This window comes from Cytobacillus sp. QJM3NY_8, from assembly GCF_056173585.1.
Map to the genome: position 1 here is coordinate 1,367,166 of NZ_CM149681.1, position 115,343 is coordinate 1,482,508.

The 115,343-nt window shown below is 40.8% G+C and carries 106 protein-coding genes, 1 pseudogene and 1 other annotated feature (2 of these 108 cut by a window edge); of the genes and pseudogenes, 76 read left to right on the forward strand and 31 right to left on the reverse strand.

All coding sequences use genetic code 11. From position 1 onward, the window contains the following. The 4 genes from AC0VZ9_RS07260 to lepB form a co-directional block, all read left to right on the forward strand. Positions 1 to 1,161: the 3' portion of a S9 family peptidase gene (locus AC0VZ9_RS07260; RefSeq protein ID WP_192908337.1), read on the forward strand. 825 nt of this gene lie to the left of the window's left edge; 1,161 of the gene's 1,986 nt are visible here — the last part of the coding sequence; the start codon falls outside the window, past its left edge; it ends in the stop codon at positions 1,159 to 1,161. Between the two features lie 559 nt (positions 1,162 to 1,720). Then, on the forward strand, positions 1,721 to 2,650 hold the full coding sequence (locus tag AC0VZ9_RS07265) for an LCP family protein (RefSeq protein ID WP_026041679.1): 930 nt from the start codon (positions 1,721 to 1,723) through the stop codon (positions 2,648 to 2,650). A 131-nt stretch (positions 2,651 to 2,781) separates the two neighbouring features. Further along, positions 2,782 to 3,405 carry a TVP38/TMEM64 family protein gene (locus AC0VZ9_RS07270; RefSeq protein ID WP_251174422.1) on the forward strand — a complete coding sequence of 208 codons (624 nt, stop codon included), beginning with the start codon at positions 2,782 to 2,784 and terminating at the stop codon, positions 3,403 to 3,405. Positions 3,406 to 3,432: 27 nt separating this feature from the next. After that, entirely contained in the window at positions 3,433 to 3,987 is a 555-nt protein-coding gene (gene lepB, locus AC0VZ9_RS07275) for a signal peptidase I (RefSeq protein ID WP_192908339.1), read from the forward strand. Between the two features lie 147 nt (positions 3,988 to 4,134). Here the strand turns inward: lepB and AC0VZ9_RS07280 are convergent, their stop codons facing one another. Continuing rightward, a complete protein-coding gene (locus AC0VZ9_RS07280) occupies positions 4,135 to 4,461 on the reverse strand; it encodes a hypothetical protein (RefSeq protein ID WP_009331304.1) in 327 nt (108 codons plus the stop codon). A gap of 251 nt (positions 4,462 to 4,712) precedes the next feature. Here AC0VZ9_RS07280 and fabG point away from each other — a divergent pair, with 251 nt between their 5' ends. The 3 genes and pseudogenes from fabG to AC0VZ9_RS07295 all read left to right on the forward strand — a co-directional run bounded on the left by fabG (position 4,713) and on the right by AC0VZ9_RS07295 (position 7,304). Further along, on the forward strand, positions 4,713 to 5,453 hold the full coding sequence (gene fabG / locus AC0VZ9_RS07285) for a 3-oxoacyl-ACP reductase FabG (RefSeq protein ID WP_019381449.1): 741 nt from the start codon (positions 4,713 to 4,715) through the stop codon (positions 5,451 to 5,453). Positions 5,454 to 5,507: 54 nt separating this feature from the next. After that, positions 5,508 to 6,685, forward strand: a pseudogene (locus tag AC0VZ9_RS07290) (thiolase family protein). Then, positions 6,666 to 7,304: a GNAT family N-acetyltransferase gene (locus tag AC0VZ9_RS07295; protein WP_251157095.1), complete on the forward strand. Its 639-nt coding sequence runs from the start codon at positions 6,666 to 6,668 to the stop codon at positions 7,302 to 7,304. Before AC0VZ9_RS07290 ends, AC0VZ9_RS07295 begins: the two are co-directional and overlap by 20 nt. 33 nt (positions 7,305 to 7,337) lie before the next feature. On the opposite strand, the gene AC0VZ9_RS07300 is transcribed toward AC0VZ9_RS07295, so the two are convergent. Then, complete coding sequence (locus AC0VZ9_RS07300) at positions 7,338 to 8,492, reverse strand: MFS transporter (protein WP_475397181.1); 1,155 nt, start codon at positions 8,490 to 8,492, stop codon at positions 7,338 to 7,340. A gap of 147 nt (positions 8,493 to 8,639) precedes the next feature. On the opposite strand from AC0VZ9_RS07300, the gene addB reads away from it, so the two are divergent. The 3 genes from addB to AC0VZ9_RS07315 all read left to right on the forward strand — a co-directional run bounded on the left by addB (position 8,640) and on the right by AC0VZ9_RS07315 (position 16,385). Then, positions 8,640 to 12,146 carry a helicase-exonuclease AddAB subunit AddB gene (gene addB, locus AC0VZ9_RS07305; RefSeq protein WP_475397182.1) on the forward strand — a complete coding sequence of 1,169 codons (3,507 nt, stop codon included), beginning with the start codon at positions 8,640 to 8,642 and terminating at the stop codon, positions 12,144 to 12,146. Continuing rightward, positions 12,124 to 15,882 carry a helicase-exonuclease AddAB subunit AddA gene (addA, locus tag AC0VZ9_RS07310; protein ID WP_019381453.1) on the forward strand — a complete coding sequence of 1,253 codons (3,759 nt, stop codon included), beginning with the start codon at positions 12,124 to 12,126 and terminating at the stop codon, positions 15,880 to 15,882. The genes addB and addA overlap by 23 nt, the downstream gene beginning before the upstream one ends. A gap of 191 nt (positions 15,883 to 16,073) precedes the next feature. Further along, positions 16,074 to 16,385, forward strand: a complete 312-nt coding sequence (locus AC0VZ9_RS07315; protein ID WP_009331289.1) for a hypothetical protein — start codon at positions 16,074 to 16,076, stop codon at positions 16,383 to 16,385. Positions 16,386 to 16,420: 35 nt separating this feature from the next. Here the strand turns inward: AC0VZ9_RS07315 and AC0VZ9_RS07320 are convergent, their stop codons facing one another. From AC0VZ9_RS07320 to AC0VZ9_RS07345, 6 genes are read right to left on the reverse strand one after another with little or no spacing between them, the layout of a single operon-like run. Then, complete coding sequence (locus AC0VZ9_RS07320; RefSeq protein WP_009331287.1) at positions 16,421 to 16,639, reverse strand: spore germination protein; 219 nt, start codon at positions 16,637 to 16,639, stop codon at positions 16,421 to 16,423. Positions 16,640 to 16,651: 12 nt separating this feature from the next. After that, a complete protein-coding gene (locus AC0VZ9_RS07325) occupies positions 16,652 to 17,050 on the reverse strand; it encodes a spore germination protein GerPE (RefSeq protein ID WP_009331286.1) in 399 nt (132 codons plus the stop codon). 6 nt (positions 17,051 to 17,056) lie between these two features. Beyond that, on the reverse strand, positions 17,057 to 17,233 hold the full coding sequence (locus AC0VZ9_RS07330) for a germination protein GerPD (protein WP_009331284.1): 177 nt from the start codon (positions 17,231 to 17,233) through the stop codon (positions 17,057 to 17,059). Next, on the reverse strand, positions 17,230 to 17,841 hold the full coding sequence (gerPC, locus tag AC0VZ9_RS07335) for a spore germination protein GerPC (RefSeq protein WP_009331282.1): 612 nt from the start codon (positions 17,839 to 17,841) through the stop codon (positions 17,230 to 17,232). Before gerPC ends, AC0VZ9_RS07330 begins: the two co-directional genes overlap by 4 nt. A 30-nt stretch (positions 17,842 to 17,871) precedes the next feature. Further along, the gene (locus tag AC0VZ9_RS07340) at positions 17,872 to 18,111 is read right to left on the reverse strand and encodes a spore germination protein GerPB (RefSeq protein ID WP_009331281.1); all 240 of its coding nucleotides are present in this window, start codon (positions 18,109 to 18,111) and stop codon (positions 17,872 to 17,874) included. A gap of 12 nt (positions 18,112 to 18,123) precedes the next feature. Continuing rightward, positions 18,124 to 18,345, reverse strand: coding sequence for a spore germination protein (locus AC0VZ9_RS07345; protein WP_009331280.1), 222 nt, complete (start codon positions 18,343 to 18,345; stop codon positions 18,124 to 18,126). A gap of 205 nt (positions 18,346 to 18,550) precedes the next feature. Here AC0VZ9_RS07345 and AC0VZ9_RS07350 point away from each other — a divergent pair, with 205 nt between their 5' ends. The 5 genes from AC0VZ9_RS07350 (at position 18,551) to AC0VZ9_RS07370 (ending at position 26,199) form a co-directional block, all read left to right on the forward strand. Further along, the gene (locus AC0VZ9_RS07350; RefSeq protein WP_009331279.1) at positions 18,551 to 20,143 is read left to right on the forward strand and encodes a long-chain-fatty-acid--CoA ligase; all 1,593 of its coding nucleotides are present in this window, start codon (positions 18,551 to 18,553) and stop codon (positions 20,141 to 20,143) included. Positions 20,144 to 20,341: 198 nt separating this feature from the next. After that, positions 20,342 to 21,529, forward strand: a complete 1,188-nt coding sequence (locus AC0VZ9_RS07355; protein ID WP_019381454.1) for a DUF418 domain-containing protein — start codon at positions 20,342 to 20,344, stop codon at positions 21,527 to 21,529. Positions 21,530 to 21,613: 84 nt separating this feature from the next. Continuing rightward, positions 21,614 to 22,522, forward strand: a complete 909-nt coding sequence (locus AC0VZ9_RS07360; protein WP_019381455.1) for a fumarylacetoacetate hydrolase family protein — start codon at positions 21,614 to 21,616, stop codon at positions 22,520 to 22,522. A 195-nt stretch (positions 22,523 to 22,717) separates the two neighbouring features. Then, positions 22,718 to 23,074 (forward strand): YisL family protein, encoded by a 357-nt coding sequence (locus AC0VZ9_RS07365; RefSeq protein ID WP_009331275.1) that lies wholly within the window; start codon positions 22,718 to 22,720, stop codon positions 23,072 to 23,074. A 203-nt stretch (positions 23,075 to 23,277) separates the two neighbouring features. Continuing rightward, entirely contained in the window at positions 23,278 to 26,199 is a 2,922-nt protein-coding gene (locus AC0VZ9_RS07370; protein WP_019381456.1) for a bifunctional diguanylate cyclase/phosphodiesterase, read from the forward strand. Positions 26,200 to 26,554: 355 nt separating this feature from the next. Here AC0VZ9_RS07370 and AC0VZ9_RS07375 read toward each other — a convergent pair whose 3' ends face one another. Next, the gene (locus tag AC0VZ9_RS07375; protein ID WP_009331273.1) at positions 26,555 to 27,118 is read right to left on the reverse strand and encodes a DUF2777 domain-containing protein; all 564 of its coding nucleotides are present in this window, start codon (positions 27,116 to 27,118) and stop codon (positions 26,555 to 26,557) included. 157 nt (positions 27,119 to 27,275) lie between these two features. On the opposite strand from AC0VZ9_RS07375, the gene asnB reads away from it, so the two are divergent. Next, complete coding sequence (gene asnB, locus AC0VZ9_RS07380; protein WP_475397183.1) at positions 27,276 to 29,123, forward strand: asparagine synthase (glutamine-hydrolyzing); 1,848 nt, start codon at positions 27,276 to 27,278, stop codon at positions 29,121 to 29,123. A 176-nt stretch (positions 29,124 to 29,299) separates the two neighbouring features. Here asnB and AC0VZ9_RS07385 read toward each other — a convergent pair whose 3' ends face one another. Further along, positions 29,300 to 30,649, reverse strand: coding sequence for an MATE family efflux transporter (locus AC0VZ9_RS07385; RefSeq protein WP_009331271.1), 1,350 nt, complete (start codon positions 30,647 to 30,649; stop codon positions 29,300 to 29,302). 125 nt (positions 30,650 to 30,774) lie between these two features. Further along, on the reverse strand, positions 30,775 to 32,544 hold the full coding sequence (locus tag AC0VZ9_RS07390) for an alpha-glycosidase (RefSeq protein WP_009331270.1): 1,770 nt from the start codon (positions 32,542 to 32,544) through the stop codon (positions 30,775 to 30,777). Between the two features lie 317 nt (positions 32,545 to 32,861). Between AC0VZ9_RS07390 and AC0VZ9_RS07395 the strand changes: the two genes are divergently transcribed. From AC0VZ9_RS07395 to AC0VZ9_RS07415, 5 genes are all read left to right on the forward strand, one after another. Continuing rightward, positions 32,862 to 34,154 (forward strand): extracellular solute-binding protein, encoded by a 1,293-nt coding sequence (locus AC0VZ9_RS07395; protein WP_009331269.1) that lies wholly within the window; start codon positions 32,862 to 32,864, stop codon positions 34,152 to 34,154. 300 nt (positions 34,155 to 34,454) lie between these two features. Next, the gene (locus AC0VZ9_RS07400; protein WP_009331268.1) at positions 34,455 to 35,738 is read left to right on the forward strand and encodes a carbohydrate ABC transporter permease; all 1,284 of its coding nucleotides are present in this window, start codon (positions 34,455 to 34,457) and stop codon (positions 35,736 to 35,738) included. A 2-nt stretch (positions 35,739 to 35,740) separates the two neighbouring features. Next, positions 35,741 to 36,583, forward strand: coding sequence for a sugar ABC transporter permease (locus AC0VZ9_RS07405; RefSeq protein WP_019381459.1), 843 nt, complete (start codon positions 35,741 to 35,743; stop codon positions 36,581 to 36,583). Between the two features lie 94 nt (positions 36,584 to 36,677). Further along, positions 36,678 to 38,216: an alpha-amylase family glycosyl hydrolase gene (locus AC0VZ9_RS07410; RefSeq protein WP_019381460.1), complete on the forward strand. Its 1,539-nt coding sequence runs from the start codon at positions 36,678 to 36,680 to the stop codon at positions 38,214 to 38,216. 120 nt (positions 38,217 to 38,336) lie between these two features. Next, entirely contained in the window at positions 38,337 to 39,383 is a 1,047-nt protein-coding gene (locus AC0VZ9_RS07415; RefSeq protein WP_009331265.1) for a LacI family DNA-binding transcriptional regulator, read from the forward strand. A gap of 183 nt (positions 39,384 to 39,566) precedes the next feature. On the opposite strand, the gene AC0VZ9_RS07420 is transcribed toward AC0VZ9_RS07415, so the two are convergent. After that, positions 39,567 to 40,436, reverse strand: a complete 870-nt coding sequence (locus AC0VZ9_RS07420; protein ID WP_251263739.1) for an SDR family oxidoreductase — start codon at positions 40,434 to 40,436, stop codon at positions 39,567 to 39,569. Positions 40,437 to 40,556: 120 nt separating this feature from the next. On the opposite strand from AC0VZ9_RS07420, the gene AC0VZ9_RS07425 reads away from it, so the two are divergent. Continuing rightward, a complete protein-coding gene (locus tag AC0VZ9_RS07425) occupies positions 40,557 to 41,060 on the forward strand; it encodes a GNAT family N-acetyltransferase (protein ID WP_019381462.1) in 504 nt (167 codons plus the stop codon). 118 nt (positions 41,061 to 41,178) lie between these two features. On the opposite strand, the gene AC0VZ9_RS07430 is transcribed toward AC0VZ9_RS07425, so the two are convergent. Further along, entirely contained in the window at positions 41,179 to 41,670 is a 492-nt protein-coding gene (locus AC0VZ9_RS07430; protein ID WP_009331262.1) for a YajQ family cyclic di-GMP-binding protein, read from the reverse strand. 158 nt (positions 41,671 to 41,828) lie between these two features. On the opposite strand from AC0VZ9_RS07430, the gene AC0VZ9_RS07435 reads away from it, so the two are divergent. After that, positions 41,829 to 42,692, forward strand: coding sequence for a CvfB family protein (locus AC0VZ9_RS07435; protein ID WP_009331261.1), 864 nt, complete (start codon positions 41,829 to 41,831; stop codon positions 42,690 to 42,692). Positions 42,693 to 42,737: 45 nt separating this feature from the next. On the opposite strand, the gene AC0VZ9_RS07440 is transcribed toward AC0VZ9_RS07435, so the two are convergent. Both AC0VZ9_RS07440 and AC0VZ9_RS07445 read right to left on the reverse strand, forming a co-directional pair. Continuing rightward, positions 42,738 to 42,869: a DUF3941 domain-containing protein gene (locus AC0VZ9_RS07440; RefSeq protein ID WP_009331260.1), complete on the reverse strand. Its 132-nt coding sequence runs from the start codon at positions 42,867 to 42,869 to the stop codon at positions 42,738 to 42,740. A 106-nt stretch (positions 42,870 to 42,975) separates the two neighbouring features. Next, positions 42,976 to 43,830: a DegV family protein gene (locus AC0VZ9_RS07445; protein ID WP_009331259.1), complete on the reverse strand. Its 855-nt coding sequence runs from the start codon at positions 43,828 to 43,830 to the stop codon at positions 42,976 to 42,978. Between the two features lie 357 nt (positions 43,831 to 44,187). On the opposite strand from AC0VZ9_RS07445, the gene AC0VZ9_RS07450 reads away from it, so the two are divergent. After that, positions 44,188 to 45,018, forward strand: coding sequence for a YitT family protein (locus AC0VZ9_RS07450; protein WP_009331258.1), 831 nt, complete (start codon positions 44,188 to 44,190; stop codon positions 45,016 to 45,018). 19 nt (positions 45,019 to 45,037) lie between these two features. Continuing rightward, on the forward strand, positions 45,038 to 45,793 hold the full coding sequence (locus AC0VZ9_RS07455; RefSeq protein ID WP_009331257.1) for a BsuPI-related putative proteinase inhibitor: 756 nt from the start codon (positions 45,038 to 45,040) through the stop codon (positions 45,791 to 45,793). Between the two features lie 38 nt (positions 45,794 to 45,831). On the opposite strand, the gene AC0VZ9_RS07460 is transcribed toward AC0VZ9_RS07455, so the two are convergent. The 3 genes from AC0VZ9_RS07460 to AC0VZ9_RS07470 all read right to left on the reverse strand — a co-directional run bounded on the left by AC0VZ9_RS07460 (position 45,832) and on the right by AC0VZ9_RS07470 (position 47,119). After that, positions 45,832 to 46,017: a DUF3813 domain-containing protein gene (locus AC0VZ9_RS07460; RefSeq protein ID WP_009331256.1), complete on the reverse strand. Its 186-nt coding sequence runs from the start codon at positions 46,015 to 46,017 to the stop codon at positions 45,832 to 45,834. 2 nt (positions 46,018 to 46,019) lie between these two features. Further along, positions 46,020 to 46,172 (reverse strand): hypothetical protein, encoded by a 153-nt coding sequence (locus tag AC0VZ9_RS07465; RefSeq protein WP_009331255.1) that lies wholly within the window; start codon positions 46,170 to 46,172, stop codon positions 46,020 to 46,022. A 128-nt stretch (positions 46,173 to 46,300) separates the two neighbouring features. Then, the gene (locus tag AC0VZ9_RS07470) at positions 46,301 to 47,119 is read right to left on the reverse strand and encodes a Cof-type HAD-IIB family hydrolase (RefSeq protein ID WP_009331254.1); all 819 of its coding nucleotides are present in this window, start codon (positions 47,117 to 47,119) and stop codon (positions 46,301 to 46,303) included. A 280-nt stretch (positions 47,120 to 47,399) separates the two neighbouring features. Here AC0VZ9_RS07470 and AC0VZ9_RS07475 point away from each other — a divergent pair, with 280 nt between their 5' ends. The 3 genes from AC0VZ9_RS07475 (at position 47,400) to AC0VZ9_RS07485 (ending at position 49,894) form a co-directional block, all read left to right on the forward strand. Beyond that, positions 47,400 to 48,167, forward strand: a complete 768-nt coding sequence (locus AC0VZ9_RS07475) for an alpha/beta fold hydrolase (protein WP_009331253.1) — start codon at positions 47,400 to 47,402, stop codon at positions 48,165 to 48,167. Positions 48,168 to 48,240: 73 nt separating this feature from the next. Beyond that, complete coding sequence (locus AC0VZ9_RS07480) at positions 48,241 to 48,549, forward strand: metal-sulfur cluster assembly factor (protein WP_251174415.1); 309 nt, start codon at positions 48,241 to 48,243, stop codon at positions 48,547 to 48,549. Between the two features lie 217 nt (positions 48,550 to 48,766). Beyond that, the gene (locus tag AC0VZ9_RS07485; protein ID WP_009331251.1) at positions 48,767 to 49,894 is read left to right on the forward strand and encodes a TIGR04053 family radical SAM/SPASM domain-containing protein; all 1,128 of its coding nucleotides are present in this window, start codon (positions 48,767 to 48,769) and stop codon (positions 49,892 to 49,894) included. A 29-nt stretch (positions 49,895 to 49,923) separates the two neighbouring features. Here the strand turns inward: AC0VZ9_RS07485 and AC0VZ9_RS07490 are convergent, their stop codons facing one another. Beyond that, positions 49,924 to 50,625 carry a Crp/Fnr family transcriptional regulator gene (locus AC0VZ9_RS07490; RefSeq protein ID WP_009331250.1) on the reverse strand — a complete coding sequence of 234 codons (702 nt, stop codon included), beginning with the start codon at positions 50,623 to 50,625 and terminating at the stop codon, positions 49,924 to 49,926. Positions 50,626 to 50,911: 286 nt separating this feature from the next. On the opposite strand from AC0VZ9_RS07490, the gene moaA reads away from it, so the two are divergent. Continuing rightward, positions 50,912 to 51,928, forward strand: a complete 1,017-nt coding sequence (gene moaA, locus AC0VZ9_RS07495) for a GTP 3',8-cyclase MoaA (RefSeq protein WP_251174414.1) — start codon at positions 50,912 to 50,914, stop codon at positions 51,926 to 51,928. Positions 51,929 to 52,040: 112 nt separating this feature from the next. On the opposite strand, the gene ric is transcribed toward moaA, so the two are convergent. Further along, the gene (ric, locus tag AC0VZ9_RS07500) at positions 52,041 to 52,733 is read right to left on the reverse strand and encodes an iron-sulfur cluster repair di-iron protein (protein WP_009331248.1); all 693 of its coding nucleotides are present in this window, start codon (positions 52,731 to 52,733) and stop codon (positions 52,041 to 52,043) included. A gap of 512 nt (positions 52,734 to 53,245) precedes the next feature. Here ric and AC0VZ9_RS07505 point away from each other — a divergent pair. The 10 genes from AC0VZ9_RS07505 (at position 53,246) to argF (ending at position 65,558) form a co-directional block, all read left to right on the forward strand. After that, positions 53,246 to 54,511 carry a molybdopterin molybdotransferase MoeA gene (locus AC0VZ9_RS07505; RefSeq protein WP_009331247.1) on the forward strand — a complete coding sequence of 422 codons (1,266 nt, stop codon included), beginning with the start codon at positions 53,246 to 53,248 and terminating at the stop codon, positions 54,509 to 54,511. Continuing rightward, entirely contained in the window at positions 54,499 to 55,041 is a 543-nt protein-coding gene (gene mobB / locus AC0VZ9_RS07510; RefSeq protein ID WP_009331246.1) for a molybdopterin-guanine dinucleotide biosynthesis protein B, read from the forward strand. Before AC0VZ9_RS07505 ends, mobB begins: the two co-directional genes overlap by 13 nt. A 158-nt stretch (positions 55,042 to 55,199) precedes the next feature. After that, positions 55,200 to 55,919, forward strand: coding sequence for a YwiC-like family protein (locus AC0VZ9_RS07515; protein WP_251174413.1), 720 nt, complete (start codon positions 55,200 to 55,202; stop codon positions 55,917 to 55,919). A 196-nt stretch (positions 55,920 to 56,115) separates the two neighbouring features. Next, entirely contained in the window at positions 56,116 to 57,147 is a 1,032-nt protein-coding gene (gene argC, locus AC0VZ9_RS07520; RefSeq protein WP_009331244.1) for an N-acetyl-gamma-glutamyl-phosphate reductase, read from the forward strand. 13 nt (positions 57,148 to 57,160) lie between these two features. Further along, positions 57,161 to 58,390, forward strand: coding sequence for a bifunctional ornithine acetyltransferase/N-acetylglutamate synthase (argJ, locus tag AC0VZ9_RS07525; RefSeq protein WP_071157539.1), 1,230 nt, complete (start codon positions 57,161 to 57,163; stop codon positions 58,388 to 58,390). A gap of 12 nt (positions 58,391 to 58,402) precedes the next feature. Further along, positions 58,403 to 59,176 carry an acetylglutamate kinase gene (gene argB, locus AC0VZ9_RS07530; RefSeq protein WP_009331242.1) on the forward strand — a complete coding sequence of 258 codons (774 nt, stop codon included), beginning with the start codon at positions 58,403 to 58,405 and terminating at the stop codon, positions 59,174 to 59,176. Then, complete coding sequence (locus AC0VZ9_RS07535) at positions 59,173 to 60,330, forward strand: acetylornithine transaminase (RefSeq protein WP_286676839.1); 1,158 nt, start codon at positions 59,173 to 59,175, stop codon at positions 60,328 to 60,330. Before argB ends, AC0VZ9_RS07535 begins: the two co-directional genes overlap by 4 nt. Before the next feature lie 77 nt (positions 60,331 to 60,407). After that, positions 60,408 to 61,487, forward strand: coding sequence for a carbamoyl phosphate synthase small subunit (locus AC0VZ9_RS07540; RefSeq protein ID WP_192908357.1), 1,080 nt, complete (start codon positions 60,408 to 60,410; stop codon positions 61,485 to 61,487). Next, a complete protein-coding gene (locus AC0VZ9_RS07545) occupies positions 61,480 to 64,605 on the forward strand; it encodes a carbamoyl phosphate synthase large subunit (RefSeq protein WP_251174410.1) in 3,126 nt (1,041 codons plus the stop codon). The genes AC0VZ9_RS07540 and AC0VZ9_RS07545 overlap by 8 nt, the downstream gene beginning before the upstream one ends. Next, positions 64,602 to 65,558, forward strand: coding sequence for an ornithine carbamoyltransferase (gene argF, locus AC0VZ9_RS07550; protein ID WP_252246114.1), 957 nt, complete (start codon positions 64,602 to 64,604; stop codon positions 65,556 to 65,558). The genes AC0VZ9_RS07545 and argF overlap by 4 nt, the downstream gene beginning before the upstream one ends. Before the next feature lie 36 nt (positions 65,559 to 65,594). Here the strand turns inward: argF and AC0VZ9_RS07555 are convergent, their stop codons facing one another. Then, positions 65,595 to 66,407, reverse strand: a complete 813-nt coding sequence (locus tag AC0VZ9_RS07555; protein ID WP_375336584.1) for an undecaprenyl-diphosphate phosphatase — start codon at positions 66,405 to 66,407, stop codon at positions 65,595 to 65,597. Between the two features lie 171 nt (positions 66,408 to 66,578). Here AC0VZ9_RS07555 and AC0VZ9_RS07560 point away from each other — a divergent pair, with 171 nt between their 5' ends. Then, positions 66,579 to 66,758: a YjzC family protein gene (locus tag AC0VZ9_RS07560; protein WP_009331234.1), complete on the forward strand. Its 180-nt coding sequence runs from the start codon at positions 66,579 to 66,581 to the stop codon at positions 66,756 to 66,758. Between the two features lie 165 nt (positions 66,759 to 66,923). Then, the gene (gene clpB / locus AC0VZ9_RS07565) at positions 66,924 to 69,521 is read left to right on the forward strand and encodes an ATP-dependent chaperone ClpB (protein WP_251174408.1); all 2,598 of its coding nucleotides are present in this window, start codon (positions 66,924 to 66,926) and stop codon (positions 69,519 to 69,521) included. 69 nt (positions 69,522 to 69,590) lie between these two features. Here clpB and AC0VZ9_RS07570 read toward each other — a convergent pair whose 3' ends face one another. Continuing rightward, complete coding sequence (locus AC0VZ9_RS07570; protein WP_009331232.1) at positions 69,591 to 69,782, reverse strand: DUF2929 family protein; 192 nt, start codon at positions 69,780 to 69,782, stop codon at positions 69,591 to 69,593. 214 nt (positions 69,783 to 69,996) lie between these two features. Here AC0VZ9_RS07570 and AC0VZ9_RS07575 point away from each other — a divergent pair, with 214 nt between their 5' ends. From AC0VZ9_RS07575 to AC0VZ9_RS07595, 5 genes are all read left to right on the forward strand, one after another. After that, complete coding sequence (locus tag AC0VZ9_RS07575; RefSeq protein ID WP_019381477.1) at positions 69,997 to 70,734, forward strand: serine aminopeptidase domain-containing protein; 738 nt, start codon at positions 69,997 to 69,999, stop codon at positions 70,732 to 70,734. A gap of 81 nt (positions 70,735 to 70,815) precedes the next feature. Then, positions 70,816 to 71,649, forward strand: coding sequence for a hypothetical protein (locus tag AC0VZ9_RS07580; RefSeq protein ID WP_475397184.1), 834 nt, complete (start codon positions 70,816 to 70,818; stop codon positions 71,647 to 71,649). Positions 71,650 to 71,767: 118 nt separating this feature from the next. Beyond that, positions 71,768 to 72,727 carry a BMP family ABC transporter substrate-binding protein gene (locus tag AC0VZ9_RS07585; RefSeq protein WP_251263751.1) on the forward strand — a complete coding sequence of 320 codons (960 nt, stop codon included), beginning with the start codon at positions 71,768 to 71,770 and terminating at the stop codon, positions 72,725 to 72,727. Between the two features lie 26 nt (positions 72,728 to 72,753). Beyond that, positions 72,754 to 72,948: a ComZ family protein gene (locus AC0VZ9_RS07590; RefSeq protein ID WP_009331228.1), complete on the forward strand. Its 195-nt coding sequence runs from the start codon at positions 72,754 to 72,756 to the stop codon at positions 72,946 to 72,948. Between the two features lie 688 nt (positions 72,949 to 73,636). After that, positions 73,637 to 74,599: a nuclease-related domain-containing protein gene (locus tag AC0VZ9_RS07595; protein ID WP_475397185.1), complete on the forward strand. Its 963-nt coding sequence runs from the start codon at positions 73,637 to 73,639 to the stop codon at positions 74,597 to 74,599. A gap of 14 nt (positions 74,600 to 74,613) precedes the next feature. Here AC0VZ9_RS07595 and AC0VZ9_RS07600 read toward each other — a convergent pair whose 3' ends face one another. Beyond that, positions 74,614 to 74,997: a hypothetical protein gene (locus AC0VZ9_RS07600; protein WP_475397186.1), complete on the reverse strand. Its 384-nt coding sequence runs from the start codon at positions 74,995 to 74,997 to the stop codon at positions 74,614 to 74,616. A gap of 215 nt (positions 74,998 to 75,212) precedes the next feature. Here AC0VZ9_RS07600 and AC0VZ9_RS07605 point away from each other — a divergent pair, with 215 nt between their 5' ends. From AC0VZ9_RS07605 to AC0VZ9_RS07655, 11 genes are all read left to right on the forward strand, one after another. Next, on the forward strand, positions 75,213 to 76,145 hold the full coding sequence (locus AC0VZ9_RS07605; RefSeq protein ID WP_009331225.1) for a beta-ketoacyl-ACP synthase III: 933 nt from the start codon (positions 75,213 to 75,215) through the stop codon (positions 76,143 to 76,145). Between the two features lie 48 nt (positions 76,146 to 76,193). Beyond that, positions 76,194 to 77,432: a beta-ketoacyl-ACP synthase II gene (gene fabF, locus AC0VZ9_RS07610; protein WP_251263754.1), complete on the forward strand. Its 1,239-nt coding sequence runs from the start codon at positions 76,194 to 76,196 to the stop codon at positions 77,430 to 77,432. 254 nt (positions 77,433 to 77,686) lie between these two features. Further along, positions 77,687 to 78,343 (forward strand): DUF2268 domain-containing putative Zn-dependent protease, encoded by a 657-nt coding sequence (locus AC0VZ9_RS07615; protein WP_139266825.1) that lies wholly within the window; start codon positions 77,687 to 77,689, stop codon positions 78,341 to 78,343. A 157-nt stretch (positions 78,344 to 78,500) separates the two neighbouring features. Beyond that, a complete protein-coding gene (locus tag AC0VZ9_RS07620; protein ID WP_009331222.1) occupies positions 78,501 to 79,526 on the forward strand; it encodes an ABC transporter ATP-binding protein in 1,026 nt (341 codons plus the stop codon). After that, a complete protein-coding gene (locus tag AC0VZ9_RS07625) occupies positions 79,523 to 80,542 on the forward strand; it encodes an ABC transporter ATP-binding protein (protein WP_475397187.1) in 1,020 nt (339 codons plus the stop codon). The genes AC0VZ9_RS07620 and AC0VZ9_RS07625 overlap by 4 nt, the downstream gene beginning before the upstream one ends. Before the next feature lie 35 nt (positions 80,543 to 80,577). Next, a complete protein-coding gene (opp4A, locus tag AC0VZ9_RS07630; RefSeq protein ID WP_009331220.1) occupies positions 80,578 to 82,308 on the forward strand; it encodes an oligopeptide ABC transporter substrate-binding protein in 1,731 nt (576 codons plus the stop codon). Between the two features lie 99 nt (positions 82,309 to 82,407). Further along, positions 82,408 to 83,373 carry an oligopeptide ABC transporter permease gene (opp4B, locus tag AC0VZ9_RS07635; RefSeq protein ID WP_019381485.1) on the forward strand — a complete coding sequence of 322 codons (966 nt, stop codon included), beginning with the start codon at positions 82,408 to 82,410 and terminating at the stop codon, positions 83,371 to 83,373. A gap of 12 nt (positions 83,374 to 83,385) precedes the next feature. Further along, positions 83,386 to 84,306, forward strand: coding sequence for an oligopeptide ABC transporter permease (gene opp4C, locus AC0VZ9_RS07640; protein ID WP_009331218.1), 921 nt, complete (start codon positions 83,386 to 83,388; stop codon positions 84,304 to 84,306). Positions 84,307 to 84,461: 155 nt separating this feature from the next. Further along, positions 84,462 to 84,677 (forward strand): YuzI family membrane protein, encoded by a 216-nt coding sequence (locus tag AC0VZ9_RS07645; protein WP_009331217.1) that lies wholly within the window; start codon positions 84,462 to 84,464, stop codon positions 84,675 to 84,677. Between the two features lie 135 nt (positions 84,678 to 84,812). Beyond that, the gene (locus AC0VZ9_RS07650; protein WP_009331216.1) at positions 84,813 to 85,559 is read left to right on the forward strand and encodes a YjbA family protein; all 747 of its coding nucleotides are present in this window, start codon (positions 84,813 to 84,815) and stop codon (positions 85,557 to 85,559) included. Between the two features lie 121 nt (positions 85,560 to 85,680). Beyond that, positions 85,681 to 87,039 carry an IS1182 family transposase gene (locus AC0VZ9_RS07655; RefSeq protein WP_475397188.1) on the forward strand — a complete coding sequence of 453 codons (1,359 nt, stop codon included), beginning with the start codon at positions 85,681 to 85,683 and terminating at the stop codon, positions 87,037 to 87,039. Between the two features lie 132 nt (positions 87,040 to 87,171). Here AC0VZ9_RS07655 and trpS read toward each other — a convergent pair whose 3' ends face one another. After that, complete coding sequence (gene trpS / locus AC0VZ9_RS07660) at positions 87,172 to 88,161, reverse strand: tryptophan--tRNA ligase (RefSeq protein ID WP_009331213.1); 990 nt, start codon at positions 88,159 to 88,161, stop codon at positions 87,172 to 87,174. 110 nt (positions 88,162 to 88,271) lie between these two features. Next, positions 88,272 to 88,491 (reverse strand) — a binding site (T-box leader). Positions 88,492 to 89,105: 614 nt separating this feature from the next. Between trpS and AC0VZ9_RS07665 the strand changes: the two genes are divergently transcribed. From AC0VZ9_RS07665 to AC0VZ9_RS07690, 6 genes are all read left to right on the forward strand, one after another. Next, a complete protein-coding gene (locus AC0VZ9_RS07665; protein ID WP_071156841.1) occupies positions 89,106 to 90,752 on the forward strand; it encodes a peptide ABC transporter substrate-binding protein in 1,647 nt (548 codons plus the stop codon). Positions 90,753 to 90,847: 95 nt separating this feature from the next. Further along, positions 90,848 to 91,783 (forward strand): ABC transporter permease, encoded by a 936-nt coding sequence (locus tag AC0VZ9_RS07670; protein ID WP_009331211.1) that lies wholly within the window; start codon positions 90,848 to 90,850, stop codon positions 91,781 to 91,783. Then, the gene (locus tag AC0VZ9_RS07675; protein WP_026041682.1) at positions 91,783 to 92,700 is read left to right on the forward strand and encodes an ABC transporter permease; all 918 of its coding nucleotides are present in this window, start codon (positions 91,783 to 91,785) and stop codon (positions 92,698 to 92,700) included. Before AC0VZ9_RS07670 ends, AC0VZ9_RS07675 begins: the two co-directional genes overlap by 1 nt. Before the next feature lie 12 nt (positions 92,701 to 92,712). After that, positions 92,713 to 93,780: an ABC transporter ATP-binding protein gene (locus AC0VZ9_RS07680; RefSeq protein ID WP_009331209.1), complete on the forward strand. Its 1,068-nt coding sequence runs from the start codon at positions 92,713 to 92,715 to the stop codon at positions 93,778 to 93,780. Positions 93,781 to 93,782: 2 nt separating this feature from the next. Beyond that, a complete protein-coding gene (locus AC0VZ9_RS07685) occupies positions 93,783 to 94,718 on the forward strand; it encodes an ABC transporter ATP-binding protein (RefSeq protein WP_071156843.1) in 936 nt (311 codons plus the stop codon). Positions 94,719 to 95,118: 400 nt separating this feature from the next. Beyond that, on the forward strand, positions 95,119 to 96,324 hold the full coding sequence (locus AC0VZ9_RS07690; protein ID WP_009331207.1) for a putative glycoside hydrolase: 1,206 nt from the start codon (positions 95,119 to 95,121) through the stop codon (positions 96,322 to 96,324). Between the two features lie 115 nt (positions 96,325 to 96,439). Here the strand turns inward: AC0VZ9_RS07690 and AC0VZ9_RS07695 are convergent, their stop codons facing one another. Continuing rightward, on the reverse strand, positions 96,440 to 96,628 hold the full coding sequence (locus AC0VZ9_RS07695; protein ID WP_009331206.1) for a hypothetical protein: 189 nt from the start codon (positions 96,626 to 96,628) through the stop codon (positions 96,440 to 96,442). Positions 96,629 to 96,876: 248 nt separating this feature from the next. Between AC0VZ9_RS07695 and AC0VZ9_RS07700 the strand changes: the two genes are divergently transcribed. The 5 genes from AC0VZ9_RS07700 (at position 96,877) to pepF (ending at position 102,717) form a co-directional block, all read left to right on the forward strand. After that, positions 96,877 to 97,452, forward strand: coding sequence for a GNAT family N-acetyltransferase (locus tag AC0VZ9_RS07700; protein WP_009331205.1), 576 nt, complete (start codon positions 96,877 to 96,879; stop codon positions 97,450 to 97,452). A 474-nt stretch (positions 97,453 to 97,926) separates the two neighbouring features. Continuing rightward, on the forward strand, positions 97,927 to 98,322 hold the full coding sequence (spxA, locus tag AC0VZ9_RS07705) for a transcriptional regulator SpxA (protein ID WP_009331204.1): 396 nt from the start codon (positions 97,927 to 97,929) through the stop codon (positions 98,320 to 98,322). A 415-nt stretch (positions 98,323 to 98,737) separates the two neighbouring features. Further along, entirely contained in the window at positions 98,738 to 99,400 is a 663-nt protein-coding gene (gene mecA / locus AC0VZ9_RS07710; RefSeq protein WP_009331203.1) for an adaptor protein MecA, read from the forward strand. Between the two features lie 187 nt (positions 99,401 to 99,587). Then, a complete protein-coding gene (locus AC0VZ9_RS07715) occupies positions 99,588 to 100,778 on the forward strand; it encodes a competence protein CoiA (protein ID WP_475397189.1) in 1,191 nt (396 codons plus the stop codon). 121 nt (positions 100,779 to 100,899) lie between these two features. Further along, complete coding sequence (gene pepF, locus AC0VZ9_RS07720) at positions 100,900 to 102,717, forward strand: oligoendopeptidase F (protein WP_475397190.1); 1,818 nt, start codon at positions 100,900 to 100,902, stop codon at positions 102,715 to 102,717. Between the two features lie 106 nt (positions 102,718 to 102,823). Here the strand turns inward: pepF and AC0VZ9_RS07725 are convergent, their stop codons facing one another. The 5 genes from AC0VZ9_RS07725 to AC0VZ9_RS07745 all read right to left on the reverse strand — a co-directional run bounded on the left by AC0VZ9_RS07725 (position 102,824) and on the right by AC0VZ9_RS07745 (position 106,300). After that, complete coding sequence (locus AC0VZ9_RS07725) at positions 102,824 to 102,997, reverse strand: hypothetical protein (RefSeq protein WP_019381491.1); 174 nt, start codon at positions 102,995 to 102,997, stop codon at positions 102,824 to 102,826. 300 nt (positions 102,998 to 103,297) lie between these two features. Beyond that, positions 103,298 to 104,173: a ClpXP adapter SpxH family protein gene (locus AC0VZ9_RS07730; RefSeq protein WP_019381492.1), complete on the reverse strand. Its 876-nt coding sequence runs from the start codon at positions 104,171 to 104,173 to the stop codon at positions 103,298 to 103,300. Then, positions 104,170 to 104,574: a globin domain-containing protein gene (locus tag AC0VZ9_RS07735; protein WP_009331199.1), complete on the reverse strand. Its 405-nt coding sequence runs from the start codon at positions 104,572 to 104,574 to the stop codon at positions 104,170 to 104,172. The genes AC0VZ9_RS07730 and AC0VZ9_RS07735 overlap by 4 nt, the downstream gene beginning before the upstream one ends. Before the next feature lie 461 nt (positions 104,575 to 105,035). Next, on the reverse strand, positions 105,036 to 105,677 hold the full coding sequence (locus AC0VZ9_RS07740) for a lytic transglycosylase domain-containing protein (protein ID WP_009331198.1): 642 nt from the start codon (positions 105,675 to 105,677) through the stop codon (positions 105,036 to 105,038). A gap of 32 nt (positions 105,678 to 105,709) precedes the next feature. Further along, positions 105,710 to 106,300 carry a CYTH domain-containing protein gene (locus AC0VZ9_RS07745; protein ID WP_009331197.1) on the reverse strand — a complete coding sequence of 197 codons (591 nt, stop codon included), beginning with the start codon at positions 106,298 to 106,300 and terminating at the stop codon, positions 105,710 to 105,712. A 223-nt stretch (positions 106,301 to 106,523) separates the two neighbouring features. Here AC0VZ9_RS07745 and AC0VZ9_RS07750 point away from each other — a divergent pair, with 223 nt between their 5' ends. The 4 genes from AC0VZ9_RS07750 to AC0VZ9_RS07765 all read left to right on the forward strand — a co-directional run bounded on the left by AC0VZ9_RS07750 (position 106,524) and on the right by AC0VZ9_RS07765 (position 109,430). Next, complete coding sequence (locus tag AC0VZ9_RS07750) at positions 106,524 to 106,889, forward strand: UPF0738 family protein (protein ID WP_009331196.1); 366 nt, start codon at positions 106,524 to 106,526, stop codon at positions 106,887 to 106,889. A 120-nt stretch (positions 106,890 to 107,009) separates the two neighbouring features. Continuing rightward, positions 107,010 to 107,648, forward strand: a complete 639-nt coding sequence (yjbM, locus tag AC0VZ9_RS07755) for a GTP diphosphokinase (protein ID WP_009331195.1) — start codon at positions 107,010 to 107,012, stop codon at positions 107,646 to 107,648. Positions 107,649 to 107,673: 25 nt separating this feature from the next. Beyond that, positions 107,674 to 108,468 carry an NAD kinase gene (locus AC0VZ9_RS07760; RefSeq protein WP_009331194.1) on the forward strand — a complete coding sequence of 265 codons (795 nt, stop codon included), beginning with the start codon at positions 107,674 to 107,676 and terminating at the stop codon, positions 108,466 to 108,468. Positions 108,469 to 108,545: 77 nt separating this feature from the next. Next, positions 108,546 to 109,430 carry an RluA family pseudouridine synthase gene (locus AC0VZ9_RS07765; protein ID WP_217029992.1) on the forward strand — a complete coding sequence of 295 codons (885 nt, stop codon included), beginning with the start codon at positions 108,546 to 108,548 and terminating at the stop codon, positions 109,428 to 109,430. Between the two features lie 26 nt (positions 109,431 to 109,456). On the opposite strand, the gene prpE is transcribed toward AC0VZ9_RS07765, so the two are convergent. Further along, positions 109,457 to 110,191, reverse strand: coding sequence for a bis(5'-nucleosyl)-tetraphosphatase PrpE (gene prpE / locus AC0VZ9_RS07770; RefSeq protein WP_071156853.1), 735 nt, complete (start codon positions 110,189 to 110,191; stop codon positions 109,457 to 109,459). A 386-nt stretch (positions 110,192 to 110,577) separates the two neighbouring features. On the opposite strand from prpE, the gene mgtE reads away from it, so the two are divergent. The 4 genes from mgtE to AC0VZ9_RS07790 form a co-directional block, all read left to right on the forward strand. Then, a complete protein-coding gene (mgtE, locus tag AC0VZ9_RS07775) occupies positions 110,578 to 111,957 on the forward strand; it encodes a magnesium transporter (protein ID WP_475397191.1) in 1,380 nt (459 codons plus the stop codon). Positions 111,958 to 111,969: 12 nt separating this feature from the next. Further along, the gene (locus AC0VZ9_RS07780) at positions 111,970 to 113,829 is read left to right on the forward strand and encodes a monovalent cation:proton antiporter family protein (RefSeq protein WP_009331189.1); all 1,860 of its coding nucleotides are present in this window, start codon (positions 111,970 to 111,972) and stop codon (positions 113,827 to 113,829) included. Between the two features lie 137 nt (positions 113,830 to 113,966). Then, a complete protein-coding gene (gene fabI, locus AC0VZ9_RS07785; protein ID WP_019381498.1) occupies positions 113,967 to 114,737 on the forward strand; it encodes an enoyl-ACP reductase FabI in 771 nt (256 codons plus the stop codon). 116 nt (positions 114,738 to 114,853) lie between these two features. Continuing rightward, a protein-coding gene (locus tag AC0VZ9_RS07790; protein ID WP_071156857.1) for a CotO family spore coat protein crosses the window boundary here: on the forward strand, positions 114,854 to 115,343 show its 5' portion. 53 nt of this gene lie beyond the right edge of the window; only the first 490 of its 543 coding nucleotides appear in the window; it begins with the start codon at positions 114,854 to 114,856; the stop codon falls past the right edge of the window.

A 115,343-nucleotide genomic window follows, 5' to 3' on the forward strand; every position in this document is an offset into this window, starting at 1 on the left:
GTGTATAATCTCGAATTTGGAAATCTGCAGTGCCTTACTGCAGAATCAGATATATTGGCTGGTGATTATGCCATCGGGGATTTCCAGCAGGGTACAGTAACACCGGGAATTCTTTGGGCAGAGGACAGCAGAAGCTTTTATTTCCTGGCAACTGACCATGGTAATACAGTTGTTTATTATGGCTCTTTAGATGGGGAATTATATCCTGCGCTGCTGGATCAGCAGCATGTATATGGATTGACAACAGGAGGAAGCGTCAATAAAGCTGTTGTAGCCATTAGCAAGCCGTCATATCCAGGGGATTTATTTTTGCTTGATGTCCCAACAGGGGAATTAAAACAGCTGACAAATGTGAATGAAGAGTTCCTGAAAGGTGTAGAGTTGGCAGATGCGGAGCCAATTCAGTTTAAATCTTCAGATGATTGGGATCTGCATGGCTGGATCATGAAACCAGCCCATCTGAAAGAGGGCGAAAAAGTACCGCTTGTGCTCGAAATCCATGGCGGCCCTCATGCCATGTATGCCAATTCATATTTTCACGAATTTCAATGTCTCGCAGCAAAAGGCTATGCGGTCTTATTTATCAATCCACGGGGAAGCCATGGATATGGCCAGCATTTTGTAGATGCTGTAAGAGGAGATTACGGGGGCAAGGATTATGAAGATATTATGGATGCAGTCGATTATGCGCTGGAAAACTTCGATTTTATCGATAAAGACCGGCTTGGCGTAACGGGAGGAAGCTATGGCGGGTTTATGACCAACTGGATTATTGGACACACCAGCCGATTTAAGGCGGCAGTCACTCAGCGATCCATCTCCAACTGGATCAGCTTTTATGGAGTAAGTGATATCGGCTACTATTTTACTGATTGGCAAATCAAGAGTGATTTGAATGATATAGAAAAGCTTTGGAAACATTCCCCGCTTGCTTATGTGAATGATATGAATACACCTCTGCTGATTTTGCACAGCGAAAAGGATTATCGCTGTCCAATTGAGCAGGCAGAGCAATTATTCATAGCCTTAAAGCATCGGAAGAAAACAGCAAAATTTGTGCGGTTCCCTGAAGCCAACCATGAGCTTTCCAGAAGCGGAAAACCGAATTTAAGAATCAGCCGCCTGAATTACATTGCCGGCTGGTTTAATGAATATCTATAAAAAAGTTACCGCAGGCCTTTGGGTTTGCGGTTTTTTGATAATATCAAAATTTATACCTTTGTACTTCGAGAGCTGTCTAGCGCAAGCAGCCTACCCCCTCGAGGTCACAAGCTTGTCTTGTTTCGGCTCCTAGGGACTCGGGGTCATAAGCCGTTTCCTTCCAGAAGGAAGGACGCCTTCTTACAGGAACCGTCTTATGCCTGTCGTCCCTGGGCAGTCGCCTCTACATTTCGGGCAATCCTCCCAAAAGGCAAAGGACGCCTTTCTGTGAGGCTCGACTTGTGCTTTTCGGGGGTGGGCAAGGAGCTTTTTCTAATAGAGCTGTAAAGTAACATCAAAATCGCCGATATATCAATGAAATCAGTTTTCATATAGGGTAAAGAAACTATTTAAAATAAGTTGCAACGAAACCCATTCATCTGCAAAGTATAAGGGTATACAGGATATACCAGCAGTGATATCGAAACTTTTTTATGGAAACCGAAGTCGAATATAGGTGAAGGTATTTTCATACCCGCGGCAGAATTATAATTTAACTGCAAAGAAAGGACTTATTCTTATGAGATCAGATAGACATGAAAAGAAGAAAAAGAAAAAAAAATGGAAGTCCGTCCTCCTGATTCTGTTTCTCTTGATTGCAGGAACCCTTGGCTATTCGTATTTTCAGTTCAAGCAAGGTGTTTCCCAGACAGAGGGAGAGGCAAATATACAGACAGAAGAGTTTGAATTTAACGGTGAAAAAGATAAATATGGAGGAACGAATATTCTGATCCTTGGAAGTGACGCAAGGGGAAAAGAGAAATCAAGGGCAGATACCATCATGGTTGCCCAATATCATCCTGAAAAGGGAACATATAAACTTATTTCTTTTATGAGAGATATGTACGTGGACATACCGGGCCATGGGCAAAACAGAATAAATTCAGCTCTTGCTTATGGTGGTCCTGAGTTATTAAGGCAAACGATTAAGGAAAACTTTGATATAGATATTAAATATTACTCAATTGTTGATTTCGAAGGCTTTGTTCATTTAATTGATGAAGCTTTTCCAAGAGGGGTAGAAATTGATGTAGAAAAAAGAATGTCTGCCAATATCGGTGTTACTCTGGAACCGGGTCTGCAGCGCCTTGATGGAGAGCATCTCCTTGGGTATGTCAGGTTTAGGCAGGATGCCGTAGGGGATTTTGGAAGAGTAGAACGCCAGCAGAAGGTAATGAAAGAAGTAGCAAGCCAGTTTACAAGCCTTCAGACCATTACAAAGCTTCCGAAACTAATCGGGGTAGTAACTCCATTTGTAAATACTAATATGGATACGGGAGATATTCTTTATATCGGGAAAGATTTCTTATCTAAGGATAACAGGAATGTAGAGACTCTTCGTGTTCCTGTTGATGGAACATTTGAAAACCAGAGAATTAATGGTGCTGCTGTTTTAGGCATTGATAAAGAGGCAAACAAAGCGGCTATCCATGAGTTTCTTTCGAAATAAAAAGGTAGAAACACAGTTTTTGGCGGATTAGGTGTACAATAAAAGGGTAAGTGGTAAAACTAGGGGAAACTTCCCTTTAATGATAATCGAACGAATAGGACTTTGCTGTATATTGGACAAGGAGATATTAAATGGATTTTGAACTGTTCAAAGATTGGTTAACATTGGATAATATAATGGATTTAATTCGGGAATATCGTTCATTTGGACCGCTCCCCGGTATTCTGCTTCCAATGCTAGAAGCATTTTTGCCTTTTCTGCCCCTGGTTTTGTTTGTTATGGCAAATGCGAGTGCATTTGGTCTCTGGCTGGGTTTCTTATACTCCTGGCTCGGCGCGGTCGCAGGAGCGCTGCTCGTTTTCCTGCTGGTCAGGAAATATGGCCAGAAACGAATACTCCGTTTTTTGAAGAAGCATAAGCAGGTACAGAGGCTTATGAAATGGGTGGAAAAGCATGGGTTTGGACCATTGTTCATCCTGCTCTGTTTTCCGTTTACTCCTTCGGCAGTCGTAAATATTGTCGCAGGGCTTTCGAATATCAGCATGGCTCAATATATGCTGGCAGTCCTGAGTGGCAAAATAGTGATGATTTTTACAATAAGCTTTGTCGGATATGATATCAAATCATTAGTAACACAGCCAATTCGGACAGCCATTGTTGCATTGGTCATTTTCATTCTTTGGTATGTCGGCAAAATCATTGAAATAAAGATGAATATGAGCGTAGAAAAAGATCGCGGGAATAAAAAGCAATGAATGCATAAGCATTGGGGGAGATGAAATGTGAAGGAAGGATTGAGAAAAGAAGGAGCGGAATGGCTGAAGGCTTTTGCAATTGGCATCATTATCTTTGCTTTTATACGGACTTTTTTCTTCTCCAATTATGTTGTGGAAGGTGAATCCATGATGCCCACTCTTCAGGATGGAAATAAACTGATTGTGAATAAAATCGGTTACCAGGTCAGCGACTTAGAGCGCTTTGACGTAATTGTTTTTCATCATAATGATGAAGAGGATTTTGTAAAAAGAATTATAGGGATGCCAGGGGATGAAATCGAATACCGCAATGATGAACTATTTATAAATAGTAAAAAAGTGGATGAGCCATACTTGGAGAAATACCGGAAAGAAACATTGGGCGGCAAACTGACAGGTGATTTTACACTCCTGGAGATGACGGGCACTGAAACGGTTCCAGAGGGAAAACTATTTGTTATGGGAGATAATCGCCTCGGAAGCTGGGACAGCAGACATTTTGGATTTATTTCAGCCGGCCAGGTTGTAGGAAAAGTAAACCTGCGCTATTGGCCGCTTGATGAAATGGATGCGTCATTCTAAACTAACTTATCTTGTGAAAAAAGGGACTCGATAATACTAATTATTCGAGTCCCTTTTATTTTACTGTCTAGCTTTCGCAGCGCCTCCCCTCGAGGTGTCGGGGGTGGGCAAGGCTCTTGCGCTTTTCTAATTTGCAGGCAAGATATCTCAGATAACATGCAAATTAGGATTATTCCTATATTCAGGTTCACAGTTTACACATACGTCTTCATCATAATCAGTCATATTGACATCTTCACGATTGTATTCAATTCCGCAAAGGGAGCAGGCAACCATTTTTTCTTCTTCCATTTCTTCTGGGGGAATTGGGATAGCGTCATTAATTGTAATGGGTTCTACGGTAACTCCGCGTGTATTGGCCATTTCGGCATTTAAATATTCCTTTGCCGTTTCTTCACTTTCCCAAAATCCCAAATCCCATAACAGCTCCTGGGCATCTCCGTTTTGAGCCATCAAGCCATAAACAACTTTCATGATAAATGCTCCTTTCAATTTTGCTGTCTTTTGTTTTATATTTCTTAGCCTTTTTTTACAGCGGCTAAACCGATTCAAAAAATTACCATCAGTTCCCTGGAAGACCGGGAAAGCTTTTTAACCATGAGATTATATTGCAGGGGACAAAGGAGAAACTGCAGGCTTTGTCGAATAATAGCCTGAGTAAACGCAAAGGATCTGTTCCAGAATCCAATGTCGGAATATTTAAATATATCACGGAGGTGCAATTGATGAGGCTGAAGGATAAAGTCGCCATTATTACAGGTGCGGCGAATGGAATTGGTCTGGCTGCTGCCGAAAAGTTTGCAGGTGAAGGAGCGGTGGTAGCTATGGCTGATTATGATGCAGACATGGGAATTACCAGGGCACAAGAGCTGAAGGAAAAAGGTCTTCAGGTTGAGTTTTTTCAGGTTAATGTCTCGGACAGGCAAAGCATAGACAGTATGGCGGAAGCTGTAAAAGCGGCATTTGGAAAAATTGACATCCTGATCAATAATGCAGGAATTACGAGGGACGGGATGCTGGCAAAGCTTGCTGCAGATGATTTTCAGGCGGTTATGGACGTGAATCTGACAGGTGTCTTTCATTGTACACAAGCAGTCCTTCCATTCATGCTGGAACAGGGAAGCGGAAAAATAATCAATACGTCCTCTGTATCGGGAGTCTATGGGAATGTCGGACAGACAAACTATGCGGCAGCCAAAGCGGGTGTATTGGGGATGACCAAAACATGGGCAAAAGAACTCGGCAGAAAAGGAATCAACGTAAATGCCGTTGCCCCAGGATTCATCTCAACCGGTATGACAGCAAAAGTACCGGAAAAGGTTATTGGCCAAATGCAGGGCATGGTTCCGCTGGGCAGACTTGGAAAACCGGAAGATATTGCGAATGCATACCTGTTTCTGGCTTCCGATGAGTCGGATTATGTGAATGGCACGGTCCTTCATGTAGATGGCGGCATCATGATGTAATGAACTGACTTCGAGCCTGTGCTCGATAATCAGAAGATTAATGAGGTGGAAAAGATGAGAAATGTTGTAATAACATCAGCAGTCAGAACACCGGTTGGCACGTTTGGAGGAGCGTTTAAGGATCTGCTGCCGACGGATTTGATTGTGCCTGTATTAAAAGAAGCTGCCGGGAGAAGCGGCCTGCAGAGCAATGAGGTGGATGAAGTGATATTGGGACACTGCATTCAGCGTACAGATGAACCGAATACAGCAAGAACAGCAGCTTTGCTTGCAGGCTTTGACGATACAACAACAGGGTTCACAGTCCAGAGGCAGTGTGCATCCGGTATGCAGGCAATTATGTCTGCAGCACTGCAGATTCAGTCAGGGATGTCAGATATCGTGATTGCTGGAGGAGTTGAAGCCATGAGCTCCAGCCCTTATGTATTAAAACAGCATCGCTGGGGCGCCCGCATGCAGCATGGGCAGGTAACCGATACCGTATGGGAAATTCTCGAAGATCCAATCCATCATATTATGATGGGGGAAACGGCAGAAAACCTGGCAGAAATGCATGCCATTACAAGAGAGAACAAGATGAAGCAGCCTTGCTCAGCCACAGGAGAGCCTTGCATGCAATTGAAAACGGTTACTTTGATTCGCAGATCGTTCCAATTACTGTGAAAAGCAGGAAAGGAGAAGTAACCGTTACAAAAGATGAAAACCCGCGGGCAGATTTAACAGCCGAAAAGCTGCGAAGCTTGAGCCCTGTCTTCAGAAAGGGTGGCTCTGTTACAGCAGGAAATGCATCAAGCCTGAATGACGGCGGAGCAGCACTTGTCCTGATGCCGGAAGATCTGGCTCTGGACAAGGGACTGAAGCCTCTGGCAAAGATTGCTGGCTTCTCCGTGGCAGGAGTAGATCCAAAAGTAATGGGAATAGGGCCTGTGCCGGCAGTACAAAAAGGTCTTGCTAATGTAAGCTGGTCGCTTGATGATGCAGACTTGATTGAGATAAATGAGGCTTTTGCAGCCCAATATTTGGCGGTTGAGAAAGAGTTAGGCTTAAACCGGGACAAAGTAAATGTAAATGGAAGCGGAATCAGTCTGGGACACCCTATTGGATGTACCGGTGCGCGCCTTGTTGTGGGTCTCGTTCATGAATTAAAGAGAAGAGGCGGCCATAAAGGAATAGCTTCTCTATGTGTCGGAGGCGGGATGGGAGCCACAATATTTGTGGAAACGTACGAATAAAGAGTTCCTTCGGGGGCTCTTTATTTATCCAATAAGCGGATCCCATCCTGCAGAATTGATTTTTCCGGAGGTGAAGAAAGTGATAAGCAGTACGATATTGTCTGGAAAGAGGATCATTCTGGGATCGTTTATTGAGGATGATATTAAAAAGATAATCCAGTGGCATGCAGACGAAAAAATCATGCGAAACCTGGATGCTCTGCCGGTAAAACCCAAACAGGAAATGGAAATTAAGAAATGGCTTGATGAATGTCCGCAAAACACCTTCAGATTTTCGCTTAGGTTAAAAGAAGCAAATGAACTGATAGGATATGCGGAGCTAAACGGCATTCTATGGCCACACAGAACAAGCTGGATCACCATTGCCATTGCAGATGAAGCCGAATGGGGTAAAGGGTATGGAAAGGAAGCCATGCAATGCCTGATTCGCTATGCTTTTATGGAGCTGAATCTGTATAGGCTTCAGCTTTCTGTATTTTCCTATAATACTAGAGCAAAAACTCTTTATGAAAGTCTTGGATTCCAGAGAGAAGGCTGCTATAGAGAGTTTCTTGAGCGCGATGGAAAACGGCATGATATGTATCTATACGGGCTCCTGAGAAAGGAGTGGAAAGAGTGAAGAAGCGCGGAATAATTCCGCGCTTTATAAGATTTATTCTGGCTGACTGACAAAAGTAAATTCTTTTGACAAGTAATAGCTAAGAATGATATTCGTCAGGAAAAAGGCAAGAAGCAGATACAGTACATAATAATATTCAAGAATCATAACTGCCGGCGGGGCAAGGCTTGCTCCGGTTAATAGAAAAAAAGAATAGAGAGAAAGCGCTTTTGCACGGTCAGCCCCTGCAATCATGCCAATCAGTGTGATAACAGTGGGAACAAGAAGGGATATGGAAGCCACAAACATAATGGAAATTGCCATTAAGGCAATAGTGCTGCTGAAGAAAAACATATTAATAATGCTGAAAATCCCTAAAAGTAAACCAAGCTTTAATGTCGAATGGGCACCAATCCGCTCAATTAATTTTCCCGTAAAGAGAGACAGCAGCGCCCCGATTAGTCCCACAGCTCTTAATGTGAACAGCTCCTCCATGGTTCCCTCGAAATTCCTTCCTATTGCATCGTAAAAAGCTACAAAGGCAAACAGCAAAGTAAAGGTAATAGCATAGCTTTGGAGCAGGCTTCCCTTCATTAATAGTTTTTTCATAATATAAATAACGGAAACCCCTGATTTGGAAGGAGGAGAAGTGCCTGGAAGTATTTTATACGATACAAGGAAAAGAATAAAATAGCAAAACGCAAAGAAATAAAAAGCATAGTTCCATTTAAAATAAAAAGTAATTGTCGAACTGATCAGCTGTCCAAGAATGCCGGCGACAAGGAATCCTGTATTGATAAAAACAAGCAGCAGGGTGCGGCCCCTCGGCCTGAAAAGATCAAAGGTATAAGCGAAGGCAACAGGAGCAAAGCTCCCAAGAGTCAGCCCCTGAATCGACCTGGTTATATAGAGAGCCTCTACATTAGTAGAAAGCCCTACAGCACAAGTGGACAAAGCAGAAGCAAACAAACCTGTAATAATAATTCTGCGCCTGCCAAAGGTATCGGAAGCAGGGCCAAAGAATAGCAGGCCGGCTGCATAAAAAAATGCAAACAGGCTTCCACCGCCAACAATATAATTTTCATTTACCTGAAAAGAGTCAGCAATATCCCCGTAAATAGGGATTAGTGTATAAATATTGCTGGCCACAAAAACTCCTGTAACTGTCAAAATGACTGAAGTTGCAATCAGGATCTGTTTTGAAATCATCCTTATCACCTGCCGATATACTTTATGCACAAAACCTCGTATAGGTAAGTTGTCATTTCCACAATTTTGAAGAACCCCATTCGAAAAATTGAACAGCTTATATGATAAAATAATGATAGAGAGAGAGCTTTTTTAAGGAGGAAAAAAATGACCGTACGTTTATTGATAGGCCGGTCCGGAAGCGGCAAAACGGAATACTGCCTTAATGAAATCCGCGATGAACTGCGGCTTAATCCGGATGGAGATCCCATCATTTACTTAGTTCCGGAACAAATGACGTTCCTTTCAGAATATAAATTAATTACAACGCCCGGCCTTGGCGGAATGATTCGCAGCCAGGTATATTCTTTCACGCGACTTGCGTGGAAAATTCTTCAGGAAACAGGAGGCTTGAGCAGATATCATCTTAACAGTGTTGGCATCAGCATGCTTATCCGCAAGATCATCGAAGATAAAAAGGATGAGCTTAAGCTTTTTCAGAGGGCTGCAGATAAAAATGGTTTTATTCAGCAAATTGAACAAATGATGACTGAATTCAAACGGTATTGTGTAGCCCCCGATGAACTTGCTGAAAGGCAGCAGCAGCTCCCAGGAACAGGGAAATCGAATAAGGCACTTCAGGACAAGCTTCATGATCTTGAGTTAATATATAAAAATTTTGAAGAATCCCTTGCCGGCAAATATACCGATTCGGAAGACTACTTCCGCCTTCTTGCTGAAAAAGCATCCCATTCAGAGTATCTAAAAAATGCCGAGGTTTATATAGATGGCTTTTACAGCTTTACACCACAGGAATATTCGATTGTTGAACAGCTGATGAAGCAGTGTAAAAACGTCACTATTACACTGACACTTGACCAGCCGCTTAAGCATAGTGCTCCTGAAGATCTTCATTTATTCAAAATGGCGGGAGAAAACTATCAGACAATCAAAGAAATGGCTTTCCGCAACAGTCTGGGTATTGAAGAATTGGTCCTTGCTGAGCAAAAAAGGTGGAGCAGCCCTTCGCTTAGACATCTTGAGGAATATTTTGACAGCAGGCCTGCTGAGGCATTTCCAGGGGAAGCAGACATCCACATCGGACAGGCTGTCAACAGGCGGGCTGAAATCGAGGGCGTTGCCAGAAAAATAAATAAGCTTGTTCGCACAGATGGCTATCGCTATCGTGATATTGCAGTACTTGCAAGAAACGGACAGGATTATCATGACATGATTGAAACAGTGTTCCATGACTACGAAATCCCATATTTTATTGACCAAAAAAGAACTATGATGAATCATCCACTCGTGGAGTTAATTAGGTCAACTCTTGAAATCATCAATGGGAATTGGCGCTATGAACCGATCTTCAGAGCAGTAAAAACGGAGCTTATTTTCCCGTCCAAGTTAAACGCCGGCAAGCTTCGTGAGCAAATGGACAGACTTGAGAACTATGTTCTTGCCTATGGCATCCAAGGGGACAAATGGACGAAGAAGAAAAGATGGATATACAGGAGAATCAGGGGGCTGGAGTTTGAAGCGGTTGCCCAGACAGATGCCGAGAAGAAAATAGAAGATGAGTTAAGTGATTTGCGCGAAATGATTACAGGCCCAATATTAAGGCTGCACAGGCGCTTGAAAAAGGCTGCTGATGGCCGCGGATATTGTGAAGCTTTATTTTTATATCTGGAAGAATTGGATGTGCCTGTGAAGATTGAAAAGTGGAAATCGGCTGAAGAGGAAAAAGGGAACCTTGTTAAATCAAGGGAGCATGGACAAGCATGGAATGCCATTATGGAGCTTCTCGATCAGTATGTAGAAATGCTTGGTGAAGAAGAGGTGACTCTAAAGCGCTTTGCTTCCGTTCTGGATGCCGGTCTGGAGTCGCTGCGTTTCACGCTTGTTCCGCCTGCCATCGATCAGGTCATGGCTGCCGATTTGGAAAGATCAAGGCTAACTGATATTAAAGCTGCCTTTGTCATTGGTCTCAATGAAGGAGTAATTCCTGCCAAGTTCTCAGAGGAGGGTGTGCTGGCGGATGATGACAGAGAAATTCTGAACACCAGCGGAATGAAACTGGCGCCTGGAAGCCGAACACGACTTCTTGATGAAGAATTTATTGCTTATAAAGCGTTTGTCACTCCATCAGAAAAACTTTTTATCAGTTATCCGCTGGCGAATGAAGAAGGTAAAGCACTTATGCCTTCTCCATATATTAAGAGATTGGGAGATTTATTCCCTGATTGCAGGCAGCTTTCCTTCATGTCGGATCCGGCAGAGCTGCCGGAAACGGAGCAGCTGGAATATGCGGATAATCTTAATACAGCACTTTCGTATTTGACTTCTCAGCTTCAGCTGAAAAAACGCAGCTATCCAATCTATGACCTGTGGTGGGATGTTTATAACTGCTATCTTAACAATGAGCAGTGGAGAATGCCGGCATTAAAGGTTCTTTCCAGCCTGAATTATGAAAACCGGACAATTCAGCTTGGCGAAGACATCAGTAAAGAATTGTATGGCGATCATATTCAGGCGAGTGTTTCCAGGATGGAATTATTCCATAGCTGTCCATTTTCCCATTTTGCACAGCATGGACTAAAGCTGCGGGAAAGACAGGTATACCGTTTGGAAGCGCCGGATATCGGGGATTTATTCCATGCCGCTTTAAAATTTATCGCAGAGACAGTTATGTCCCAGAAACTTTCATGGACAGATATGACAAGGGAACAGTGTGAGATCCTTGCAAAAGAAGCAGTTGAAATGCTTGCTCCTAAACTGCAAAATGAAATTCTTTTAAGCTCGAACAGGCATCACTATATTAAGAGAAAGCTTGAGCAAATCATCAGCAGGGCTTCCTATGTTATCAGTGAGCATGCCAAATCAAGCGGATTCTCGCCAGTGGGGCTGGAATTGGGGTTTGGTCCAAAAGGAGAACTTCCTTCGCTTGTTTTTCCTCTTAAAAATGGGACTAAAATGGAGCTTGTCGGAAGAATTGACAGAGTGGACAAGGCTCAGGATACAAACGGGACATTTTTACGGGTAATTGACTATAAATCCAGCTCCAAGGATTTGAATGTCAGTGAGGTATATTATGGGATTGCTCTGCAGATGCTCACGTATCTGGACATCATTATTGCTCATTCCAATTCTTTGATCGGGACTGAAGCCGATCCGGCAGGAGTCCTTTATTTCCATGTTCATAATCCAATCGTCAGCACTTCAAAAATGCTGACCATAGAGGATATCGAGCAGGAACTCTATAAGAAATTTAAAATGAATGGCCTGCTGCTGGGAGATGAAAATGTCATCAGGTTAATGGACCAGACAATTGAGACAGGCGATTCATCCATTATCTCAGCCGGATTTAAAAAAGACGGCACACTTTCAAAGCGATCTAAAGTGGCTAGCAAGCAGGAGTTTGATTATTTGCGGCGCTACGTAAGAAAGATGTATAGGAATACTGGCAATATGATTACAGAGGGCGATGTTAAAATTGCCCCATATAAAATGAAGGAAAAAACACCATGTACATTTTGTGCCTATAAATCTGTATGCCAATTTGACGAATCGCTCGAAACCAATGATTACAGGTTATTTGTGCCTAAGCCAAAAGAAGACATGATTGAAATCATCAAGAAGGAGGTGGAGGGCGATGAAAATGGCCATACCGCCTAAGCCGGAAGATGCAACCTGGACTGATGACCAGTGGAAAGCAATTATGGCCAAGGGACAGGATATTCTGGTGGCTGCTGCAGCCGGTTCAGGGAAAACGGCTGTTTTGGTTGAAAGGATTATCAATAAGATTATCGCTGATGAAGATCCTATTAATGTCGATGAACTCCTTGTTGTGACCTTCACAAATGCCTCAGCTGCCGAAATGAGGCACAGAATCGGCGAGGCGCTTGAAAAAGCGATTAATGCCGATCCGAAGTCTGCTCACCTCAGAAAGCAGGTAAGCTTATTAAACAGGGCATCCATCTCGACTTTGCATTCATTTTGCTTAGAGATGATCCGTAAATATTACTACATGACCGATATTGATCCCGGATTTCGAATCGCTGATGAAACAGAAGCACAGCTCTTAAGGGATGAAGTACTCGAGGAGCTTTTTGAAGAGGAATACGGTAAAGAGGGAAACGAATCATTCTTTGCACTTGTGGATACTTTTACAAATGACAGAAGTGACACTGCCCTTCAGGATATAATAAGGGACTTATACGATTTTGCCCGCTCCAACCCTTCACCTGATCAATATCTTGATTCAATTGTTGAGATGTATAACGTGGACGGTGTTGAAAGTCTTGAAAAGCTTCCATTTGTCCGTTCCCTTTTGGAGGATATAGATCTTCAGCTGAAAGGGGCCAGGCAGCTGCTGGAATATGGGCTGGAGCTGACCAAGCTTCCTGGAGGACCGGCTCCGAGAGCAGAAAACTTTATCGCAGATCTGCACGTTGTCAATACTCTAATCGAAGCGAAAAACGATTCGTGGCCGATGCTATATGAAGCGATGCAATCATGGTCTTTTGGCAGAGCCAAAACGTGTAAAGGCAATGATTATGATGAAGGGCTGGTTGAAAAGGCAAAGAAACTCAGGGACCAGGCCAAGAAAATCATAACCGGCCTGCAGGAAGAACTGTTTTTCCGCAAACAGGAAAGCTTCATGCGTGACATGGCGGAAATGAAGCCCCATATAGAATCGCTTGTTTCGTTAGTTAAAGAATTCTCAATTCGCTTTGACCAGGTTAAAACTGAAAAAGGGCTGGTTGACTTTGCCGATCTTGAGCATTATTGCCTTGAAATTCTTTCATCATCAGATGAAGAGGGAAGGCTATTGCCATCAGAAGCAGCTCTTGCCTGCAGAAATCAGTTCAAAGAAGTCCTGGTTGATGAGTATCAGGATACCAACATGGTGCAGGAAGCTATTTTGCAGCTGGTAACAGCAGATTCAGAAGAAAACGGGAATCTTTTCATGGTAGGCGATGTAAAGCAGTCGATCTACCGTTTCCGCCTTGCAGAGCCTAATCTGTTTTTGAGTAAGTACACCCGGTTCGGACGGGACGGAGAAGAGACAGGCCTTAGAATTGATCTGGCGCGAAATTTCAGAAGCCGTAAAGAAGTCCTCCACGGGACCAACTATATTTTTAAGCAAATTATGGGGACATCTGTTGGTGAAATTGAGTATGATCAGGCAGCTGAGCTTATTAAAGGAGCACCTTATTCAGAGAGTCAGGAACACCCTGTGGAAATAGCCATTATTGATCTTGAAGGAAATGAAAAAAACGAACCTGAGCCTGAATCAATGGATGAGGGTTTTGACAGCGAAGAGTTAGCCCAGTCACAGCTCGAAGCCAGATTTATGGCGTCGAAAATAAAAGAAATCATTGGGAATCGGAAAGAAGTTTACAACACAAAGACCGAATCCGGGCGGCCTGCCAAGTACAGGGATATTGTCATCCTGCTTCGTTCCATGACATGGGCTCCGCAAATAATGGAGGAGTTCAAACAGCAGGGAATCCCTGTTTATGCCAATCTCTCCAGCGGCTATTTTGAAGCAACGGAAGTAGCGATTATGATGTCACTTCTAAAAGTGATTGATAATCCGTATCAGGATATTCCGCTGGCATCAGTTCTAAGATCTCCTATTTTGGGGCTGACAGAAGAAGAGCTTGCACAAATCAGAATCCATAATAAAAGAGGGTCTTTCTATGAAGCATTGACTTCTTTTTGCCGGAATGACCCAACCCTGGAAACAGAAGAATTATATGAGAAAGTGCGGCCGTTTTTTGACCAGCTTAAAGATTGGCGTGTGATGGCCCGCCAGGGTTCGCTTTCCGAACTGATTTGGCATCTGTATAGAGAAACCAGATTTTATGATTTCGTCGGCGGCATGCCGGGCGGAAAGCAGAGGCAGGCAAACCTTCGCGCATTGTACGATAGAGCAAGACAGTATGAAGCAACATCATTCAGAGGATTATTCCGCTTCTTAAGGTTTATTGAACGAATGCGGGACAGAGGCGATGATCTTGGCGCTGCCCGTGCTTTGGGTGAGCAGGAAGATGTTGTCCGTCTTATGACGATCCACAGCAGCAAAGGGCTGGAATTTCCTTTCGTTTTCATTGCAGGGCTTGCCCGCAATTTTAATACGATGGATCTGAAAAAGCCATACTTGCTTGATAAGGAATTTGGATTCGCTGCAAAATATGTAAATGCCGAGAAGAGAATTTCTTACCCCTCTTTGCCGCAGATTGCTTTTAAACGAAAAAAGAAAATGGAAATGCTTGCTGAAGAAATGCGGGTCCTATATGTTGCTTTAACAAGGGCGAAGGAAAAGCTTTTCCTGGTATCGTCCGTCAAAAGTGCAGATAAAAAATTAAATCAGTGGCTGCAGGCATCGGAGCATAAAGAGTGGCTCCTGAATGAGTATGACAGGGCTTCTGCAAACAGTTACCTGGACTGGATTGGTCCATCGCTTGTCAGACATAGAGATTGTGAGGCATTGAGAGGAGAAGGGCCGGTTCATCCTCTCGTTCCTGCAGAAATACTTGAACACCCTTCCTGCTGGAATATAACCATAATCAAAAGCGAAGAAGCTGCAGTTCTTTCAGAAGAAGCCAATGAGGGCGAAACGGATTTGCTGCAATTGGTTTATGAAGGAAAACCTGTTCCGGCTGAATCGGCTTATAAGGATAAAGTTGAGGAACAGCTTTCCTGGAAATATTCCTTTAAGCAGGCTGCTCAAGCTAGATCTAAACAATCCGTTTCGGAAGTGAAGCGGCAGCGGGAGATTTTTTCTGAAGAAGACAGCGGAACTGAATTAATCCGTAAAATCAATAAACCCCTGCTTGGCAGGCCTCGATTCATGCAAGAAAAATCTCTTTCTCCAGCTGAACGGGGTACTGCTATGCATGCTGTCATGCAGCATATTGATTTCAGCAGGCCTGCAACTGTGGAAACAATATCTTCCAAAATGGCAGAGATGCTTCAAAACGAATTGCTGACAGAAGAGCAGCATGCCAGCATTGAACCACAGCTGATTGTACAGTTTTTCGAAACCAAACTGGGACAAAGAATCGTTCAGGCTAAATCGGTACGAAGAGAAATCCCATTCAGTCTATCTTTTCCAGCCCGGGAAATCTATTCAGATTGGAAGGGAGAAGATGAAACGGTTCTCATCCAGGGGATTGTGGACTGTGTAATTGAAGATGAGCAGGGCCTGGTGCTTCTGGATTATAAAACGGATGGAATCAGCGGCCGGTTTAAGGGAGGCTTTGCTGAAGCCAAACCCGTTCTCGAAAACAGGTACAAAGTTCAAATTGATATGTACACCAGAGCATTGGAACAAATATTAAAGAGAGAAGTCAATGAAAGATACCTATTCTTCTTTGACGGGGCTCATACACTTAAGTTATAGGGAAAGCCGGCAAGAGAACTTGCCGGTTTTTTGTGCGTTACTAGGAATGGTATTGCGCGTAATAGCCGAAAAGCCGCGCACAACCAGTGAATTCCCGCGCGCAAAGGAAACATCACCGCGCGCAAAAACGAGAATATAAATTTACTGCCGCCCCAATATAAAGGGTAATTTAAATATAAAGGAGGCTTGCAATGGGAAAAAGGCAAATAGAGGCGGGAACCTGCGAATTATGCCTGCGGGAGGATATTGATATAACAGTCCATCATTTAACGCCGAAAGAAATGGGAGGCACCTTCCTGCCCACCGCGAAATTATGCATACCCTGCCATAAGCAGATTCACGCTTTATATACGAATGCAGAGCTAGCTGTAAGGCTGAATTCAATAGAGTTATTGCAGCAGGATGATAAAATCCGAAAATATTTGAAATGGATCAGGAAGCAGCCTTCAACCAAGTTAACGAAAGCCAAAAAGTCCAATGACAGGAAATCAAAAGGACGATAACAAATGTGCTATCGTCCTGAATTTCTGATAATGGATTAGTTATTGCCGACATTTGGCTGATCAACCAGACTGGTATCCAGTACATTGCTGGCACTCAGGCCATTGTTTGTAATGACTAAGCCGCCCGTATTTGCGGCACCCTGTCCGGTCGTTGATTTTGAATTGCTTTTTGGAGAGATATAAAGGGAGTCCCCAAATTGCACAATCCCCCCGCCGACATTGATGATTTGTACCGGTCCGATTATAGCTGGCATGTAAAACATCCTTTATGAAAAATTTTCATCCTTAAGAAGCGCCGTTTTGGGATAAACCTGACGGATATGCTTGACCCGGGCTTCCATTGAAATATTTCCGCTGTTGCCGATATGAACGACAGATGATGAGGAAACCCCGATAATATCAATGTTTTGAACCCTAATGATCGGATTGAGCTGTGTTGTCTGCATGGTTATGTCTTCTTCAATTGGGATTAAAGGAATGGGTTCACTGAATACGGGATAGACTGAAAAATTCCCTTCCTTTGCGTTGAAATATTCAGCTTCACGCTGATCGGCAATTGCTCTGGAGAATCCTTTAATAAAACAGGAGTCCCCAATTTCAAATACAGAAGAAAAGGCGATGGTGTCAATATTGATTCTGTCAACGGATGAAGTTCTTTGCAGCATAGCAGCTTACTCCGGTGTCAGAGGCACAAACGGCCCAATCAGAAGTGATTCTGGTGGTGTATCAAAGGTGGCTGCCAGCTGGATCGTTTGCGTATCTCCCACCATTAAAACAGATGAACTGGATACACCGAGCACTCTTATGCTGCCAACACACAAATCTCTGTTATATACCTGATAATTCATTCGTTATTCATCCCTTTCATATTCTCCGGCAAATGCGAGATAAAGGCATGGACTCCATTGTAAATTTCCTTTTTAATAAGCTCAATAATTTCTGCGTTATCATTTTCCTGCCCTGATCGATTTGAAGCCTGCTGCTGTTTAATATAGAAGTCAATCCTGTTAGGCAGCTGCTTTTTGATATCCTCTTTGATAAATGCAATATAGGAATCATCCACACTGACATTTAACTTCTTCTGTACAGAAGCTGTAATGTCAGGAAGTTCCCGTTCTAAATATTGATAGATGGCATCTTCAATTTCCATTGTTCTCTTCATTTGATTCTTAGGCGAAATAGGTGCTTTGATGTTTTTGTTATCTACGGCAAAATCTTCAATGTTTTGCAGCTCAGAAGGATTTAAGCCAATATTTAAAGTTCCTTCAAGAGACTCTACCTTAAGCTGGTCGAATTTATATTCAATCCGATCGACCTGCATCGGCGGGCGGTTTTTCAGAACTTCAGTCTCTTCCTGAAGTTTTTTGACCGCTGCTTCCAGGCTGCGTATTCGTTTTTCCTGTGCCTCCACAAAAGCATGCAATTGCTGAAGATAGGTATTTAATTGCTGATTCAAGCGCACCACCTCGCTTTATTAAAAATGAACTTAACGTTTCTGCGCTCCAGTCAAAGGGACAGAAGGTGCCAGCAAAACACTCCCCCCTGCTGGCCCCGCCGGCGTTGGCAATTCCGCTTCAGGTGCAGGCTCAGTAAAGCCGCCAGTGTTATACAAATAAGACGCTGGCTTTATTATGCCTGCACTTCCAATCTGCATGACGGAAGAGTTTGAAATCCCGCCTATCTTAATAAAATTAATATGAATGGATTGCTGTATATAAAAATTCATAAGATCACCCGTTTAAGCATTGAAATAATTGCCCTGATCCACGCCATCACAATCATAAGTGTTTGTTGTGCTCCGGTGATTGTAGACATTCAGGCCATCCCCTGTGTTAAACGATCCAGCGCCTGAAAAGGTCTTAGCGTTAGAAACAGGCATGATTTTATAGACATCCCCAATGTTGAAGACAGAACTGCTTCCGATTGATATGACCTGTGCGACTCCGACAATAGCTGGCATACATAACACCCTTTAAAATGATTTCTTGTATATCGTATGTGCCTGCTAGCTGATTGTGATTAATTAGCCCAAATATCTGAAATGCGTTTAATAAGAAGGCCTGCAAATGTTATATAACAGACAAAATTCAGGTGAAACTGTCATATTTTTTATGATAATATAGAAAATATAGAATTCACTAAATTTTCAGTGAGGTGGCCATAAGATGAATGTCCCATTAATAGTAACGCAGTTTTTAGATCGTGCTGTGTCTCTTTACGGTTCAAAGAAAGCCATTTTTGCAGATGATCGAGTTTTTACATATGAGGAATTGAATACGAGAGTTAATCAGCTCTCCCATGGCTTAAAGGCTTCAGGGATTGAAAAAGGGGACAGGGTGGCTTTTCTTGCACCAAATTCCGTCGAAATGCTGGAGGGCTTTTATGGCATTTTTCAGCTGGGAGGAATTATCGTCCCTCTAAATATACGGCTGAAGCCGGAAGATTATCTGTATATATTAAATCACAGTGAATCCAAAATTCTATTTGTAGACCAGGATCTTTATCACCTTATACTTCCCGTGAAAGATCAGCTGAAAACTGTGAAAAAAATCTTCGTGCATTATAAAGAGGAAGAGACTGAAGAGAGTGATTATGATTCATGGCTCAGCAGCCAGGACAGCAGTCCATATCAGAGGGAAGTCCTCGATGAAAATGATGTGTGCAGCCTTCTATATACCAGCGGTACAACAGGCAATCCAAAAGGTGTCATGCTGACCCATCGCAACAATTACCTGCATGCATTGTCAACTATGCATCATTTAAGGGTCAGTGATCAGGATGTATTGCTTCATGTCCTCCCGATGTTCCATGTGAATGGATGGGGCTCTCCTTTTTATTACACGGCAAATGGAGCTTCTCAGGTGTGTATAAGAAAAGCGACTCCGGAAAGGATTTTTGATGAAGTGCAAAAACATAAAGTATCCGTCATGCATATGGCTCCTACAGTCCTGAATTCGCTGATGCAGCATTATGAACAATTTGTTCCGGCTGTTGAACAAGATGTCAGAGTTGTTATAGCTGGTTCCGCCCCACCGCCAGCTTTTGTAACAAGAGTAGAAAAGGAGCTTGGATGGGAGTTCATACAGGTATATGGAATGACTGAATCATCTCCATTAAGCACTGTATCGACGATTCGATCTCATCTTAAAGAACTTCCACTTGCTCAGCAGTACCGGATGAAAGCAAAGGCAGGACACCAGATGATAGGCTGTGAAGTCAGGGTAATTAATGAACAGGGTGAAGAAGTGGCCCATAATGGCCTGGAAATCGGTGAAGTCGTTGTCCGCAGCAACGGAGTGATGAAAGGCTATTGGAAAAATGAAGAGGCAACAATGGAAGCTATTCGAGGCGGCTGGCTTCATACCGGTGATATGGCAAATGTAGATGAATACGGAAATATCGATATCGTAGACCGTAAAAAGGATATCATTATCAGCGGCGGTGAAAACATCTCATCCATCGAAATTGAAGGGGCTTTATACGAGCATCCTGCAATACTGGAAGCAGCCGTTATAGCTGTACCTCATGAAAAGTGGGGGGAAACGCCGCACGCGTTCATCGTGCTGCGAAACGGGAAAACACTGACTGAGCAGGAAATTATCAGTTTTACCAGGGAGAAACTTGCCCACTTTAAAGCTGTAACGGGAGTGACTTTTGTCGAAGAGCTGCCGAAAACAGCTTCGGGGAAAATCCAAAAAATCCATCTTCGGAATGATTACTGGGAGTTGAAAGGGAAAACAGGCCGTTTTGTTAATTAACTGAAAGCCGGGACTACAGCATTTGCTGGGGTCTTTTTTTTCAAAAAGAATGATGATAGCTGTCTAGCACAAGCAGCCTGCCCCCTTAGTCTCTCGTTCCTTCGTGGGCAAGGAGCTTCCGCATTTCTTTTCTGGACAATTAGAATTCTGCTCTCTATCATTAAGGTTAGATTTTCTTTCCAAAGAAGGAGGCGTTTTATGGACAGGCAAGTCAGTCCGGTGCTGGAGAAGGATCGGATCATTTCGCTGGATATTATGAGGGGATTTGCCATCCTCGGGATCTTTTTGGTTAATATGCTTTCTTTCCATTCGCCATATCTATACATTGATCCTTTTGAATGGTGGGACAGCCCGGCAGATAAAGCAGCCTATGCTTTTATTGATATCTTTGTGCAGGCCAGCTTTTATCCATTATTTTCCATGCTGTTCGGTTACGGATTAGTCATTCTGAGGGAGAGCGCACTGGCTAAAGGCCTTGGATTTGGAGTAATGGCTGCAAGGAGATTTTCCCTTCTGCTGCTGTTAGGCATCATTCACGCTTTTCTCATATGGCATGGGGATATTCTAATTAATTATGCAATCTTTGGCTTTATGTTTTTACTGTTTGTAAAGATGTCCGGAAGAAATATGCTTTTGATCGGAATATTGCTTTACATCATTCCCAATCTGTTATTTTCCCTTTTGTTTTTTGCAACTGTTCTGTTTGTTCCTGCTGATGAGCTATCAATCTATGACCCTCAAGCGGCATTAGCTTCTTTACAGGTCTATCAAAATGGAAGCTTTACTGAGGTTACCGTACAGCGGGCAGAGGACTGGTCAGGAGTTAATAATCTTGCTTCACTGCCTATCATGATTGCCTCTATTTTTCCTTTATTTTTAATAGGAGGAGGAGCTGCCAAGCTGAAATGGCTGGAGGAACCGGAAAAAAATCGTGCATTCCTCACGAAAATAATGCTGGTCTCTTTGGCTGCAGGGGTATTGTTTAAATTGCTGCCATACATGATGGAAAGCAATCTGGGACTGGATTACGTGCAGGATATATTTGGAGGCCCGCTGCTGGCTATTGCTTATGGTTTAGGGATAGCAGTGATGATAAAAAATGGTCAAGGTCCCGGATTCCTGCTGCCGCTCTCATATGTTGGGAAACTTTCGCTCTCAAATTATCTTTTCCAGTCTATTATCTCGACTTTTATTTTTTATAGTTATGGATTAGGTTTCTATGGAAAGGTATCTGTTTTTTGGGGGACACTTCTGGTTATTTTCATTTTCGCTTTTCAGGTAATAATCAGCCGCTTCTGGGCTGCCCGCTATTATTATGGACCGGTTGAATGGCTTTGGAGGAGCTTCACCTATTTGAAAATCCCTAGTTGGAAGAGAAAGGGTTAATATTTGGGTTCACTTATAAATAGTCCAAAAATCTGAAAATTTATATTATACTAAAAAAGTGAAAAATAAAATGAGGTGATGGGAATGAAGTTTGTTACTTTTAAGGATGGCAGCGGAAGTGTGGCAGGTTTATTGGACGGAACCGGCACAAAGGTTGTTCCGCTAAATGCAGCTTTAGTAAAAATGGAAGGCAAAAGTGATTTGCCAGCGACTTTGAAGGAATGTATTGCCTTAGGAGATAAGTTCATTGAGAAGGTACATAGATTAAAAGATTGGCTAAGCAGCAATCCCGGCAGGGAAGAACTCTTCCGGCCGCTCGCTTCTGTTGCATTGGAGGCCCCGATTCCCCGTCCCGATAAGAATATCTTTTGTGTAGGCAAGAATTATGCCGAGCATGCAATTGAGATGGGAAGCAAAGAAGACATTCCTGAGTATATAATGGTATTTACGAAATCGCCAACAACGGTAATAGGCCATAATGAAACGGTATTAAATCATCATAATGTTACAGCAGAGCTGGATTATGAAGGAGAGCTTGCCGTTGTAATCGGAAAAAAAGGACGGGCTATCCCCAAAGAAGAAGCATTGGATCACATCTTTGGCTATACCATTATTAATGATGTGACAGCAAGGGATCTGCAGTCACGCCATAAGCAATTTTTTATCGGAAAAAGCCTGGATGCCACATGCCCGATGGGTCCATGGATCGTCCATTCATCTGCAATTGAAAACCCGAATCAGCTTGATATTCAAACAAAGGTAAACGGAGAATTGAGACAAAGTTCAAATACTGAAAACTTTATCTTCCCAATCGAAGAAATCATCTCGGTCCTGTCAAAAGGCATGACCCTTGAGCCGGGAGATATTATTGCTACTGGAACTCCCGCAGGTGTAGGCAAAGGCTTCAAGCCTCCACGCTTTCTTCAGCCGGGAGATAAAGTGGAAATTACAGTTGAAAAAATAGGAACTCTAACAAATTGTATAGAAAAATAAACAGGTGGCCTGTGTACAAAATCACAGGCCATTACGTATTAATTTATATTTTCAGAGTGTCCATGAAAAATATCACATATTGCCTTAAATAGTTCACAAAGTTGTTCTTAAATGATCTTAGCAGCACCATAATTTTAGGATTTTCTATGCCAATATGGTATGATGGTATCGAATTTTACTATAGGAGGCACTGGAATGATACATGCCCATATAACAACTTGGTTTTTGGCACTAGTTTTATTTATTATTGCCCTTATGATGCATAAAAGCGGCAAGCAAAAAGGTTTAAAAGTCGTTCACATGATCTTGAGACTGTTCTATTTGCTGATTATTGGAACAGGGGTTTGGATTTTAAGCAGCCTTAACAGCATTGACCTTCTTTATGTGCTGAAGTCCCTGGTAGGCATTTGGGTAATAGCTATGTTTGAAATGATTATTATCCGAACTGTTAAAGGGAAAAAGACATCTATTTTATGGGGGCAGTTTGTTGTTGCTTTAATTCTGGTTTTATATTTAGGCTTTGTTAAATTGCCATTAACATTTATGACGTAAATAAAGATATTTTTTGAGAAAGCTGCCAAAAAGGCAGCTTTTTCTAATTTTGTCATGTCATGACTTCACTAAATATGGTAATTTAAAAATATAACTAACTCTATGATAAAAAATTAGAAATGGGAGTCTCTGCTGTATAAGGAGCGTTCCTTTAGCGGGTAACTGGCATTTTTCTAATGATCTTACTGTGATGGTGGGTTTTTATGGCAAAGACGATTTCATGTTTATATAAGAATACCAGCCAGCTGAATAGATTTATAGACTTGAACGAATTAGATGAATATCCTAATTTGCTGGTGCAGGTTTTTACAGGAAACCCTGAAAGTCTAAATATCGCGAAACTTCAAAAAGAACTGGCAGACAAGCTTCCATTTGCACAAATAGCAGGCTGTTCGACTTCTGGTGAAATTCATGAAGGCCGGATTACGGAAAAACAAACAGTGATCTGCTTTACTGTCTTTGAAAAAACAGAATTAAAATCTTTCCTGTTTAACAGGACTGATTTTAAGAATAGTTATGAAATGGGCAAGACCTTAGCACGGGAACTTGCTATCTTCAATACAGAAGCTGTAATTATTTTCCCTGCTGGATTTGATGTAGATTCCACAGCCTTGCTGGAGGGGATTAATGAAACCCATCCAGATATAGTGATTTCAGGGGGCCTTGCGGGAGATAATGGCTTATTTCAGGAGGGCTTAGCTTTTACTCAAGATGGACTCACCAGCGATGGGCTTGCAGCAGTTGCGCTTCAAAGCGGCCATCTTTCAGTCCGTCCGTTTGCAAATTATCAGTGGCAGGAGATTGGAAAAAGCTTTACTGTTACAAAGGCCGAAGGATCTATCATCTATTCCTTAGATCATAAGAAGCCCTTAAATATTCTAAAGCACTATTTGGGTGAGGCTTTTATTAAGGATTTACCGGAATCAGGTACTGAATTCCCTTTCCTGTTAAAGTACCGCGGGGAAAAAGTTTCTGTTTTTATTATAAAACCACTCGGAAATGGTGCTATTAAAGTAAACAGGAAGGTTGAAGAAGGAGACACACTCACGTTTGCTTATGCTAATCTGGAAGACATCATTGAACGGTCTTTACAGGAATTAAAAGAGCTTGACCAGTTAGCTCCTGAAAGCATATTTATATACAATTGTATGGCACGAAAACAGTTTGCAAGAGATTTTACGGAAAAAGAACTGGAGATGTTCCAGGGGATAGCCCCGGCGAATGGGTTCTTTTCATACGGGGAAATTTCTTTCCGAAAAGGCAGAGTGCCGCAGATGGTCGGACATTCTCTTACATATCTTGCTCTATCAGAAAATGTTGCTGAATCAAAAAAGAATCAGCCAAAACTATATTCTTATGAAAAGACGGCCCAATTTAAAACGATTACTTCTTTGACTCATTTAATGCATGCTTCTCAGGATGATATTAATGCATTAAACAGCAGTCTGAAAATGTCTGAACAATATTATAAATCTCTATTTGATAATAATGCAGATTTTGTTTATTCAACCGATTTGAAGGGGAATTTCACAAGTATTAACCCTGCATTCGAGAAAACTTTTGGGTTCATGCAGGATGAAATAATCGGAAAAACAGCTCTTTCATATGTGTGTGATGCGGATGTGCCAAGGGTCAGAATGCACTTTTACCGGGCGTTAAGAGGGAAAGAGCAATATTATAACGTTTATATCAATACAAAATCTGGCGAAACCAATCTTTTTCAGCTCAAAAATATTCCGATTACTGTTAATGGGGAATGTGTAGGTATTTATGGAATTGGCAGAAATATTACAGAACAGAAAAAGATTGAAGAGAAGATAACAGAACTGGCTTTTTTTGACCGGGATACGGGGCTGCCAAACAGAATGAAGTTTACAGAACAATTGGAAATGCAATTAAAGAGAGCCAGAAAAAAACAGAAGAAAATTGCCGTTCTTTCTATTGATATCGACCGATTTAAAATCATAAATGATAGTCTGGGTCACTTTGCTGGGGATATGGTGTTAAAGGAAATTTCCGAAAGAATAGAAAGGGTTTTGCCATCGGGTTCTTATTTGGGAAGGTTCAGCGGTGATAAGTTTACTTTAGTATTATCAAGGGAAGCAACTATCGAGAAGGTTATGAATGTCTCCAAAAAGATATTAGATGAAATATCGCATCCTATATCTCAGTCGAATCAGGAGTTTATTGTCACTGCCAGCATTGGTGCGAGCCTGCATCCAGATGATGGGGCCGATGAGCATTTGCTGCTGAAAAATGCGGATATTGCCACAAATCGCTCCAAGCAGCAGGGAGGAAACAGGGTCACCTTTTTCTCAATGGAAATGAATCAGCAGGCAATGGTCAGACTTGAGCTTGAAAGCTACTTAAGAAAAGCTTTGCAGAAAAATGAATTCTTTCTATGCTATCAGCCCTTAATTGATCTTGACACTGGCAATTTATACGGGAGCGAAGCCCTAATCCGCTGGAATCATCCAAAACTTGGACTTGTTTCACCCGGTGAATTTATTCCTCTTGCAGAAGAGACAGGTCTCATTAAGGATATCGGCGGTTGGGTATTGCGGTCGGCTTGTAAACAGAATAAACGTTGGCAAATGCTTGGCTATAAATCGCTTTCCATCTCTGTGAATGTATCGGCCTATCAATTCCAGCAGCCAGGATTTCTTCAAGAAGTTAAGATGGCATTGGAACTTTCCGGTATGGAGCCGCAATATTTAACATTGGAGCTGACGGAGAGCACGATGCTGAGAAATGTTGAGCACAGTATACAAGTCATGCAGTCGCTGCAGAATATAGGAGTCAAAGTATCAATTGATGATTTTGGCACAGGCTATTCTTCCCTAAGTTATTTAAAGGACCTTCCAATCAATACATTAAAGATCGATCGGTCTTTTATTAATAATCTGCGATTAAACACATCCGATGTTGCCATTGTAAAAGCCATCATCACCATGGGACACGGACTTGCTGTTAAAGTCGTGGCAGAAGGGGTGGAAACACAGGAGCAGATTGAGCTGTTAAAAGAATTGAAATGCCATTATGCACAAGGCTTCTATATTCATAAGCCGCTTATGACCAGTGAGTTTGAGGAAGGCTTATCTAAATATGCCCAAACGCACAGCTAGAATAAAGAAACAGCAGCACCGCCATTAAAGGCAGGCTGCTGTTTTTTTATGAAAAAAGTATAAGATTTTGAACGTCGAACTAGTGCAATCTGCCTACCCCCTCGAGATCACAAGCTTGTGTTGTTTCGGCTCATAGGGACTCGGGGTCATAAGCCGTTTCCTTTCAGAAGGAAGAACACCTTCTTTCAGGAACCGTCTTATGCCTGAGGCCCGCAGGATGCAGGTCATGCAGACGTTGCCACAGGACAAGGAAAGCTACGGAAGCGATACTTCGCACGACCGAAAGCGTTAGCTTTTGGGAGGACGTGGCGTTCTTAGTCTGCTTTCCTTCGTGGTCAAGGCGCTTCCGCATTTCTTATGAAGAAATCTTTTCAATAACCATTCTTTTTCCGCTGTTTAAGGTAAATTCAAACCGATCACTCATTTTTTCATAATAGCAAAAATGGTGCTGCACATTGCAAATATGATCCTGATTATCAAAAACGATAAAATTCACACCGCTTTTTCTGTCTTTATCATTGAAAAATGCCAGCTGATTATAGCAATAAATACAGTCATAAACCGAAAATTGCATGGAATTTAAAGTGGTTACGAACTGGTAAAAGGCATCATCATTCATTTCCTCCAGTAATCTCTCGAGGGAGAAAACAAGATGTTTTCGGATGCGGATCGAGTCCTGATTCTTTAAGTGGAATATTTCATCATCAAAGGCCACTTTGCCATCCTCAAATAAAATGCCTTTCTTCCACCGTTTAAAGCGAAATATTTCCATTTCCTGATGGAGGAATTCATCCAATAATGATGCTTCATCTGTTTCATGGTCGAAAAAAACCCATTGTTCATTAATATACTCTACAGTGCCTTCTGTAAAAGCACGGGATTGATATTCAATAAGCTTTGTTCGCTGCTGTCTATTCATATAAAACCTCCATTAACTTCCTCAACTTCTTTTTAGACAGTTTTGGCGATTTTTATAACCGCTTGTATGTGGACAATTAACTTTTTTCTAGGCTGTGCATACAATAGCATCATGAAAAATGTGCCCATGCGATTCCGCTTTGAAAGGATGATGTAAAATGTGTGGAATTACCGGCTGGATTGATTTCCAAAAAGATATGAGAAAAGAAACGGAAGCAATTGGAAAAATGGCATATACGCTGGCAAAGCGGGGTCCAGATGAAACAAACATATGGACAGATGTGCATGCTGGATTCGGCCATAAAAGGTTAATTGTTGTAGACCCGGCAGGCGGAAAACAGCCAATGACTAGGGAAAAACATCAAAACCGCTATACAATTTGCTATAATGGAGAGCTTTATAATACGGAGGATCTCCGTAAAGAACTCCTTATAAAAGGATATTCGTTTGATGGCCATTCTGACACTGAGGTTTTGCTGACTTCTTATATAGAATGGGGAGAAAATTGCCTTCAATTTTTGAATGGCATCTATGCTTTCGCTGTATGGGATGAGAAGAAAGAACAATTATTTATAGGCAGGGACCGTTTAGGGGTAAAACCTTTATTTTATAGAGAAACGAAGCAGGGCATTATATTCGGATCTGAATTGAAGGCTATTTTGGCCCATCCTGATGTTAAGGCTGAAATCGGCAGGGAAGGTCTGGCAGAAGTTTTTGGACTGGGGCCATCAAGATCCCCAGGGTCAGGAGTTTTCAGAGGCATTGATGAATTAAGGCCTGCACATGCGCTGACCTTTTCGAGAAATGGACTGAAGGTATGGCGTTATTGGAATGTAAAAAGTGCGCATCATGGGGATAATGTTGAGGAAACTGCTGAACGAGTGAGAGAATTATTTACGGATGCTGTAACAAGGCAGCTGGTCTCGGATGTCCCTTTATGCACGTTTCTTTCCGGCGGTGTGGATTCGAGTGCGATTACCGCTATTGCGGCAAAAGCTTACGAAAGAGATGGAAAGGGCCAATTGAACACTTATTCGATAGATTATGAGGGAAATGAAGAGTTTTTCAAGGCAAATGAGTTTCAGCCCAATTCGGATGGAGCATTTATCCGAAAAATTTCCCAGTCCTTTAATACGAGACATAACAGCTGTATAATCACCCAGCAGAAGCTGGCAGAGGATTTAATCGAATCCGTGCATGTAAGGGATCTTCCGGGCATGGCTGATGTCGATTCCTCCCTGCTATGGTTTTGCAGGGAAATAAAAAAGGATTTTGTTGTAAGCTTATCAGGTGAATGCGCGGATGAAATATTTGGCGGCTATCCATGGTTCCATAGAGAGGAAGACTTAAAGCGCAAGGGCTTCCCGTGGATGAGGTCGCTCGAAGCCAGACAGGGGCTATTGAAAGAAGATTGGAGGAAGAAATTAAATATCCATGACTATGCCATGGAAAAATATCTTCAGGCAATCTCTGAAACCCCTGCCTTAGACGGGGAAAGCAAGGAAGACGCAAGCAGGAGAGAACTTTTCTATATTAATATGATTTACTTTATGACGACCCTTTTGGACCGTAAGGACAGAATGAGCATGGGGGCGAGCCTTGAAGTCCGGGTGCCTTTTGCCGATCATCGATTGGTGGAATATGTATGGAATATTCCGTGGGAGATCAAAATGCATGGAAACCGCGAAAAAGGAATCCTGCGCAAAGCACTCGAAGGCATACTGCCGAATGAAGTCTTATACAGAAAGAAAAGCCCGTACCCTAAAACGCATAATCCGGAATATACGGGAGCAGTCCAAAAGATGCTCACTGGATACCTGGAAGACCGGTCATCCGCTCTGTATGAATTCTTTGATTACAGCCAGCTGAAGAATATAATAGAATCGGGCGGTGACTCATTCCAGGAACCATGGTTTGGGCAGCTTATGACTGGTCCTCAGCTGTTAGCACATCTTGCACAGATTCATATTTGGTTTAAAGACTATAATATAAATATTTTAGAATGAAAAAACAGCGGCAGTCTTAACTGCCGCTTTCATTATGGGGGTCATGCAGACGCTGCCGCAGGATAAGGAAAGCTGCCGCAGCGATACATCGCACGGCCGAAAGCGGTAGCTTTTGGGAGGACGTGGCGTATTTAGTCTGCGTTCCTCAGTGAGCAAGGCGCTTCCGCTTTTCTTATTTAGACTGCTTTTGATGACACAAACGATTTGTTAACCCAGACTCTGGATCTCCAGCGCCATAACATGAGTAATCCTCTAAGCCATTCATCGGCAATAAAAGCGATCCAAATGCCGGCAAGTCCCAGTCCAAAATGAATTCCAAGAACATAGGAAAGGGTGACGCTTACACCCCACATGGACAGGATCCCCATATAAACGGGGAATTTTACATCGCCGGCTGCGCGGAGGGAGTTAATGACGACCAAATTAAACGATCTGCCGGGCTCCAGGAGTATGGTTAGAAGAATGAGAACACTGCCAATCTTTATGATGTCTGGATTAGAAGTGAATATGCCCATCAATTCTTCTGAGAATAAGGAGAAAATAACGGCTGTTCCGAACGAAATCATGATGGCAAGGCGCAGACTTTTCATGCACCTTTTATAGGCTGCCTCATAATCCTTTCCACCTACCATATGGCCTATCAAGATTTGAGTGCCCTGGCTGATGGCAACACTGAAAAGGAAAATGAACATCATAATATTTTGTGCATAAACTTTTGCAGTCAGAGCTTCTGTACCCAGAGCAGCGATGAAAATGGTAATGACCATCTGCGACCCATTATAGGATAAATGTTCACCTGCTGAAGGGATCCCGATTCTTAAAAGATTTTTGATATGTTTTTTTGGAAAGCGGAAAAGTAAGCGGAACGGAAGCGCTTTTTCTGTTCTTCTAAGCAGGACAGCGACAGCAGCAGCAAATCCGATCAATCTGCTGATGACAGTGGATATCGCCACTCCTTCTACACCCAATACAGGAAAGCCGAATGGGCCAAAAATGAATAAGTAATTGCCTATAACATTTAATATGTTCATGCCGATGGTAATGTACATAACATCTCTGGTAAACCCATAACTTCTGATGATGGCTCCAATTGTCATAATTAATGCCTGGACAAAGGATAAGCCGCCAACGATGACCAAATAGGCGTTTGCCTGGCTTAAAAGTTCCACCGGCAAATCCATCATCCGGAGCAGCGGTTTGCCAGATACATATAGAAGGATACTTAAGATGATTCCAAATACAAGGTTTGCCCCTAAGGAGACAATTGAAATTTCAGCAGCTGTTTTATTATTTTTTGCGCCTAAATTTTGAGCAATAAGGATGGACGTCCCAGTTGCAACAAATCCAAACATGACGATCACGAGAGAAAGGATCTGATTTGCCACACCAACTGCAGCTACGGATTCATCCGAATATTGCGAGAGCATAAGCGTATCAGCATTCCCCATAAGCATGTGAAGCAATATTTCTATAAAGATCGGCCAGGTTAATGCAAATAATGTCAATTTTTTCTGGTTCTTAGTCATGGTTATTCTCCCTGTTTGTAAATAAATTTTCATGTAAATAGGAGGGGCCGACGACAATTAAAAACGAAAAAAGAAAAGCCTTAAGGTCTTGCCCTTAAGAACTTTCCTTACTTCAATCAGGTTTCCTATTTATTGAAGCTGGCGGGGAAGGACAGGATTTCAAACCCAAACCCATCAAGCTGAACTTTAAGGTTCTCCGCTTCTGCTGCAAATTCTTCGTCTGTAAGCATGTTAGTAACTTTTACACCTTTCAGCGGATAAGGCAAAGTAACTTCCGCATTTTCATCCGCAGGATTGGCGAGCACGATGATTGTTTTAAAGTCATCGTATTTGCGGTAGGCAACTACATTAGAATCAGTTTGAATAAATTCAAAATGGCCATCATTTGCCAGCAGCTTTTCCTCTTTCCGCAGCTTAATCAGCCTTTGAATATGAGAATGTAAATCACGATCCTGTTTTTCCTCATCCCATTCCATGCATTTTCTGCAGCCGGGATCCATTTCACCGCTTAGCCCAATTTCATCACCATAATATATGCATGGTGAACCCATAAAGGTAAATAAAAGTGTATAAATAAGTTTTACCCTGTCTTTATCCTCTTCGCATTCCGTTAAAATTCTGGGTGTATCATGGCTTCCAACCAGATTGAATGCAGCTTCATAGACATTGGCCGGGTAGCTGTGGATTTCAGCGGTCATATTGTTGGCGAATTCAGTTCCGGTAATGGATTTTTTTGCAATTAAATTAAGCAAGTTCGTGGTAAAAGGATAATTCATGACAGCATCGAACTGGTCTCCGCGCAGCCAGGGCATAGAATTGTGCCAGATTTCCCCTAAAATATAGAGATCTGGTTTAATTCGTTTAACAGTCTGTCTGAATTCACGCCAGAACTGATGGTCAACTTCATTGGCCACATCCAGCCGCCAGCCGTCGATATCAAATTCTTCAATCCAGTAACTGGCCACTTTGAGCAAATAATTTTTTACCTCTGGATTATGTGTATTCAGCTTTGGCATTTGCTCAACAAAAGCGAAGGTCTCATAATTAGGATACTCCCCGCCTTTTAGCGGGAAACTATGAGGATGGAACCAATCTTTATATCTTGATTTTTCTCCTTTCTCAAGCACATCCTGGAAAGGGGGAAAATAGTATCCGCTATGGTTGAAAACAGCATCGAGCATCACTCTAATATCCCGCTTATGGCATTCTTCAACCAGTCTTTTTAATGTATCCTTTGAACCGAACTGGGGATCAATTTCCAGATAATCTATTGTATCATATTTATGGTTGGAAAATGCCTTAAAAACAGGCGTGAAATAGATGCCGGTGATGCCAAGCTCGTGAAGATAATCAAGATGTTCAATGACACCTTCAAAATCACCGCCAAAAAAGTTATCCTTAGAAGGCTGTTCACTGCCCCAGGGAAGAACTCCTTCGGGGTCATTGCCGCGATTCCCGTTAGCAAATCTTTCTGGGAAAATCTGATACCAGACTGTATCCTTCACCCAGGAAGGAGCTTTAAATACTTCTTCAGGATGCAGATAAGGAAAGTTGAAATAATAACCTGAATCAGAAGGAGCCTCCTCGTAAAAACCTTTTTCGGTCAAAATTAATTTTTCTTCACCAGACTTTAATTGAAAGCCGTATCTGGATCTTCTATGTGGCGGGTCAATATATACATGCCAATAATCATGAATGCCATCAGATCCGGATTTCTTCATTTCCGTTTTTTCATACTGCCATTTTCCATCTGCCCAAAGATATTGATCACCGTGTATTAAAGTGACTTCAGAAACATCTTCTTTCTTTGTTTGCAGTCTAATATGTAAGGTTTTCTTGCTGATGGGATAAACATAATGATCAGCAGGATAATGTATGATAGCTGCTTTTTCCATTGAAATTCCCCTTTCAAAGTGCAATCGCTTGCATTATACCATATGAAAGAAATGAAAATATAGTATAGAAATGAGTATCAATCTTTTGAAATTAATTTTCGCTTAAAAATATTTAGAAAAAAGTAGTTGTAAAAGCCCAAAAACCTTGTATAATAAAAATTAGAAATTGTGCAATCGTTTTCATTAAGCGGTTTCATTGGGTAATAGTTTAAGTGAACGCTCATATTTTTTAGAAATAGATAAAAGCGTTTACACTTTTGTGCAAACGGTTGTACTTTTTGCATTACTCAACAGATTTATTTAAAGGGGGCAATATCATGAAAAAGTCACTATCTTTCTTTATGATGCTGGTATTAGTGATCGGAATGCTGGCAGCTTGCGGTCCTCAGCGTGAGGCACAGCCGGAAAACACAGATAAAGATAACGGCACAAGCGAAAACCAGGCTGAAGAGCCAAAACCGGAAAAATTAGTAGTTTGGGAAGACACAGATAAAGGCATAGCTTTAAAGCCTGCCATTGAGTCTTTTGAAAAAGAATATGGAATTAAAGTTGAATTTAAAGAGTTGGGCATGGCAGATAAGATCCGTGACCAATTAAGACTTGATGGACCTGCGGGAAATGCACCTGACGTTGTTACACTTCCTCATGACCAGATTGGCCAGGTTGTAACTGAAGGTCTTCTTCAGGAAATCCAGGTAGAAGACAGTGTTCTTGATACTTTCACAGAATCATCCATCACTGCTCAAATGTTTGACGGAAAATTATATGGTCTTCCAAAAGCAACTGAAACACCAGTTTTCATCTATAATAAAGCATTAATGGAAAAAGCTCCTGAAACAATGGATGAGCTTTACACTCAAGCTAAAGAATTGACGGCTGGCGGACAGTACGGATTCCTGGCTCTATTCGATAACTTCTATTTCGCACACGGACCTATTGCTGGCATGGGCGGATATGTTTTCAAGGAAAATGACGGTGCATTAGACCGTGAAGATGTAGGCTTAAACAACGAAGGCGCTGTTGAAGGTGCTGAGTTCATTCAAAAATGGTACAGTGAGGGCTTATTCCCTAAAGGAATCATCGGGGAAAGCGGCGGAGCAGCAATGGATGGCTTATTCAATGAAGGAAAAGCTGCTTCTGTTATGAATGGTCCATGGGCACTTCAAGGCATGAAGGATGCAGGAATTGATGTTGGAGTTTCTGTAATGCCAAAGCTTCCTAACGGTGAGCCTGTTAAAACATTCATGGGTGTTAAAGGCTGGCATGTAACTGCATTCACTAAAAACCCTTATTGGGCAACAAAATTTGTTGAGCATATTACAAATGAAGAAAACTCAAAAATCCGTTTCGAGACAACTCAGGAAATCCCTCCTGTAAAATCTCTTATTGAAGATCCTGTAATTGCAGACAATGAAGCTGCAAAAGCAGTCGCAGAGCAATCTCAATATGCTGTTCCAATGCCAAACATTCCTGAAATGGCTGAAGTCTGGGGACCAATGGCCTCTGCACTTCAAACGATTGCAACAGGAAAAGCTGAACCAAAGGCAGCACTTGACGATGCAGTAAAAACGATTAAAACAAATATCGAAACAAATCACCCTGCCAAGTAAATCTTGACAGACAAAGGGCGGTACCTCCCAGGAGGTATTGCCCATCATTTTTATATAATGCCAAAAACAGCAGAAGGAGCCCGCTTCGGCTTAGCTCCAAGAGCCGCTGTCGTCTGGAGCTAGACAGTTAATCAACTTCAGAATTAATACATTCATATCTTTAAATAGAAGCGGCAGAAGCCGCTTTCCTGTTCCTCTTTAAAGCAACCGTTTGCACAAAAACAGCCGCTATTATTTTGGAAATGAATTATAATAATAGAAAATACTTTCTCCTATAAAGAAAGGGGAGGCCACAGCCATATGGAAACAAAAAAAATGACATCCAATCATGGAAGAAATGCTGCTCTATTATCCATCCTGCCTGGATTTGGACAGTTTTATAATAAACAATTCGTGAAAGGTGCCATATTCTTAATTCTTACTGTTTCGTTCTTTGCAGCATTCTATGACACACTAAATTGGGGATTCTGGGGACTTATTACACTGGGGGAAATTCCAGTTCTGGACCACTCAATTTTTCTCCTGATCGATGGAATTATCGCACTGATTGTAACAGCATTGGGACTTATCATATATGCTTTCAATATTTATGATGCATATAATAATGGAAAAAAACGTGATTTGGGGCTGAAATTAAACAGTGTCAGGGAACAGTACCACAATCTCCTTGATAATGGTTTTCCATATTTAATGATATCACCAGGATTTTTTCTCTTAGTTTTCGTAGTTATTTTTCCTATCTTATTCGTAGTTCTTCTTGCATTTACAAACTATGATCTATATCATTCTCCGCCTGCAAAACTGGTAGATTGGGTTGGCATTCAGAATTTTATCGATATCTTCAAGCTGGATTTATGGAGAAAAACCTTCTTTGGCGTAATGGGCTGGACAATAGTCTGGACTTTTGTAGCTACCTCTTTGCAGGTAGCTCTGGGTATTTTCCTGGCAATTCTCGTTAACCAGAAGGATCTTAAAGGGAAAGCGATTATCCGAACAATTTTCATTCTCCCTTGGGCAGTTCCTGCATTTATATCGATCCTGATTTTCTCAGGGATGTTCAATGAGACATTTGGTGTGATTAATAAAACGATTCTGGATGCAATTGGCATCGGTCCTGTTCCATGGATGACAGAGGAAAATTGGACACGTTTAGCATTAATTTTCATTCAGTCATGGCTTGGATTCCCGTTCATTTTTGCTATGACAACAGGTGTGCTGCAGTCCATTCCGGATGAGCTTTATGAAGCTGCAACAGTGGATGGTGCAACGATCCTGCAGAAATTCACAAAAATCACTCTGCCGCTGGTTCTTTTTGCAACGGCACCCATTATCATTACTCAGTATACATTCAACTTCAACAACTTTAATGTTATCTTCTTGTTTAATGGCGGGGGACCGGCCATTCCGGGCCAAAATGCCGGCGGTTCGGATATTCTTATATCCTGGATTTATAAACTGACAATGACTTCTGCCCAATACGGCAAAGCCGCTGCAGTTACCATGATCCTATCACTCATAGTCATCACGGTAGCCCTATGGCAGTTTAGAAGAACAAAATCATTCCAAGAAGAGGATTTGATGTAGCTATGAGCATGAAGAAAAATAAAATTATCCGGCTGACTTTTTCCTATGTCATCATTGCCTTGATGAGCTTTATTGTGATTTATCCGCTTTTGTGGGTAGTGGGTTCTTCCTTAAATCCAGGCCAAAGTTTGTCGGGATCCACAATGTTTCCTGAAAATCCGACATTAGACCATTACAAATACCTTTTTGATTCAGATAAATCCAATTATGTTAAATGGTACTGGAATTCTTTGAAAATAAGTACATTGACCATGATTTTAACGGTTATTACAGTATCCTTCACCGCGTACTCATTTTCCCGTTACCGCTTTATCGGAAGGAAAAATGGATTATTAACTTTCCTGATACTGCAAATGATACCCAACTTTGCAGCGCTGATTGCCATATTTGTATTAGCGACAAGAACAGGTTTAATTGATACACATCTTGGATTAATCCTTGTGTATGTCGGCGGACAGATTCCAATGAATACCTGGCTGATGAAGGGTTATCTCGATACGATTCCAAAAGAACTTGATGAATCTGCGAAAATGGATGGTGCGAGCCATCTGCGTGTCTTCTGGCAAATTGTTATGCCGCTGGCAAAACCAATTGTTGCGGTAGTTGCGCTATTTTCATTCATAGCTCCTTTTGGGGATTTTATCCTTGCAAGAATTTTATTAAGAACAGATGAAAAGTTCACAATGGCTGTAGGATTGTATGAAATGGTTGCGAAGCAATTTGGAAATGAATTTACAAAGTTTGCTGCTGGCTCTGTTTTAATTGCCATTCCGATTGCTGCACTGTTCCTTATGTTCCAAAAATACTTTGTATCTGGTTTGACGGCAGGGGGAACAAAAGGCTAATCTTAAAGGGCTGAAACTTTACTGGCCGCTGCAGTCTGCGAACTGAACTGGATTGCAGTCTCTCAGCGGCTTGAAAAATGAAGGAGGAGCGGCGATGAATAAAGGAATCATAACCTTCATCTTAATCCCGTTTCTTCTTTTTTATGCCCTGCCGGCAGGAGCAGCTGAAAAAGAAGAGCGTAAATGGCAAGATGAAACATTTTATTTCTTAATGGTTGACCGATTTAGCAATGGAGATCCCAACAATGACTTTAAAGTCGATGTTCAGGACCCAAAAGCTTATCATGGCGGAGATTTTAAGGGGATTACAGAACGCCTGGATTATATTAAAGATATGGGGTTTACCGCAATTTGGCTGACTCCCGTTTTTGATAATGAAGAGAAGGGCTATCACGGTTATTGGATTAAAGATTTTTATAACACGGAAGAGCACTTTGGCACAATGGATGAATTGAAGCAGTTAGTCCAAGAAGCTCACAAAAGAGATATGAAAGTGATTTTGGACTTTGTTGTAAATCATGTGGGCACCAATCACGAATGGGTTAATGACCCCGGGAAAAAGGACTGGTTCCATGAAAAACAAGATATCATCAACTGGACGAATCAATCTGAGATTGAAAATGGCTGGATTTATGGACTCCCTGATTTAAAGCAGGAAAACCCTGAGGTACAAAACTATTTAATTGATGCAGCAAAGTGGTGGATCGAAGAAACGGATATTGATGGATATCGTCTTGATACTGTAAAGCATGTTCCAAAATCATTCTGGACCGAATTCGCCAAAAATGTAAAGTCAGTCAAAGAAGACTTTTATTTGCTGGGGGAAGTATGGTCGGATGATCCAAAATATATTGCTGAATATGAAAAAACAGGAATAGACGGCTTTGTTGATTATCCTTTAAATGATCATTTAAGAACTGCCTTTGCAGAGCCTGACAAATCGTTAAGCTGGCTTTTTGCAAACTGGGACCGAAATAAGGCATTTTATGAAAATCCCTATCTAATGGGAAGCTTCATGGATAATCATGATACTGTCAGGTTCACTCGGGATGCTATCACAAAAAATCATCATCCGGGTCCAAGGTGGAAACTTGCCTTAACATACATGTATACCACACCTGGGATTCCAATTGTTTATTATGGAAGTGAAATAGCTATGGATGGCGGTGAGGACCCTGACAACCGCAGGCAAATGGATTTCCGTACAGATAAAGAACTGATTGATTATATCGCAAAACTTGGGGAAGTTAGGCAAATGCTGCCATCTTTAACAAGGGGCGACATGGAACTGCTGGAGGAAAAGGACGGTTTTGCCGTTTATAAACGGAATTACGAAGATGAAACAACGGTTATTGTGATCAATAATTCAACAAAGTCACAGAAAGCGGTACTTGATTCCACTCAATTAGAAGAAGGAAAAGAGCTTCGCGGCATGATTGCTGATGATCTCATCCGAGATAAAGACGGAAAATATGAGATGATCATTGACCGGGAAGAGGCTGAAGTATATGTTCTGGCAGAAAAATCGGGATTGAATATTCCGCTGATTGCAGCACTTGCAGCAGTTTATTCAGCCTTTATGATTTTTATCTATCTTTTATGGAAGCGGTCAAAACAGAAGAAATCCGAGTAATTTTGGCATTAGAGCCTCCCCTTCTTCCTATTCCTGTTAACTGTTTAAAAAAGGAAAGAAAATCAAACCTGTTTTGATTATAATATTAATAACAGAGACCTCACGGAGAGGGTGATTCTATTGGCAGTCACAATTAAAGATGTAGCAAAGATGGCAAAAGTTGCGCCTTCTACTGTTTCAAGGGTAATTGCCAACAATCCTCGCATCAGCGAGAAAACTAAGCAAAAAGTCAGGGAAGCAATGGAACAGTTAGGATATCATCCGAATTTTATTGCCCGAAGCCTTGCAAGCCAATCAACCCGCGCAATTGGGCTGATAATGCCCAGTTCTACGGATGTTGTATTTCAGAACCCCTTCTTTCCAACTGTCCTTAGGGGTCTGAGCGAGGGAGCCCATGAAAGGCATTATGCTCTCCATATGACAACCGGGAAAACAGATGATGAGATCTATGAAGGTGTTGTCCAAATGGTACAGGGCGGCCGGGTAGATGGAGTGATATTGCTGTATTCAAAAGTGGAGGATAAAGTTCTGGCCTTCTTAAAAGATAGGGATTTCCCATTTGTTGTTATTGGCAAGCCTTTTTCGGACGAAGAAGAAATCACTTACGTGGATAATAATAATTTCCGTGCAGCCAAAGAAGTAACGGAATATTTGATTAAGCTGGGCCATAAGCAAATTGCGTTTGTCGGCGGAAACTTGAATCTAACTGTTACAGTTGAACGTCTGCTCGGCTATGAAAAAGCATTAAGGGATGCTGGAATTGAACTGGTAAATGAGTATATTGTTCATGAAGAATTCTTAAAAGAAGGAGGCCAGGAAGCTGTCAGAGAACTCATTTCCCTGACAAAACCTCCAACCGCCCTTGTGGTTGCCGACGATTTAATGGCATTGGGTGTCCTGAATACTCTGGATGAAATGGGTATAAAAGTTCCTGAAGATATGTCTATCATCAGCTTTAATAATGTGCTTCTGGCTGAAATGTCCAGACCTCCTCTAACTTCTGTCGATATCAATATATTCGATTTGGGATTTGAATCTGCCCGAAGCCTTATATACAGAATTGAAAACCCGCGGGAGCCTGTAAAGCGCATTATTATTCCCCATAAAATTGTAAAACGCTGCTCATGCAGCAGTCCGAAAACTGAAGAACCACAGATTGTATCGTAAAAAAGGGAAGCCTGATGCAGGCTTCCCTTTTTTATCGCCGTCTAACGGTCAGTAAGACTCACCAATGGAAGACTCCAGAGGATTCATAAGAGATCATTGGGAGTCAAACTGCCCGTATAGGCCAGATTGGTTCAACTAACAATCAGAGGGGTTAGTTGAACACTTTCTGATTGAAGTTTCACTCTACCCGTTTACAATAGTGCCCCCATTCACATGAATCATCTGGCCGCTCACATAAGATGAATCATCACTGGCAAGATAGACATAAGCCGGAGCTAATTCATAAGGCTGTCCTGCTCTGCCTATTGGGGTATTTGATCCAAATTTTGATACCTTATCCGCTGTGAATGTAGATGGAATAAGCGGTGTCCAAATAGGTCCAGGAGCAACTCCATTTACGCGAATTCCCTGTCCAGCCAGCGATTTGGCCAATGAGCGTGTAAAGGAGACAATCGCTCCTTTTGTTGAAGAATAGTCGATTAGCTGCTCGTTGCCTTCATAAGCTGTTATCGAAGCAGTATTGATAATTGAGCTCCCTTTTTTAAGGTGAGGAAGTACTGCTTTTGTCAGATGGAAGAATGAAAAGATGTTTGTTCGGAATGTTTTTTCAAGCTGTTCAGCAGTGATATCGAGCAGGCTTTTTTGAGGATGCTGCTCGGCTGCATTATTAACCAGTACATCGATTTGCCCAAATTTATCAAGTGTTTTCCTGACTGCATCCTTACAGAATGTTTCGCTTCCAAGATCTCCGGAGATCAGCAGACAGTCTTGTCCTTCAGCCTGAATGGCCTCTTTAGTCTTTTCTGCGTCTTCATGTTCTTCCAGATAGACAATCGCCACGCTGGCTCCTTCTTTGGCAAAATAAATGGCAGCTGATTTTCCGATGCCGCTGTCTCCGCCTGTTATTAAAACAACTTTTCCTTTTAATTTATCGGACCCTTTATAATTTGGATCAACAGTTTGGGGCTCAGGCTGCATTGGCGCCTCTGTGCCGGGCTGATGATCCTGATGCTGAGGCGGAAATTCCTTTGGATTGTTTTGAGTATTAGACATTACGAAATCCCTCCAAATCATTAATACTCTTTTAATTCCATTTTATTATGGTAAAAAAACATGGAAATTATTTGCATTGCTCTTATATAATGGATTTAAAAAAGAGTGGGGGAACAGGATTTGCAGATTCGATCAGCTGACAAAAGTGATGCAGAAGCCATTTTGGCGCATTGCCGGAAAGCTTTTGGAGAAACTGATTTTTTAATGACTGAGGCGGATGAGTTTAATTTAACAATTGAAGAAGAGGAAGCGTGGCTTGAGCAGAGCATTAGAACTGGAGATCTTATTTTATTAGCGGAAGTTGACAATGAAGTGATTGGAATGCTGAACTTTCGGCGTTCAAAAAGCAAAAAGGTAAACCATCTGGGTTATTTCGGGATCACAATACAGAAGAAGCATTGTAACCAGGGACTGGGAAGCAAAATGATGGAGCAATTTTTGAAGTGGGCGCAAGAGGAGCCAGGTCTTGAAAAAGTATGCCTGGAAGTCTTTTCGTATAACCAAAGAGCAATCCATCTGTACAAGCGATTTGGATTTCAGGAGGAAGGACGCAAAATTAAACATATTAAAAGAAGCGATGGGTCTTATGCAGATGAATTAATGATGTATAAATTTGTAAAATAACCCTTAGCATTCTTTCTCAAACGGTGAAAATTATAAAATCAGCAAATAAATTCATTTAAGCAAGCTGGTTTTTCTGAAAAATTAAAAAAGCAAACGGATTTTCTCCGTTTGCTTAAAATTACCGATAATTTACGAATTGAACATCAACAGTCAAATCTGCCTCTTTAACAGCAGCAATAATCTTCTGCAGGTCATCGCGGTTTTTGCCGGTTACTCGGACCTGATCATCCTGAACCTGGCTCTTCACCTTTAAACCGCTGTTTTTAATAAGGGTATTGATCTTCTTGGCATTGTCTTTATCAATTCCCTGGACAAGCTTTGCTCTTTGGCGTACAGTTCCGCCTGATGCCCCCTCAATCTTGCTGTAATCAAGATTTTTTACAGGTATGCCCCTTTTTATCAATTTACTCAATAAAACATCTTTAAGCTGTTCCATTTTAAATTCATCATCAGATAGAAGCACGAGCTCTTCTTTATCGAGCTTTATATCACTTTTGCTGCCTTTAAAGTCATAACGGGTGGAGATTTCCTTCATGGCAATATTAATGGCATTGGTTACTTCAGAAAAGTCAACTTTGGATACAATATCAAATGAGCTTTCTTTAGACATGACAGCCTCCTTGGAGATAACATTTTAAGTTTCACTTCTTGTCCTTATTATAGTAAAATATAGCAGTTCAAACAACTTTAGGAGTTATGTGATCTTAATTGGGAAAGATTTAATATAATGAATATTTGTTTACTGGAAACTAAGAAGGAGGAAAAGGGATGGCTTTAGAAGAGAATTTAGGCCGTGCTGCTAAACTGATTGTTTCAAGGGAAGCGGCTTTTGGCTATTTTTTGACGGATGGAGAGGAAGATGTTCTTCTTCATCAGAACGAGACAGATGAAAAGCTGGAGGAAGGACAGGAAGTCGAGGCTTTTCTTTATATGGACTCGCAGGGAAGAATTGCAGCAACAACTGTGATTCCGGAAGTTCAGGCTGGTACATATGGATGGGCGCATGTAAGTGATGTAAAGCCCGGCATCGGTGTATTTATCAACATCGGCATTCAGAAGGACATGCTCCTCGGTGAGGAAGATTTGCCTGTACATGAAGCCGTCTGGCCGATTGAAGGGGATAGGTTATACATTACACTCCGGGTGAATAAGAATAACAGAATTTATGTAAAAATGGCTACTGATCCTGTCATTACAGATATTTCAATAAAGGCAGCCAAAAGTGATTTTAATAAGAATATTCACGGACATATATATAGAACTGCAAAGGTTGGGAGCTGGATTTATACAGCTGAGGGCTTTAAAGGCTTTATCCATGAATCCCAGCGCAAAAGGGAGCCCCGTCTTGGCGAAAAAGTTGAGGGACGGATTGTTGATGTGAAAGAGGACGGAACAGTGAATGTTTCCCTTATACCCAGAAAACATGAGGTATTGGACGATGATTCCGAAAAAATCCTATCTTATCTTGAAAGCCGCAATGGTGCGATGCCATTTGGCGATAAAAGCGCGCCAGAAGATATACAGGAGCGTTTTCAGCTAAGCAAAGCTTCTTTTAAAAGGGCCTTGGGAAGGCTTATGAAGGAAGGCAAGGTTTATCAGGAAGATGGATGGACATATATAAAGAAAGACTAATTCACAATCTAAAAACGGACAAGCCAATGCTTGCCCGTTTTATTATTATAGATGATCTGTCTTTTTGGAATATTGGTTTTTCCCGGCTTTGCGGTTTTTCTCGCGCATCATATTTTTTTCGTGAAGAAGCGCATTATTGTCTTTTGCTTTTTTATCATTATCGGAAGTATGCGGCATAATAATAATACTCCTTTCACACTGAGAGGTTTATCCTTCAGAATATTACTGAAGTACAATCATATTGTCTGTCAGAATGAAATGGAGTATGTATTCTTCACTAGGTTTATATTTGCTTTTGGTAGAAAATCGCAATTGTTCCTGGACCCGTATGGGACCCGATTGCAGAGCCTATGGATGTAATATAGACTTCTTTGGCTTTTAGCTCTTCCAGGATTAATTTTTGCATTTCAAGAGCTGTGTCTTCATCATCAGCATGGCTGATGCCGACCGTCTGATTCTCAAACGAAGTCCCATTTTCTTTCATCAGCTCAATGATGCGGCGAAGAAGCTTTTTCTTGCCGCGCAGTTTCTCAATCGGTACAAGTTTGCCATCTTCTACAGTTAGCAGAGGTTTAATGTTCAAAAGTCCGCCTAGAAATGCGGAAGCTTTAGAAACACGGCCGCCTTTTGCCAGGTATTCGAGATCATTTACAGTGAATAAACTCTCGAGGTGCCGGCATCGAAGTTCGATATCTTGCTGTATGTCTTCCTTGGATGCGCCTGATTGTGCGTTAGCAGCCGCTGCCTTAACGATTAATCCATATCCCAATGAAGCCGCCTTAGAATCGATAATGGATAATTTGAAATCCGGGTATTTCTCTTTTACTTGCTCCAAAATCATTACAGCGGTCTGGTATGTACCTGAGAGTCCGGAGGAAAAAGAAACATAAATGCCGTCTTCATTTTGTTCTGCCATCTTCATGAACGTTTCCTCAAAATGGAGAGGGGATACCTGAGATGTTTTAGGCACCTGGCCCTCACGGATAGCATCATAAACATCCTTAGGTTCTATGGTGACTAAATCTTCATATTCTGTATCATTCAGTTGAACCTTTAATGGGAAAAGTGTGACGCCATTTTCTTCATAGAAGCTTAGCGGCAGATCACACGCACTGTCAGCTAAAATTTTTACTGACATTTTCTTTCACCTGCTTTCAAACTATATGAATTAAGTTTATAGAAATCAAGGAGAAAAAACAATGAATTGTGTTGAAAATGACACTTTTCGCAAGTCTAACGGGCAGTAAGACTCTTACTTTCAGAAATCAAAGGAATAGAAGGGATATAAGCGGGGGGCAAACTGCCCGTATGCTGTGAAAACGTATTTGTGACCCGCTTCCTCCCATAAGCTGCAGCTTTTGGTCGATGATTATGCTGACGAAGCCTTCCTTGTGCTGTGTGCCTCAACTAACAATCAGCGGGGAAAAATCCCCCGCTGATTGAAGATTCACTTTACTGGGTAAAGAAAATAATAAAAAAATTCAGGGGGTAAAAAATGGTTTGGTTAGAAACTAAGAAAGTATTTATTGTTTTGATTGGCGCGATATTGAACGCAATTGCGATGAATTTTTTTCTGATACCTGCCAATGTATATGCGAGCGGTTTTACAGGTGTGGCACAGCTATTATCAAGCATTCTTGGGGATTTTGGATCAACAGGAATTCTGCTGTTCATTCTAAATATTCCTGTAACCATTTTAGCCTGGAAGAAGGTTGGAAGGTCTTTTACTATTTACAGTTTTCTAAGCGTATTCTTAATGTCATTTTTCTTGGAAATCATACCGGTAATTCATGTTTCAAAAGATATTTTGCTTAATGCCGTTTTTGGAGGTGTGATTGCGGCTGTTGGCGTAGGGATAACACTGAAATGGGGGGCTTCTACAGGAGGAATGGATATCATCGCAATGGTATTGTCCCGAATGAAAGACAAGCCTGTCGGTACATATTTTTTCACACTTAACGCCATTATTATAATAACAGCTGGCTTTTTGTATGGATGGGAAAAAGCTTTATACACTCTTGTTACCCTTTATGCCTCAACCAGGGTCATTGATGCCATTCATACAAGACATGAGAAACTGACAGCATTAATTATAACGAAAAAATCGGAAGAAATGAAAAAAGCCATCCATGACCATCTGGTCAGGGGAATTACAACCATTCCGGCAAAGGGGGCTTTTACAAATGAAAACAAGGAAATGATGATGATTGTCATCACCCGTTATGAGTTATTCGACCTTGAAAGAATTATTAAAGAAGTAGATCCGAATGCCTTTACAAATATTGTCCAAACCGCTGGTGTTTATGGTTTCTTCCGCAGGGATTAAATAAATGGAGGGATGAAGGATGCTTCGGCTTTTGACTGCTGCTGCTCTGATTATCTTCACTATGCCTTTGCAAAGTTTTGAAGCTTCTAAAAAGGAAATGCCATTTGATTTTAAAGTAATGCCTCAAGCAGGAACGGAAACAATGGAGATAGAATTGCTTCTGAGGAATACTGCCAATTACCCGCTAAGCTTTGAGTTTAGGACTTCCCAATTTTACGAAGTAAATATATTAAATCAAAATGGCGAAATGGTATATTCCTCTTCAGAAGGTAAAGCATTTTTACAAGCTATACAGACCATTGCCGTCAAACCGGATGAATTCAAGGTGTGGAAAGAGCAGTGGGATTATCGGCACAATGGCAAAAGAGTAAAGGAAGGGGAGTACATTGTAAAAGCCAGGCTTTTGGCATCAAACTTAAATGGCAAAGAACTGGAGACCAAAGCGGAATCAGAAGCCTCTGTCTATATCCCAGGACAAAATCCTGCCTTTCGCCATGTTAAGGTTACTGGAGAGAATGGCTTATATTCAGTATCAATTGAAGGGCGTCCAAAAAACGGAAAGCTATGGTATACAGTTGAAGATGGCCATAATGAACTGCTGCCTGAAAAGGGAGTATCAGCTCTTTCAAATAACTGGGAGAACTATAATATAAAAGTAAGCATTCCTGCTGATAAATTGCCTGAAAACGGATCAGTGATTTTGCATTTATATGAAAAAAGCCATAATGACGGACATATTATAAATCCCTTTCCTGTTATCCTGGAAAGGAGGTAAAAAAGAAGCTGGCAGCCATCGAGGCTGCCAGCTTCTTTTTAGCGATTCTGCGAATATTGCTCAAGCTCCTGCTGCATCTCCCGCAGCTGTGCCTGTTCAGCCGCCGTGGAATTGGCAAACGCGGAACTTAAAGCATTTTTCGCACGGGAAACAGTTTCTTCGCCTGCAGAACTTTTAGCTATTTCCACATATTTTCTGGCTTCCTGAAATAATCTGTTTCCCATCGTTATATTCCTCCGAGGGATGATTCTTTCACATTAGCTAATTTTTGGGCTTCCGCCTCTGCATAGGTCATGTGGTACGGGATACGTTCATCATGCTTACTAACAGTATCAACACCCTGTTGTACGAAGCGTTTTGATTTATTACGTTTACCCATTCGAATCCCCTCCATGAAAGAGTTTAAAGCAGCATTGTGCTGCTCCATCCCTTAGTATGCTCTAAAGGAATGATTTAAAAAGGGAATTTAAAGGACTGGTTGCCATTAAATTTCTTTTGGTCATTTGCTTATAGTGCTTTAAGGTTTAATAATTCATTTAAATAGATTCCGATTCCATCCTCCTCGTTGGTTAAGGTGACTTCATTGGCAATATTTTTCACCTGGTCAATAGCATTGCCCATGGCAATCCCGTAGCCTGCATATTCAAGCATTTCAAGATCATTGTCTTCATCACCGAAAGCTATGATCCGCTCAGGCGGTATTTGGAAGTAATCAGCTGCTTTTTGGAGGCCAACAGCTTTATTCAGCCCTGTTTTTACGATTTCAATGACATGCCATGGAGCCGCCCAGCGACGGTGATCAATCACTTCGGCATGGACTTCGGAAAGATGGGCTCTAATTGTTTTTACATGTTCTTCATCTGTGTGGATCAGCATGCTTGTCGGATTATCATTAAGATAATTGCGTAAATCTCCAGTCGTAATTTTGGGATCGCCAAAACCGAAGATATCCAGAAGCTTTTCATCATGGTAATGCAGGTAAACATCATCTATAACTTCTGCTACAATATTATGCACTGTATAGCTATTAACGGCTTCTACAATTTCCTTTGCAACGTTCATTTGCAGAGGTGTATGATAAACTCCCCAATTATGATCTTTAGGATGATGTATGTAAGCACCATTGAAATTGACAATTGGCGTAGTCAATCCCATTTCACGATAATAAATTTCGCTGGAGCGAAATGGCCTTCCGGTGGCAATCATCACTTCATGTCCTTGTTCGCGTGCCTTTTGAATAATCATTTTAGTTTTAGCTGAGATGGTTTTGTCATCTTTTAATAATGTTCCATCAAGGTCCAGTGCAATTAAATGTTTTTCTGCCATAAGATCTCCTTCTAAGCGCTCAGCACTTTTTTATAAGAATTTAACTGCAGTTTACGCACTGCAGTCAATTGCTTATCTTGAAGTATGCCCCGCTTTTCTTTTAAGTGTAAAGGTTTTGGAAAAAAAAAGTCTACATGTTAAACTGAAAATATAGAAAGAATTTACATCAAAACAAGAGCGTAAGCTTTTACAAAATCATTTTATACATATATGTTATCAATATTATTATAATTTTGTAAAAAAATTCACTTGTGCCCTAACAGATTTAGGAGGAAGAACTGTGGTTGTTATTGAACATAAGCATATCAAAGAAATTCCTGTTCTTGAACTGGCCAGACAGGAAGTAAAAGGGGAACGCTTGCCTTTTATTATTTTCGTTCATGGCTTTACGAGTGCCAAAGAACATAATCTGCATTATGCCTATCTGCTAGCTGAAAAAGGGTTCAGGGTGGTGCTTCCAGACACCTTGCTTCATGGGGAAAGATCTGAAGGTTTATCAGGCAGCGATTTAAATTTCAGGCTATGGGATATTGTTCTAAATACAATTGCGGAATTGAACATAATCAGGGATGTCTATGAGGATGCAGATCTGATCGACAAGGGAAGAATAGGGCTTGTGGGCACCTCCATGGGAGGAATAGTCACTTTGGGCGCCTTGACCCAGTATGAGTGGGTCAAAGCTGCAGTAAGCCTTATGGGTATGCCGTATTATGAAAAATTTGCTCAGCTTCAGCTGGATGAATTGAAGAAGAATAATATTAAAATTCCGCTTTCCAGCGAAGAACTAGCAGATCTGCTGGGGACTTTAAGGGAGCGGGATCTAAGTCTTCAGCCTGAAAAACTTGGAGGAAGGCCACTTATGTTCTGGCATGGCAAAAAAGACCCGGTTGTTCCTTATTCCTATACATACCAATTTTATGAGACCATCCAGCCCTTATATAGTGACTCACCTGAAAACCTCATGTTTATATCAGATGAACAGGCGGGGCACAAAGTAAGCAGGGAAGGGCTGCTGGAAACGGTTAAATGGTTTGGGGAACATCTATAACCAACATTTTTTCAATTCATTTAAATATTTGTTAAGATAAAGATAAAGTAAATAATGAAGGAGTGCTGCAGAAATGGACCAGGATTTAAAAGACAGCATCATGGGTGCACTTGAACTTGTTGTTGACCCGGAGCTGGGGATAGATATTGTGAACTTAGGCTTAGTATATGAGGTGAAAATGGAAGAGGAAGGTAAAGCCGTGGTAGATATGACTCTTACTTCCATGGGGTGTCCTTTGGCAGGAACAATTGTTGAGCAAGTAAAGTCAGCATTGGCTGATATTCCCGAAGTAAAGGACACTGAAGTGAACATTGTCTGGAACCCGCCTTGGTCTAAAGACAGAATGTCCCGCTATGCAAAAATTGCACTTGGCGTACAATAAGATTGAATCTTAAAAACAGCAGGATTATTTTCCTGCTGTTTTTTTATGCCCTTGCTTTAATTCCTTTGAACACATCTCTGTAAATTCTTTGAAAATGAGCATTGTATGTGAGGTAGTTCACTTATTTAACATGCCGATTATCCTATACTAACGATGGAAAGACAAAATTGCGTTGATGAAACATCCAGGACCTGTGGCTGTTAAGGAGGCATCTCAAATGGGATTTGATAGAGATTTTAATAAAGACCCTTTTATTGTGATATGGGAATTAACAAGGGCATGCCAGCTAAAATGTCTGCATTGCCGTGCGGAAGCGCAATACAGGAGAGATCCGCGAGAGCTTTCCTTTGATGAAGGGAAGTATTTGATTGACCAAATCAAGGAAATGAACAACCCTATGCTTGTTTTTACGGGTGGTGATCCATTAATGAGGCAGGATGTATTCGACATTGCCGAATATGCTGTAAAAAAAGGCGTGCGTGTGTCAATGACGCCCAGTGCGACACCGAATGTAACAAAAGAAGCTATTGAAAAAGCCAAAGAGGTCGGCTTAGCTCGATGGGCTTTCAGCCTTGATGGGCCAAAAGCGGAAATCCATGACCATTTTAGAGGTACTGCCGGTTCCTTTGATTTAACGATCGAAAGGATTAAATATTTGCACGAGCTTGAAATTCCAGTCCAGATTAATACAGTTATTTCGCGTTATAATATCGATTATCTTGAGGAAATGGCTAAAGTTGTAGAAGAACTCAAATGTGTTCTTTGGAGTGTGTTCTTCCTCGTCCCAACAGGGAGAGGGCAGGAAACAGATATGATTTCTCCGGTTGAACATGAGATGGTATTTACATGGCTGTATAACTTAAGCAAAAAAGTTACTTTCGATATCAAGACAACAGCTGCCCAGCATTACCGCCGAGTGGTCATTCAGCAAAAAATGAAGGAAGCGAAGGCTCAGAATGAGGACATTCAATATCTCGATGCACTTACACAGCAAGGGCTAACGGGTTCTATAGATGGTTTAGGCAGGGCTCCTAAAGGTGTGAATGACGGAAATGGATTTGTTTTCATTTCACATATTGGGGATGTTTATCCTAGCGGGCTTCTGCCTGTTAAAGCAGGGAATGTAAGGGAACAGCCACTTGCTGAAATATACAGGGAATCGCCAATTTTTAAAGACCTCAGAAATCCTGATAAATATAAAGGGAAATGCGGACAATGCGAGTTCCGTTATGTATGCGGGGGATCCAGGTCACGGGCATTTGCCATGACAGGGGATTATATGGAAAGCGAGCCGTTTTGTGTTTATATTCCAAAGGCACTTAGAAAGAAAGCGGCAAAATCATAAAAGAAAGGGAGTGCCGTTCGGATGCACTCCTACTCGATGCTGCAATATACGGCAGGGCAGTTTTCACAGCCTATTTCATTTTTTAAATATTCAAGATCTTTGACTGTGATTTTTCCATTTAGAATGGTAATGATGCTGTCTTTTTTCAGTTCACCCAGTATCCGGTTGGTGCTTTCCCTGGATGTGCCGCAGAAATTCCCAAGCTCTTGATTCGTAAGGGGCAGATCAATGAGTATGCCATCCTTAACTTTTATGCCATAGCTGTTAGTCATTCTGATAAGGGTTGAATACAGGGCACCTTTTTTTCCGTTAAGGACGAGATCTCTAAATTTGGTCTGAGTATTACGAAAGTGGTCGCTCATCCATTTCATAAATTCATAAGCCAATGTGCTATTTTTAAATATCTCCTTTTCCAGGACATCTTTTTTTATCACAGCTACTTCGCCAGCTTCAAGAACTAAAGCATTCAATAAATATTTAGGGTTACTGGTAAATAGGGTAAGCTCGCCAATAATTTCATTTTCTCCGCATAACCTGAAGGTAAGTTCTCTGCCATCAGCTGTTATCTTGCTGATTTGTATCTTGCCTGAAAGTATAATATAAAGTTCAGCAGCATCCATACCTTCCTGAAAAATGTAAGCCCCTTTGGAGGTTTTCATACGCCGGTCTGCAAAATGAAGAAGCTCTTTAATCTCAATGGAATGTGTCGGTTTAATGGCTGTGCGAGCCATATTAATCCTCCTTCATAAAACAACTGTCTTTTTTCACAATAATATCATTTGTATAGTGAAAACATTGCCGGCTTTTGTGTCTTTATTGTGGCATTTTCTATTGAAATGGTGTGTCTTTGTTATTATATAAACAATTCCCTATTAACATTGAAACGATTGTATGTTCTAATAGTAGAAGCCCTTAATTTGAGATACCGGGTTATTTCTGTTATTTTAAGGGAAAGGCTAAAATATACATCTGTATAGAAAGCTTATTTAAGTCACTCTTTATATGGAGTTGAACGAAATGGCTAAAACAATCGTTAAAGATAAATTGAATAGACCTTTAAGAGATCTTCGTATTTCTGTCATTGACCGCTGTAATTTCCGCTGTCAATACTGCATGCCGGCAGAAGTCTTCGGCCCGGATTTCGCTTTCCTTCCAAAAAATGAACTTCTGAGCTATGAAGAAATTGAACGGCTGGCTAAAATTTTTGTAAGCCTTGGCGTGGAGAAGATCAGGTTAACAGGCGGAGAACCTCTTATGAGAAAGGATATGCCTAAACTTGTAAAAATGCTTTCAGACATTGAGGGCTTAAAAGATATAGGTCTTACCACAAATGGTGTATTGCTGCCCAAACATGCGAAAGATTTAAAGGAAGCAGGGCTGGTGAGGGTTAACATCAGTCTGGACAGTTTGGATGATGAGCTGTTTGGAAAAATAAACGGACGCAATGTGGGTGTCAAACCAGTTCTTAAAGGAATCGAGGCAGCAAAAGAAGCAGGGCTTGGCGTCAAGCTTAATATGGTTGTTAAAAAAGGCCTGAATGATTCTGAAATTGTCCCGATGGCTAAGTTCTGCAAAGATAACGGCTTACAGCTCCGCTTTATTGAATACATGGATGTCGGCAGTACAAACGGCTGGAAGATGGACGAGGTTGTTACCAAAAAAGAAATTTATGACACTTTAAAGGAACATTATTTATTGGAACCGGTAGATCCGGATTATTTCGGAGAGGTTGCCAAGCGATACCGTTATAAGGATACTGATGTAGATGTTGGGTTTATTACATCTGTTTCTGAATCTTTCTGTTCAAGCTGCACACGTTCAAGATTGTCAGCAAACGGCCAAATTTTTACATGCCTATTTAATGGAGAAGGACATGATCTGAAGGGATTTATGAGAAAAGGCGCCACGGATGAAGAAATTACTGATCGGATTGTTAATATTTGGAACGGCAGAAAAGACAGATATTCAGACGAACGGACTGAAGAGACCATTGCCAGCAGGAAAAAAATTGAAATGTCCTATATTGGAGGATAAAAAAAGCATGCTTTGCTTTGTCACGAGAAATGGACATAGGCGGGCAGGCTTTTTATTTTGTCGTTCAGACTGCAAAAAAACTGCAGCCGTTATTGGCTGCAGATCGTAATGTTTATAAATATCTTGGAAAAAGAATGTTATTCTCAAGGTGAACATGCATGAAGGTTTGGCTTTCCAGATCTTCCAGCCGCTTATACACTAGACGGTACGATCCGCATGCATCTGAAGGTGGAGTATAATCAGATGTAATTTCTCTTAATTCCTTTAAAATTGAACCTGCATGATCATGCTCTTTCTCAAGCTCCCGGATATAGCTGATGATTTCTTTGCGATTTTCAACCTGAGGATCTTCAAGCTTCAGGAGCATTGGAAAAACTGACTCTTCCTCTTTAGAAGTATGTTCAAGAAGCTCATGCTTCAGCTCAAAGAATAATTGGTGGACTTTTAAAAGCTCCTCATGGCTTTCTCCATGGACTCTTGAAACCTTTGTTACATACGGGCTTAATAGCGATAGTTCCTCCTCAAGAGGACGATGATATCGATTGATCACATGTTCAATAATGTCTTCTGATGCACTGTCTGTCCAAACCTCTAAATCATCGGTTTGGTTTTCCTTCTGAATAACCTCGTTCAATTCTTTTATCAGAACCTCCATATCTGCAGACTGATCAGAAACTGCACGCACCAGCGGAATATTTCCACCGCAGCAAAAATCAATGCGATGACGTTTAAAAACATCACTTGTCTTTGGAAATTCATTTACAATATCTTTTACCAGACGGTCTTCTGTAAGATGTATGGTCATTGAATTTTCCTCCTTTTATCTTGTGAACTATCTAAAGAATAAACGAATTTCCTTTTTAATTTGGTGACGGGCATCACACTTGCAGGCTTTTTATAAAGTTTTTTGGGTAGGCTATTTTCGCATAAATTGTTGTTCTTTGCCTATCAATGTTGTCCGTTGATTTCCGCTCCAGGCTGCTCGCTTTCCGCGGGGCGGGCGGTGAGCCTCCTCAACGCTCCGCGTCTGCGGGGTCTCACCTGTCCCGCTACTCCCGCAGGACATTGAGTAAGCTCCCTTGAGTAAACACCGCACGAAGAAAATGCGAGTGCATTTTCGAGGATCTCGCACCTTCCGCTACAATCAACTCAGTAAATAATATAGAAAAAGCAACAAACCTTGGAAAACGGCCTTTGGGTAAAACCATGCACATATGAAACTGAAAGTGTGATGATTGTCATGTTATAAGTTTTCATGTACGTTTATAATAATTGAAATAGAAAAAGCGTTAAGAAAAGTACATAGGAGCTGATATAATGCTGGAAAAAAGAACTCCCATTCCTGTTGGGGAAGCAGTAAAAAAAATCATGGCCTATCAATTAAAAGGAAGTGCAGAATACATATCCATTAATGAAAGCAACGGTCGTTTTCTTGCAGAAGACTTAAAAGCGACCCATGATGTCCCTCATTTTGACCGATCACCATATGATGGATTTGCTGTTCGTTCAGCAGATACAAAGGAAGCTTCAATGGAAAATCCCACAGTATTTGAGGTAGTAGATCATATTGGCGCAGGGCATGTAACTTCCAAAAACATTGGTCCATTCCAGGCTGTGAGAATTATGACTGGTGCGCAAATGCCTGAAGAATGTGATGCCGTAGTAATGCTCGAGCTGGCAAAAGCATATGAAGAAGACGGTAAGAATTTTATGTCCATTAAACGCTCCTATAATAGTGGAGACAATGTTTCCTTCAAGGGCGAAGATGCGAAAAAAGGAGATTCACTGGTCAAGAAGGGGACAAAAATCAACCCGGGAATTCAGGCTATTCTTGCTACCTTTGGCTATGCCGAAGTACCGGTTGCAAAGAAGCCTGTTATCGGATTATTTGCAACAGGCACAGAGCTATTGGAAGTACACGAACCGCTGCAGCCAGGGAAAATCAGAAACAGCAATGCCCATATGATAACAGCCCAAATTGAAAGGGCTGGGGCGGAAGTTATTTATTATGGAAAGCTCCCTGATGAATTTGATACATGTTTCGATGCTGTGAAAGAAGCATTGAACAGCGTGGATATACTGATTACTACTGGCGGTGTATCTGTAGGCGATTTTGATTATCTGCCGGGCATTTACGAAAAGCTTGGGGCAGAGGTCCTTTTCAATAAAGTTGCAATGCGGCCCGGAAGTGTGACTACAGTTGCCCAGCATGAAGGGAAGCTTTTGTTTGGACTTTCCGGAAATCCTTCTGCCTGCTATGTCGGATTTGAGCTTTTTGCAAGACCGATTATCCGGAAAATGCTGTTCTCTGAGAAGCCGCATTTAAGAAAAGAAACAGCAGAGCTCGTGGCTGAGTTTCCAAAAGCAAATCCATTTACACGATTTGTCCGGACAGCTGTGAATTATTCAGGAGGCAGACTGGTTGCGGCGCCAAGCGGAGTGGATAAATCAAACATTGTGATGAGTCTCGCCGGCGCGAATTCACTAATGATTCTGCCCGGCGGAACTAGAGGCTATGGCATGGGCGACATTGTTGAGGTGCTATTGCTTGAGGACCATGAAGGAAGCGAATGGCCATGGTAAAGGAACCTGTTATTTTTCAGGTATCCGGCTATCAAAACAGTGGAAAAACAACATTGGTTAACAAAATAATTTCCGGATTAAAAGGGAAGGGACTTTCTGTCGTTACCATTAAGCATCATGGTCATGGCGGCAAACCCGAAACCCCAGAAGGAAAGGATTCCAGCAATCATATTGAATCAGGAGCAGCCGCTTCAATTGTTGAGGGTGGAGGCAGACTGCTTTTACAAGCTGAGAAGAAAAGCTGGAGCCTGGAGGAGCAAATTAATATTGCCGTGCAGCTGCAGCCTGATGTAGTGCTTATTGAAGGTCATAAAAAGGCTTCATACCCTAAAGCACTCATGCTCAGAAGTGATGAAGATAGGTACCTTATAGAGGAACTGACAAATATCTGTGCACTCTTCTGCTGGGAAGATAAAGTGATTAAGCACAAGGCTGCAGATTTGGAAACTCCGTTTTTCAGCATCCGTGATCCCAAAGGCACTGAGTGGATTATTGAGTATTTAGTGAGCGAAAGTAAGAAAAAGAAATAAGATTAAACAAAACAGTCCATTTTTTTTTGGGGCTGTTTTTAATAATTCTCTAAAAGTTGAACGTTTTGTGGCGATTTGTTTACCAGTGATAATCTTCACTTATTATTTACGCGGAAAATTATATATTATTGGCAGAAAGCAGCGGGGAGGTATTAAGGATGAAGTTATTTATGCCAAAACAGCATGGAGCCTGGGCAATGCTGATCCTGCCATTTTGGCTCGGGGCAGCGGCATCTGATATTATTTGGTCTCATATCCCGTTTTTTTTAGGATGGATATTATTATATCTGGCTACTTATCCTGGCCTTCTCCTATTTAAAAGAAAAAGGATGGCTTTTTATGCAAAGTGGGCTATTATTTATTTGGTTCCGGCTATTTTACTGCTATTATTCCCTTTACTGGTAAGGCCGTCGATTTTCATATTTGGACTTCTTATGATTCCTTTTTTTATCATTAATGCACGCTATTCGTCTAATAACAGAGATAGGGCATTGGGTAACGACTTTAGTGCCATTAGTGCCTTTTCCATAGCAGGCCTTGCGAGCAGCTATTTGCCGCATGGGGAAATTACACCGCTGGCCTGGACAGTATTTGCAGCTTCCATTTCATTTTTTGCCGGAAGCACCTTCTATGTAAAATCAATGATCAGGGAAAAGAAAAACATTTCCTTCAAATGGATTTCGTGGATCTTTCATGCTGCGGTACCGATCCTCTGGCTGCTGGCAGGTGGATGGATTGTATCTGCAGCGTTTCTTCCCAGCCTTTTTCGGTCCATTGCATTTTATGGGAAATCATTTACACCTAAAAAAATTGGGATATATGAAATTGCAAATGCAGCCATATTCTTTTTCATGTTATTACTTGCCATTCATAATTAAAGACCGGCCTGACCAGGCCGGTTTTTTAATTTATCCAGAAATAGCTGTGCTGAGTATAAATAAATATTAGAAATCTTTAAAACTTCAGTAAAATAGGTTGCAATTTTTTCTTTCAGTTTCTATAATAAGAGAAACATAAATTCATAAATATGTATATAAATGATTAAATATACAATTAAGTGTGGAAGGAGCAATTATGAACGTTTCAATCATCGGAACAACCGGATATGGGGGTGCGGAATTGCTCCGTATCCTTAAACAGCATCCAGAATTTAATATTAAATCGATTCATTCAACGAAAGAAGATCTGCCCATTTGGAATGAATATCCCCATCTATATGAAATCATTGACAAGAACTTACAGCGGATTGATCCAGCTCAAATAGCAGACCAGTCTGATATTGTTTTTCTGGCAACACCATCTGGAGTGTCAGGGAAACTTGCTGAAAATTTTTCAGGCAAGAATATAAAGGTAATTGACCTTTCCGGTGATCTTCGAATCCCAGCTCAAGCCTATCTGGAGTGGTATAAACACACTCCTGCTAACGAATCTCTGGTAGAAAAAGCAGTATATGGGCTTTCTGAGTGGCATCATGACGAAATAGCTTCCGCAGAAATCATATCTAATCCTGGGTGCTATCCAACAGCTGCTCTGTTAAGTCTTGCACCAGTTGTAAAAGAAAATTTAATAAAGCCCGATAGCATTGTGGTCGATGCAAAGTCCGGTGTGTCAGGGGCAGGACGGGCACTTTCAAGATCAACAAGCTATGCAGAAGCTAATGAAAACCTGCGTGTTTATAAGGTAAACCAGCACCAGCATACACCTGAGATCGAACAGCAGCTGATGAAATGGAATTCCGCTCTAAAGCCGATTACATTCACGACCCATCTTCTTCCTATCACAAGAGGCATTATGACAACCAGCTATGTTCAGCTGACAAAAGAATACACTTCTTCTCAAATTCTTGAACTTTATCAATCAGTTTATGAAAAACAGCCGTTTATTCGAATTCGTCCTGAAAATTCTTTCCCTTCCGTAAAAGAGGTGGCAGGCTCTAATTTTTGCGATATAGGTGTTCATGTGGATTCCAGAACGGGCAGACTGACAATAGTTTCAGTGATTGATAATTTAATGAAGGGAGCAGCCGGGCAGGCTGTACAAAATGCCAATATTATGAGCAGATTGGATGAAAAAGCAGGTCTCGGATTTGTACCGCTCTATCCATAAGGAGGAAAGATAAATGCAATTAGTATCTCAAACTGAAGTAACCGAACTGCCGACAGGAAGCATCATAACACCGAAAGGCTTTACCGCAGCTGGCGTCCATGCAGGGCTGCGCTATTCAAAAAAGGACCTGGGAATTATATTAAGCGATACTCCTGCACAATGTGCAGCTGTCTATACAACAAGCCATTTTCAGGCTGCCCCTTTAAAAGTTACTCAGGAAAGCATTGCAGCAGAAGGCCTCATTCAGGCTGTTATAGTAAATAGTGCATGTGCCAATGCCTGTACAGGGGACCAGGGGCTAAAGGATGCTTATCAAATGAGAAAGTCAGCTGCAGATAAATTCAATTTAAAGGAACAGCATGTGGCGGTTGCCTCTACTGGTGTCATTGGAGAATATATGCAGATGGATAAGATAGAAGAGGGCATTAAGATGCTGAAGCCAGGCAATGAGGCATTACACTCAGAGGATTTTCAAACAGCTATATTAACAACGGATTTAGTGATGAAGAAGTGCTGCTATTCGGCAGTAATCGATGGGAAAACCGTTACAATGGGCGGCTCGGCAAAGGGGTCTGGAATGATTCATCCCAATATGGCAACCATGCTTGCGTTTATCACAACAGATGCAAATATAGACTGCGGAGATTTGCAATTTGCATTGAAACAGGTTACCGATCGAACATTCAATCAGATAACCGTTGATGGAGATACCTCAACAAATGATATGGTATTGGTCATGGCCAATGGAACCAGCGGTATAAATAAACTTTCGCCGAACCATCCAGATTGGGATGTATTTATACAGATGCTTTCTCAAACGAGTGAAAGTCTTGCCAAACAGATTGCAAAAGATGGTGAGGGAGCAACAAAGCTGATAGAAGTGGAGGTATCAGGGACAAAGTCGGATGACGATGCCAGAATGATTGCTAAACAGATTGTCGGCTCGAACCTTGTTAAGACTGCTATATATGGAGCGGATGCCAATTGGGGCAGAATTATCGGGGCAATCGGACAGAGCCAGCCAGCTATTGATCCGTCTTCGGTAGATATCGCAATCGGACCTATAGTCATGCTGAAAAATAGTGTTCCACTGGCATTTTCTGAAGAAGAAGCAAAAGAGTACTTATCAAATGCCGCCATTCAGATTACTGTGAATCTTCACCAGGGAGCAGGAAAAGGGAAGGCCTGGGGATGTGACTTATCCTATGATTATGTCAAAATCAATGCAAGCTATCGTACCTGAGGGGGATGCCATTTGAAAAGTATTGTCATTAAGTGCGGAGGCAGTGTAATGGAAGAGCTGGGAGACGCTTTCTTTGATAGTCTTTTAGAGTTGAAGAAGGAAGAATACCAGATTGTTTTTGTTCACGGTGGAGGGCCGGCAATTAACAGCATGCTGGAACTTTTTAATATCCCTCATGAATTTGTCAATGGGCTAAGAAAAACGACTCCGGAAGTTCTGGAGGTAGCAGAGATGGTCTTGTCAGGACAATCCAACCGCAAGCTTACCTCAATGATCGAACTGCATGGATTGAGAGGGTTTGGCGTAAATGGCAGTGATGCGGGGTTGCTAAAGGCAGAATTTATCAATCAGGATGAGCTTGGACTGGTTGGTGAAATAACGGCAGTTAATCAGTCGGTACTGGAAATGTTATTTAATGAAGACCTGGTCCCTGTCATTACTCCTATTGCAGCTGCAGAAGGCGGGATGAAATTGAATATCAATGCCGACTATGCGGCGGCAGCCGTTGCCAATGCCATTAAAGCTGAACATTGCATCTTTGTAACGGATGTAAAGGGAATATTCATTGACGGCAACCTCTCTCCTCAGCTTGACGCGGATGAAATTGAACAGCATATTAACGATAAAAAAATTACAGGCGGAATGATTCCAAAGGTTACCTCTGCCTTGAACCTAATCAGCAAAGGGCTAAATAGCGTAATGATTGTATCAGGAAAAGAAAAGTTTTATGAGGAAGGCATATGGAACGGTACGAATATATCTGCCAAGAAGGAGGTCTTAACTTGAGTAATCTATTTCCAACGTATGCCCGGTGGGAAGTGGAGCCGGAAAAAGCAGAAGGAAGTTATCTTTTTGATAAAAATAAGAAGCGCTATTTGGACTTCACCTCAGGGATTGGAGTCTGCAATCTTGGTCACCGTCCAGCAGCTGTACAAAAATCAATCAATGAACAGCTGAATAAATTCTGGCATGTTTCCAATTTATATATACAGGATCAGCAGGAGGCTGCAGCAAAGACTCTCTCTGAAGCTGCGGGCATGGACCTTGTATTCTTTGCCAACAGCGGAGCAGAAGCAAATGAAGCAGCGATTAAGCTTGCAAGAAAAGCTTCAGGAAGGAAAAAAATCATTACTTTTCAGCAATCATTCCACGGGAGAACCTTTGCCACAATGGCTGCAACGGGCCAGGAAAAAATTAAAAAAGGCTATGGTTCCATGCTTGAGACTTTTAAGTATGTTCCTTTTAATGATATTAATGCATTGGAGGAAGAGATTGACGCGGAAACAGCGGCTGTAATGCTGGAAATTGTACAGGGTGAAGGCGGGATTCACATTGGGAATCAGGAGTTTCTTACAAAAACTGAGCAGCTTTGCAAAAAATATGGGGCGCTCCTGATTGTAGATGAAATTCAGACCGGCATTGGCAGAACGGGTAAAGCCTTTGGATTTCAGCATTTTGACCTTACGCCCGATATCGTAACCGCAGCTAAAGGCCTGGGAAGCGGATTGCCAATAGGCGCAGTGATTGGAAAAAAAGCATTGGAAGAAGTATTTGGACCAGGAAGCCATGGATCAACATTCGGCGGGAACCCGATCAGCATTGCAGCAGCTATTGCTACAATGAAGACAATATTTGATGATGATTTTTTACAAGGCGTTCAGGAAAAGAGTGCATATCTTGCTGACAAATTGGCTGAATCGCTTGAACAGATTGAAGCTGTTAAGGAGATTCGCTATCTTGGTTTAATGGTCGGTATTGAATTAGATATCCCCCTTCCATCTTTGTTAAAGGAATTAAGAGCCAATTGCTTGCTTGCATTGCCTGCTGGGGAAAATGTTTTGCGGCTGCTGCCTCCGCTGACAGCATCAAAATCTGAAATAGATGAAGCGGTGCAAATTCTGCAATCCACACTAAAGGAATTTTCAAAATCAGCTGTTTAAGCTGTATTATTTTTCAAGTGTATGAATAAAAATTAACTAGGTTATATAAATATACAGATAGCTTTGGGGTGTTGATAATGGAAGGATACCTTCATTTAAATAGCGGCCATTCCTATAAAGGCCAATGGCTGACGGATCAGCCTGAAAAGGATGTAGAAGGGGAAATCGTTTTTTTTACAGGAATGACAGGCTACCAGGAAGTATTGACAGATCCCTCTTATAAGGACCAAATTATTGTGTTTACCTATCCTTTAATCGGAAATTACGGAATAAATGAGTCTGATTTTGAGAGTAAGAAACCTCATGTGGCAGGGGTTATTGTTTATGAAGGAAGCAGAAATCCTTCGCATTACAAATCGGCTTATTCGCTTCAGGAATACCTTCAGAAATGGAATATTCCATTATTAGGGCATATGGATACCCGATCAATTGTAAAGAAAATCCGTTCAGAAGGAAGCATGCCGGCAAAAATGTCTTCTTCGGAAACTGCCCCCGGCGGATTGCTGCTTCGAAAGGATAAAAAAGTTTGCAAAGTATCTTCGCAAACAATGGAGTGCTGTGGAGAGGGAAGCATTCATATAGTTGTCATCGATTTTGGCGCTAAAAAATCAATTGTGGATTCATTGCTGAAAAGAGCGTGCAAGGTTACATCTGTTCCTTACAATACAAGCTTTGAACAGATTAAAAAACTAAATCCAGACGGTGTAGTGCTTTCAAACGGGCCTGGAGATCCTAAAGAATTAAAAAGCATCCTTCCGGAATTAAAAAAGGTGCTGGAGCAGTATCCGGCATTGGGAATTTGTCTTGGCCACCAACTGGCTGCTTTAGCATTTGGCGGCAACACAAAAAAACTGTCCTTCGGCCATAGGGGTGCCAACCACCCGATTGCGGACATGAAGAAGGGCACAGTATTTATGTCATCACAAAATCATAGCTATGTGGTTGATGAAGAAAGCATAAAAGATACCGGGTTTAAAACCCGCTATGTAAACCTGCATGACCAGTCAATTGAGGGACTAATGCATAAGGTCCTGCCAATCCATACGGTCCAATTCCATCCGGAAGCCCATCCGGGACCTGCGGATGGTGATTATATTTTTGATGAGTTTATGAACATGATTCAAGAGGAGAATAGGAGAGTTTTCGCTTATGCCTAAAGACACCAGCATCCAATCCATATTAGTAATCGGCTCCGGCCCGATTGTCATCGGGCAGGCAGCAGAATTTGACTACGCAGGAACACAGGCCTGCGCAGCATTAAAGGAAGAAGGCTATAAGGTTATCCTTGTTAATAACAATCCGGCTACCATTATGTCTGACAAAGCTTTTGCAGACAAAGTCTACTTTGAGCCGATGACAGCTGACAGCCTTGAGAAGATTATAAAGATAGAACGTCCCGATGGCCTGCTTGCCACACTGGGAGGCCAGACAGGTTTAAATCTTGCTTTTAAACTGAGTGAATCAGGTGTGCTTGAACATTATGGAGTGAAGCTTTTGGGCAGCAGCATTGAATCCATTAAGAAAGGCGAAGACCGGGAAGCTTTTCGTAAGCTGATGAACGAGCTTAACGAACCTGTTCCCGAAAGCATCATTGTCCATGAAGTAAATGAAGCCATCCAATTTGCCCGCGAAATTGGATTTCCTATTATCGTCCGTCCAGCTTATACTCTTGGCGGAACAGGAGGAGGTATAGCAGGAGATTTTGATGAACTGACATCTTTGGTGCAGGGCGGTTTAAAAGAGAGTGCGATCAGCCAATGCCTGGTTGAAAAAAGCATAGCAGGATTTAAGGAAGTAGAATACGAGGTCATGCGGGATTCACAGAATACGTGCATCACTATATGCAATATGGAAAACATTGATCCTGTAGGAGTTCATACCGGTGACTCAATTGTTGTCGCACCTTCACAAACCTTAACAGATGATGAGTATCAGATGCTGAGAACAGCTTCTATCAAGATCATATCCGAGCTTGGCATTATTGGAGGGTGCAACATTCAGTTTGCCCTTGATCCTCATAGTAAGAATTATTACCTAATTGAAGTCAATCCTCGAGTCAGCAGGTCATCTGCCCTTGCTTCCAAAGCAACAGGCTATCCAATTGCCAGAATGGCTGCAAAGCTTGCCGTCGGGTATACCTTATCGGAAATTATCAACCCTGTAACAGGAGATACTTTTGCAAGCTTTGAACCAGCCCTGGATTATGTCATCGTTAAGTTTCCAAAATGGCCATTTGATAAATTTCCTTCTGCGGACCGCAAACTCGGAACGCAGATGAAAGCAACCGGAGAAGTAATGGGGATTGACCGGAATCTCGAACGGGCTCTCTTAAAGGCAATCCATTCACTTGAAGTGAAGGTGAATGATTTGAAATCACCTGGCTTATCAGCTAAATCGGTTACCTCACTTGAGGAACTGCTGTTAAAGCAGACTGATGAAAGATTCTTTACCGTAATTGAATTACTCCGGAGAAATTACTCATTGCAAGCTTTACACTCTATCACAAAAATTGATTATTTCTATCTCAATATACTCAATGAAATGGTAAAGCTGGAAAGGCAAATCTCTGCTTTAACACTTGATGAAGCAACAAAAGAAGAGCTGCAGCTATTTAAGGAAAAGGGCTTTAGTGATAAGTTTCTTGCATTGGAATGGAAAGTTTCGGAAAAAGCAGTCAGGGACAAACGCAAAAAGGCTGGCATTCTGCCTGCCTATAAAATGGTTGACACATGCGCAGCTGAATTTGAAGCACAATCTAATTATTATTACTCCAGTTATTTTGGCGAAAATGAACAAGTAAAGAGTGATAAGAGGAAAGTCCTGATTATTGGAAGCGGCCCCATCAGAATTGGCCAGGGCATTGAATTTGATTATTGCTCCGTTCAGGGAGTATTTGCTCTGAGGGATGAAGGCGTTGAAACAATCATGATCAATAATAACCCTGAAACGGTAAGTACGGATTATACAACCGCTGACAGGCTTTATTTTGAACCGCTAATTCTTGAGGATATCTTAAATGTTATTGAAGCAGAAGGGATTTCAGAAGTCATTGTGCAGCTTGGCGGGCAGACAGCTCTGAATCTGGCATCCGCACTTGAAAATTATGGTGTTACCCTGCTTGGAACTGACTCAAATACCATAGATGCATTAGAGGACCGGAAGCTATTTTATCAGCTGCTGGATGATTTGAATATTCCGCGGATAAAAGGTGATGTTGTCCACTCAGAAGAAGAGCTAAAAGAAGCAGCCGAAAACATTGGATTCCCGATCCTTGTCCGCCCATCCTATGTTATAGGAGGGAGAGGGATGGAACGTATTTCTTCATCATCTGAGCTGGAGGGTTATTTAGCGAAAGGTGATGTCCCTTATCCGATTTTAATTGATCAATTCGTGCATGCTTCAGAAGCTGAGCTTGATCTGGCAGCAGACGGAAATCATATCTGTGCACCTGCAATTATGGAGCATATTGAAAAAACGGGTGTTCACTCTGGCGACAGCATGTCCGTTCTCCCGCCGCAAAATCTTTCAGAAAATGTCCAGAATAAAATGCTAGCCTATGCAAAAGCCATTGTGCAAAAGCTCCGGTATAAAGGACTCATGAATATTCAGTATATCGTTAACGGCGAAGAAGTATTTATTCTTGAAATAAACCCTCGTGCAAGCAGAACTGTACCAATTATCAGCAAGGTAACAGGCGTACAGCTAGTGGGGATTGCGACAAAAATATTGCTTGGGAAATATAGTTTGTCGAAAGATGAAATTCCGGATGCTGCAAAACTCCCATTTGTATGTGTGAAATTCCCGGTTTTCTCTAATTATGCTTTAAAGGGATTGGACAGCAAAGTAGGTCCTGAAATGAAATCAACAGGAGAGGCCATTTCACTCGCACCAAATTTTGAGGCGGCAATCAGAAAGTCTTTCCATGCTGGTTTAAATGATGCTAAAGGCAAATGTGTCGTAATTGCAAACTCTCCAGAAACAGAAGAACTAACTCATTATATTAATAAGGCTAAAGTAGTACCTGTTTTTCTGACTCAAGGCAATATGGATTGGAATGTCCAGGAAACCTTCGCCTTATATAATCCTGGCATAAGTGAAGAAGATAAGAGAATGAGAGAAATGGGAACCAAAAACAGAATTTTGACTTTCAGTGAAAAAGAAACGCTTATTGCATTATTAAAATCAATGTCTGCAGGCGATTGGGATGTTAAATCCATTGAAGATTGGCAGGGCATTAAAAATAATACTGGAGAAAAGGAAGTGGGCGTCTTATGATTTCAATTCAGGCTGCGGATAAGGGTATAAATATAAAAGGAAAAGATTTTCTAACACTTGCAGACTTTTCATCAGAGGAAATTAAGGGGCTGCTGGAAAAAGCAAAGCAATTAAAAGAAGCTCATCTGCAGGGTGCAGAAATTCCCATCCTAAAAGGCAAAATTCTTGGCATGATTTTTGAAAAGTCATCTACACGCACAAGAGTTTCCTTTGAAGCAGGTATGCTGCAGCTTGGGGGCCATGCCTTATATTTAAACAGCCAGGACCTGCAGCTTGGAAGAGGAGAAAGCATTGCGGATACAGCTAAAGTGCTTTCACAGTATGTTGATGCGATTATGATCCGCACATTCTCCCATGCAAAGATCCAGGAACTGGCTCATCATGCGGACATTCCGGTCATTAACGGCTTGACCGATCTTTATCATCCGTGCCAGGCTCTTGCCGATCTCCTTACAATTGAAGAGAAAAATGGGGAGTTAAAAGGCCAAAACCTGGTATATGTAGGCGATGGCAATAATGTGGCCCATTCTTTAATGATTGCTTCTGCCAAGATGGGGGTAAATATCACGATTGCCTGTCCTATAGGGTATGAGCCAGATAATTTTGTTCTCCAGCAATCACAAGAGTTTGCCGAACAAAGCGGTTCAAAGGTAAAGATAACATCTAACCCTGAAGAAGCGGTTGCTAATGCCGATGCCATCTATACAGATGTCTGGACGAGCATGGGACAGGAAGATGAGAATGAACAGAGGCTGAAAGACTTTGCTGATTATCAGGTTAATGAATATCTTGTCCAAAAAGCCAAAAAAGATTACGTCTTTTTGCATTGCCTGCCTGCCCATCGCGGTGAGGAGGTTACAGCGGAGGTCATTGATGGAAATAATTCCGCTGTCTTTCAGCAGGCTGGGAACAGGCTTCATGTTCAAAAAGCCATTCTTTCAGAGATATTATAATGAAAAAGCCTTCTCAGCACAGAGAAGGCTTTTTCATTAAGATAGGAAATAAACCAGCGGTCCAACAATAAAACAATAAATCGCAAAATACTTCAGGTTTCCTTTAGCCATAATATTCATAAACCATTTTAAAGAGAAGTAAGATGCAACTAGTGAAGCAACAAAGGCGATTGTATAGGGAATCGCATATTCAGATAAATTGGGATCCGTTAAAATGTCATTAAAACCAAGAATCATTCCGCCGGCGCTTACCGGGATATATAAAAGGAAAGAGAACCTTAGAGCTGTTTCCTGTTTCATCCCCAGCCCCATTGCCGCTACAATAGTGGCACCGGAACGGCTGATTCCCGGTATCAGGGCAACTGCCTGTGCAAGTCCTACAATAATTGCATCCTTATAAGATAATTCAGCATCATTTTTCCGTCCGCGTAAATTGCGGATCAGCCACAGTGCAAGTCCTGTCACGATAAGAGTAATCCCAACTGTTTTTATATTTGCAAGGTGCATATCGATAAAATCCTCGAGCAAAATGCCGATGACACCTGCAGGAATGGTTCCAATAATCAAGTAAATGATAAATCGAAAGTCTGATTCCGCCTGTTTATCTTTGGTTGTAATGTATGCAAGGCCGTTTCGGATGAGTCTCATAATATCTTCCCTGTATATAAGCAGCACAGCTAATAATGAGGCTGTATTTACAAGGAGGGCAAAGCTAAGGCCTTTGATGTCAAGCCCGAAAAAATGCTGGGCAATCTCCAGATGCCCGCTCGATGAAATGGGAATAGGCTCTGTAAATCCCTGAAATAATCCCAAAAACAAGTATTTAAGCAATGTTAGAAAATCAGTCACAAGTAAATCCTCCATAATCAAATCTCATACCACCCATTTAACTATAAAAAAGGCATCAGAGTAAAGTGATATCCTTTTCATTGCTTTTGTGCGATGCCAATAGTTTCCCTCATGAGAGATGCAAGAGTGGAAATAATAATAAGTGATTTACAATTAAAGGAGGTATTTAGCATGGGGCAAAACAGACAATTCAAGCCTGGCCAGAAAGCGCCTAATAATGGAATTTATATAGAAATTGGCGAAACGGGAAGTAACGTCAATAATCCTCAAATGCTTAAAATGAGAGCTGGGGATCAATTTCCGGAAACATCCAATCATAACCGGCTTTGGACGTATAAAAGAAAGCCTTGATTTTGATTAATGATAAAGAAGATGGGGAAATAGCATAAACAAAGTAGCCATCCCAATTGCGGATGGCTTTTTAGACTGAGAATAAACTGCTGGAAACTTTACATATGAAAAGATTGGATTATAATAAAATTAAAGGTCAAAAAAGGTCAAATAGGAGGTTGCACAGTGGATTTAAATCGGATGACAGAGCGGCTTCAGGAAGGGTTATTAAATGCACAGTCCATAGCAATACGCGAGCAGCATCAGGAAGTGGATGAAGCACATTTATTCCTGGCTTTAACGGGACAGGAAAACAGCCTGATATCATTATTACTGTCAAAAATGCAGATTCCGGCTAATTCTTTTAATAATAAAATGAAGGAAGCACTGAGGAAAAAACCGCAGGTGTCCGGTTCAGGAATGGATCAAGGAAAATTGTATATATCCGGTAAACTGCAGCGGCTGCTGGCGGAAGCAGAAAATTATATGAAGATCTATCAGGATGAATTCATGTCAGTTGAGCATGTTTTCATGGCTGCTGCAGCAGCGGAAACCGAAACGGCAGCAGTTTTAAAGGCTTACGGAATCAATAAAGAAAAAGTGGAGCAGGCGATTAAGGAGATTAGGGGGAATCAGAGGGTGACATCGCAAAATCCGGAATCAACATATGAGGCTTTAAAAAAATATGGAAGAGATCTTGTTGCAGAGGTGAAACAGGGGAAAGTTGATCCTGTAATTGGCCGGGATAGTGAAATCAGGCATGTCATTCGCATCCTTTCAAGGAAAACCAAAAATAATCCAGTTTTAATAGGCGAACCTGGGGTAGGAAAGACAGCTATTGTCGAAGGATTGGCACAAAGAATAGTACGTAAAGATGTGCCTGAGGGCCTTAAGGATAAAACCATTTTTGCCCTTGATATGAGCGCTTTAATTGCTGGAGCCAAATTCCGGGGGGAATTCGAGGAAAGACTGAAAGCTGTATTAAATGAGGTTAAGAAAAGCGAAGGCAGAATTCTTCTTTTTATTGATGAACTTCATACCATTGTTGGAGCGGGCAAGACAGAAGGAGCAATGGATGCAGGGAATATGCTGAAGCCTATGCTTGCAAGAGGTGAATTGCACTGTATAGGAGCTACCACTCTTGAGGAACACCGCAAATATATCGAAAAGGATCCAGCCCTGGAACGGCGTTTTCAGCAGGTATTAGTGCAGGAGCCGGATGTAGAGGATACAATCTCAATTCTCAGAGGGCTGAAGGAGCGCTTTGAAATCCACCATGGAGTCAATATCCACGATCGGGCTATAGTGGCTGCCGCAACCTTGTCAGACAGATATATTACTGACCGGTTCCTTCCTGATAAAGCGATTGACCTGGTTGACGAAGCTTGTGCCATGATCAGGACGGAAATCGATTCAATGCCATCGGAGTTGGATGAAGTTACAAGAAGAGTCATGCAGCTTGAGATAGAAGAAGCAGCTTTACGAAAAGAGAGTGATGAAGGAAGCAAGCAGAGGCTTGCAGACCTGCAAAAGGAACTGGCTGAATTAAAAGACCAGGCTAACAGCATGAAAGCAAAATGGCAGCTTGAAAAAGAAGGAATCCAGAAAGTTCAGGAAAAACGGGAGCAGCTTGAGAAAATACGCCGTGAACTGGAAGAAGCAGAAAATAATTATGACTTGAATAAAGCTGCAGAACTGCGCCATGGAAGAATCCCTTCTTTGGAAAGGGAGTTGAAAGATCTTGAAAGTGCTGTTAACGAGAATCAAGGGGAAAGGCTGCTGAGAGAGGAAGTAACAGAAGAAGAAATTGCCGGCATTGTGGCAAGGTGGACAGGTATTCCAGTAGTTAAACTTGTTGAAGGAGAACGCGAAAAGCTGCTTCGTCTTGAAAGCATTCTTCACGAAAGAGTGATTGGCCAGGATGAAGCTGTCCAGCTTGTGTCAGATGCTGTCCTTAGGGCAAGGGCAGGAATTAAAGATCCTAACCGCCCTATTGGCTCCTTCATCTTCCTGGGCCCTACTGGGGTAGGAAAAACAGAATTGGCAAAGGCACTTGCACAGTCACTATTCGATAGTGAAGAACAAATAATCCGAATTGATATGTCCGAATATATGGAAAAACATGCTGTATCAAGATTGATTGGTGCTCCTCCGGGGTATGTAGGATATGAGGAAGGCGGTCAGCTGACAGAAGCTGTCAGAAGGAAGCCATACTCAGTAATCCTGCTTGATGAAATTGAAAAGGCCCATCCTGAAGTATTCAATATCCTTCTGCAGATGCTTGATGATGGAAGAATCACTGACTCACAGGGCCGTACGGTTGATTTTAAAAATACGGTTATCATTATGACTTCCAATATCGGCTCCCATTTTCTTTTGGAACGTTCTTCTGGTGAAGAAGATATATCTGAAGAAACAAGAGAAACTGTCCTTGGACAGCTGCGGAGCCATTTCCGTCCAGAGTTTCTGAACAGAGTGGACGAAATTATTCTGTTTAAGCCTTTGGCTCTTAATGAAATAAAGAGTATCGTTTTAAAATTAATTACTCAGCTTCAAGCAAGATTATCCGATCAGCATATTAAGTTGAGTATAAATGATAATGCCAAAGAATATATTGCAGAAAACGGATTTGATCCCGTCTATGGAGCCAGGCCGCTCAAGCGCTTTATCCAAAGGAACGTTGAAACAGCACTCGCCCGCAAAATAATCGCAGGTGAAATTAAGGATTACAGTGAAGTTGTCATATCCGCAGATAACGGCAAAATGGAACTGCTGGTAAAATAGGGAACAAATGAAAAGAATCATCCTGAATCAATCAGGATGACTCTTTTCATTTCCTGCATAAGCAGCAGATTAATGAAGTCCTTCTTTCTCAACAGGACCTTCAGGAATGATGGAAGCGACAACAAAAATTAAAACACTTGTCCCAACCGCCAGAATGGAGCCGGTTACAAAATCGTATGGCGCTCCAAGCATTGAAGAAACTACGTACGTTAACATTTGAACAAGAAGGAAAGTCCAGAAGAATGTCCAAAAGAATCTCATCTATTTCACCTCTAACATAATTAATCCCTTTTCATATTAGCATAAGCTATTAAAGAAATAAATTTATTTTTACATCCTATACATGTACTTTTCAGCTCTCTGATTGGATACAGCCTGCTTCATAATGAACTTGTCTAAAACTAGGCAAATCCCCCATTCATTTTAATTTTACTCACATACATTATTATGAACAAACTTGCAAAGGAGTTTTACTATGGAAAGCCGGAACTTCCAGCTGGATACAGAATGGTGCATGATTCATTACCCAGATAAACCTAGTGGTTTCGGTATCCTGATTATTGGGGATGATCGGCACTTTGTTGACAGAAACTGCAGTTTTTGGACTCAAAATGAAGGGAAATATTCATTAATTAAGAAGCTCAGGGAAGATGGCTATACGATTTTTTATTCAAATCTTTACGGGAGGCACTGGGGGAACGACCAGGCTGTTGATAAGGCTAAATGCTTGTATGAACATATTCTGCGAACGGAAATTATTAACGAAAAGATCCATATTATTGCTGAGGGCATGGGAGCATTGGTAGCCCTTAGATTATTGCATGAAATGAGCGATTTAATCCGTTCAGCTGTATTAATCAATCCCATCCTTTCACTAAAGCATCATCTCGAGCAGGAAAAAGAGCATAAGTTTTTTTACAAGAAACTATTAAAAGAACTGGCAGTTTCATATGAAATAGAAACGGATAAAATAGCGGATCTGCTCAGCAGGCATGAAAAAAACCTTACAACGGGCCTTAAAGTGCCAGTCAGAATCATACAGGTACTGGCGGGCGGAAGAGCTTACAAGCAATCAGATTATTTAAAGAAACGATCAATACAATGGGAAAATGAAAATAGCCCTATCTCTGTGTTTTATATCCTTCCAGATAAAAAACAGCGAATGTCTTCTCAAATGACTAACTTCTTTAGAAAATATGAAAAAGTTCTATAAAAACAGCTGCCATTCCGCAAAGAAATAAAGACAATCCCTGAAGCATAGTATACATTAATATGCTTCTAAGGAGGACTGAAAATGGACAGGGCAGTAATAGTAGGGACGTTTGAATTTATAGGATTCAGTCTGTGCAAGCACCTGCTTGAACAGGGCTGTGAGATAGATGGAATTCATTATAATAAGGAAAAAGAAGATGCTTTAATCAACGAAAAACGCCTGGCAATCGGACGGAATGCCAACTTCTATGAAAAAAACTATTCATCATGGATTAATTCTAAAAGAGAAATAATAAAAAATGATGTAATTTTTATAGATATATACGATTTATATATAAAGAATGAGCTTGCCTCTTTAAGGGAGAAGGAGCTTATTGAGGAATTTCTTATAAAAAATTTGGATGAATTCAAGGACCTGCAAGTGAAAATTGCATTCCTTCTCCCTATTCAGTGGCTTAAAGACATCAGCAGAACACACAGCCGCTTGGAAGATGCTATTGACATCCTTAGAGAAAACAATATTTCAGTTTCATGCTTTTACCTGCCTGTTATATACGGTCCCTGGCAGCCAAAGGAATTTAGTTTTCACCAGGCTCTTGCTAATATAAAAAGAGTAAAGATAAATGAAAGGGAATGGATACATGACGCTATTTTCATTGAGGATCTTATCTGTTTCTTATCGAATTGTTCAGATAAGCTTTTAGGAGAATCCTGCCTTTTAATGAGCAGCGTCACTGGGCATTGGCAAAAATGTGCAGATTACCTTTCACTTGACTATAATAAAAATTGGGACAGTCCCGATCTGGCAAAAGGAAAAGTAATTGAAAAAGCGATTGTGTGTTCCGTGAAATACTCCGAAGGTCTTGAGAAGCAAAGAAGCCATATTCTTTCTATAGAGATCCCGGATGGTTTTTAAACTAGAAAAAAAACTTTTCAATTAACATACAGACAAGGTAGAATTGAATTAGTCTGGTAAAATAAACCGGTCATACCATTAGTATGAAGTGAAAGACAGAGAGGCGGAGAAAGAGGAGATGCATAAGACATTAGTGAAATTCGGGATCCTTCTTTTGTGCCTTCTTTTATTGGCCTCCTGCAGACAATCGATGTCTACAGGAAAACTTGAAAAAGCTGGATTATTAGTGCCCGATACCGTCAATGATCAGGTATGGGGGACGAAAGGCTATAAAGGCATGTTAAAGATTCAATCCCATTATAATGTGGAGGTTTATTATAAAGAGGGCATGAATTCTGAGATGGTTGTTGAAAGAGCTGTTAAAGAGTTTGATCAAAAAGGTGTAAACCTGATTTTTGGACATGGCAATGAATACGCGGCATACTTTAATAACATTTCAAAAAAATACCCTGACATTCATTTTGTCAGCTTTAATGGCGATGCCAAAAATGACAACACCACCAGCTTGAATTTTGAAGCCTATGCAATGGGATTCTTTGGCGGCATGGTTGCTGGCCATATGACGAAAACCAATAACATAGGAATACTCGCAGCTTTTGAATGGCAGCCGGAGGTAGAAGGTTTTTATCAAGGTGTAAGCGAAATTGATGAAGGTATAAACGTGCAAATCCAATATGTCGGCAACTGGGACAATGATAATAAAGCCATAGCTCTCTTGGACAAAATGATTGCCAATAAGACAGATGTTGTCTATCCAGCTGGAGATGGGTATAATGTTCCTGTCATCGAGAAACTAAAAGAGGAAGGGCTCTACGCCATCGGCTATATTTCCGACCAGGCTGATCTGGGTGAATCAGTCGTCCTGACCAGTACGGTTCAGCATGTCGATGTTTTGTATGAACTAGTGGCAAAAAAATTCAACGAAGGCGAATTGGAATCAGGAAATCTAACCTTTGATTTCGAGGATGAAGTTATTTCACTTGGGAAATTCAGCCCTGACGTCGACGAAGAATTCAAAAAAGAACTAAACGCTGCCATTGAGAATTACAAAAAAACAGGCAAACTGCCCAACGAGTAATTTTTATACATAGGAGGTACTACATGATGCAGCTAAACGAAAAAAATATGGAATTCATGCAAATCGCCATGAAATACCTGCCAGAAGCCAAACAGCAGCTTGACGAAGCAGGCATTGAACTATCCATGGAAATGATCCAGCCATTCATGAACCTATTCACCAAAGTCATGAACGAAGCCTACGAAATGGGTAAAGCGGATGCTTTGAAAGAGAGTGAGTGAACCAGCCTTTAGGCTGGTTTTTTGTTTGGGATCGTGAGAAAGGACAGCTGAGAAAAAAGGTTGGCGTGTTAGACAAAAAAGTCCGCGCCGAAATAGGAAGAAACTGCGCGCAAATCCAAAGGGCCCGCGCGAAAAGGAGGCGTGTGCGCGTAAACCAAGAAGATCCGCGCGCAAAAGGCAGGAATCCGCGCCAAAATAGAAAGAAACCGCGCGCAAACCCAAAGAGCCCGCGCGAAAAGGAGGCGTGATCCCGTAAACCAAGAAGACCCGCGCGCAAAAGGCAGTAGTCCGCGCCAAAATAGGAAGAAACCGCGCGCAAACCCAAAGAGCCCGCGCGAAAAGGAGGCGTGATCCCGTAAACCAAGAAGGTCCGCGCGCAAAAGGTAGGAGCCCGCGCCGAAACAGGAAGAAACCGCGCGCAAACCCAAAGAGCCCGCGCGAAAAGGAGCCGAGAGCGCGTAAGCCAAGAAAATCCGCGCGCAAGAGGCAGGAGTCCACGCCAAAATGGGAAGAAACCGCGCGCAAATCCAAAGAGCCCGCGCCAAAACGGTAAGGGCCATCCTCAAAATTTAAGTAATTCATGATAGAAAAGAGAATAGGTACTAAAATCTACATATAAAACAAAGGATTATTCAATATCCATACCGAATTCATAACTTTGGAGATAATGTTCCAAAGGAGGTTTGCTATGTTAATGAAGCCTAGATCCAAGCCGTTAAGAATATTACAGCTGGAGGCGCTGCTGCGCAGATTGCCTGATTACCACAGGAAAAGGTCAGAAATAGAAGTAGATTATAGAAATGGGCTATTAGGTTTTAATGGAGAGAAGCAGCTGGATTATTATTTGAGTTTTCTCCCAGGTAAAGATTTTAGAATTTATAATGATCTTCGACTTATCCTTCATACTCCTTTTCAAATTGATTCCCTGCTTATTACTCCATTCTTCGCAGGAATAATTGAAGTCAAAAATTATTCTGGAACCCTATATTTTGAACCAATATCTGATCAAGTAATTCAAACACACGGCCAGAAGGAAAAAGTGATTCCTAATCCAGTTTCGCAGGTATTGCGTCAAGTGTCCCAATTTAAAGAATGGCTGTTGAAAGAGAAGTTACCAGAAGTGCCAATAGAGTATTTTGTCGTTATTGCTAATCCTGCTACCTATCTGAAAACAGAGAAAGAAAATAGCTCTATTTTGAAAAGAGTTGTTCATACTGAAAAAATAATTGATAGATTTACGGATGCCAAATCAAAATATAACAAACAAATACTATGGCCAAACGACATAAATAGACTGAATGAAAAGATTATTTGCAAAAATAGTCCTCTTGATAATGATATTTTAAATACTTACGGAATTAATCGAAAGGATTTACTAAGAGGTGTTCAATGTGATTCCTGCAAATCTTTTGCTGTTGTGAGGAAAGACGGAAAATGGTGTTGTCTTAAATGTAAAATGATTTCAAGAACGAGTCATATGGAAGCACTAACAGATTATCTTTTGCTTTTTAATTCAAAGATAACAAATAAAGAATGCCGGGATTATTTAAATCTCGAATCCAGGCATACAGCATATAGGATATTAAAATCTTTAAATCTATCCGGTGATGGACCAGCTAAAAAAAGGATATATTCTAAAGTAAACGGATAAGGTTTGCCCTGCCCCTACTTCTTCAAAAACATCTCCAGCAAAGGCCCTGCTTTTTTCAGCAATGGCTTTAACTGATGAGCAGAAGTCATGAGTGTATCAATGTTGCCCATTAGTTCCTCAAAGTTGATGTTATTCAGGATATTTTTTCCGTTTTCATTAGGGGGATCTTCCTTTTCATCGCTTTTTCTGCTTCTTCCGCCAAGCAGCCATTCATCGGCTTCATGTGCATTACTGCTCCTGCCCCCAAAAAGCCAGTCACCTTTTCCCTGAGCTTCTTCACTTTTTTCGAATTCTTTTTCAACTTCATCTGACTCATGTCTTCTTACTCTATCACCAAAAAGAAAATGGCTTAAAGGGTCTTCTGTATTTTTTTTGACTTTATCATCCTTATCAAACATATGTCATTCTCCTCCTTTCAGATGCCTATACAACAGCATATGAAGAAAAGTTAACTGGGTATAGACATTTGTGCAGTAATAAGTAAAGGACGGTAAAAAGTGTTGCGTTATTATATATACTTTTGATAAAATTAGTACCAAGTCATAATAATTGATAATAATATTAAAATAGAGAATGCTTATGGGTTTGTAAATATGAAAGGGAGTGGGACTCCATGAATGCTGGTATTATAGGAATCGGAAGATATCTTCCTGAAAAAGTGGTAACAAATGCAGATTTGGAGAAAATAGTTGATACTTCTGATGAATGGATTCGGACCAGGACTGGAATTGAGGAAAGAAGAATAGCGGACGATAGCATAGATACATCTGATATGGCCTATGAGTCAGCACTTAAAGCCTTGGAAAATGCAGGCATTGAAGCAGAGGATTTAGATCTTATTTTAGTTGCAACGGTTACACCGGATCATCCATTTCCATCTGTTGCATGCATGCTTCAGGAACGATTAAAAGCAAGCAAGGCGGCGGCAATGGATATTAGCGCTGCATGTGCAGGTTTTATGTATGGTATCATAACGGCAAAACAGTTTATTGAAACAGGGACATACAAACATGTATTAGTAGTAGGTGTTGAAAAGCTTTCAAAAGTTACAGACTGGAATGATCGTAATACAGCCGTATTATTTGGAGACGGAGCAGGTGCAGCTGTAATCGGGCCAGTCTCAGATGGCAGAGGAATATTATCCTTTGAATTAGGTGCAGATGGTACAGGAGCAAAACACCTATATCAGGATGAATATATCATTATGAATGGACGCGAAGTGTTCAAATTTGCGGTTCGCCAAATGGGTGAAAGCTGCATCAACGTACTTGATAAGGCTGGATTATCCAAAGAAGATGTAGATTTCCTAATTCCTCATCAGGCGAATATCCGCATTATGGAAGCTTCCCGCCAAAGATTGGAACTCCCGGTTGAGAAGATGTCGAAAACAGTGGATAAATACGGAAATACTTCTGCCTCATCTATTCCAATTGCATTGGTGGAAGAACTGGAAGCGGGTAAAATTAAAGATGATGATTTGCTCGTGATGGTCGGCTTCGGCGGAGGGCTAACTTGGGGAGCCATTGCGATGAGATGGGGAAGATAAGATACCTCATTTTAAATATGATGATAATTTAAAAGGAGCTGCATCAAAATGAATAAAAGAAGAGTTGTCGTTACAGGCATCGGCGCTGTAACACCGCTTGGAAATAATACAGAGACGACATGGAACAATATTAAATCAGGGGTTTCGGGTGTTGGTCCTCTGACTAGATTAAATGCAGATGAATATCCGGCTAAGGTAGCTGCTGAGGTAAAGGATTTCAATCCCGAAGAATATATTGACAAAAAAGATGCCAGAAAAATGGACCGCTTCACACACTATGCTGTTGCTTCAGCCTTTATGGCTGTAAAGGATGCGAACCTTCAGATCACAGATGAAAATGCGCATCGGATCGGTGTTTGGATTGGTTCAGGCATTGGCGGTATGGAAACTTTTGAAAATCAATATGAGACATTTATGAAACGCGGGTACAGAAGGGTGAGCCCCTTCTTCGTTCCAATGATGATTCCGGATATGGCAACGGGTCAGGTCTCCATTTACTTAGGGGCGAAAGGGTTTAACTCTTGCACTGTAACTGCATGTGCCACTGGTACAAACTCAATTGGCGATGCCTTTAAGGTTATTCAGCGCGGCGATGCCGATGCGATGATCTCCGGGGGAGCAGAAGCGCCAATCACAAAAATGTCTGTGGCTGGATTTTGTGCCAACACTGCGCTTTCAACCAATCCAGATCCAAAAACAGCAAGCCGTCCATTTGATCAAAATCGTGATGGATTTGTTATTGGAGAAGGTGCAGGGATTGTCGTACTTGAAGAATTGGAGCATGCACTTGCCCGCGGCGCAAAAATTTATGCTGAAATCGTCGGCTATGGCGCTACCGGGGATGCTTATCATATCACTGCACCTGCTCCAGGCGGAGAAGGCGGAGCAAGAGCCATGAAAATGGCGATTGAAGACGGCAGCTTAAAGCCGGAAGATATTGATTATATTAATGCCCATGGTACAAGTACAGATTATAATGATAAATTTGAAACATTGGCAATAAAAGAGGTGTTCGGGGAGCATGCTTATAAATTGGCAGTAAGCTCGACTAAATCCATGACGGGACATCTTCTGGGAGCTGCAGGCGGAATTGAAGCCATTTTCACAGTTCTGGCTATGAAGGAAGGGATCCTGCCGCCGACCATTAATCTTGAAAACCCGGATCCTGAATGTGATCTGGATTATGTTCCAAATAAGGCAAGGGAAAAAGAAATAACAGCTGCAATGAGCAATTCCCTTGGCTTTGGCGGCCACAATGCAACCATCGTCTTTAAAAGATATGAATAAAAACTAAACCAGAGCCGATTCAATGGAAGATGAACCTCCTTTGAATCGGCTTTTTATTTTGAAGAACAAAATGCTGCCGCATACATAAAATTTATTAACTATCGAATAAATGGAGGTGGGAAAATGGGATAGTCAAAACAGATTTATGGCTCGAAGAAAGTTTTAATGAACCGCTTAAAATATGTGAAAAACTTACAGGACCCTTTAATGATCATAACCCCAAAAAAATATACGAATACTTAATGGATTTCGGCATGTATAAACCTGACCGGTTCAGCAGGAATGATTTTAAGGAATTAAAAGAAAAAGAAACATGGAATCTAGCAGAAAAAATATACTTAAAGTATAGGAAGAAGTGGGGCGGTCCTAATATTGATGTTTATATATTCCCGTCGGCAGGAGGAGGCCCTTTTTCGCGGCATTCCGGAAAATCGGGAGTTTCATTTGCGAATATGCTCTTTCTGTTTCTTCCTTCTGATATAGAAGAGGACGAAATAGAGGCTTTATTTGTGCATGAATATCACCATGCTTGCAGAATTAACTCACAGAAAAAAACGCTTGAAGAATTTACGCTGCTAGATTCCATCATATTGGAAGGGCTTGCCGAACATGCGGTAGAAATTCACTGTGGCAAGAAATTCAGAGGATCCTGGTGCAGCAGATACTCAAAAGATGAAATCAGGAATTTCTGGGATAAATTGATTAAAACTCATCTGAAATTAAAAAAGAATGAGAGGCTTCATCAGAAGATACTGTATGGTGAAAGACCCTACCCTCCATTAATTGGTTATGCTGCTGGCTACGAAATTGTAAGGGGATTTAGAGAGAAAAAAAGTTTTTCTACAAAACTATCTTTTAGTGCGCCATCCGAATATTTTGTGGATCAAACTTTATATAAACTGGAGTCGTAATCGCTTTAAAGCCCTAAAATGTGGGCTTTTTTTTTAGTGGAGAAAAATGAATCTTAACAAATTTTAAAAAAATCTTGCAATTGTAATAACTTTGTAATAATATTTTAGACAAATAGAATGAATTAACAGAATAATTCGAAAAGGTAAGAGGTGTCCTATGAGCGCAAATCCCCGTCAACATAAAGACGCACCATTACTAGAGGTGAAGAATTTAGAAACGGCTTTTTCCATAGATGGTACATACTATAATGCAGTTGATAATGTTTCTTTTAGAGTTAAGCCTAGACAAATAGTTGGAATCGTAGGAGAGTCGGGCTGCGGGAAATCTGTAATGAGCCTCTCTGTCATGAAGCTCCTGCCTAAAGGAATTGGCCAAATCCGAAATGGAGAAATCATCTTTGACGGTATTCATTTGGAGAAGATGACAGATTCAGAGATTAATAAAATCAGGGGAAAAGACATCGCAATGATTTTCCAGGAGCCTATGACTTCTTTAAATCCTGTTTTTTCTATTGGGTTCCAGCTGCAGGAAGTATTATTCAATCATATGAAAATCTCCAAAAAAGAAGCGCGGCTTAAGAGTATCGCACTTCTAAAAAGTGTGGGAATTTCAAGGCCTGAAAAAATTGTAGATGAATATCCGCATCAGCTTTCAGGAGGTATGAGGCAAAGGGTCATGATCGCCATCGCCATTGCCTGCCAGCCGAAGCTATTGATCGCCGATGAGCCGACAACTGCTCTGGATGTTACTGTACAAGCCCAAATTCTTGAGCTTTTAAAAGAAATCCAGGAAGTCAACGATATGTCCGTCATTCTGATTACTCATGACCTGGGTGTTGTGGCCGAGATGTGTGATGAGGTCATTGTTATGTATGCAGGAAAGATAGCAGAACGGACTGATGTAGATTCCTTATTTCACAATCCAAAACATCCTTATACTCAGCTCCTGATGGGAGCTATTCCGAAAATGGATGAAGAAGTGGAAAAGCTAAGCACAATAAAAGGAATTGTGCCTTCATTAAAAAATATGCCTAAAACAGGGTGCAAATTTGCGGCGCGCTGCCCTAAGGCAATGCCTGAATGCCTGACTGTTACACCTCGATTGGCAGAAAATGAAGCAGGACATGAGGTTGCCTGTCTGCTTTACGAGACAAGCCAGCCGAAACAAGAGGTGAATGCATGATGAGTACAGACCATAATAACACAGCTGTTTTAAAAAAGGATAAAAGCAGCAATGAAGTGCTTTTAGAGGTTAAGAACTTAAAGACTTACTATCCAATAAAAGGCGGAATCCTTAGAAAGACTGTGGCGGTCGTTAAGGCTGTCGACGATATTTCCTTTGAAATTAAGAAAGGGGAGACGCTGGGGCTGGTGGGGGAATCAGGCTGCGGAAAATCAACCGCAGGCAGAACGATTCTCAGACTTCTAGAACCAACAGACGGACAAATCATATTTGACGGACAGGATATCACAAATGTAAGAGGAACCAGTCTGAGGAAAATCCGCCAGGACTTCCAGATGGTTTTCCAGGATCCTTATGCATCATTAAATCCCACGATGATGGTTGGGCATCTTGTGTCAGAGCCCATCAGGAACTATAACAGCAAATCCGAAAAAGAACTTAAGCCGGAAGTAATGGATCTTCTTGCGAAAGTTGGGCTGCCTGAAGATGCTTACTATAAATACCCGCATGAGTTTTCCGGCGGGCAAAGACAGCGTATCGGAATCGCAAGGGCACTGGCTTTAAGACCAAAGCTCATTATTGCGGATGAGCCTGTTTCCGCCCTGGATGTATCGGTCCAATCTCAGGTATTGAATCTGCTGAAAGAGCTTCAGGATGAATTTGATCTTACTTTCTTATTTATAGCCCACGATTTGAGTGTAGTTAAACATATGAGTGACCGGATTGGGGTTATGTATCTTGGTGGCCTTGTAGAAGTCGCTGAAAAGGACAGCCTCTATGCAGAGCCTTTGCATCCTTATACTCAAGCTCTAATCTCTGCGATCCCGGAACCGGATCCGCGCAAGAAAAAGGAAAGAATTATTTTAGAGGGGGATGTGCCAAGCCCGATTGATCCTCCAAAAGGATGTACCTTCCATCCGCGCTGCGCGCATGCAATGCCGGAGTGCCAAAGTGTAAAACCGCACTTAAAGGAGGTGAAGCCTGGGCATAGAGTCGCTTGTCACTTATATAAATAAGGCTTTGTCAAAAAATATTTTTCGGGGGGAAACTAATGAAGAAATCAGCATTTTGGCTGCTATCACTTCTGCTGGTCATGTCTGTATTCCTGGCAGCATGTTCTGGCGGCGGAGAGAAAGCCAGCACTGAAAAGGAACCAAAAGATGATGGGAAAGCATCAGGAGAAGCTCAAGAGGGTGGAACAGTAACATTCGGTTACACTCAGCCATTTAAAGGTGTTTTATCTTATGCTTATTACGAGGGTGAAGATGATGTCAATGCCCTTCAGTTTATGCATGAAGGCTTGCTCAAAGTAAATGATGAGCTTATATCTGAACCGAATCTGGCAGATTATGAGTTATCTGAAGACAATACTAAATTAACTTTCAAGCTTAAGCAAGGAGTTAAATGGCATGATGGTGAAGAATTAACAGCAGAAGATATGGAATTTGCATGGTATTTAATTGCTGATCCAACTTATGAAGGTGCACGTTTTGCTAACGTAGCAATGATCAAAGGTGCTCAAGAATATAAAGACGGAAAAGCTGAGTCAATTGAAGGGATCAAGGTAGTTGATGATTATACAATTGAAGTGACAGTAACTGAGCCTTCTGTTAACTTATTGGAAAATATTTGGGTTTATCCTGAGCCAAAGCACCATTACGGGGATATTTCTTCTAAAGAGCTTCCGGACTCAGATCAAATCCGTAAAACTCCAATCGGTGTAGGGCCTTTTAAAGTGAAAAACATCGTACCTGGTGAAATGATTGAATTTGAGCGTTTTGATGATTACTGGCAAGGACCAGCTAAATTGGATGGTGTAGTTTACAAAATTATTGATGGTTCTCTTGCGCAAGGTTTAGTGCAAAACGGAGAAATCGATGTTATTGAAGCTCCAAAAGATCAGTGGGAAGCTATAAAAGCTCTTGACAATGTAAATCCAGTAGAAGCAGATGCCATGTCTTACAGCTATATCGCTTTTGACTGGGGGCATTATGACACTAAAAAAGGTGTAGTAGTTTCTGATAACAAGAAATTCCAGAACAAATCCCTTCGCCATGCCATGGCACACGCAATTGACCGTCAGGCATTTATCGATGGCTTTGCAAACGGATTAGGAAAACCATTAAACACTCCTTTCCCATCAGTATCTTGGGCAAAAATTGATGATTCAGAACTCAATCAGTATGAGTATGATCCAGAGAAAGCAAAGAAATTACTTGACGAAGCAGGCTATGTAGATAAAGACGGCGACGGCTTCCGTGAAGATCCAGAAGGCAAGCCATTTACAATTAATTTTGATGCAATGGCAGGCGCTGAAACTTCAGAAGCCCGTGCTCAATTCATCCTTCAATCCTGGCAGGAAGTTGGCTTAAATGCTAAGCTAAACGGCGGTTCATTAAAAGATTTCAACCTATTCTATGACACTATTGAAGCAGATGACCCATCTGTTGAAACATTCATGGGTGCTTGGGGACTTGCTAATGATCCAGATCCAGCTGGAATCTGGTTATCTACTGACAAGTGGAACATGTGGAGATGGTACAGTGAAAAGTCTGATGAGCTAATCAAGAAAGGGGTATCTTTCCCTGAAGATGCTAGTAAAGATGTAACTGAACACCGTCAGGAAGTCTACAACGAATGGCAAAAGCTTGTTAACGAAGAATTGCCGATCATTTTCTTCGAGCAACGTGTAGATCCATGGGCGATCAACAAGCGTGTTGGCGGAGTGAAAGTAACTCCATTTGGAACTGATGAGTTCCACAAGTGGCACATTGTAGAGTAATAGGGTAAAAGGAACCTGTATTCCTTGGGGGGATTTTGTTCTCCCAAGGAATACAAGTTTAACCAGCGAATAAATTTTTGTTTGGTAAGGGGAATGGAAATGCTACAGTACACAATTCGACGACTCATAGGTATGATTCCAATAATTTTCCTTATCTCAGTAGTGGTTTTCACCCTCGCAAAGCTTATGCCTGGTGATGCCCTATCTGGAAAAATTGACCCATTAAACTCAGATCCGGAGTATATTGAAGAAATGCGTGAGCAGATGGGATTGAATGATCCTATTCCTGTGCAGTATGTCCGCTGGATGAGTGGTGTGGTCCAAGGAGATTTTGGAGATTCATTTGTTCATAAGCGCCCGGTTATGGAATTAATTGGTGACCGTTTGCCGAACACGATCATTTTAGGAATATCAGCTCTTTTAATTACTTATTTATTAGCCTTTTTAATGGGAAGATACTCTGGGCGATTTGCCTATAGCATGGGAGATTATTTAATATCAGCCTTTAACTATCTAGCACTTGCAATTCCCAGCTTTGTTGCAGCTTTGGTTGCCATTTATATTTTTGCCATCAATCTTGGATGGGTTCCAGCCAGTGGAAGTATCGGCAGCGGGGTAGAAGCGGGAACACTGGAATATTATTTAAGTAAAGCAAAACATACAGTATTGCCGGCTATTGTCCTGGGAGCCATGGCTACAGCCGCTTACACACAGTTCTTGAGAAATGATATGATCGAAAGCTCTCGCAAGGATTATGTTCGTACAGCAAGAGCTAAAGGTACGAAAGAATCTGCGATTTATAATAAGCACATTCTAAGAAACTCAATCATACCTATTGTTACATTACTTGGATTCGATATTGCCAATCTTTTTGGAGGGGCAATTATCACAGAAACCATTTTCACATACCCTGGCATCGGTTATTTATTCGTAGAATCAGTTAATGCACGTGATTATTCTGTCATGATGGCCATTGCCATGATGCTGACTATTTTGACCCTGATTGGAAATTTAGTTGCAGATTTACTATATGGTCTAGTAGATCCGCGTATTCGTTTAAGTTAGGTAGGTGGGAGTATGGAACCATCAATATCACAGCAAACTTCGCCAGGTTTAGCAGAACCTGTTAAACCTCCGAAGAGTCAATCACCATGGGCTCTCGCCCGCCGCAAGTTTTTGCGCAATAAAGTAGCAATGGTCAGTCTGGTCTTCCTGCTGCTGGTCTGTGCAATGTCCATATTGGCTGAGCCGCTAACTATGCCAGTTGAGGAGACAGCTAAGATCAATTTAACACAAATGAGTAAAGAACCATCTGCTGAACACTACTTTGGCACTGACAAGTCAGGCAGAGACGTCTTTGCCAGAACTCTGCACGGCGGCAAGACTTCACTCTTGCTTGCATTCTCTATCACGCTAGCTGTTATTACTATTGGTACTCTTGTTGGTGCTACTGCGGGGTATTTTGGCGGCTGGGTCGATAATGCCCTAATGAGATTTACAGACTTTATGATGAACTTCCCATTCCTGCTATTTGTTATCGTATTAAAATCAATTTTTATCGAATCAAGTACAGGAACCCTTATATTCGTAATAAGTGTACTCAGCTGGACAGGAACTGCCCGTCTTGTGCGAAGCAAGGTCATGGCTGAGAAGGAAAATGAATATATTATGAGTGCGGTTTCCATCGGATGCTCTGCACCAAAGACCATTTTTAAACACTTGCTGCCGAATGTAATGTCAACCATTATCGTTCAGGCAACCATTACACTGGCAGCGATGATTGTAGCTGAAACAGGCCTAAGCTTCTTGGGATTCGGTGTTCCGATCAACATTCCTACGTGGGGGAATATGCTTCAGGAAGCAAGAAGTCCGGATGTTTTAACCAGTAAGTGGTGGATATGGATTCCGCCAGCTGCGGTTTTAACATTTACAATCCTATCGATCAACTTCATTGGAGAAGGCTTAAAAGATGCCTTCAATCCTAAATCCAACAGATAGTTAAGAAACGCCTATTTCAGGCGTTTTTTTGTTTTTTTCAGGCTAATAGCTTGTACATATCCGAACAGCTTCCTTCATATACATGTAAAAAAAGACTGGGAGTGAGTTTATGGCAGCATTAAGACCTTTTGGGACTCACGCATATAGTAAAGAAAATGTTATTTAGGGCATTTTGGCTTTTAACTGGTTTTGGGATTTCTGTTTCAGGAGGAGTCAGTGTAATAGGGTATTTAAATTTGCTTACAACTGGACATACCTTCAAAGAATATCTCTATTTTATTATCTCGCGTCCAGAATGTTATTTGCTTCCGATCGGTATTATTATTATAACTTTAAGCATATATTTTCCTTATTCAAGTGTGAATGAATAAAGGGAAGGTATTTATTCAGCAATGTCATTACAAAATTTATTACAAAAAATGGATTGCGAGTGCAATATAGGAATAAATTTACGGCCTACTGCCCATACTGAGTGACAAATAGTTTGTTGAAGTGGGGGTTGAAAAATGTTGTATCTTCATGATGTTTGGGTGAATTGGTTTGAAGGAGAGGAGAATGGATACAATGTATGCCATTTTCATGAATGGAGAAAAGATGATGGCGTAGAACTGCTTGATCAGGTTCCGCTGTTAAAGATTGACCCGGTTCTTTTTAATTATATTGAAAATGATCTTTCTGAGCTGCCACAACAACTGCTAGACGATATTTATCAAAAAGCTTACTTAAGGAAAAATCATGAACGCATTCAATTGGAGTATTGTTTTGTTGTTTCAGACGGGACAGGCATATTGGCAGTCGATACGATCGGCTACAATATCCCTATCAGAAAAAGCAGACTTATCCCGCGGCAGGAGCAGCTGGCATATGAAATGCTTGAAAATCAGGAAACGGCAGCCTATTCGTTTAATGATCAAACAGCATTAAAGGAATTTCATATCCTTTCTCCATCTCCGGATTTGATGGCAGGCCTGACGAGAAAAGAAAGACAGCTTAAACAGCTGCTGTTTATGGCGCTGGATCAGCTTCACTCTTCCAAAAATGATGCTGAGATCCGATATTGGTATACGGAGTGGAGCCCGGAACGCTATTCGAAAATACAGTCAATGAACTTTGAAGAGGCATGGTATGAACTTTACGATGAAAGTAAATACGGCTGGTCAGGTAAACACGAGAAGTTTTGTGAAAATTTAATTAAAGGACAGCCGTTTTTTGAGAAGATGTGGGAAATGGAGCATGGTCCAAAAGTGAATTAGAAAAAATAAAAAAACAGCCAAAAGGCTGTTTCAGACTGTCGACAAACTCGATGAAAATCGTGCTTGTCTGCAGTCTTTTTTATTTTAAAATAGAAGTAATACAATGCTTGAGGTGATTTAAATGCTTTCAAAACATAATCCAATTCAACGGGATCAAATTGAAATGGTTGCTTTAGACGAACTTGTACCGGCGGACCATTTGGTCCGCAAAATTGAAGCGGCGATTAATTTCTCATTCATCTATGACTTGGTAAAAGATAAGTATTCAGAAAAAGGCCGCCCAAGTATTGACCCTGTAATATTAATTAAACTCACATTTATTCAATATACCTTCGGTATTCGCTCCATGCGTCAAACAATTGAAGAATTGAAAACGAATATGGCTTATCGATGGTTTTTAGGATATGGCTTTCACGATAAAGTTCCTCACTTCTCAACTTTCGGTAAAAATTATGAGCGCCGATTTAAAGACAGCGATCTCTTTGAACAAATATTTTACCGAATCTTAAAAACCGCAGCTGAAAAGAATTTAATTAGTGCTGAACACGTTTTTGTAGATTCTACTCATGTAAAAGCGAGTGCAAATAAACTCAAATTTGAAAAGAAAGTTGTTCGAAAAGAAACCCGTGCTTATCAAGAACGCCTTCAAGAGGAGATTAACCAAGACCGCGAGGATCATGGAAAAAAGCCGATTCCACCAGATAAGTTTGATAAAGAAGAATACAAAGAAATCAAGGAAAGTACAACAGATCCAGAGAGTGGCTACTATGTAAAAGATGAGCGTACAAAACAGTTCGCTTATTCTTTCCATGCGGCCGCAGACCGCAACGGCTTCGTGTTAGGCGCAATTGTAACCCCTGGTAACACGCATGATAGTCATATTTTAGAGCCATTGGTAGAACAAGTCATTGAGAAAGTTAGTAAACCAAAAGCTGTTGCGGCAGACGCAGCCTATAAAACACCTGCTATCACGAGCTACTTATTGAAAAACGACATCACACCTGCTTTACCTTACACACGACCTCGCACAAAAGAGGGTTTCTTCAGAAAACATGAGTATGCTTATGATGAGCATTTTGACTGTTACATTTGCCCAACTGGTGAGATATTAAAATATACTACAACTACAAAGGAAGGGTATCGTCAATATAAATCAGATCCTCGAATTTGTGCTGGATGCCCTTTCTTGTCTCAATGCACACAGAGTCAAGCACATCAAAAAATGATTCAACGTCATGTGTGGGAGGAACATGTGGAAGAAGCAGATCATCTTCGCCACCATCAAGACGTCAAACCGATCTATGAAAAACGCAAAGAAACAATTGAACGAGTATTCGCAGATGCAAAAGAAAAGCATGGCATGCGTTGGACAACCCTCAGGGGACTTAAAAAAATGTCGATGCAGGCGATGCTTACTTTCGCTGCCATGAATTTGAAGAAAATGGCCAACTGGACTTGGCAAGGTCCAGAAATGGCCTAAATGATAACCTCGGAGAGGTCTGCAATTCTCTGTAATTACTTGAAGTCCTACAAAAAATGAAAAAAAGAGTTCGGAATGAGACTATTCCGAACTCTTTTTGTCTACAAACTGAAACAGCCAAAAGGCTGTTTTTTATTTTCTCTTACGGCCGAGTCCCATGGCACTTTCCATTTTTTTAATCATTTTGTATGCAGCCTTATTCGCTTTTTCAGCTCCCTGATCAAGTACAAGATCAAGTTCTTCCGATTCCATTAGCGCATAATATTTATCCTGAATTGGCTTAATTGCTCCAACAACAACATCTGACAGGCCGGCTTTAAAATCTCCATATCCTTTGCCTTCGTATTCTTTTTCGATTTCCGCAACAGTTTTCCCTGTAAGAATTGAGTAAATGGAAAGGAGATTGGATACTCCAGGTTTGTTTTCCTTATCATACTTAACAATGCCTTCAGAATCTGTTACAGCACTTTTTATTTTCTTTTCAATTTGTTTTGGATCATCTAATAATGATATAAATGACTTTTTATTGGGATCAGACTTGCTCATTTTCTTTAATGGATCCTGAAGAGACATAACCCTAGCGCCTGCTTTGGCGATTCTTACATCAGGAATGGTGAAGATATCGTTGTATTTCTTATTGAATCTTTCTGCAAGATCGCGAGTTAATTCCAGGTGCTGCTTTTGATCCTCTCCAACCGGAACCAAGTCAGTATTGTATAGAAGGATATCGGCAGCCATCAAAGGGGGATAGGTCAGCAGTCCTGCAGATACGGCATCTTTACCTTCTGATTTGTCTTTGAATTGGGTCATGCGTTCGAGCTCACCGATGTAAGAAACACATTGCATCATCCATCCTGCCTGAGCATGGGCCGGAACTTCCGACTGAATGAATAGGGTGGATTTCTCAGGATCAATCCCAACAGCCAAATATAGTGCAGCAAGGCTTCGGATGTTTTTTCTTAATTCCAGTCTGTCCTGGGGTACTGTTATTGCGTGCTGGTCAACAATGCAAAAATAGCAATTGTAGTCATTCTGCAGTTCAACAAATTGTTTCATGGCACCGATGTAGTTCCCAAGGGTAATTGTACCGCTGGGCTGGATGCCGGAAAATATAGTTTTCATGTTTTTCCTCCTTTAATCGGCTTAAAAGATCATGAATTGACAGGCGGTGAAGGGAAATTTTTGTGCTATAAGCATAAAAAAGCATAAAAAAGAACCATTCATCCCTATAAAATAGGGACGAATGGTCCGCGTTGCCACCCTAATTACTCAAATACTGAGTCACTCTGCCCTATGCAGAATAATGCATAGGTCCCCGATAACGCAGGGAAGCGCCTGAAAAATTCAGAAGCTCAAAAGTCCATTCGATTTACCGGGCTGCCTGTTTGCACCTGCCACAGACTCTCTGTTAAACCCTCAGTAAATGTACTACTCTTTTTTCATTGCCGACTAGATAATTAATTTATATTTGTATTATATAATAAGTTAAACTATCCGGATACAAAAATCAAGTTAATAAAGGGAAAAATAAAAGTCAGCGATAGCCTCTATTTCAAGGCTGTATTTGACAATATATGGGTGATGATTCCTATTAAAATAGCAAAAAATCTTAAAAAGAAAAATTTTTTTAAATCTCAAAAATTCTTAATTTATAAGACTTTTTGACGAAAAATGTCATACTCGATTGGATTGCATGTACAAAAAGCCACTTGCAATAAGTTTTTAAACTATTTATAATAAACGTAACAAACATAATCTTTACGTTTTTGTTACATTTACAACAAAACTATATCACTCCAGATAGCGAGAGTATGGTGCATAATGAGTAAGTTTATAGCTTACATCTTATAGATTACTCCTTTTAATCTGAATTATCAGAATATAAGGATAATCTATCTTTAAGAGAATATAAACTTGCTTTTTTTGTTGCCTTCTAAATAGTCTGCAAATTTTTTAAATTGAATTAACAGACTATTTGAGCAATATATCTGGGGCGCACAGTTGTGTTTTTTGTGAAAGGCAAGCGTAAGGATATTGTTTGAGGAAATTTAATAGGGGGTTATACCGTGAACAAAAGATTATCGATCTTTTTTAGCATGCTGCTTGTGCTAAGCATGTTCCTTGCTGCATGTAACGGCGGCGGAGACAATGCTAACGGCGGCGAAAAAGGCGGAGACGACGGCGGAAAGTCTGATGTACCGCAGGAGTTAAGAGTAAACATCAACACTGAACCACCATCATTAAATCCAGGACTTGCAGAAGATTCGACTTCTGGAACTGTACTTCGTAACGTGTTAGAAGGTCTTACTCGCATCAATCAAGATGGTAAGCCTGAAAAAGCAATGGCAGAAGACATTAAAGTTTCTGAAGACGGAAAAACTTATACATTCACAATTCGCGATGCGAAATGGTCAAATGGCGATCCTGTAATCGCTCAAGACTTTGAATATGCTTGGAAATGGGCATTAGATCCTGCCAACAACTCAACTTATGCATACCAGCTTTACTACCTTGAAGGCGCTGAAGCATTCAACACAGGCAAAGGTGAAAAGGATGCAGTTGGTGTTAAAGCTATCGATGAGAAAACACTAGAAGTTAAATTAGTAAATCCAACGCCATATTTTGAAGAATTAACAGCTTTCTATACTTATCTGCCAGTCAACAGCAAGATTGCTGAAGCTAACCCAGATTGGGCAACTGACGCTGGTGAAAATTTCACTACTAACGGTCCTTTCCATTTAGTTGAATGGGCTCACAGTGACAAGATCGTTCTTGAAAAGAGCGAAACATACTGGGATGCTGAAACAGTTAAGCTGGACAGCATTGAAATGATCATGATCAATGATCCTAATACTGAATTATCAATGTTTGACAACGGTGAACTAGATTGGGCTGGAGCTCCAACAGGTGCCCTTCCAACTGACGCTATGCAGGCTCTTAAAGACGAAGGCCGCTTAGTTACTCAGCCAATCGCAGGTATTTACAATTACAAGTTTAATACAACTGTAGAACCATTTAATAATGTCAATATCCGTAAGGCTTTTGCACATGCTCTTAACCGTCAGGAGCTTATTGATAACATCCTTCAGGGTGAACAGCTTCCTGCAATGGCAATTGTTCCACCTTCAATGTTTGAAGAAAACGAAAAGGGTTATTTCCCTGATAACGATGTAGAAAAAGCTAAAGAATATTTACAAAAAGGTCTTGAAGAGCTTGGATTGAAAGATGCTTCTGAACTACCAGCAGTAACTCTTTCTTACAATACTTCAGAGGCACACCAAAAGATTGCTCAGGCAATCCAGGATATGTGGAAGCAGAACCTTGGCGTAGAAGTAACACTTGATAACGCTGAGTGGAATGTATTCCTTGATAATGTAAACCAAATGGATTACCAGGTAGCGCGTATGGGCTGGTTGGGTGACTTTAACGATGCAATCAACTTCTTAGAAATGTACCGTGACGCTGATGGCGGTAACAACAATACTGGATGGGAAAGCAAAGAGTTCCAGGATCTGCTTGCTAAATCTGCAACAGAAACTGACCCTGAAGCTCGCCAGCAGTTATTGAAGGATGCTGAAGCAATCTTCATGGAAGATATGCCAGTAGCTCCAATCTATTTCTATACTAACAACTGGGTACAGGCTGAGAACCTTAAAGATGTTGCAGTATCCGGTCTAGGTGATGTCCAATATAAATGGGCATACTTCGAATAAACATAGCTAAACTTTACGAAAGGTATATGGGATGCTCAATCCCATATACCTTCGTTTCTGATTAAGGCATTGTAATAAATTGGAGGTGTTTGACAATGGCGAAATATATTGGAAAACGCTTGGTGTACATGCTTCTGTCTCTTTGGATGATTGTTACAGCAACGTTTTTCTTCATGCGCATTGCACCCGGAAACCCTTTTGCATCTGAGAAAAAACTTCCTCCCGAAATTGAAGCAAACCTGAATGCCCACTTTGGGCTGGACAAGCCATGGTATGCACAGTATTGGGAGTATCTCGTTCGAATTGTCAACTGGGATTTTGGACCATCATTTAAATATAAAAGCCAAACTGTAAACGACCTGATTAATGAAGGTTTCCCTGTTTCATTTCTTCTCGGAATGGAAGCCATTTTTATCGCCGTTGCAGTAGGAGTTCTATTAGGAATCATTGCGGCATTAAAACACAATAGATGGCCGGATTACACAGCGATGATTGTTGCTGTATTAGGTATCTCTGTTCCTTCCTTTATCATGGCATCATTCCTGCAATATTTCCTGGCAATAAAAATGGGTATTTTCCCTGTAGCACGATGGGAATCATTTATGCACAGCGTTCTTCCAGCCGTTGCACTGGCTTCCACACCGATGGCATTTATAGCCCGGTTAACTCGTTCCAGTATGCTTGAAGTTCTGGCGAATGATTATATTAAGACTGCTAAATCAAAAGGTTTAAGCAGGGGAGTAATTACAGTAAAACATACGATCCGTAATGCACTATTGCCTGTTGTAACTTATATGGGACCATTAACGGCAGGTATTTTAACTGGAAGTTTCGTTATTGAAAGAATCTTCGGTATTCCTGGACTTGGTGCACACTTTGTAACAAGTATCAACAATCGTGACTATACGGTAATTATGGGTGTAACAGTTTTCTACAGTATTCTGTTGCTTGTATCTATTCTCCTTGTTGACATTGCATACGGAATCATCGACCCACGCATCAAACTTGCTGGCGGGAAGAAAGGAGAGTAATTATGCAGATTTCGAAAGATAAGTTCAAATTAGTCGGAACACAGCTTGGTGAAGCTGAAAAAATTTCAAAACCCAGTCTTTCTTTCTGGAAAGATGTATTTATTCGATTTCGAAAAAACAAGCTTGCCCTGTTTGGATTAGTATTATTAGGACTGCTAATCTTTATGGCAATCTTTGGACCATATATGACTCCATATGATTATGCATCAAATGATCTGAGCAACAAGAACCAGCCGCCTTCTTCTGAACATTGGTTTGGTACAGATGATCTTGGCCGTGATGTATTTGCCCGTACATGGGAAGGTGCACGAATTTCCATCTTCATTGGAGTTGCTGCAGCTGTAATTGATTTAATTATTGGTGTGCTTTGGGGCGGTATTGCCGGTTATAAGGGCGGACGCACAGACGAGGGTATGATGCGCTTTGCCGATATTTTATATGGTGTACCGTACTTATTATTAGTAATCTTGTTAATGGTTGTGCTTGGACAGGGATTGTCTACTATGATCATTGCAATGTCTATTACAGGATGGATCAATATGTCCCGTATTGTACGCGGTCAGGTGTTATCTCTTAAAAATCAGGAATATGTACTGGCAGCCAAAACACTTGGTGCAAATACAAGCAGAATTATGGGCAAACACTTAATTCCAAATTCAATGGGACCTATACTAGTCACAATGACGCTAACGATCCCTTCTGCTATTTTTACTGAAGCATTCTTAAGCTTTATTGGACTTGGTTTAACACCGCCTATAGCGAGCTGGGGAACAATGGCCAATGATGGATTGCCGGCTATGCGTTACTACCCATGGCGCTTATTCTTCCCTGCTACGTTTATCTGTTTAACGATTTTTGCTTTTAACGTAGTTGGCGATGGCCTGCGTGATGCACTAGATCCAAGAATGCGTAAATAAAGGAGTGAGAACATGGAAAAATTACTTGAAGTAAAAAATTTAGAAGTCTCATTCCAAACATATGGAGGTACAGTAAAAGCAGTCCGGGGAGTCAGCTTTGACCTTCATAAGGGAGAGACGCTTGCGATTGTTGGTGAATCAGGTTCAGGCAAAAGTGTTACTTCCCAGTCTATTATGAAGTTAATACCTATGCCGCCAGGCCGAATTTCAGGCGGGCAAATCCTGTTAAATGGTGAAGACATCGTACCAAAAACAGAAAAACAAATGGAAAAAATCCGCGGCAAGGAAATCAGTATGATTTTCCAGGATCCGATGACGTCATTGAATCCAACGATGAGAGTTGGAAATCAGATAATGGAAGTGCTGATTAAACATCAAAATATGACGAAGACTGATGGCAAAAACAGAGCAATTGAATTACTGAGACTTGTTGGTATTCCGATGCCTGAGAAAAGAGTTAATCAATATCCTCATGAATTCTCCGGCGGTATGAGACAGCGTGCAATGATTGCGATTGCACTTGCAGCCAATCCAAAGCTGCTTATCGCTGATGAGCCGACAACTGCTCTTGACGTTACTATTCAGGCGCAAATCCTGGAGCTTATGAAAGATCTTCAAAATAAAATGGATACATCCATTATCTTTATCACGCACGACCTGGGTGTTGTTGCAAATGTTGCGGACCGTGTAGCTGTAATGTATGCTGGCCAGATTGTTGAAATGGGCACTGTGGATGAAATTTTCTATGACCCTCGTCATCCTTATACATGGGGATTGCTGGCATCAATGCCAAGCTTAGAAAATGATGATAAAGCTGAATTAGCTGCGATACCTGGAACTCCTCCGGATCTGACAAATCCACCAAAGGGAGACGCATTTGCCGCCAGAAATCAATATGCACTTGCAATTGACTTTGAAGAAGAGCCGCCGATGTTCCAGATTTCAGAAACACATTTTGCAAAAACCTGGCTTCTTCACCCGGATGCTCCACAGGTTGAGCCGCCGGAAGCAGTAAAAAGACGTATGCGCCAATTATCCTCCACGTTTGAAAAGCCTGTATTAGTGAAGGAGGGAAAATAATAATGGCAGAAAAATTGCTCGAAATTAAAAATTTAAAACAGCATTTTAATGTAGGCCGTCCCAATATGGTGAAAGCAGTTGATGGAATTACTTTTGATATTTATAAGGGAGAGACCCTTGGACTTGTAGGTGAATCTGGCTGCGGTAAATCAACTACTGGTCGAACCATTATCAGATTATACGATGCAACAGACGGTCAAGTTCTTTTTGAAGGTGAAGATGTTCATGGTAAAAAGTCTGCAAAAGAACTAAAAAAGTTTAACCGGAAAATGCAAATGATTTTCCAGGATCCTTATGCTTCCTTAAATCCGCGTATGACTGTTGCCGATATTATTGCTGAAGGCATCGATATTCACGGTTTGGCAAAGAGCAAAAAGGAACGTATGGAGCGGGTTTATGAGCTTTTGGAAACAGTTGGTCTGAACAAAGAGCATGCTAACCGTTACCCTCATGAATTCTCTGGCGGACAGAGACAGCGTATCGGGATTGCCCGCGCGCTTGCGGTTGACCCTGATTTCATTATTGCCGATGAGCCAATTTCTGCATTGGACGTTTCTATCCAGGCTCAGGTAGTAAACCTTATGAAAAAACTGCAGCGTGAAAAAGGATTGACATACTTGTTTATCGCTCATGACTTATCGATGGTTAAGTACATCAGTGATCGTATTGGTGTAATGTATTTCGGTAAACTGGTAGAGCTTGCGCCAGCAGAAGATTTATATAAAAACCCGATGCACCCTTACACTCAATCACTGCTGTCAGCTATTCCGCTTCCGGATCCGGAAACGGAACGTTCCCGCAGAAGAAAATCATATGATACAGCAGTTCACAATTATGCTGACAATGATAAGCTGGAAATGCGTGAAATTACTCCGGGACATTTTGTTTACTGTTCTGAAAAAGAGTATAACGAATTAAAAGCTCAATATGCCAAATAACAAAAAACGATCTCAACTGAGATCGTTTTTTACATCCTGGAAAAGTCAGTGTTTGCTAAACTTATGTTAATCCTTTTTTTTAGTAAAAAGGAGTTACCAAGATGTAAATGGCTCAGTCATATATGTAGATATTGGAAATATCTCTTTAACACGTTTATTCGCTAACGTAAGCTTTAGTATATAATACAACATTTTCTAGAATATTACTATTAGAATTTTCGATTATTTATATTTTTCCGTCAATTCATTTAACTATACTGTATTTTAATATTTTTTAAATATTATTGGTTTAAAGAACAGTTATTAAGATAATTTAGTATATAGATAGTTCTTAATTCATTGAAATAATTTTATAATGGGTAACAACAAGCAGAACTTAAATAAAGGGGGCATCACACATTTGAAAAAGCCAGTACATTTAGCTGCTGCCTTAATGTTAGTATCAGGTCTATTCATTTCTGCCCAGCCGGGGGAGGCAAAAGAACAGGAACACCAGGAACCAGGCCGAAACCCGCAAAGGGAACATGTTTCGCTTGTAAAGGCATTGCCAGAAAAAATAAGCCGATTCCAATTTGATTCCGGCTATCATTTTCAATATCCTGATGCTGTTAGGGGGATATATGTCACCGGACATTCTGCAGGCGGCACAAAGTTTAATACCTTGGTGAAATTGATGGAAGATACCGATTTGAATGCGATGGTAATCGATATTAAGGATGATTGGGGAAATCTTACTTATATTCCTGAAGACAGCTCACCATATAAAGAGATTGGAAAACCTTACATAAAGGATACAAAAAAAATCATGAAAGTCATGGAAGAGAAGCAAATTTATCCGATTGCCCGGGTAGTTGTATTCAAAGATTCTGTTCTTGCAAATAAAAAGCCGGAATGGTCTTATAAAGAAGGAAATACAGTATGGAAGAATGGCAGAGGTGAATCATTTGTAAATCCATTTTTAAAAGAAGTTTGGGATTACAATGTGGGAATTGCAATTGAAGCTGCAAAAATGGGATTTCAGGAAATTCAATTTGATTATGTCCGGTTTCCTGAAGGCTTTGAACACCGCGACAGCTCTTTGAAATACAGTATGGGTGAATATGAAGATCTTAAGATTGAAAATGTTCAAAAGCGTGTAAGCGCGGTTACAGACTTTGTTGAGTATGCAAGGAAGCAGCTTGAGCCATATGGAGTAAAGGTATCGGTTGATATTTTTGGCTACACGGCTACCCTTCCTGAAGCTCCGGGAATTGGTCAGAATTTTTCTAAAATCTCAGAACATGTAGACGTAATTTCTTCTATGATTTATCCAAGCCACTGGACTTCCTATTTCGGACTTGCCAAACCAGATCTGGAACCTTATAAGCTGGTTTCTGAATATGCAAAACTTGAGAATAGGAAGTTGGAAGAGTTGGATAGTCCACCTGTTTCAAGACCGTGGCTGCAGGATTTTACTGCATCATATTTAGGAGCCGGAAATTATAAGAAGTATGGAAGGGCCGAGGTTGAAGCTCAAATAAAGGCACTGAACGAACAGGGAATTAATGAATTCCTTTTATGGAATGCGGGTAATTCGTATACACCAAAAGTGGATTATACACCATAAAAGCCAGAAAGAGGCCGATTTTTTTGGCCTCCTTCTGGCTTTGTTTATCAATTAATTAAGTTACATATCATTTGACACCAATCTTGAATACGGTATCATAGTATAGAGGCATAGGTTACCGCTTTTTCTTTCCGCCTACGCTTTTCCATCCAGTCTGCACCCTTGCAGATTGATCCACGAATTCGGATTTATTTTTACCGCCAAATACCTTTTCTCCAATACCATTAGTTAGTACACCTAATAAGGCAGTAAATCCAATTATGAGCAGCGCAACAATTGTTAAATCAGTTATGTAACCAACCATGATAAACCTCCATCTTTCTTTTCACAGTTTCCTGTGATTAGTGTATAAACATCCCTAATCTTATTTTATTCGAAATTTTCCAGTATTAAAAGGGGTAATTCCACAAATACTTTATCTGATTGGAAATAGTATATAAGGCTTAAACTTAGAAGTGAGTGGAAAGGAAAGCTGGGAGCTTATCATGCTGGAATAAATATTCATGCTCTATTAACGGTTTATCGTTTGTGAGCAAAAAAAGGAGAAGATCCATGCATTGGTATGAAAAACTGAATCAATATTTCCCTATTGAAGAAATGAAATCCAGAGAACACATGGAAACCTTATTAAAGGAACGGTCAGACATTTATCATAAAGACGAAGGTCCATACCATGTTCTTATGTATGTGGAACTGGATAACTTTGTGTTTATTGATTATCTGTTTGTTTCGAAGGAATCCAGAGGACAGGGACTTGGCCATAAATTACTTCAAAAGCTGAAGGATAAAGGCAAGCCGATCATTTTGGAAGTTGAGCCGGTTGATTATGAAGACACGGATACAGAAAAGCGCCTTCGGTTCTATAAAAGAGAAGGGTTTGAGCATGCGCAATCAATTGGATACAGCCGCCGGTCTCTTGCAACCAATGAAATCAATTCAATGGAAATTCTATATTGGTCTCCTGAGAATGAAAGTGAAGAAATGATTTATGAAGCCATGAAGAAAACATATGAAATGATACACACATACAGAGATGCACATTTCTATGGGAAGTCCTATCAGCCTGTAGAAGAGGTCCTGACCTTTGAGGAAAATAAAAATGGGACGGATGTATTGGAGGATCTTTAAGAATTGGGAAAACACAGCCATTTTTGTAAATGGCTGTGTTTTCATTTTCATTTATTAATTGAGAAAATAATATTATCTATTTTAGGTTTAATCAAAATTCATATGGGTAAATATAGAATAATTTAGTATAAATAAAAGAATTTAATACATAAAATTCCCTTGAGCTAAATGCTTAAGAAGCTTTATGGAAGAAATTATAGCAAAAATAATATAAAAAAATGAAACTTTTTGCTTGTTCATTCGTCTTATTAAGTAGATTCTAATTCTTAATCCATTTGTTTAATAAATGTTTAATACTTTTATCATATTTATAAAAAGTTATACCAAATAGATATTGTTTGGTGTATAATAAATAATATAAATTCCTTGATTAAAGTAATTTTAATCTAGAAGACTCTAGAAATATTTGATTAAACAAATATAAATCTCAGATTGTTTCATATATGTCTAATTTAAGGAGTGTGAATTTGTAAAATGGTCACATTATACACTTCACCAAGTTGTACATCTTGCAGGAAAGCTAAGTCATGGTTAGAAGAACATGAGATTGCCTATAAAGAAAGAAATATCTTTTCAGAACCGCTATCAATTGATGAAATTAAAGAAATTCTGCGCATGACTGAAGATGGAACCGATGAAATTATTTCTACTCGCTCAAAGACATTTCAAAAGCTTGATGTAAACCTTGAATCAATGCCTCTCCAAGACTTATTTGAGTTGATCAAGGAAAACCCTGGGCTGCTTCGCCGTCCAATCATTCTTGATGAAAAACGTTTGCAGGTTGGATATAATGAAGACGAAATAAGACGTTTCCTTCCAAGAAAAGTTCGGACCTACCAGTTGCGAGAAGCACAGCGCATGGTTAACTAAAACTGGTTTGATTTAAAACTGAACATTAGCTCAAGACCAGATTGTTAATGAACAAACTCACTCAATTATACTTATAATTAAGAGGCCTTCTTTCTGTTAACAGAAGAAGGTCTTTTTGTCTGTTATGTGAAAGAGAACAAGGAAAATGGATATAATAAGAGAATATATAGTTACAGTCAGATTAGATAAGAATGAAACCTTGCGACAATATAGGCATTTAACGGTTTTTCTAAACATACGACTTTTTAATTCCCTTTATGCTCAATTTGTCATAAAATAAAAGTACAAGGTACAAAATACAGTTTACCTTCAATTAAATCGGGGATTAACCAATTGGTTTACGGGTAAATGGATAACACATGACTGCTGGGGGTATTTAGTCCCTTCAATCATAGCCAGAAGGGAGAGTTGCTGCATGGAAATCGAACGTATTAATGATCATACAGTTAAATTTTATATTTCTTATCTTGATATAGAAGAAAGAGGCTTTGACCGTGAAGAGATTTGGTACAATCGTGAGCGGAGTGAGGAACTCTTTTGGGAAATGATGGATGAAGTCCATCAGGAGGAAGAATTTCTTGTTGAAGGACCTTTATGGATTCAGGTTCAGGCATTGGATAAGGGTCTGGAGGTTCTTGTAACAAAGGCCCAGCTTTCAAAGGATGGTCAGAAGTTTGAACTTCCTGTCCCGGATGAAAAAGTGAAAGATTTGCCTGTGGATGAACATATTGAGGAAATGCTCGATCATCATTTCCGTAAATCCGATGAAGATGAGCCTGGATATGAAGGCGATCTTGAGTTCTTATTATCATTTAAAGATTTTGAAGACGTTATTTCATTATCAAAGCGGTCAATTCTTGATTCCATTACTACAAAGTTATATTCCTTTGAGGGGAAGTATTATTTATTCGCAGAGTTCCCTGAAGAGCTTTTTGAAGAGGATGACATAGATAATATGCTAAGCATTCTTCTGGAGTACGGGCACGAAACGAGCACAACTATTCACCGTGTAATGGAGTACGGTAAATTGATTATAGAAAATGATGTTTTTGAAAATCTTAGAAAACACTTTAAATAGTAAAGCAAAGCCGATTTCATTTTTGAAATCGGCTTTAATTTGTTTAAGCGTTCGTGTCTGACACTGTTTTATTGCAGCGATGAACATAGGCATTTGGCTGCACAAAAAATCTCAAAAAGAATTTCAGGGTTATAAAGGAATTTAGCAATTAAATAAAGAACATTTAGCATAGAAAGGAGATGATCATTTGTTAGTTGCTGCAACAGAGAAAGGGATTCAAATAAGTCTTTTAGGTTCACAGAGTATCCCGGATTTACAACAGTATAGGGAAAAGCACACTTTTTTTTGCCCAGAATGCAAAGAGGAAGTAATTATGAAGATCGGTAATAAGAGAATCCCGCATTTTAGCCACAAAAAGGGTTCTGAATGTCCAGAAAGCTATGAAAGAGAGTCTGAATACCATATTTCTGGAAAGCTGCTTTTGTTTCAATGGCTAAAGAAAAAAGGGTTAGATCCAATTCTGGAGCCATACTATCCGGACATTTGCCAGCGGCCAGATATAGGTGTCCATTATGAAGGTGTAAATTATGCTCTTGAATATCAATGTTCAATCATCTCAGAGGAGTTATTTAAAAAACGGTCAGAAGCATATTTTCAGTCAGGCATAGTTCCAATATGGATACTTGCAGGAAAAAATATTAAGCGCATTGGGAAAACAAAAATTTCTTTATCTGGCTTCCAGTACTTTTTTCTTCGGCAAACCCCTTCTGGCAAATGGGTAATCCCTTCATTTTGCCCCAATACAAAGTCCTTTATCAATGTCAGCCAAATCCATCCCCTAACTGTCAGAAATGCCTATGCGCATTACGATGTGAAAACAATCTTCCATGCTGATCCAGATTTTTTATTTGATCCGTATTTTAAAAATGAATTTAACATAAGTGAATGGAAAAAGGAAATTCGAAAAGTAAAGAATTTCCTGGCTCAAAGCAGCAGTGCTTATAAAAATATCTTTCTTCAGGATTTATACTCCCGCTCAATTGCTCCTGCTTCACTCCCACCTGAAATCGGCCTTCCTGTCCGTCATTCTCCTTTTATAGAGACGCCGCCCATACAGTGGCAAACCTACTTGTACATGGATGTCATCGGCAAAGAAAGACCTTTTTCTCATGATCGGATGGTTGCAGCCTTTCGCAATAGGGTAAAGAATAATGATATTAGGGTCAGGTCTATTCCACTCATTCAAACCGGATCCGAAGTCTTGGCAGTTAAAGAATATCTGGATATCCTTATTAACCTCAACATTGTTAAACAGACAGGAAACGGTCTATATAAAAGAACTGCGTCATGTGGAGAGCCTGATAATTGCTTCTGTCTTCTCCAAAGAGAGGAGGATTTTTATAGGAGTATCACGCAAAGCACTTTGCAGGTCAATTAATGAAAATGATCTATTTAACATAAAATAATCTAAGATTTGCACATTCGCTATTTGAAAAGAAGGAATTTGTTTCTTGAAAGAGAAGATAGTGTAATGGGACTTTTGAATGGAGGATGAATGAATGGCTAATGAGACTACTGTGAAGAAACTGCCGGCAAGGAATGAGATTTCACCAGAAGATACCTGGCGTTTGGAGGATATTTTTCCTTCTGATGAAGATTGGTACAAGGAATATAATGAAGTGCAAAAGCTAATCCCTAATGCAGGCAAGTATCAAGGCAGGCTTGGGGAAAGTGCTGAAACATTATATGAAGCGCTGCAGTTTCAGGATCATATACTCTCGCGCCTTGGGAAGCTTTATACATATGCCCATATGCGTTATGACCAGGATACAACAAACTCATTTTATCAGAGCATGGATGACAAAATTAAAAATTTATATTCAGAAGCTGCAAGTGTTCTCGCGTATATTGTTCCTGAATTGCTTGCTGAGGATGAAGCGAAGATTGCAGGTTTTTTAGAGGAAAAAACGGAGCTGCAATTATATAAGCACTCCCTTGAGGAAATTAATCTCCAAAGGCCTCATGTATTATCTGCTGAGCAGGAATCCCTCCTTGCCCAGGCTTCCGAGGTGCTTGGGGCTTCAAGCAATACATTTGGCATGCTGAATAATGCTGATTTGGAGTTTCCGTCCATTAAGGATGAAAATGGCGAAGATGTTGAAATTACTCATGGAAGATTCATCCGTTTTCTCGAAAGTGATGAGCAGCGTGTCCGTCATGATGCATTCAAAGCGGTATATGAGACTTATGGGAAGTTCCGCAATACTTTCGCAAGCACTCTAAGCGGAAATATTAAAAAGGATAATTTCAATGCAAAGATCCGCAATTATGAATCTGCACGACATGCTGCTCTTGCTGCGAACAATATTCCTGAAAGTGTTTATGAAAATTTAGTCAATACCATTAACGATAACCTGCACTTACTTCACCGATATGTCAAACTCCGTAAAAAGGTTCTTGGGGTCGAGGAGCTTCATATGTATGATCTTTACACTCCTTTGGTGAAGGAAGTAAAAATGGAAATCCCATACAAAGAAGCAAAAGATCTAATCTTAAAAGGACTAAAGCCGCTTGGTGGGGACTACTTAAATATTCTAAAAGAGGGCTTTGAAAATCGCTGGGTAGATGTTCATGAGAATAAGGGCAAAAGAAGCGGTGCCTATTCATCGGGAACATATGGCACAAATCCATATATACTGATGAACTGGCAGGACAATGTAAACAATCTATTTACACTTGCTCACGAGTTTGGGCATTCTGTTCACAGCTATTACACAAGAAAATATCAGCCATATCCATATGGAAATTATTCAATTTTTGTTGCAGAGGTTGCATCCACATGTAATGAAGCCCTCTTAAATGATTATCTGCTCAAAACAATAGATGATGATAAGAAGCGTTTGTATCTTCTGAATCATTATCTTGAAGGCTTTAGGGGAACTGTTTTCCGCCAGACAATGTTTGCAGAGTTTGAACATCTCATCCATAAAAAGGCGCAAAACAATGAAGCTTTAACCGCAGATTCATTGACAAAAGAATATTATGAGCTCAATAAGAAGTATTTTGGGGAAGAAGACATCGTTATTGATGAAGAAATCGGCCTGGAATGGTCCAGAATCCCGCATTTCTACTATAATTATTATGTTTATCAGTATGCAACAGGCTTCAGTGCGGCAACTGCATTAAGCAAGCAAATTCTTCAGGAAGGTCAGCCTGCAGTTGACAGATACATTGAATTCCTGAAATCCGGCAGCTCAGATTATCCAATAGAGGTGCTTAAGAAAGCTGGTGTTGATATGACGAGCAGCAAGCCGATTGAAGATGCCTGCAAAGTATTTGAGGAAAAGCTTAACGAAATGGAAAGCTTGCTTTCTTAGATAAGCGAAAGTGCCTTGCCCCAGGCACCTCGAGGGGCAGGCTGCGTGCTAAGAAGCAGTTCATAAAAAGGTGCCAGGCGTTTGTCTGGCACCTTTTAAGTATTGTTCAAAATCCCTTAAATCGCCTTCGGTCATTCAAATATAAAAATAGAATCAGGAGAGAAATAAAAAGAATAGGTGAAGTGATGAAAATGGGGATAAGCTTCATCAATCCGAAAATATTTAAAATAAAGGAGAGCAAGATGAGCATCAGCATTAATAATACAGGCAGTTTTTTCATATTGCATTCTCCTCCTTGGCAAGATTTCATCCCTATTATTTTATGCGGTTGTCCAGACAGTCATGACTTGATTTTGACAATATTGTGAAATAAGGCACAAACTTATTGTCATTTTCTGTTACCTCATGATATATTACAGATGTGAAGTTGATCACATACAAACATTTACCCCTTTTGTTTGTGACGTGAAAAATTTCTCCCATCCCCTTTGTTCGTATAAAACCCGAAAAAGCCGTGCGTATGAAATGCATGGTTTTTTCATTGAAAAAAATAAAGCTGTGCATTTTGCACAGCTTTACATTACCCTGAATATCTCCAGAAATTACCGTATTTTGCAGGTACATATTCAGCTATTTGCTTTAGCTGAAGCTTTTTCATTTCCCTGTTCACTTCGCTGTCTGACATATTATATACAACGGAGATTTCCTTGCTGGCCACTAGCTTAAAGTATTTTAAGAAATATTCCAGTGGCGGCAAAGCAGCACGCTCAGGTTTAGCAGGAAGCATTTCCTCCAAAATCTGTTCATAAATTTCATAGGGATAATAACCGGTGACTTTGATGCCTTCATCTTCTATATTTTCATTAAAAAAGACAAGAGTGGGTATTTCTTGAACATCCATTTCAGAAGTGATTTTTAAATCACATTGGAAAGCCTTTGCTGCACTATCTGAATGAATATCAGAAACAAATTCTACGACATCCAGGCCGACTTCCTTAGCACAATCCTTTAATACTTCAAAATTAGACACATTCTGCTTTTCAAGAAATAAGACCTCCTGAAGCTTGCGTAAAAATCTGATGCCTGCTTTTCTCCCTTGCAATTCAGCGGCTTTAATGGCAACTGAAGCCAGGTGGGGAGAAGAAATCGGATTTTCGAACCAGACGTTCCCGTCACAGGACATTCCAGAGCGGCTTGCTGTTTTCTCCCACAAATCAGCAATGTTTTCGTAGTTTTGCCTTTTACCCATATTTAACGTTGCCAGCCTGCCGCTTAATACGTGCTTTATGGAAAAATAGCGGCCATATTCAATCAGGAGCTTTTTTAAAATTGGCTCCAAAGCCCAGCATTCTGGGCAAAGGGGATCAACAAACATATAGACTTCTATTGGCTTTTTTTCACTGCCGTGGCAATGTGGAGATGTAAGCTTGTTTGCATTCGATTCTGGCTTATTCACGAGCTTTCACCTTTCACGCCGTTTTCAGGTGTATTGATCATATGCTGGGCTGTGAGCACAAGCCTTGCAAAAAAGTCTTCCCTCAAGCGCCCATCCAGCCTAATTTCGTCCATTGCTTCATTCATGCATGAAAGCCAGGCCTTTGCCCGTGTTTCCGTTATGGGAAAAGGCATGTGCCGAGCACGAAGCATCGGATGTCCGTGTTCTGAAGTATATAAAGGAGGTCCCCCTAAATACTGGGTCATAAACTGCTTTTGTATTCTGGCTGTCTCTGTCAGGTCATCTGGAAAAATAGGAACGAGATCAGGATGTTGTCCTACGCGCCGGTAAAAAGCGTCAATTAGCTGGTGAAGCTTTTCCTCACCAATAGCGTCGAAGGGAGTGTGCATTTTCTCGGCCATATTTAAAACTCCTTTTATGAGTTAATTCGTTTGAAAAAAACTTCCTATTTAATATTGAGTGATGTGATCTCTTTATATTCTATCAATGAGGGATTTATATCTCAAACAAATAGCTTACTGAGCCCTTTCGCCCGCTCTTTGATTCTTTTTTTTAAAAGAAAATGTTAAATTCTTAAGCAGATAACTGTCTGGAGCAATCAGCCTGCCACCTCGAGGTGAGGCACCCAGGATGGGGGTCATGCAGACGTTGCCACAGGACAGGTAAGCTGTGGCAGCGATAATCGTATGACTGAAAGCAGTAGCTTTTGGCAGGACGTGGCGTTCTTAGTCTGCGTTCCTTCATGGGCAAGGCGCTTGCGCTTTTCTTATAGTATGGATTAAGCACATGCCGTCAATCCGAAACATTCACAGAAAAGGATATGAAAAAGCCGCCCGGTAAATTCGGGCGGCGGAAATTAGCCTTAAGCCATAAAGGAAGAGGTCACTTTCTTTATGTAATTCAGTGTTTCTCTAAAAGGGGGGACTCCCCCGTATTTATCTACATTTCCAGGTCCGGCATTATAGGCAGCCAGTGCAAGTTCAACATTTTCACCATACCTGTCCATCATTTGCCGTAAATATTTGACTCCGGCAAAAATGTTCTCTTCAGGGTCGAAGATATTTTCAACGCCAAGCCCCTTGGCTGTATCGGGCATCAGCTGCATAAGCCCGGAAGCACCTGCATGACTGACTGCATTCGGATTAAAATTTGATTCCTGTTTAATGACTGACTTAATCAGGTTAACAGGTACATTAAACAAATCTGAGGCTTTTTGAATCAAATCATCAAAATCACTTTTGGAAGTTTCGGCAAATTTGGTTAGTTTAAGGGGTGGAAGAGCTGCAGCTGCAAGGGTATCTGTTTGTAAAGAACTAATATAAGGTTCCAGAGACGCAATTGCTCCTAGTCCTCCTGTGACTTGATGTGATGAACCGGGACTTTCCGTAACTAACCCGGCCAATAGCTCTTGAAACAGAGGGTTTGAAGTATTCGTTTGCGTAGAACTATTAAAACCTTGCAGTGCCTGCAGCTCCATTAATATTTTTAACTGATTTACGTTCATTGTATTGCTCCTTGGCAAAAGGTGTACTTCTGTTAATCCTTTTGCTGTCTGTATTTTTCGTTATAAAACCTCTTAATTTTATTTTCGGTCTTCCTGACAGGAATGTTAAGCTGTTTGAGCAAATTAAGAAATGTCAATTCACCTTCATTCCTGTTATCCACTTCATATTCTAACTCAAAATCTTCCTTATTTAAATATCGGCTGTGATCAAGAACAGCCAATCCTTTCATGTATTCCTTTTCGGCACGTTTTGTTGCGAGAGTGCCAAAGTATTGAAGTTTATCTGTCTCTATGCCCAGCTCTTTTATGGATCTTATTATCAGCTCAGCCGGGATTTTCCCAGTCCGGATCATCTCTGCAGCTTCGGACTCAGTAAGATTCTCATTGGTTTCCAATAGCCCTTCAGGGTGAGGCTGTTTAAGAGTCAATTCAAATGAGCCGTTTTTCTCCCTAATCCTTAAGGCACTTCCTTTAGCCTTCAATAAAAAATCCGGTGTATCGAAGTAATGATTCTCCTGTTCGGAAAAATCCTCGCTTCTTATATTAAAAAAATCTATTAATGAGGAAAATTCTTCTCTGTTGACCATGTTTTTAAATTCAATTTCAATATTTTTGTTAGACAAGCCACTACACCTCAGCTATAAGTAATTTCCTGTATTATCTCCTTAATCAGCATGGACTTCAATCTTTGAAGTTTTTTTTATTATTGTGATAAAGTCATCAGGGGAGTTTGCATGTTTAACTGAACTTTCGGGGTGCAGGACTGTGGGCAGTGAAAATTGAATCAGGGGTTTTACTGTCCATAAAATCTGCGATAGAATAGGTAGTGACAATGGAGGTAGAAAAATGAAACAGAAACTTACAGTTGTAAATGCAGAATGGATTGAAAATGAATTAATTTTGGGGATAGAAGCTGGAACAGTCTCAGGCTTAACTGCCATGCAGCAAATATTGGCTGATTCCGACAACCTTTCATTTATTTACATAGCAGAACAAAATGATGATTATACATATATATCGCTTCCGGAAATAGTCTGGCCGGAACTAAAAAAGGCACTGGATGGCCAGATGCGTGTATTTGCTTCAGATCGTAATCATGCTCGCATTGAACTGGCAGGCTTTCATGAGGAATTAGGAGATTTAGTAGAAAATATCCGTGGGAACAGCAATTATGGAAATGAAATGGTAGAAAAAGTAGAGAACTTATTTTAATTAAATGTTTCAATAACGAAAAACTTGGATAAAGAGATAGGCTGTGTTGCCCCCTCTCGAAGTCGGGGGTGAACGAGGCGCTTGCGCTTTTCTAACTTCGGATATTTGGTGGTGTTGCAGGTGAAGCATTGGGATTTATTTTTGGCGCCATATAAACAGGCCGTCGAAGAATTAAAAATAAAGCTAAAAGGCATGAGAAGCCAATTTGAAATGGATTCTACTCATTCCCCGATTGAATTTGTTACTGGGAGGGTAAAGCCTATTGCAAGCATTCTTGATAAGGCAAACCAAAAAGGCATTCCTCTCGACAAATTGGAATCTGAAATGCAGGATATTGCCGGTGTTAGAATGATGTGCCAATTTGTAGATGATATTAAGAGAGTGGTTGAACTATTAAGACAAAGAAATGATTTTGAAATAGTTGAAGAAAGAGATTACATATCTCATAAAAAAGCAAGCGGTTACCGCTCTTACCATGTCGTGATCCGATATCCTGTTCAGACAATAAAAGGAGAGAAGAAAATCCTGGCAGAGATTCAAATTAGAACGCTTGCCATGAATTTCTGGGCCACGGTTGAACATTCCTTAAATTATAAATATAAGGGCCAATTCCCTGAAGATATCCAGATGAGGCTCCAGAGAGCGGCAGAGGCTGCTTTCAGGCTTGATGAAGAAATGTCACTCATTCGCGGTGAGATTCAGGATGCCCAGGCATTCTTTACAAGGAAAAAGGAAAAACAGCAAAAGGGAGAAAACTAACGTATAAAAGAGGAGCTTGGATAAGATGAAATTTGCCATTACCTCAAAAGGAGATTCAAAATCTAATACACTCATGCACAAAATGAGAACCTATTTATTGGACTTCGAGCTTACATATGATGAAGAAGAGCCTGATATAGTCATATCGGTAGGCGGGGATGGCACCTTGCTTTATGCCTTTCACCGATACAGCAGCCGTCTGGACAAGACCGCGTTTGTGGGTATACATACAGGGCATCTCGGGTTTTATGCAGACTGGGTTCCGGAGGAAATCGAAAAGCTTGTCATTGCAATTGCCAAAACCCCGTATCAGGTGATTGAATATCCGCTCCTGGAAGTGATTATCCGCTACCAGCATGGCGGCAAAGAAACCCGTTATCTTGCATTGAATGAATCGACAGTCAAAGCGGTGGAAGGTACATTAGTAATGGATGTGGAAATACGCGGCCAGCATTTTGAACGGTTCCGGGGAGATGGTCTTTGTGTTTCTACTCCATCAGGGAGTACAGCTTATAATAAGGCGCTGGGGGGTGCCATTCTGCATCCTTCCTTGCCTGCCATCCAGCTTGCTGAAATGGCTTCCATTAATAACAAGGTATTCCGTACAGTGGGCTCTCCGCTCGTACTGCCGGCACACCATACATGCATGCTGAAGCCTGTGAACGAGCCGGATTTTCAAATTACTATTGATCATTTGACTCTTCTTCATAAAGATGTAAAATCAATACAATTCAGAGTGGCGGATGAAAAAATCCGTTTTGCCAGGTTCAGGCCATTCCCATTTTGGAAAAGGGTTCACGATTCCTTTGTTGCTGATTGAAAAAGAAACCCTGCAGTATTTAGAATCGCTTATTTTAATAAGCCCGTTACTTCTAACAGAACAGGAGCCTATAGCTCATGGCGCGTTTTGAATTACAATGGAAAATTACTGCCCCGCAGGCGGGCTCGTTAATCAGGGGATTTTTAAAAGAAAATGATATTTCTAAAACTGCACTCACTGACATAAAATTTGCCGGGGGCTTCATTAAAGTGAACAATCAGGAAGTCAATGTCCGCTATGAGCTAAAGGAAGGAGATATTCTTCAGGTTGGTTTCCCTGAAGAAGTTCCCAGTAAAGGTATGAAGGGGGAAGACTTGCCCCTTGATATTCTTTATGAAGATGCTTATCTTCTTATAGTAAATAAACCGGCAGGTGTGAGTACCATTCCTTCCAGAGAACATCCTTCGGGAAGTTTGGCTAATCGGCTGATTGGATACTATCAGCGAATAGGCTTAAAGTCTGCTGCGCATATCGTGACTCGACTCGATCGGGATACTTCTGGCTTGGTTTTAATTGCGAAACACAGGCACGTGCATCATTTGTTTAGCCAGCAGCAGCGCTTCCGTAAAATCCAGCGGACGTATGAAGCCTTTGCAGAAGGGACAATCAGCCGGGATGCGGGTACTATAGAACAGCCGATTGCGAGAAAAAAAGACAGTATTATTGAGCGGGAAGTTAGTGAGGCAGGACAATATGCATGTACTCATTATCAGGTAATCAGCCGGCGCAAAGAATTTACACATGTAAAATTAAAGCTTGAAACTGGCAGAACTCATCAGATCAGAGTCCATTTGGCATGGCTTGGTTATCCTCTTGCAGGTGATGAATTGTATGGAGGCACAAGACAGTTAATCAGGAGGCAGGCACTGCACTGCTGCAGCCTTTCCTTCTATCATCCCTTTCTGCACAGAACCCTCATGTTTGAACAGGAGCTCCCAGAAGATATGAATTGTCTATTGTAAAAGCCGGCATTTGCCGGCTTTTTGGATTAAATCTTCCTAAACTTCTCTTCTGCATAAGGCATGCCTGATTGGACAGACATTAATTCCATTTCCGGATATCTAATTGCGGTTAATTTATTTCCAAAAACAGCACCTGTATCAATATTATAGGTGTTATTGATTTTCCTGACTTCCTTTACAGGAGTATGCCCATAGACGACCGCTGGCTTACCCTCATACTGTTTAGCCCAATCCCGTCTCACGGGGGTCCCGTCAGGATTTTTTTCTCCAGTTATATCTCCGTAAAGAACAAAGGTTTTAACTTTGGATGAATGCTTCCCAATGTAGCTTTCCTTAATTCCAGCATGGGCGATTACCAGTTTATTGTTGTCAAGTACATGGTATAGCGGTGCGCTTTCATATAATTCCATAAATTTACGTTTAATTTCCATCTGTGATTGCGGGTCCAGCTGCTCGTATTCAGCTGCTGTGGTTTCCAGGCCATGTGTAATTTGAACTTTATTCCCTAGAAAGTAGCGGTATAGTTTATTGCAATGATTGCCCGGGACATAGTACGCCAGGTCATTTGCGGCAAGGTTATATACTGATTCGACGACTGCCAGAGATTCTGGTCCTCTGTCTGTTAAGTCTCCAACAAAGGCGAGTTTTCTATTACTAGGGTGGACAGGAAATCCCCTCTTCCAACTATAGCCCATTTTCAAAGTCAGTTCTTTAAATTCAGCAAAGCAGCCGTGAATATCACCAATAATATCAAGTCTCATATATAGGCTCCTTTAATAGTTCTACTGTTATGATATCAATTTTCATAATATTTATCATGACGTTTATTTTCAGCCTGCAGAGAAAGCTTTAACGGTTTTAAGTTTAAGGAATGGGAAAATTAAAATTATGAAAAGTACATAACCGTTCATTTGAAGTTATGAATGTTCAGAGACGACAAAAAAACAAAGATTTGCTAGTATAGTGAAGTACGTTTTCCTGTGACGTTTTTTAACGGGCAAGATGCTCGTGGTTCGTGTTTAACAAAAATACCGCTGGCAATATCAGTTCCACAGCAAGAATGAAATTGTTCCCATTTATCTCAGGTTCCTGTGCTGCGAATGAATTTCAAAAGGATGATTTCATTGTATGAGAGGAGGTAATCTCTATGGAAGATCACACAGTGGAAAGGGCAGATTCCTACATCAATACCAGTCTTTTAATCCAATCTTTACAAAATGAAGAAATTGATATCTTCAGGAAAGAATTTCTTGATATGCACCCTTATGATCAGGCTTCATTTTTTAAAGATCTGGATGAGGAAATCCGGGCGAAAATTTATCATTATCTCTCTCCGGAAGAAATGGCAGCTCTATTTGAAAATCTGGAGATTGAGGAAGAAGATTATAAAGATGTCCTTGCTGAGATGAACCCCCACTATGCGGCGGATATGCTTTCAGAAATGTATGCCGATGATGCCGTTGATGTTTTAAATGAACTGGATAAAGACCAGGTTGTCAGCTATTTGACAATTATGGATGATGAATCGGCAAAAGAAATTAAGGATTTGCTTCATTACGAAGAATATACAGCAGGAAGTATCATGACGACGGAATTTGTCTCACTGTCAGCCAATCAGACGGTTCGTTCAGCTATGTATATCCTGAAAAATGAAGCGCCAAGAGCGGAAACCATTTATTATGTGTACGTTGTAAATGACGAAAAAAAACTTATTGGCGTTATTTCATTAAGGGATTTAATAGTAAGTGATGATGATACAATGATTTCGGAAATTACAAATGACAGGGTAGTTTCCGTATCAGTTGGTGAAGATCAGGAAGAAGTCGCAAGAAAAATTAAGGACTATAACTTCCTCGCCGTACCGGTTGTGGATTTTCAAAACCATTTGCTGGGTATTATTACAGTTGATGATGTCATGGATGTCATGGAAGAAGAAGCATCTGATGATTATTCCAAATTGGCTGCTGTATCGGATATGGATCATATTGACAGGAATCCAGTTTCTGCAGCACGTAAACGGCTCCCCTGGCTTATCATCCTGCTGTTTTTGGGTATGTTAACTGCAAGCCTTATCGGAAGATTTGAGGATACCCTGGATAAGGTTGCCATTCTGGCTGTTTTCATTCCTCTTATTGCAGGGATGGCAGGAAATACAGGGACTCAGGCATTGGCTGTTGCTGTCCGGGGTATTGCTACAGGTGACCTGGAGAAAGAAAATAAGTGGAAACTGGTGATAAGGGAAGCCGGGACTGGGTTAATTAATGGCGGAATTTGCGGCGTTCTTGTAACTTTCATTGTTTACTTCTGGAAAGGAAATTTCTTTCTTGGTGTTTTAGTTGGCGTTTCAATTTTGTTTACGTTGATAGTCGCCACCCTTGCCGGTGCGCTGATCCCATTGCTAATGCACAGGATGAAAATTGACCCGGCTGTAGCCTCAGGTCCATTTATTACAACTATTAATGATCTAATCAGTATTTTAATTTATTTTGGAATGGCGACATTATTTATGAACTACTTAACAGGTTAAGGGGGTTATGTTATGGAACATGGAGCATCGGTAGCTTCGCTGGTCATTGTGATATTGGCTGCTTTTATCACGCCCATTTTGCTGCACCGGCTGAAAATTAATTTCATCCCTGTAGTGGTGGCAGAGATTCTTATAGGTTTGATTATCGGTAAAAGCGGCTTTGATATCGTGCATGAGGATATGTGGCTGGAAACTCTTTCGACTCTTGGATTTATATTTCTAATGTTCTTGAGCGGTCTGGAAATTGACTTTACAGCTTTCTCTTCGGCAAAGAAGAGAGTAAAGCTCCCAAGCGGGAAGCTTGAGCCAAACTCTTTTGCTGTGTCTTCTATTGTATTTATAGGAATATTTTTGGTTTCATTAGGTCTATCGTATTTATTTGTCTGGGCAGGATTCATTGATAATGCCTTTTTAATGACATTAATTATTTCGACCATTTCTCTGGGAGTAGTGGTTCCAACACTTAAGGAAGCCCATTTAATGAAAACAGGCATAGGCCAAATCATTCTGCTGATTGCCGTTATTGCTGATTTGGCTACGATGATTCTTCTGGCTGTGTTTGTTTCTTTAAATGACACAGGCGGAGGGAATACCTGGCTGCTTCTCGTCCTATTTGGCGTAGGAGTATTGCTGTATTTCCTAGGCAGAAGGTTCAAAAACCTTAATTTTCTTGAAGCGATGTCTACTGGGACTGTTCAGATTGGAACAAGAGCAGTATTTGCACTGATCATTTTCCTGGTGGCGTTATCAGAAACAGTTGGGGCAGAGAATATATTAGGTGCTTTCCTGGCCGGAGTGCTCGTATCATTGCTGGCGCCAAATCAGGAAATGATCCATAAACTGGATTCCTTTGGATATGGATTCCTCATCCCTATTTTCTTTGTGATGGTAGGGGTGGATCTCGACGTATGGACATTGTTTGGAGATCCTAAATTGCTAATGCTTATTCCGTTGCTGCTGATTGCACTGCTGCTTTCAAAACTTTTACCAATCTATATTTTAAAAAGATGGTATGACATTAAAACTGTTATTGCTTCAGGGTTTTTATTAACGTCAACTCTTTCCCTTGTTATTGCTGCAGCAACTATTGGTGAAAGAATGGATGTCATTACCGCCGAAATGAGCGGAACCTTGATTTTAGTCGCTGTCATAACGAGTATATTTACTCCTGTAGTCTTTAAAAAGCTATTCCCTATGGAAGCGGCCGAAGAGAAAAAGCTAAAAGTATCGTTCATTGGTGCTAATCAAATGACGATGCCGATCTATAATGAACTTAAATCATCCCTTTACGAACCAGCTTTGTATCATAAAAAGCAGGAAAAGGCGGAAAAGCAGATAGCTGATTCTTTGTTTGATATCATTGAAATTGATGAATTTGATATTGAAAATTTTGAAGGTACAGAAGCAGTTGAGTCAGATATTGTAGTAATCTCGACAGGGGATGAAGAGACAAATGCCACATTATCTATTGCTTTTAAAGAAAAAGGAGTGGATCGTGTCATTTGCCGGATGGAAAGCCCTGATATGGAAGAAACATTACGGGAACATGATATTGAGCTGTTTTCAACCATTCTTTCGTCTAAGGCGCTGCTTCGTGCTTTAATCGAATCACCGAGTGTGGTAAACATTTTAACGAACCAGGAAACAGCTTTATACGAGATCCGATTAAAGAATGAGCAGTTTGAAGGCATGATGCTTCGGCGATTCCCGTTTACAGGGGATGTAATATTCGTACGTATATTTAGAGGAAAGGATTCTATTGTTCCGCACGGGGATACTGAACTGCATGTTAATGACCGCCTGATTGTTACGGGATCTAAGGAGTACGTTGATGAATTAAAAAGGGAACTTGAATTTTGTGAATGGTGTTAGGGCTCTCCGGCATCTTTCTTGCCGATAAAGTTCTGCTTTAATAGCAGGATTTTTTCGGCTTTTCTTTTCAGGTAAATTGATGTACAATTAGTACTAGGTACTAATAACATGTAATAATAAATCAGGAGGATTTTAAAATGACTCTTTCACTAAATGGCAAAACATTCGTTGTAATGGGTGTGGCAAATAAAAGAAGTATTGCATGGGGAATTGCCAAATCCCTTCATGATGCTGGTGCCCGTTTAATTTTTACATATGCGGGAGAAAGACTTGAGAAAAGTGTGCGTGAACTGGCTGAATCATTGGAGGATGCACATTCATTAGTTCTTCCTTGTGATGTAACAAGTGATGAAGACATCGCGAAATGCTTTGGCACGATTAAGGAGGAAGCTGGTGTAATTCATGGAATTGCCCACTGCATCGCCTTTGCCCATAAAGAAGAACTTCAGGGAGAATATATGAACACCACAAGAGACGGGTTTCTTTTAGCTCACAATATCAGCTCTTATTCATTGACTGCCGTTGCCAAGGAAGCAAAAGGCTTAATGACAGAAGGCGGAAGCATTGTGACTCTCACATACCTTGGCGGTGAAAAGGTTGTGAAAAATTATAATGTTATGGGTGTAGCAAAAGCCTCCCTTGACGCAAGTGTCAAATATTTGGCAAACGACCTCGGTAAAGATGGAATTCGGGTCAATTCCATTTCAGCAGGTCCAATCAGGACTCTTTCTGCAAAAGGAATCAGCGAGTTCAATTCTATCCTGAAAGAAATTGAAGAACGGGCTCCTCTACGTAAAACAACAACACCGGAAGAAGTAGGGGATACAGCTTTATTCTTATTCAGCAGCCTGTCCCGAGGAATAACGGGTGAAAATATTCACGTAGATTCCGGTTATCATATTCTGTAATAGAAATTGCCTGCTCCAATGTGAGCGGGCTTTTTTTATTTCCATCAGAAACGAAAGCCCATCTTCTGCATACATATAATACGACGAACAATAAGATTAGCGGAGGTGGGCAAAAAATGGCTGAGAAAAAAGTGAAGGAACCATTATTTTATATACAGCAGCCGAGTTTTCAATTTCCAGAAACCAGGATGCAAACAGTCTACTCCAGCAGAAAAGCAGAGCTGGATCGTAAACTGGAACAAAAAGAAAGTGTACCGGAACCCGCAGACAAAATAAATGAACAGGCGATGCCCGAAGAAAAAAACGAAAATATGACCGAAATAAAGGTGAAGGAAGCTATTGAAGAATTCCAAGCAGGCAGGGAAGAGAAAAAAGAAAGTGCATCCTTTGCGTTTACGTCGGAAAAAAGAAAGCCGGCTTTCAATCGTGTAAAAAGCTTTAAGGAAATGGACACTCTTGAGCGCCTGGATTACTTAATTGATTTTCCTAAACAGCTTCCGCCTATACCCTGTATATTTGAAACCGGCGAGAAGGCAATAAGAGGATTTCTGGTTTCAAAAAATGAAGAATGGATCGAGATTAAGTTGTTCGATGATACAATTGAGC

What these genes read in the sequence shown, in the direction of transcription:
- mgtE (WP_475397191.1), top strand. Translation starts at nt 110,578, where the DNA reads ATGGAAGATCACACAGTGGAAAGGGCAGATTCCTACATCAATACCAGT.
- AC0VZ9_RS07735 (WP_009331199.1), bottom strand. Translation starts at nt 104,574, where the DNA reads ATGGCCGAGAAAATGCACACTCCCTTCGACGCTATTGGTGAGGAAAAG.
- AC0VZ9_RS07485 (WP_009331251.1), top strand. Translation starts at nt 48,767, where the DNA reads ATGGGATTTGATAGAGATTTTAATAAAGACCCTTTTATTGTGATATGG.
- AC0VZ9_RS07385 (WP_009331271.1), bottom strand. Translation starts at nt 30,649, where the DNA reads ATGACTAAGAACCAGAAAAAATTGACATTATTTGCATTAACCTGGCCG.
- AC0VZ9_RS07390 (WP_009331270.1), bottom strand. Translation starts at nt 32,544, where the DNA reads ATGGAAAAAGCAGCTATCATACATTATCCTGCTGATCATTATGTTTAT.
- moaA (WP_251174414.1), top strand. Translation starts at nt 50,912, where the DNA reads ATGGCTAAAACAATCGTTAAAGATAAATTGAATAGACCTTTAAGAGAT.
- fabF (WP_251263754.1), top strand. Translation starts at nt 76,194, where the DNA reads ATGAATAAAAGAAGAGTTGTCGTTACAGGCATCGGCGCTGTAACACCG.
- addA (WP_019381453.1), top strand. Translation starts at nt 12,124, where the DNA reads ATGAAAATGGCCATACCGCCTAAGCCGGAAGATGCAACCTGGACTGAT.
- AC0VZ9_RS07360 (WP_019381455.1), top strand. Translation starts at nt 21,614, where the DNA reads ATGAAGTTTGTTACTTTTAAGGATGGCAGCGGAAGTGTGGCAGGTTTA.
- AC0VZ9_RS07505 (WP_009331247.1), top strand. Translation starts at nt 53,246, where the DNA reads ATGCTGGAAAAAAGAACTCCCATTCCTGTTGGGGAAGCAGTAAAAAAA.
- AC0VZ9_RS07685 (WP_071156843.1), top strand. Translation starts at nt 93,783, where the DNA reads ATGGCAGAAAAATTGCTCGAAATTAAAAATTTAAAACAGCATTTTAAT.
- AC0VZ9_RS07355 (WP_019381454.1), top strand. Translation starts at nt 20,342, where the DNA reads ATGGACAGGCAAGTCAGTCCGGTGCTGGAGAAGGATCGGATCATTTCG.
- argC (WP_009331244.1), top strand. Translation starts at nt 56,116, where the DNA reads ATGAACGTTTCAATCATCGGAACAACCGGATATGGGGGTGCGGAATTG.
- AC0VZ9_RS07430 (WP_009331262.1), bottom strand. Translation starts at nt 41,670, where the DNA reads ATGTCTAAAGAAAGCTCATTTGATATTGTATCCAAAGTTGACTTTTCT.
- AC0VZ9_RS07405 (WP_019381459.1), top strand. Translation starts at nt 35,741, where the DNA reads ATGAGCATGAAGAAAAATAAAATTATCCGGCTGACTTTTTCCTATGTC.
- AC0VZ9_RS07570 (WP_009331232.1), bottom strand. Translation starts at nt 69,782, where the DNA reads ATGAGATTCTTTTGGACATTCTTCTGGACTTTCCTTCTTGTTCAAATG.
- mobB (WP_009331246.1), top strand. Translation starts at nt 54,499, where the DNA reads ATGGCCATGGTAAAGGAACCTGTTATTTTTCAGGTATCCGGCTATCAA.
- asnB (WP_475397183.1), top strand. Translation starts at nt 27,276, where the DNA reads ATGTGTGGAATTACCGGCTGGATTGATTTCCAAAAAGATATGAGAAAA.
- AC0VZ9_RS07315 (WP_009331289.1), top strand. Translation starts at nt 16,074, where the DNA reads ATGGGAAAAAGGCAAATAGAGGCGGGAACCTGCGAATTATGCCTGCGG.
- opp4C (WP_009331218.1), top strand. Translation starts at nt 83,386, where the DNA reads ATGGAACCATCAATATCACAGCAAACTTCGCCAGGTTTAGCAGAACCT.
- AC0VZ9_RS07725 (WP_019381491.1), bottom strand. Translation starts at nt 102,997, where the DNA reads ATGAAAAAACTGCCTGTATTATTAATGCTGATGCTCATCTTGCTCTCC.
- AC0VZ9_RS07650 (WP_009331216.1), top strand. Translation starts at nt 84,813, where the DNA reads ATGTTGTATCTTCATGATGTTTGGGTGAATTGGTTTGAAGGAGAGGAG.
- AC0VZ9_RS07400 (WP_009331268.1), top strand. Translation starts at nt 34,455, where the DNA reads ATGGAAACAAAAAAAATGACATCCAATCATGGAAGAAATGCTGCTCTA.
- AC0VZ9_RS07280 (WP_009331304.1), bottom strand. Translation starts at nt 4,461, where the DNA reads ATGAAAGTTGTTTATGGCTTGATGGCTCAAAACGGAGATGCCCAGGAG.
- argJ (WP_071157539.1), top strand. Translation starts at nt 57,161, where the DNA reads ATGCAATTAGTATCTCAAACTGAAGTAACCGAACTGCCGACAGGAAGC.
- opp4B (WP_019381485.1), top strand. Translation starts at nt 82,408, where the DNA reads ATGCTACAGTACACAATTCGACGACTCATAGGTATGATTCCAATAATT.
- argF (WP_252246114.1), top strand. Translation starts at nt 64,602, where the DNA reads ATGATTTCAATTCAGGCTGCGGATAAGGGTATAAATATAAAAGGAAAA.
- AC0VZ9_RS07670 (WP_009331211.1), top strand. Translation starts at nt 90,848, where the DNA reads ATGGCGAAATATATTGGAAAACGCTTGGTGTACATGCTTCTGTCTCTT.
- AC0VZ9_RS07330 (WP_009331284.1), bottom strand. Translation starts at nt 17,233, where the DNA reads ATGAATTATCAGGTATATAACAGAGATTTGTGTGTTGGCAGCATAAGA.
- AC0VZ9_RS07750 (WP_009331196.1), top strand. Translation starts at nt 106,524, where the DNA reads ATGAAACAGAAACTTACAGTTGTAAATGCAGAATGGATTGAAAATGAA.
- addB (WP_475397182.1), top strand. Translation starts at nt 8,640, where the DNA reads ATGACCGTACGTTTATTGATAGGCCGGTCCGGAAGCGGCAAAACGGAA.
- AC0VZ9_RS07470 (WP_009331254.1), bottom strand. Translation starts at nt 47,119, where the DNA reads ATGGCAGAAAAACATTTAATTGCACTGGACCTTGATGGAACATTATTA.
- AC0VZ9_RS07435 (WP_009331261.1), top strand. Translation starts at nt 41,829, where the DNA reads ATGGCTTTAGAAGAGAATTTAGGCCGTGCTGCTAAACTGATTGTTTCA.
- AC0VZ9_RS07585 (WP_251263751.1), top strand. Translation starts at nt 71,768, where the DNA reads ATGCATAAGACATTAGTGAAATTCGGGATCCTTCTTTTGTGCCTTCTT.
- AC0VZ9_RS07375 (WP_009331273.1), bottom strand. Translation starts at nt 27,118, where the DNA reads ATGAATAGACAGCAGCGAACAAAGCTTATTGAATATCAATCCCGTGCT.
- AC0VZ9_RS07440 (WP_009331260.1), bottom strand. Translation starts at nt 42,869, where the DNA reads ATGCCGCATACTTCCGATAATGATAAAAAAGCAAAAGACAATAATGCG.
- AC0VZ9_RS07265 (WP_026041679.1), top strand. Translation starts at nt 1,721, where the DNA reads ATGAGATCAGATAGACATGAAAAGAAGAAAAAGAAAAAAAAATGGAAG.
- AC0VZ9_RS07580 (WP_475397184.1), top strand. Translation starts at nt 70,816, where the DNA reads ATGGACAGGGCAGTAATAGTAGGGACGTTTGAATTTATAGGATTCAGT.
- AC0VZ9_RS07595 (WP_475397185.1), top strand. Translation starts at nt 73,637, where the DNA reads ATGTTAATGAAGCCTAGATCCAAGCCGTTAAGAATATTACAGCTGGAG.
- AC0VZ9_RS07605 (WP_009331225.1), top strand. Translation starts at nt 75,213, where the DNA reads ATGAATGCTGGTATTATAGGAATCGGAAGATATCTTCCTGAAAAAGTG.
- spxA (WP_009331204.1), top strand. Translation starts at nt 97,927, where the DNA reads ATGGTCACATTATACACTTCACCAAGTTGTACATCTTGCAGGAAAGCT.
- ric (WP_009331248.1), bottom strand. Translation starts at nt 52,733, where the DNA reads ATGACCATACATCTTACAGAAGACCGTCTGGTAAAAGATATTGTAAAT.
- AC0VZ9_RS07365 (WP_009331275.1), top strand. Translation starts at nt 22,718, where the DNA reads ATGATACATGCCCATATAACAACTTGGTTTTTGGCACTAGTTTTATTT.
- fabG (WP_019381449.1), top strand. Translation starts at nt 4,713, where the DNA reads ATGAGGCTGAAGGATAAAGTCGCCATTATTACAGGTGCGGCGAATGGA.
- AC0VZ9_RS07340 (WP_009331281.1), bottom strand. Translation starts at nt 18,111, where the DNA reads ATGAATTTTTATATACAGCAATCCATTCATATTAATTTTATTAAGATA.
- AC0VZ9_RS07760 (WP_009331194.1), top strand. Translation starts at nt 107,674, where the DNA reads ATGAAATTTGCCATTACCTCAAAAGGAGATTCAAAATCTAATACACTC.
- AC0VZ9_RS07395 (WP_009331269.1), top strand. Translation starts at nt 32,862, where the DNA reads ATGAAAAAGTCACTATCTTTCTTTATGATGCTGGTATTAGTGATCGGA.
- AC0VZ9_RS07540 (WP_192908357.1), top strand. Translation starts at nt 60,408, where the DNA reads ATGGAAGGATACCTTCATTTAAATAGCGGCCATTCCTATAAAGGCCAA.
- AC0VZ9_RS07420 (WP_251263739.1), bottom strand. Translation starts at nt 40,436, where the DNA reads ATGTCTAATACTCAAAACAATCCAAAGGAATTTCCGCCTCAGCATCAG.
- AC0VZ9_RS07270 (WP_251174422.1), top strand. Translation starts at nt 2,782, where the DNA reads ATGGATTTTGAACTGTTCAAAGATTGGTTAACATTGGATAATATAATG.
- AC0VZ9_RS07480 (WP_251174415.1), top strand. Translation starts at nt 48,241, where the DNA reads ATGGACCAGGATTTAAAAGACAGCATCATGGGTGCACTTGAACTTGTT.
- pepF (WP_475397190.1), top strand. Translation starts at nt 100,900, where the DNA reads ATGGCTAATGAGACTACTGTGAAGAAACTGCCGGCAAGGAATGAGATT.
- AC0VZ9_RS07615 (WP_139266825.1), top strand. Translation starts at nt 77,687, where the DNA reads ATGTATAAACCTGACCGGTTCAGCAGGAATGATTTTAAGGAATTAAAA.
- AC0VZ9_RS07515 (WP_251174413.1), top strand. Translation starts at nt 55,200, where the DNA reads ATGAAGTTATTTATGCCAAAACAGCATGGAGCCTGGGCAATGCTGATC.
- prpE (WP_071156853.1), bottom strand. Translation starts at nt 110,191, where the DNA reads ATGAGACTTGATATTATTGGTGATATTCACGGCTGCTTTGCTGAATTT.
- AC0VZ9_RS07780 (WP_009331189.1), top strand. Translation starts at nt 111,970, where the DNA reads ATGGAACATGGAGCATCGGTAGCTTCGCTGGTCATTGTGATATTGGCT.
- AC0VZ9_RS07560 (WP_009331234.1), top strand. Translation starts at nt 66,579, where the DNA reads ATGGGGCAAAACAGACAATTCAAGCCTGGCCAGAAAGCGCCTAATAAT.
- AC0VZ9_RS07625 (WP_475397187.1), top strand. Translation starts at nt 79,523, where the DNA reads ATGATGAGTACAGACCATAATAACACAGCTGTTTTAAAAAAGGATAAA.
- AC0VZ9_RS07370 (WP_019381456.1), top strand. Translation starts at nt 23,278, where the DNA reads ATGGCAAAGACGATTTCATGTTTATATAAGAATACCAGCCAGCTGAAT.
- AC0VZ9_RS07620 (WP_009331222.1), top strand. Translation starts at nt 78,501, where the DNA reads ATGAGCGCAAATCCCCGTCAACATAAAGACGCACCATTACTAGAGGTG.
- AC0VZ9_RS07575 (WP_019381477.1), top strand. Translation starts at nt 69,997, where the DNA reads ATGGAAAGCCGGAACTTCCAGCTGGATACAGAATGGTGCATGATTCAT.
- fabI (WP_019381498.1), top strand. Translation starts at nt 113,967, where the DNA reads ATGACTCTTTCACTAAATGGCAAAACATTCGTTGTAATGGGTGTGGCA.
- AC0VZ9_RS07600 (WP_475397186.1), bottom strand. Translation starts at nt 74,997, where the DNA reads ATGTTTGATAAGGATGATAAAGTCAAAAAAAATACAGAAGACCCTTTA.
- AC0VZ9_RS07300 (WP_475397181.1), bottom strand. Translation starts at nt 8,492, where the DNA reads ATGATTTCAAAACAGATCCTGATTGCAACTTCAGTCATTTTGACAGTT.
- AC0VZ9_RS07765 (WP_217029992.1), top strand. Translation starts at nt 108,546, where the DNA reads ATGGCGCGTTTTGAATTACAATGGAAAATTACTGCCCCGCAGGCGGGC.
- AC0VZ9_RS07695 (WP_009331206.1), bottom strand. Translation starts at nt 96,628, where the DNA reads ATGGTTGGTTACATAACTGATTTAACAATTGTTGCGCTGCTCATAATT.
- AC0VZ9_RS07460 (WP_009331256.1), bottom strand. Translation starts at nt 46,017, where the DNA reads ATGGGAAACAGATTATTTCAGGAAGCCAGAAAATATGTGGAAATAGCT.
- mecA (WP_009331203.1), top strand. Translation starts at nt 98,738, where the DNA reads ATGGAAATCGAACGTATTAATGATCATACAGTTAAATTTTATATTTCT.
- AC0VZ9_RS07350 (WP_009331279.1), top strand. Translation starts at nt 18,551, where the DNA reads ATGAATGTCCCATTAATAGTAACGCAGTTTTTAGATCGTGCTGTGTCT.
- AC0VZ9_RS07455 (WP_009331257.1), top strand. Translation starts at nt 45,038, where the DNA reads ATGCTTCGGCTTTTGACTGCTGCTGCTCTGATTATCTTCACTATGCCT.
- AC0VZ9_RS07680 (WP_009331209.1), top strand. Translation starts at nt 92,713, where the DNA reads ATGGAAAAATTACTTGAAGTAAAAAATTTAGAAGTCTCATTCCAAACA.
- AC0VZ9_RS07345 (WP_009331280.1), bottom strand. Translation starts at nt 18,345, where the DNA reads ATGCCAGCTATTGTCGGAGTCGCACAGGTCATATCAATCGGAAGCAGT.
- AC0VZ9_RS07590 (WP_009331228.1), top strand. Translation starts at nt 72,754, where the DNA reads ATGCAGCTAAACGAAAAAAATATGGAATTCATGCAAATCGCCATGAAA.
- trpS (WP_009331213.1), bottom strand. Translation starts at nt 88,161, where the DNA reads ATGAAAACTATATTTTCCGGCATCCAGCCCAGCGGTACAATTACCCTT.
- AC0VZ9_RS07545 (WP_251174410.1), top strand. Translation starts at nt 61,480, where the DNA reads ATGCCTAAAGACACCAGCATCCAATCCATATTAGTAATCGGCTCCGGC.
- AC0VZ9_RS07320 (WP_009331287.1), bottom strand. Translation starts at nt 16,639, where the DNA reads ATGCCAGCTATAATCGGACCGGTACAAATCATCAATGTCGGCGGGGGG.
- AC0VZ9_RS07410 (WP_019381460.1), top strand. Translation starts at nt 36,678, where the DNA reads ATGAATAAAGGAATCATAACCTTCATCTTAATCCCGTTTCTTCTTTTT.
- AC0VZ9_RS07325 (WP_009331286.1), bottom strand. Translation starts at nt 17,050, where the DNA reads ATGCTGCAAAGAACTTCATCCGTTGACAGAATCAATATTGACACCATC.
- AC0VZ9_RS07445 (WP_009331259.1), bottom strand. Translation starts at nt 43,830, where the DNA reads ATGTCAGTAAAAATTTTAGCTGACAGTGCGTGTGATCTGCCGCTAAGC.
- AC0VZ9_RS07655 (WP_475397188.1), top strand. Translation starts at nt 85,681, where the DNA reads ATGCTTTCAAAACATAATCCAATTCAACGGGATCAAATTGAAATGGTT.
- AC0VZ9_RS07740 (WP_009331198.1), bottom strand. Translation starts at nt 105,677, where the DNA reads ATGAACGTAAATCAGTTAAAAATATTAATGGAGCTGCAGGCACTGCAA.
- AC0VZ9_RS07645 (WP_009331217.1), top strand. Translation starts at nt 84,462, where the DNA reads ATGTTATTTAGGGCATTTTGGCTTTTAACTGGTTTTGGGATTTCTGTT.
- AC0VZ9_RS07450 (WP_009331258.1), top strand. Translation starts at nt 44,188, where the DNA reads ATGGTTTGGTTAGAAACTAAGAAAGTATTTATTGTTTTGATTGGCGCG.
- AC0VZ9_RS07700 (WP_009331205.1), top strand. Translation starts at nt 96,877, where the DNA reads ATGCATTGGTATGAAAAACTGAATCAATATTTCCCTATTGAAGAAATG.
- AC0VZ9_RS07490 (WP_009331250.1), bottom strand. Translation starts at nt 50,625, where the DNA reads ATGGCTCGCACAGCCATTAAACCGACACATTCCATTGAGATTAAAGAG.
- AC0VZ9_RS07465 (WP_009331255.1), bottom strand. Translation starts at nt 46,172, where the DNA reads ATGGGTAAACGTAATAAATCAAAACGCTTCGTACAACAGGGTGTTGAT.
- opp4A (WP_009331220.1), top strand. Translation starts at nt 80,578, where the DNA reads ATGAAGAAATCAGCATTTTGGCTGCTATCACTTCTGCTGGTCATGTCT.